Annotated in this window: 111 protein-coding genes, 2 pseudogenes and 1 riboswitch (2 of these 114 running past the window's edge); of the genes and pseudogenes, 70 read left to right on the top strand and 43 right to left on the bottom strand. The window is 65.9% G+C overall.

Annotated features, from left to right (window positions below; all coding sequences use genetic code 11):
- The 5 genes from E9536_RS30160 to E9536_RS30135 all read left to right on the top strand — a co-directional run.
- Positions 1-560, top strand: partial view of a hypothetical protein gene (locus tag E9536_RS30160; RefSeq protein WP_136471797.1) — the 3' portion only. It extends 121 nt beyond the left edge of the window; 560 of the gene's 681 nt are visible here — the last part of the coding sequence; the start codon falls outside the window, past its left edge; its stop codon occupies positions 558-560.
- Positions 561-723: 163 nt separating this feature from the next.
- The gene (locus E9536_RS30150) at positions 724-951 is read left to right on the top strand and encodes a DUF1289 domain-containing protein (RefSeq protein WP_081064888.1); all 228 of its coding nucleotides are present in this window, start codon (positions 724-726) and stop codon (positions 949-951) included.
- 125 nt (positions 952-1076) lie between these two features.
- The gene (locus E9536_RS30145; protein ID WP_021159994.1) at positions 1077-1352 is read left to right on the top strand and encodes a metal/formaldehyde-sensitive transcriptional repressor; all 276 of its coding nucleotides are present in this window, start codon (positions 1077-1079) and stop codon (positions 1350-1352) included.
- Between the two features lie 12 nt (positions 1353-1364).
- Positions 1365-2372, top strand: a complete 1008-nt coding sequence (gene dmeF / locus E9536_RS30140; protein WP_027789833.1) for a CDF family Co(II)/Ni(II) efflux transporter DmeF — start codon at positions 1365-1367, stop codon at positions 2370-2372.
- Positions 2373-2374: 2 nt separating this feature from the next.
- Entirely contained in the window at positions 2375-2560 is a 186-nt protein-coding gene (locus tag E9536_RS30135) for a DUF1289 domain-containing protein (protein WP_021159996.1), read from the top strand.
- Between the two features lie 73 nt (positions 2561-2633).
- Here the strand turns inward: E9536_RS30135 and E9536_RS30130 are convergent, their stop codons facing one another.
- On the bottom strand, positions 2634-4046 hold the full coding sequence (locus tag E9536_RS30130; protein WP_136471795.1) for a heavy metal sensor histidine kinase: 1413 nt from the start codon (positions 4044-4046) through the stop codon (positions 2634-2636).
- Positions 4043-4714, bottom strand: coding sequence for a heavy metal response regulator transcription factor (locus E9536_RS30125; protein ID WP_027789830.1), 672 nt, complete (start codon positions 4712-4714; stop codon positions 4043-4045). The genes E9536_RS30130 and E9536_RS30125 overlap by 4 nt, the downstream gene beginning before the upstream one ends.
- Before the next feature lie 266 nt (positions 4715-4980).
- Between E9536_RS30125 and E9536_RS30120 the strand changes: the two genes are divergently transcribed.
- From E9536_RS30120 to E9536_RS30065, 10 genes are all read left to right on the top strand, one after another.
- Positions 4981-5337: a hypothetical protein gene (locus E9536_RS30120; RefSeq protein ID WP_059709946.1), complete on the top strand. Its 357-nt coding sequence runs from the start codon at positions 4981-4983 to the stop codon at positions 5335-5337.
- 90 nt (positions 5338-5427) lie between these two features.
- Positions 5428-5706, top strand: coding sequence for a hypothetical protein (locus E9536_RS30115; protein WP_059688620.1), 279 nt, complete (start codon positions 5428-5430; stop codon positions 5704-5706).
- Positions 5703-7199 (top strand): TolC family protein, encoded by a 1497-nt coding sequence (locus tag E9536_RS30110; protein WP_136471793.1) that lies wholly within the window; start codon positions 5703-5705, stop codon positions 7197-7199. Before E9536_RS30115 ends, E9536_RS30110 begins: the two co-directional genes overlap by 4 nt.
- A gap of 1 nt (position 7200) precedes the next feature.
- Positions 7201-8496: a copper oxidase gene (locus tag E9536_RS30105; protein ID WP_136471791.1), complete on the top strand. Its 1296-nt coding sequence runs from the start codon at positions 7201-7203 to the stop codon at positions 8494-8496.
- Between the two features lie 68 nt (positions 8497-8564).
- On the top strand, positions 8565-8912 hold the full coding sequence (locus E9536_RS30100; RefSeq protein WP_027789825.1) for a copper-binding protein: 348 nt from the start codon (positions 8565-8567) through the stop codon (positions 8910-8912).
- Positions 8913-8926: 14 nt separating this feature from the next.
- Positions 8927-9307, top strand: a complete 381-nt coding sequence (copC, locus tag E9536_RS30095; protein ID WP_136471789.1) for a copper homeostasis periplasmic binding protein CopC — start codon at positions 8927-8929, stop codon at positions 9305-9307.
- Positions 9304-10245 carry a CopD family protein gene (locus E9536_RS30090; protein ID WP_136471787.1) on the top strand — a complete coding sequence of 314 codons (942 nt, stop codon included), beginning with the start codon at positions 9304-9306 and terminating at the stop codon, positions 10243-10245. Before copC ends, E9536_RS30090 begins: the two co-directional genes overlap by 4 nt.
- 214 nt (positions 10246-10459) lie before the next feature.
- Positions 10460-12274, top strand: coding sequence for an ExeM/NucH family extracellular endonuclease (locus E9536_RS30085; protein WP_136471785.1), 1815 nt, complete (start codon positions 10460-10462; stop codon positions 12272-12274).
- A 732-nt stretch (positions 12275-13006) separates the two neighbouring features.
- On the top strand, positions 13007-14854 hold the full coding sequence (locus E9536_RS30070; protein ID WP_136471783.1) for a peptidase S10: 1848 nt from the start codon (positions 13007-13009) through the stop codon (positions 14852-14854).
- A gap of 82 nt (positions 14855-14936) precedes the next feature.
- Positions 14937-15329: a 2-oxoglutarate dehydrogenase gene (locus tag E9536_RS30065; RefSeq protein WP_230945215.1), complete on the top strand. Its 393-nt coding sequence runs from the start codon at positions 14937-14939 to the stop codon at positions 15327-15329.
- A gap of 65 nt (positions 15330-15394) precedes the next feature.
- Here E9536_RS30065 and E9536_RS30060 read toward each other — a convergent pair.
- Positions 15395-15634, bottom strand: a pseudogene (locus E9536_RS30060) (helix-turn-helix domain-containing protein); the annotation flags it as partial.
- Complete coding sequence (locus E9536_RS30055; protein ID WP_136471781.1) at positions 15631-16641, bottom strand: helix-turn-helix domain-containing protein; 1011 nt, start codon at positions 16639-16641, stop codon at positions 15631-15633. The gene E9536_RS30055 and the pseudogene E9536_RS30060, both read right to left, overlap by 4 nt.
- 88 nt (positions 16642-16729) lie before the next feature.
- Between E9536_RS30055 and E9536_RS30050 the strand changes: the two genes are divergently transcribed.
- Positions 16730-17830 (top strand): DJ-1/PfpI family protein, encoded by a 1101-nt coding sequence (locus E9536_RS30050; RefSeq protein WP_091920422.1) that lies wholly within the window; start codon positions 16730-16732, stop codon positions 17828-17830.
- 17 nt (positions 17831-17847) lie between these two features.
- Here E9536_RS30050 and E9536_RS30045 read toward each other — a convergent pair whose 3' ends face one another.
- The 7 genes from E9536_RS30045 to E9536_RS30015 all read right to left on the bottom strand — a co-directional run bounded on the left by E9536_RS30045 (position 17848) and on the right by E9536_RS30015 (position 27343).
- Positions 17848-18267: a hypothetical protein gene (locus tag E9536_RS30045; RefSeq protein WP_119336274.1), complete on the bottom strand. Its 420-nt coding sequence runs from the start codon at positions 18265-18267 to the stop codon at positions 17848-17850.
- Between the two features lie 113 nt (positions 18268-18380).
- Positions 18381-19871 carry an aminotransferase class V-fold PLP-dependent enzyme gene (locus tag E9536_RS30040; protein ID WP_124816825.1) on the bottom strand — a complete coding sequence of 497 codons (1491 nt, stop codon included), beginning with the start codon at positions 19869-19871 and terminating at the stop codon, positions 18381-18383.
- A 256-nt stretch (positions 19872-20127) separates the two neighbouring features.
- Positions 20128-20433: a TrfB-related DNA-binding protein gene (locus E9536_RS30035; RefSeq protein WP_060171586.1), complete on the bottom strand. Its 306-nt coding sequence runs from the start codon at positions 20431-20433 to the stop codon at positions 20128-20130.
- An 18-nt stretch (positions 20434-20451) separates the two neighbouring features.
- Positions 20452-20709 (bottom strand): PAAR domain-containing protein, encoded by a 258-nt coding sequence (locus E9536_RS30030; protein ID WP_081072723.1) that lies wholly within the window; start codon positions 20707-20709, stop codon positions 20452-20454.
- Positions 20710-20779: 70 nt separating this feature from the next.
- A complete protein-coding gene (locus E9536_RS30025; RefSeq protein ID WP_060085773.1) occupies positions 20780-22123 on the bottom strand; it encodes a hypothetical protein in 1344 nt (447 codons plus the stop codon).
- Between the two features lie 134 nt (positions 22124-22257).
- Positions 22258-24432 (bottom strand): hypothetical protein, encoded by a 2175-nt coding sequence (locus tag E9536_RS30020; RefSeq protein WP_136471849.1) that lies wholly within the window; start codon positions 24430-24432, stop codon positions 22258-22260.
- A 142-nt stretch (positions 24433-24574) separates the two neighbouring features.
- A complete protein-coding gene (locus tag E9536_RS30015; RefSeq protein ID WP_136471779.1) occupies positions 24575-27343 on the bottom strand; it encodes a type VI secretion system Vgr family protein in 2769 nt (922 codons plus the stop codon).
- 979 nt (positions 27344-28322) lie between these two features.
- Here E9536_RS30015 and E9536_RS30010 point away from each other — a divergent pair.
- From E9536_RS30010 to E9536_RS29970, 10 genes are all read left to right on the top strand, one after another.
- Positions 28323-29576, top strand: coding sequence for an MFS transporter (locus E9536_RS30010; protein ID WP_136471777.1), 1254 nt, complete (start codon positions 28323-28325; stop codon positions 29574-29576).
- A 156-nt stretch (positions 29577-29732) separates the two neighbouring features.
- Positions 29733-30662 (top strand): LysR family transcriptional regulator, encoded by a 930-nt coding sequence (locus tag E9536_RS30005; RefSeq protein WP_136471775.1) that lies wholly within the window; start codon positions 29733-29735, stop codon positions 30660-30662.
- A gap of 115 nt (positions 30663-30777) precedes the next feature.
- The gene (locus tag E9536_RS30000; protein ID WP_027789806.1) at positions 30778-31272 is read left to right on the top strand and encodes a hypothetical protein; all 495 of its coding nucleotides are present in this window, start codon (positions 30778-30780) and stop codon (positions 31270-31272) included.
- 38 nt (positions 31273-31310) lie between these two features.
- Entirely contained in the window at positions 31311-32330 is a 1020-nt protein-coding gene (locus tag E9536_RS29995; protein ID WP_059692765.1) for a hypothetical protein, read from the top strand.
- 44 nt (positions 32331-32374) lie between these two features.
- On the top strand, positions 32375-33841 hold the full coding sequence (locus tag E9536_RS29990) for an aldehyde dehydrogenase family protein (RefSeq protein WP_027789804.1): 1467 nt from the start codon (positions 32375-32377) through the stop codon (positions 33839-33841).
- An 8-nt stretch (positions 33842-33849) separates the two neighbouring features.
- On the top strand, positions 33850-34917 hold the full coding sequence (locus tag E9536_RS29985) for a maleylacetate reductase (RefSeq protein WP_060064688.1): 1068 nt from the start codon (positions 33850-33852) through the stop codon (positions 34915-34917).
- A 27-nt stretch (positions 34918-34944) separates the two neighbouring features.
- The gene (locus tag E9536_RS41630; protein WP_168799592.1) at positions 34945-35082 is read left to right on the top strand and encodes a hypothetical protein; all 138 of its coding nucleotides are present in this window, start codon (positions 34945-34947) and stop codon (positions 35080-35082) included.
- Positions 35083-35087: 5 nt separating this feature from the next.
- Positions 35088-35399: a YciI family protein gene (locus tag E9536_RS29980; RefSeq protein ID WP_136471773.1), complete on the top strand. Its 312-nt coding sequence runs from the start codon at positions 35088-35090 to the stop codon at positions 35397-35399.
- Between the two features lie 3 nt (positions 35400-35402).
- On the top strand, positions 35403-35738 hold the full coding sequence (locus tag E9536_RS29975) for a Rieske 2Fe-2S domain-containing protein (RefSeq protein WP_059692768.1): 336 nt from the start codon (positions 35403-35405) through the stop codon (positions 35736-35738).
- 195 nt (positions 35739-35933) lie between these two features.
- Complete coding sequence (locus E9536_RS29970; protein WP_136471771.1) at positions 35934-37022, top strand: porin; 1089 nt, start codon at positions 35934-35936, stop codon at positions 37020-37022.
- 45 nt (positions 37023-37067) lie between these two features.
- Here E9536_RS29970 and E9536_RS29965 read toward each other — a convergent pair whose 3' ends face one another.
- Positions 37068-37727: a glutathione S-transferase family protein gene (locus tag E9536_RS29965; RefSeq protein ID WP_136471769.1), complete on the bottom strand. Its 660-nt coding sequence runs from the start codon at positions 37725-37727 to the stop codon at positions 37068-37070.
- 123 nt (positions 37728-37850) lie between these two features.
- Here E9536_RS29965 and E9536_RS29960 point away from each other — a divergent pair, with 123 nt between their 5' ends.
- The 6 genes from E9536_RS29960 to E9536_RS29935 all read left to right on the top strand — a co-directional run bounded on the left by E9536_RS29960 (position 37851) and on the right by E9536_RS29935 (position 43919).
- On the top strand, positions 37851-38666 hold the full coding sequence (locus E9536_RS29960) for a helix-turn-helix domain-containing protein (protein ID WP_059692772.1): 816 nt from the start codon (positions 37851-37853) through the stop codon (positions 38664-38666).
- 184 nt (positions 38667-38850) lie between these two features.
- Positions 38851-39696, top strand: coding sequence for a hypothetical protein (locus tag E9536_RS29955; protein WP_348772191.1), 846 nt, complete (start codon positions 38851-38853; stop codon positions 39694-39696).
- A gap of 276 nt (positions 39697-39972) precedes the next feature.
- Positions 39973-40995 (top strand): hypothetical protein, encoded by a 1023-nt coding sequence (locus tag E9536_RS29950; RefSeq protein WP_168799591.1) that lies wholly within the window; start codon positions 39973-39975, stop codon positions 40993-40995.
- On the top strand, positions 40992-42482 hold the full coding sequence (locus E9536_RS42225) for a hypothetical protein (RefSeq protein WP_060085700.1): 1491 nt from the start codon (positions 40992-40994) through the stop codon (positions 42480-42482). Before E9536_RS29950 ends, E9536_RS42225 begins: the two co-directional genes overlap by 4 nt.
- 183 nt (positions 42483-42665) lie before the next feature.
- A riboswitch (SAM-I-IV-variant riboswitch) is annotated at positions 42666-42769 on the top strand.
- 42 nt (positions 42770-42811) lie between these two features.
- Positions 42812-43150 carry a hypothetical protein gene (locus E9536_RS41625; protein ID WP_148668956.1) on the top strand — a complete coding sequence of 113 codons (339 nt, stop codon included), beginning with the start codon at positions 42812-42814 and terminating at the stop codon, positions 43148-43150.
- 25 nt (positions 43151-43175) lie between these two features.
- Positions 43176-43919: an NTF2 fold immunity protein gene (locus tag E9536_RS29935; RefSeq protein WP_168799590.1), complete on the top strand. Its 744-nt coding sequence runs from the start codon at positions 43176-43178 to the stop codon at positions 43917-43919.
- Positions 43920-44269: 350 nt separating this feature from the next.
- On the opposite strand, the gene E9536_RS29930 is transcribed toward E9536_RS29935, so the two are convergent.
- From E9536_RS29930 to E9536_RS29910, 5 genes are all read right to left on the bottom strand, one after another.
- Positions 44270-46717 carry a heavy metal translocating P-type ATPase gene (locus tag E9536_RS29930; protein ID WP_282186928.1) on the bottom strand — a complete coding sequence of 816 codons (2448 nt, stop codon included), beginning with the start codon at positions 46715-46717 and terminating at the stop codon, positions 44270-44272.
- 214 nt (positions 46718-46931) lie between these two features.
- Positions 46932-47198, bottom strand: coding sequence for a DUF5676 family membrane protein (locus E9536_RS29925; RefSeq protein WP_060171563.1), 267 nt, complete (start codon positions 47196-47198; stop codon positions 46932-46934).
- Positions 47199-47269: 71 nt separating this feature from the next.
- Positions 47270-47926, bottom strand: coding sequence for an isoprenylcysteine carboxylmethyltransferase family protein (locus E9536_RS29920; protein WP_136471763.1), 657 nt, complete (start codon positions 47924-47926; stop codon positions 47270-47272).
- Positions 47910-48164: a DUF2933 domain-containing protein gene (locus E9536_RS29915; protein WP_081066035.1), complete on the bottom strand. Its 255-nt coding sequence runs from the start codon at positions 48162-48164 to the stop codon at positions 47910-47912. The genes E9536_RS29920 and E9536_RS29915 overlap by 17 nt, the downstream gene beginning before the upstream one ends.
- A gap of 22 nt (positions 48165-48186) precedes the next feature.
- On the bottom strand, positions 48187-48624 hold the full coding sequence (locus E9536_RS29910) for a hypothetical protein (RefSeq protein WP_230942681.1): 438 nt from the start codon (positions 48622-48624) through the stop codon (positions 48187-48189).
- Positions 48625-48895: 271 nt separating this feature from the next.
- On the opposite strand from E9536_RS29910, the gene E9536_RS29905 reads away from it, so the two are divergent.
- From E9536_RS29905 to E9536_RS29895, 3 genes are read left to right on the top strand one after another with little or no spacing between them, the layout of a single operon-like run.
- The gene (locus tag E9536_RS29905) at positions 48896-49558 is read left to right on the top strand and encodes a LemA family protein (RefSeq protein ID WP_226113416.1); all 663 of its coding nucleotides are present in this window, start codon (positions 48896-48898) and stop codon (positions 49556-49558) included.
- A 2-nt stretch (positions 49559-49560) separates the two neighbouring features.
- On the top strand, positions 49561-50409 hold the full coding sequence (locus E9536_RS29900) for a TPM domain-containing protein (RefSeq protein ID WP_247873534.1): 849 nt from the start codon (positions 49561-49563) through the stop codon (positions 50407-50409).
- Between the two features lie 2 nt (positions 50410-50411).
- A complete protein-coding gene (locus E9536_RS29895; RefSeq protein ID WP_059692785.1) occupies positions 50412-50909 on the top strand; it encodes a TPM domain-containing protein in 498 nt (165 codons plus the stop codon).
- A 219-nt stretch (positions 50910-51128) separates the two neighbouring features.
- Here E9536_RS29895 and glmS read toward each other — a convergent pair whose 3' ends face one another.
- A complete protein-coding gene (gene glmS, locus E9536_RS29890; protein WP_059692786.1) occupies positions 51129-52958 on the bottom strand; it encodes a glutamine--fructose-6-phosphate transaminase (isomerizing) in 1830 nt (609 codons plus the stop codon).
- A 156-nt stretch (positions 52959-53114) separates the two neighbouring features.
- Between glmS and E9536_RS29885 the strand changes: the two genes are divergently transcribed.
- Positions 53115-53606, top strand: coding sequence for an Lrp/AsnC family transcriptional regulator (locus E9536_RS29885; protein ID WP_021160045.1), 492 nt, complete (start codon positions 53115-53117; stop codon positions 53604-53606).
- A 47-nt stretch (positions 53607-53653) separates the two neighbouring features.
- Here the strand turns inward: E9536_RS29885 and panB are convergent, their stop codons facing one another.
- Positions 53654-54511 (bottom strand): 3-methyl-2-oxobutanoate hydroxymethyltransferase, encoded by an 858-nt coding sequence (panB, locus tag E9536_RS29880; RefSeq protein ID WP_124672653.1) that lies wholly within the window; start codon positions 54509-54511, stop codon positions 53654-53656.
- 77 nt (positions 54512-54588) lie between these two features.
- Between panB and E9536_RS29875 the strand changes: the two genes are divergently transcribed.
- Positions 54589-55407, top strand: a complete 819-nt coding sequence (locus tag E9536_RS29875) for a helix-turn-helix transcriptional regulator (protein ID WP_060085686.1) — start codon at positions 54589-54591, stop codon at positions 55405-55407.
- Between the two features lie 19 nt (positions 55408-55426).
- Here the strand turns inward: E9536_RS29875 and E9536_RS29870 are convergent, their stop codons facing one another.
- Entirely contained in the window at positions 55427-55960 is a 534-nt protein-coding gene (locus E9536_RS29870) for a methylated-DNA--[protein]-cysteine S-methyltransferase (protein WP_124534797.1), read from the bottom strand.
- Between the two features lie 581 nt (positions 55961-56541).
- On the opposite strand from E9536_RS29870, the gene E9536_RS29865 reads away from it, so the two are divergent.
- Positions 56542-57834, top strand: coding sequence for an MFS transporter (locus tag E9536_RS29865; RefSeq protein ID WP_059589565.1), 1293 nt, complete (start codon positions 56542-56544; stop codon positions 57832-57834).
- Positions 57835-57960: 126 nt separating this feature from the next.
- On the opposite strand, the gene E9536_RS29860 is transcribed toward E9536_RS29865, so the two are convergent.
- The gene (locus tag E9536_RS29860) at positions 57961-59064 is read right to left on the bottom strand and encodes a LacI family DNA-binding transcriptional regulator (RefSeq protein WP_027789782.1); all 1104 of its coding nucleotides are present in this window, start codon (positions 59062-59064) and stop codon (positions 57961-57963) included.
- A gap of 82 nt (positions 59065-59146) precedes the next feature.
- On the opposite strand from E9536_RS29860, the gene E9536_RS29855 reads away from it, so the two are divergent.
- Positions 59147-59983, top strand: coding sequence for an NAD(P)-dependent oxidoreductase (locus E9536_RS29855; protein WP_021160051.1), 837 nt, complete (start codon positions 59147-59149; stop codon positions 59981-59983).
- Positions 59984-60011: 28 nt separating this feature from the next.
- Here E9536_RS29855 and E9536_RS29850 read toward each other — a convergent pair whose 3' ends face one another.
- The 3 genes from E9536_RS29850 to E9536_RS29840 form a co-directional block, all read right to left on the bottom strand.
- A complete protein-coding gene (locus E9536_RS29850) occupies positions 60012-60332 on the bottom strand; it encodes a DUF1330 domain-containing protein (protein WP_027789780.1) in 321 nt (106 codons plus the stop codon).
- 212 nt (positions 60333-60544) lie between these two features.
- Entirely contained in the window at positions 60545-61243 is a 699-nt protein-coding gene (locus E9536_RS29845; protein WP_136471762.1) for a hypothetical protein, read from the bottom strand.
- 106 nt (positions 61244-61349) lie between these two features.
- Positions 61350-61814, bottom strand: a complete 465-nt coding sequence (locus E9536_RS29840; protein WP_060171540.1) for a MerR family transcriptional regulator — start codon at positions 61812-61814, stop codon at positions 61350-61352.
- A gap of 77 nt (positions 61815-61891) precedes the next feature.
- Between E9536_RS29840 and E9536_RS29835 the strand changes: the two genes are divergently transcribed.
- Positions 61892-63133: an NADH:flavin oxidoreductase/NADH oxidase family protein gene (locus E9536_RS29835; protein ID WP_136471760.1), complete on the top strand. Its 1242-nt coding sequence runs from the start codon at positions 61892-61894 to the stop codon at positions 63131-63133.
- A 40-nt stretch (positions 63134-63173) separates the two neighbouring features.
- Here E9536_RS29835 and E9536_RS29830 read toward each other — a convergent pair whose 3' ends face one another.
- From E9536_RS29830 to E9536_RS29795, 8 genes are all read right to left on the bottom strand, one after another.
- Positions 63174-65291: a TonB-dependent receptor gene (locus E9536_RS29830; RefSeq protein ID WP_136471758.1), complete on the bottom strand. Its 2118-nt coding sequence runs from the start codon at positions 65289-65291 to the stop codon at positions 63174-63176.
- 50 nt (positions 65292-65341) lie between these two features.
- The gene (locus E9536_RS29825; RefSeq protein WP_136471756.1) at positions 65342-67453 is read right to left on the bottom strand and encodes a TonB-dependent receptor; all 2112 of its coding nucleotides are present in this window, start codon (positions 67451-67453) and stop codon (positions 65342-65344) included.
- A 173-nt stretch (positions 67454-67626) separates the two neighbouring features.
- Positions 67627-68052, bottom strand: coding sequence for a DUF2946 domain-containing protein (locus tag E9536_RS29820; RefSeq protein WP_136471754.1), 426 nt, complete (start codon positions 68050-68052; stop codon positions 67627-67629).
- Positions 68030-69499 (bottom strand): PepSY domain-containing protein, encoded by a 1470-nt coding sequence (locus E9536_RS29815; protein WP_136471752.1) that lies wholly within the window; start codon positions 69497-69499, stop codon positions 68030-68032. The genes E9536_RS29820 and E9536_RS29815 overlap by 23 nt, the downstream gene beginning before the upstream one ends.
- Before the next feature lie 242 nt (positions 69500-69741).
- The gene (locus tag E9536_RS29810) at positions 69742-70227 is read right to left on the bottom strand and encodes a hypothetical protein (RefSeq protein ID WP_027789774.1); all 486 of its coding nucleotides are present in this window, start codon (positions 70225-70227) and stop codon (positions 69742-69744) included.
- Between the two features lie 105 nt (positions 70228-70332).
- Positions 70333-70878 carry a hypothetical protein gene (locus E9536_RS29805; protein ID WP_059692811.1) on the bottom strand — a complete coding sequence of 182 codons (546 nt, stop codon included), beginning with the start codon at positions 70876-70878 and terminating at the stop codon, positions 70333-70335.
- On the bottom strand, positions 70875-71108 hold the full coding sequence (locus E9536_RS29800; protein WP_136471750.1) for a hypothetical protein: 234 nt from the start codon (positions 71106-71108) through the stop codon (positions 70875-70877). The genes E9536_RS29805 and E9536_RS29800 overlap by 4 nt, the downstream gene beginning before the upstream one ends.
- An 88-nt stretch (positions 71109-71196) precedes the next feature.
- Positions 71197-71520 (bottom strand): hypothetical protein, encoded by a 324-nt coding sequence (locus tag E9536_RS29795; RefSeq protein WP_021162626.1) that lies wholly within the window; start codon positions 71518-71520, stop codon positions 71197-71199.
- Positions 71521-72115: 595 nt separating this feature from the next.
- On the opposite strand from E9536_RS29795, the gene E9536_RS29790 reads away from it, so the two are divergent.
- Positions 72116-72748: a LysE family translocator gene (locus E9536_RS29790; RefSeq protein ID WP_059687693.1), complete on the top strand. Its 633-nt coding sequence runs from the start codon at positions 72116-72118 to the stop codon at positions 72746-72748.
- Between the two features lie 79 nt (positions 72749-72827).
- Here E9536_RS29790 and E9536_RS29785 read toward each other — a convergent pair whose 3' ends face one another.
- A complete protein-coding gene (locus E9536_RS29785; RefSeq protein ID WP_124839436.1) occupies positions 72828-74456 on the bottom strand; it encodes an NADP-dependent glyceraldehyde-3-phosphate dehydrogenase in 1629 nt (542 codons plus the stop codon).
- A 928-nt stretch (positions 74457-75384) separates the two neighbouring features.
- Between E9536_RS29785 and E9536_RS29780 the strand changes: the two genes are divergently transcribed.
- Positions 75385-77514, top strand: a complete 2130-nt coding sequence (locus E9536_RS29780) for a TonB-dependent siderophore receptor (protein ID WP_136471748.1) — start codon at positions 75385-75387, stop codon at positions 77512-77514.
- Positions 77515-77596: 82 nt separating this feature from the next.
- Positions 77597-78091: a hypothetical protein gene (locus E9536_RS29775; RefSeq protein ID WP_247873533.1), complete on the top strand. Its 495-nt coding sequence runs from the start codon at positions 77597-77599 to the stop codon at positions 78089-78091.
- Between the two features lie 13 nt (positions 78092-78104).
- Here E9536_RS29775 and E9536_RS29770 read toward each other — a convergent pair whose 3' ends face one another.
- Entirely contained in the window at positions 78105-79052 is a 948-nt protein-coding gene (locus tag E9536_RS29770; protein WP_027789767.1) for a LysR family transcriptional regulator, read from the bottom strand.
- Between the two features lie 226 nt (positions 79053-79278).
- On the opposite strand from E9536_RS29770, the gene E9536_RS29765 reads away from it, so the two are divergent.
- Positions 79279-80307, top strand: coding sequence for a DUF1338 domain-containing protein (locus E9536_RS29765; RefSeq protein ID WP_060312360.1), 1029 nt, complete (start codon positions 79279-79281; stop codon positions 80305-80307).
- 360 nt (positions 80308-80667) lie between these two features.
- Here the strand turns inward: E9536_RS29765 and E9536_RS29760 are convergent, their stop codons facing one another.
- The 3 genes from E9536_RS29760 to E9536_RS41620 all read right to left on the bottom strand — a co-directional run bounded on the left by E9536_RS29760 (position 80668) and on the right by E9536_RS41620 (position 81519).
- The gene (locus tag E9536_RS29760; RefSeq protein ID WP_021162617.1) at positions 80668-80865 is read right to left on the bottom strand and encodes a CsbD family protein; all 198 of its coding nucleotides are present in this window, start codon (positions 80863-80865) and stop codon (positions 80668-80670) included.
- A gap of 56 nt (positions 80866-80921) precedes the next feature.
- The gene (locus E9536_RS29755) at positions 80922-81272 is read right to left on the bottom strand and encodes a BON domain-containing protein (protein ID WP_060085676.1); all 351 of its coding nucleotides are present in this window, start codon (positions 81270-81272) and stop codon (positions 80922-80924) included.
- 82 nt (positions 81273-81354) lie between these two features.
- Complete coding sequence (locus E9536_RS41620) at positions 81355-81519, bottom strand: hypothetical protein (protein ID WP_021162615.1); 165 nt, start codon at positions 81517-81519, stop codon at positions 81355-81357.
- Between the two features lie 371 nt (positions 81520-81890).
- On the opposite strand from E9536_RS41620, the gene E9536_RS29750 reads away from it, so the two are divergent.
- From E9536_RS29750 to E9536_RS29730, 4 genes are all read left to right on the top strand, one after another.
- A complete protein-coding gene (locus tag E9536_RS29750) occupies positions 81891-83423 on the top strand; it encodes a PAS domain S-box protein (protein WP_136471746.1) in 1533 nt (510 codons plus the stop codon).
- A gap of 140 nt (positions 83424-83563) precedes the next feature.
- Positions 83564-83755: a CsbD family protein gene (locus E9536_RS29745; protein WP_027790671.1), complete on the top strand. Its 192-nt coding sequence runs from the start codon at positions 83564-83566 to the stop codon at positions 83753-83755.
- Positions 83756-84171: 416 nt separating this feature from the next.
- Positions 84172-85323: a branched-chain amino acid ABC transporter substrate-binding protein gene (locus tag E9536_RS29735; RefSeq protein WP_124839434.1), complete on the top strand. Its 1152-nt coding sequence runs from the start codon at positions 84172-84174 to the stop codon at positions 85321-85323.
- Between the two features lie 195 nt (positions 85324-85518).
- Positions 85519-86691, top strand: coding sequence for an FAD-binding oxidoreductase (locus E9536_RS29730; protein ID WP_134256425.1), 1173 nt, complete (start codon positions 85519-85521; stop codon positions 86689-86691).
- Between the two features lie 91 nt (positions 86692-86782).
- Here E9536_RS29730 and E9536_RS29725 read toward each other — a convergent pair whose 3' ends face one another.
- Complete coding sequence (locus E9536_RS29725) at positions 86783-87964, bottom strand: serine hydrolase domain-containing protein (RefSeq protein ID WP_136471742.1); 1182 nt, start codon at positions 87962-87964, stop codon at positions 86783-86785.
- 334 nt (positions 87965-88298) lie between these two features.
- Here E9536_RS29725 and E9536_RS29720 point away from each other — a divergent pair, with 334 nt between their 5' ends.
- Both E9536_RS29720 and E9536_RS29715 read left to right on the top strand, forming a co-directional pair.
- Positions 88299-89426 (top strand): aminotransferase class V-fold PLP-dependent enzyme, encoded by a 1128-nt coding sequence (locus E9536_RS29720; RefSeq protein WP_060085672.1) that lies wholly within the window; start codon positions 88299-88301, stop codon positions 89424-89426.
- 178 nt (positions 89427-89604) lie between these two features.
- The gene (locus E9536_RS29715) at positions 89605-90015 is read left to right on the top strand and encodes a GNAT family N-acetyltransferase (RefSeq protein WP_059692827.1); all 411 of its coding nucleotides are present in this window, start codon (positions 89605-89607) and stop codon (positions 90013-90015) included.
- 15 nt (positions 90016-90030) lie between these two features.
- On the opposite strand, the gene E9536_RS42220 is transcribed toward E9536_RS29715, so the two are convergent.
- Positions 90031-90309: a hypothetical protein gene (locus E9536_RS42220; RefSeq protein WP_247873532.1), complete on the bottom strand. Its 279-nt coding sequence runs from the start codon at positions 90307-90309 to the stop codon at positions 90031-90033.
- 76 nt (positions 90310-90385) lie between these two features.
- Between E9536_RS42220 and E9536_RS42215 the strand changes: the two are divergent.
- Positions 90386-90505, top strand: a pseudogene (locus tag E9536_RS42215) (IS3 family transposase); the annotation flags it as partial.
- Between the two features lie 464 nt (positions 90506-90969).
- Here the strand turns inward: E9536_RS42215 and E9536_RS29705 are convergent.
- Positions 90970-91605, bottom strand: a complete 636-nt coding sequence (locus E9536_RS29705) for a glutathione S-transferase family protein (RefSeq protein WP_136471740.1) — start codon at positions 91603-91605, stop codon at positions 90970-90972.
- Positions 91606-91774: 169 nt separating this feature from the next.
- On the opposite strand from E9536_RS29705, the gene E9536_RS29700 reads away from it, so the two are divergent.
- From E9536_RS29700 to E9536_RS29650, 11 genes are all read left to right on the top strand, one after another.
- Positions 91775-92083, top strand: coding sequence for an acyl carrier protein (locus E9536_RS29700; RefSeq protein ID WP_059692833.1), 309 nt, complete (start codon positions 91775-91777; stop codon positions 92081-92083).
- A complete protein-coding gene (locus E9536_RS29695) occupies positions 92080-92595 on the top strand; it encodes a gamma-glutamylcyclotransferase family protein (protein ID WP_059692835.1) in 516 nt (171 codons plus the stop codon). The genes E9536_RS29700 and E9536_RS29695 overlap by 4 nt, the downstream gene beginning before the upstream one ends.
- A gap of 467 nt (positions 92596-93062) precedes the next feature.
- The gene (locus tag E9536_RS29690) at positions 93063-94367 is read left to right on the top strand and encodes an MFS transporter (RefSeq protein ID WP_034196018.1); all 1305 of its coding nucleotides are present in this window, start codon (positions 93063-93065) and stop codon (positions 94365-94367) included.
- 37 nt (positions 94368-94404) lie between these two features.
- A complete protein-coding gene (locus E9536_RS29685; RefSeq protein WP_048021615.1) occupies positions 94405-94929 on the top strand; it encodes a flavin reductase in 525 nt (174 codons plus the stop codon).
- 26 nt (positions 94930-94955) lie between these two features.
- Positions 94956-96026 carry a DUF6421 family protein gene (locus E9536_RS29680; protein WP_225723293.1) on the top strand — a complete coding sequence of 357 codons (1071 nt, stop codon included), beginning with the start codon at positions 94956-94958 and terminating at the stop codon, positions 96024-96026.
- A 50-nt stretch (positions 96027-96076) separates the two neighbouring features.
- Entirely contained in the window at positions 96077-97918 is a 1842-nt protein-coding gene (gene ilvD / locus E9536_RS29675; protein ID WP_136471738.1) for a dihydroxy-acid dehydratase, read from the top strand.
- A gap of 2 nt (positions 97919-97920) precedes the next feature.
- On the top strand, positions 97921-99111 hold the full coding sequence (metC, locus tag E9536_RS29670) for a cystathionine beta-lyase (protein WP_060171712.1): 1191 nt from the start codon (positions 97921-97923) through the stop codon (positions 99109-99111).
- 68 nt (positions 99112-99179) lie between these two features.
- A complete protein-coding gene (locus E9536_RS29665) occupies positions 99180-100496 on the top strand; it encodes an LLM class flavin-dependent oxidoreductase (protein WP_021156686.1) in 1317 nt (438 codons plus the stop codon).
- Between the two features lie 36 nt (positions 100497-100532).
- Positions 100533-102194 (top strand): glutamate--cysteine ligase, encoded by a 1662-nt coding sequence (gene gshA, locus E9536_RS29660; RefSeq protein WP_247873531.1) that lies wholly within the window; start codon positions 100533-100535, stop codon positions 102192-102194.
- Positions 102195-102234: 40 nt separating this feature from the next.
- Entirely contained in the window at positions 102235-103425 is a 1191-nt protein-coding gene (locus tag E9536_RS29655) for a benzoate/H(+) symporter BenE family transporter (RefSeq protein ID WP_027790686.1), read from the top strand.
- Between the two features lie 59 nt (positions 103426-103484).
- The gene (locus tag E9536_RS29650) at positions 103485-104645 is read left to right on the top strand and encodes a mandelate racemase/muconate lactonizing enzyme family protein (RefSeq protein WP_124534825.1); all 1161 of its coding nucleotides are present in this window, start codon (positions 103485-103487) and stop codon (positions 104643-104645) included.
- A 43-nt stretch (positions 104646-104688) separates the two neighbouring features.
- On the opposite strand, the gene E9536_RS29645 is transcribed toward E9536_RS29650, so the two are convergent.
- Together E9536_RS29645 and E9536_RS29640 are read right to left on the bottom strand one after the other, a co-directional pair.
- Positions 104689-105600, bottom strand: a complete 912-nt coding sequence (locus E9536_RS29645) for a LysR family transcriptional regulator (protein ID WP_021156690.1) — start codon at positions 105598-105600, stop codon at positions 104689-104691.
- A 195-nt stretch (positions 105601-105795) separates the two neighbouring features.
- A complete protein-coding gene (locus E9536_RS29640; protein ID WP_059692848.1) occupies positions 105796-106254 on the bottom strand; it encodes a GNAT family N-acetyltransferase in 459 nt (152 codons plus the stop codon).
- A gap of 244 nt (positions 106255-106498) precedes the next feature.
- On the opposite strand from E9536_RS29640, the gene E9536_RS29635 reads away from it, so the two are divergent.
- The 8 genes from E9536_RS29635 to E9536_RS29595 all read left to right on the top strand — a co-directional run bounded on the left by E9536_RS29635 (position 106499) and on the right by E9536_RS29595 (position 112478).
- Positions 106499-107365 carry a helix-turn-helix transcriptional regulator gene (locus E9536_RS29635; RefSeq protein ID WP_136471736.1) on the top strand — a complete coding sequence of 289 codons (867 nt, stop codon included), beginning with the start codon at positions 106499-106501 and terminating at the stop codon, positions 107363-107365.
- An 87-nt stretch (positions 107366-107452) separates the two neighbouring features.
- A complete protein-coding gene (locus tag E9536_RS29630; protein WP_136471734.1) occupies positions 107453-108367 on the top strand; it encodes an alpha/beta hydrolase in 915 nt (304 codons plus the stop codon).
- Positions 108368-109096: 729 nt separating this feature from the next.
- Positions 109097-109471: a VOC family protein gene (locus tag E9536_RS29625; RefSeq protein ID WP_060197547.1), complete on the top strand. Its 375-nt coding sequence runs from the start codon at positions 109097-109099 to the stop codon at positions 109469-109471.
- 127 nt (positions 109472-109598) lie between these two features.
- On the top strand, positions 109599-109826 hold the full coding sequence (locus tag E9536_RS29620; protein ID WP_136471732.1) for a hypothetical protein: 228 nt from the start codon (positions 109599-109601) through the stop codon (positions 109824-109826).
- Between the two features lie 151 nt (positions 109827-109977).
- Positions 109978-110421 (top strand): hypothetical protein, encoded by a 444-nt coding sequence (locus E9536_RS29615; RefSeq protein WP_136471730.1) that lies wholly within the window; start codon positions 109978-109980, stop codon positions 110419-110421.
- 60 nt (positions 110422-110481) lie between these two features.
- Positions 110482-111024, top strand: coding sequence for a GNAT family N-acetyltransferase (locus E9536_RS29610; protein ID WP_247873530.1), 543 nt, complete (start codon positions 110482-110484; stop codon positions 111022-111024).
- 67 nt (positions 111025-111091) lie between these two features.
- Complete coding sequence (locus tag E9536_RS29605; RefSeq protein ID WP_134256435.1) at positions 111092-111559, top strand: hypothetical protein; 468 nt, start codon at positions 111092-111094, stop codon at positions 111557-111559.
- Between the two features lie 88 nt (positions 111560-111647).
- Positions 111648-112478, top strand: a complete 831-nt coding sequence (locus E9536_RS29595) for a hypothetical protein (RefSeq protein ID WP_247873529.1) — start codon at positions 111648-111650, stop codon at positions 112476-112478.
- Positions 112479-112564: 86 nt separating this feature from the next.
- Here E9536_RS29595 and E9536_RS29590 read toward each other — a convergent pair whose 3' ends face one another.
- Positions 112565-112806: the 3' end of a LysR substrate-binding domain-containing protein gene (locus E9536_RS29590; RefSeq protein ID WP_021156700.1), read on the bottom strand. Its footprint extends 730 nt past the window's final position; only the last 242 of its 972 coding nucleotides appear in the window; its start codon lies off the right edge, out of view — the gene reads right to left on this strand; the stop codon is at positions 112565-112567.

Here is a 112806-nt window from a genome sequence, read left to right as displayed (position 1 = left end):
GGAATGCGATCGTGCTTTTCTCGCTCAAGCATGCGAAGAGCACGATCTTCGCCATCACGTCGATCATCTTCGTGCTCTACTTCTACCGGCTTGTCAGAAATATCGGCCATTTCAGCAGAGCGATGCGCGCAGGACTGGCGATCGTCACGCTGGGCTTCCTGGCATTCTTCTATCTCGTCGGCGTTCGCGGGATCACGACCGACGAAACCGACTGCCAGCGATACAACTACAACGCGAAACTGAACGGCGGCATCAAGCAGGTCGATGGCACAACCTATATCGTCAACATCTGCGGAAGTGGCCACCGCGGCAATGTCCTTTTTGCTGATCAAAACGAACAGATCAAAATCGTCGTGGCCGATGAGCACGGGTCGACACTTGCTACCCGGCTGTTTTTCGTCTTCTGGGGCGGCCGGCCTGGAAACGATCCGATCGAGATCCACGACGGCAAGCTGATCTACTTCGACGCATCGGATGCGTACGACAGCACGCGGACGATCTCGATGCCGCCGACCACGATAGATTGGGTCGCGGCGAGAATTCCGATTTCGCTGCGCTGATCCGGGTGCTGAAACGCGTCGCAGTCCCTGTGCCACGCGTCGGCACGAGCCACGTGTGCCCGATCGTGTCGGTCGAGACTGCCGATGCAGCGCGTGACGTGCGATTCGACGGTGTGTCCCACGTGACCGTCGAAGTGATGACGCCTGCGAAGGCGGCCTGACCGTGGCTGTGAAATCACCGTGCGTCGAGCCGTGTGTGTTCGACGACCGTATCGGATTCTGCGTGGGCTGCCTGCGGACGCGCGACGAGGTGCATGACTGGAAGAGGGGGACCGATCGTCGCCGGCACAAGATACTGAACGGCGGCACGCGCCGGCAAGCATCGTGCTCATGGCGCCATCGGCGTCGATGCACCGATGACCAGACTTCCCGCGCCGAGAAACAGCCTTGACGCTTCGCATCTAGCCGAGCGGATACCTTTCGACAAGCCTTCATCTCGAAAAATATACCCCTCTCTCCTATACGGGAACCCTTCCGGATATATACTCCCCCTCCCTATTCAGGAGCCCGTCGTCGATGAGCCATACCGTTCGTGAAAAACAGAAGCTGCTGAACCGCGTGCGCCGGATCAAGGGCCAGGTCGAGGCCATCGAGCGCGCGCTCGGGGAGGAGCGCGGCTGCAACGAGGTCCTGCAATTGATCACGAGTTGTCGCGGCGCGATGAACGGGCTGCTGGCCGTCGTGCTGGAAGACCACATTCGCGAGCATCTGGTCGATGCGCACGAACCTGACGCACACGAAGGCAGCGCGACCGAGCAGCTGATCGACGTGGTGCACAGCTATTTCAAGTAATCGAGGCAGGACATGAACGCTTTCCGGGATGACGCGTTCGGCGCGGGGCACGACCATATCTTCCTCGGTGCGGCGCACGAGCAGAACGAACGCAGGACGTGGATGGTCATCGGCCTGTGCTCGGCAATGATGGTGGCCGAGATCGTCGGCGGCACGCTGTTCGGGTCGCTCGCGCTCGTCGCCGACGGGTTGCACATGTCGACGCACGCGGGCGCGATGCTGATCGCCGCGCTGGCCTATACCTATGCGCGCAAGCATGCCGATGATCCGCGCTTCGTGTTCGGCACCGGCAAGCTGGGCGACCTGGCCGGGTTCACGAGCGCGATCGTGCTCGCGATGATCGCGATCCTGATCGGCTACGAGGCCGTTGCGCGTCTGCTGGCGCCCGTTCCCATTCATTTCGGCGAAGCGATTCCGATTGCCGTGCTGGGGCTCGCGGTGAACCTCGCCAGCGTGTGGCTGCTGAGCGGCGGCCATCACCACGGGCATGGTCATGGGCACGGTCATCATCATGGGCACGACCACGACCATGATCACGACGATGATCATCATGCGCATCACGGTCACGGTTCGCACACGGCAGCCCATCGCGACCACAACATCCGGTCGGCCTACGTTCACGTGATCGCCGACGCGGCCGTGTCGGTGCTGGCCATCGTCGGCCTGCTGCTCGCACGTGCATTCGGCTGGGTCTGGATGGACCCCGTCGCGGGCATTGTCGGCGCGCTCGTGATCACGAACTGGTCGTACGGGCTGATGCGCGATACCGGCGGCATCCTGCTCGACGTCAACGTGGATCGCAAACTGGCGGCGCGCATACGTGATGCGATCGAGGCGCTGGGCGACAAGGTCAACGATCTTCACGTGTGGCGTGTCGGCCCGGGCCACATGAGTGCGATCGTGTCGGTCGAGACCGTCGAGACGGTGCGCGACGCGCGTTTCTACCACGCGCTGATCGAGGGTTTCGACGGCGTGTCGCACGTGACCGTCGAAGTGATGACGCCTGCGAAGGCGGCCTGACCGTGGCCGTGAAATCACCCTGTATCGAACTGTGCGCGTTCGACGGCCGGACGGGCTTTTGTGTCGGCTGCCTGCGCACGCGCGACGAGGCGCGTGACTGGAAGAAGCTGACCGACCATCGCCGGCACCAGATACTGAACGATCGCAATCGCCGCCAGGCGAAAATCCGGCGCGAACCGGGAGAGTGAAGGGGCGTCGTCGTCGTGCTTCGCCTGGTGTCGCGCCGGCCGTCATGCCGACGCGACACGCGCGGGAAACGCCTTACCCCTCGACGCCGCGCGGAAAATGCAGCGCAAACGTCGTGCGCCCGTCACGGCTTGCGACCTCGACCTTGCCGCGATGCAGCTCCATGATCGATTTCACGATCGCGAGCCCGAGGCCCGCGTTGCGCGCCGCGCCGTGCCGCGACGAATCGATGCGGTAGAAGCGCTCGAAGATCCGTTCGACCTGTTCGGGCGGAATCGCGGCGCCGCGATTGGTGACTTCGACGACCGCATACCCGCCTTGCGTGGACACCGCCAGCTCGATCGTCGACCCGGCTTGCGCGTGTTCGAGCGCGTTCGACGCGAGATTGCTGACGGCGCGCCGGAACAGCGTCGCATCGGCGACGACAGTCGCTTCGCCTCGAACGTCGATGCGCACGCCGGCTTCATCGGCAAGCGCCTGGAAATACGACGCGAGCCGGCGCAACTCGCCGCCCGCGTCAAGTTCGCTGGTCTTCAGGTGCTGACGCGCATTGTCGGTGCGCGCGAGAAACAGCATGTTCTCGATCATCCGCTGCAGCCGTTCGCATTCCTCGATGTTCGAATCGATCAGCGCTTCGTATTCCTCGGTCGTGCGCGCGCGCGACAGCGTGACCTGCGACGAACTGATCACGTTGGCGAGCGGCGTGCGCATGTCGTGCGCGAGATCGGACGAGAACTGGGAGAGCCGCACGAACGCGCGTTCGAGGCGGTCGAGCATCCGGTTGACCGACGTCGCGAGCTCACGCAGCTCGACCGGGCCGCCCCGCGCGTCGAGCCGCGCGTTCAGGTTGTGCGCCTCGATGCGTGACGTCTGCCGGCCGAGGCTCTCGACCGGGCGCAGGCCGCGCGACGCGACCGCGTAACCGAGCGCGCCGACCAGCAGCGCGCCGGCGGCCGCCGCGAGCCAGATGTCGACGCGATAGCTTTCGAGCAACGACTGGCGATCGGTCGCCGTGCGCGCAAGCGCAACCTGGATCGCATCGCCGGACGGCAGCGTGGCGCGCGCATACACGCAGCGCGACGTGCCGATGCCGGGCGGCGCGCACGTGAACGGGGTGCCGGTTGCGCTGGCCGGATGGGGCGCGGCGATCACCGACGCCAGCGTGTGGCCGGCTTCGTCGGAATGCTCGACGAGCGCGCGGTTCCGCGCGTCGTAGATGCCGAGATAGACGCCCGGATGCGACAGCAGCACTTCATGAAACACGGCCGGATCGGCGCGCAGCGCGGCAGCCGAGCCGCTCGCGTGCGCAAGCTGCAGGAACTGGTTGAGCTTGCCGGAGATCTCGATGTCGTCGCGCCGCGTCAGCTCGGCGGACAACGAGCGATACAGGTACGCGCCGGTCAGCGCGAACACGAGCGCGGCGACGACGGCGAACGCCAGCGTCAGGCGCCGCAGCAGCGAATACGAGGCCGGGCTGCTGCGCGTCACGAACGATCCTCGAGCACGTAGCCCATCCCGCGGATCGTGTGGATCAGCTTCTTCTCATGGGCGTTGTCGATCTTCGCGCGCAGGCGCTTGATCGCGGCATCGACGACGTTCGTGTCGCTGTCGAAATTCATGTCCCAGATCTGCGACGTGATGAAGGTGCGCGTCAGCACTTCGCCTTCGCGTTCGGCGAGCAGCTGCAGCAGCGCGAATTCCTGCGCGGTCAGGTCGATGCGGGTGTCGGCGCGCCGCACGCGGCGGCGGATCAGGTCGACTTCGAGATCGGCGACATGCAGGATGTCGCGCACGTTGCGCGGTGCGCGTCGCAGCAGCGAGCGGATGCGCGCGAGAAACTCGGCATACGCGAACGGCTTGAGCAGGTAGTCGTCGGCACCCAGCTCGAGCCCGGCGACCTTGTCCTCGATCGCCTCGCGCGCCGTGAGCAGCAGCACGGGCGTCTGCTTCTGCGCGCGCAGGCGCCGGAGCACCTCGAAGCCATCCATTTCCGGCAGCATCACGTCGAGCACGACGAGATCGAAATCCTCGTGCAGCGCAAGGAACAGCCCGTCCTTGCCGGTTTCCGCGATGTCGACCGTGTAACTCGCCTCCATCAGCCCTTTCCGGAGGTACGACGCCATCTTGGGTTCGTCTTCGACTATCAGTATCCGCATGGTGAGGCAGGCTGTCCGTGATTCCAGCCGGTCAGTGTAACGCGTGAGCATAGGGCGCCGAGCGTGCGCGAAGAATGACCGCCGGATGACGGAATTGTCATGAAGCGCTTGCGGCGCGTCGCCCGCGTTTCATGAAAATCCGGTCATGTTTCGGCCATGTCGTCGTCACCGCGACGGCGATAAGCTGCGGCCGTCTTGTCCCCCGGCACGCGCTGTCACGGCGCCGCGCCGGCCCATCCGGTCGTTGCCTGCCTGATTCCGCATCCATGTCGTACTGGCGCAAATTCCTCCTTGTCGTGCTGCTGGCGCTGAGCCTGCCGATCCAGTCGTTCGCGACTGTTTCGATGCAGTGCGAACGCGTTGCCGTCGCGCCGATGGAAGCGGCGTCGCACACAATGCCGGCCGCGCAGGACGGCCATCACGATGCCGACAGCCACGCCCGGCATGCGCCGGCGTGTTCCGCGTGCGTGTCCTGCTGCGTCGGCGCCGGCATGTCGGGCGCGCCCGCCGTCCCCGCCGCGGCCGGCGTTCGCGCGGCGATCGTCTCGCCACCGCCCGCGGCCGGGGTCGTGTCGTTCCTGACCGGCGGCATCGACAGGCCGCCGCGCCGGCTTCTCGTCTAGACCCCGCCCGCGGCCCCGACCGGCCGTGCTCCGCAATCCGCTCCGGCGGCGGCATCCCGTCCGCCGGACGACTCACGACGAGACCCATTCATGCGATTGATTACTGCGGCGCTGCTTGGCGCGGCGGCCATCGTGCCGTCGCTCGCGCCTGCGCAAACCCCGCTGCCCGATCCGGCGGACGCCGCCGCGGCGGTGCCGGACGTCACCGTGACGTCCGCATTCGACGGCTACCGGCCGTATCGTGACGACGAAGGCCCGGGCTGGAAACAGCTGAACCGCGACGTGACGGAACGGCCCGCGAAGGGGCGCACGACCGGTCGTGCGGCTGGCGGCGCTACCCGTTCGATGCACGAGGAGGCCGCGCGATGACGATGCTGTCGATCTCGCCGAGGATCGGCGCGGCCGCGGCCGTGCTGGCCTTCCTCGCCGGCTGCACGACGTTTTCGAAGGACGGCGGTTTCGACGCGGTGTCGTCCGTCGCGTCGGAGCGCATCGGCAAGGACGCGGTCGTGGTCAGGACCGACGCCGACCGTGAAGCCGTCGACACGCGCACGAAGGAACTGCTCGCCAAGCCGCTGTCGATCGACGATGCGGTGCAGGTCGCGCTGCTGAACAACCGCGGCCTGCAGGCGTCGTACGCGGAACTGGGGCTGTCGGAGGCCGATCTCGTCCAGGCCGGCCGGCTGCCGAACCCGCGTTTCGCGTTCAGCCGCACGCGCGCGGGCGACGGCGAGCTGACCCTCGGCCGCACGTTCTCGGCGAACGTGTTCGCGCTGCTGACCCTGCCGCTCGCGACGAACATCGAACGCCGCCGCTTCGAGCAGACCAAGCTCGAAACCGCCGACGCGATGCTGAAGGTGGCCGCCGACGCGCGCCGCGCGTATGTCGAGGCCGTCGCGGCCGAACAGGCCGCGAACTATGCAGGGCAGGTGCGCGATGCCGCGAGTGCGGCCGCCGAGCTGGCGCAGCGCATGCGGCAGGCCGGCAACTTCAGCCGCCTCGATTACGCGCGGGAACAGGCGTTCCACGCCGATGCGGTCGCGCAGCACGCGAAGGCGCGCCAGCAGGCCGTGGCCGCGCGCGAGAAGCTCACGCGCGCGATGGGGCTGTGGGGCGAACGCACGCAATACGCGCTGCCCGAGCGCTTGCCCGACCTGCCGAAAACGCGGCCGAACCTGCCCGATCTCGAACGCTTCGCGATGCGCAACCGCCTCGACATCCAGGCCGCGAAGCTGCAGACGCAGGGTGTCGCGTCGTCGCTCGGCCTGAGCAAGGCCACGCGCTTCGTCAATGCGGTGGATCTCGGCTACGTGAACGACTACGAGACCGGCAAGGGGCACGAGCACGGCTTCGAGATCAGCGTCGAGATTCCGCTGTTCGACTGGGGCGGCGCGAAGGTCGCGCGGGCGGAGGCCGTCTACATGCAGTCGGCGAACCGGCTCGCGAAAACGGCCATCGACGCGCGTTCCGAAGTGCGCGAGTCGTATGCGGCCTACATGACGAGCTACGACGTCGCCACCCACTATCGCGACGAAGTCGTGCCGCTGCGCAAGACGATCTCGGACGAGCTGCTGCTGCGCTACAACGGGATGCTCGCGAGCGTGTTCGAGCTGCTGGCCGATGCGCGCGAACAGGTCGGCGCGGTGAACGGCTACATCGATGCGCTGAAGGACTACTGGCTCGCCGAAACCGATCTGCAGATGGCCGTCGGGGGGCGGCTGCCGACGCCGGGCGACGTGCCGCATGCAACGCCATCTGCCCGGCCGGAATCCGCTTCAATCGCCGACGCTGCGCCGCAGCCGGCTTCCACCTCCGCGGCGCAATCGGCGCCCGCGACGCAAACGCATCCTGAAGGTCATTGACATGGTGTCCCGTCGACAATTTCTCAGCCACTCGGGCGCCGCGCTGCTCGGCGCGGCGATGGTCAGCAAGGCCGGCGCCGCGTCGTTGCCGGAAGCGCCCACGATGGCGAAAACCGGCACGCAGCCGCCGCTCGTGCCGCCGAACGGCCGGCCGTACACGCCCGTCGCGACGCTGAACGGCTGGACGCTGCCGTGGCGGATGAAGAACGGCTGGAAGGAGTTCCACCTGACGGCCGAGCCCGTCGTGCGCGAGATGGCGCCCGGCATGAACGCGAACCTGTGGGGCTACAACGGCCAGTCGCCCGGGCCGACGATCGAGGCCGTCGAAGGCGACAAGGTGCGCATCTTCGTGACCAACCGGCTGCCCGAGCACACGACGATCCACTGGCACGGGCTGCGGCTGCCGAACGGGATGGACGGCGTCGGCGGCCTCACGCAGCCGCATATCCCGCCCGGCAAGACCTTCGTCTACGAGTTCCAGCTCGAGGCGCACGGCACGTTCATGTATCACCCGCACGCCGACGAGATGGTGCAGATGGCGATGGGGATGATGGGCATGTTCATCGTGCACCCGAAGGATCGCGGCACGATGCCGGTCGATCGCGACTTCGTGTTCCTGCTCGCCGCGTACGACATCGATCCGGGCAGCTACACGCCGCGCGTGAACGAGATGACGGACTTCAACATGTGGACGTTCAATTCGCGCGTGTTCCCGGGCATCGATCCGCTGCCCGTGCGTGCGGGCGACCGCGTGCGGATTCGTTTCGGCAACCTGACGATGACGAACCATCCGATCCACCTGCACGGCTACAGCTTCGAAGTCGCGGGCACCGACGGCGGCTGGATTCCGCCGGCGGCGCGCTGGCCGGAAGTGACGGCCGATGTCGCGGTGGGCCAGATGCGCGCGATCGAGTTCACCGCCGATCGCCCGGGCGACTGGGCATTCCACTGCCACAAGTCGCATCACACGATGAATGCGATGGGCCACCAGGTGCCGAATTTGATCGGCGTGCCGCAGAAGGATCTCGCGCAGCGCATCGGCAAGCTCGTGCCCGACTACATGGCGATGGGCAGCACGGGCGGCGCGATGGGCGGCATGGAGATGCCGCTGCCCGACAACACGCTGCCGATGATGACGGGCACGGGCCCGTTCGGGCCGCTGGAGATGGGCGGCATGTTCACGGTCTGCAAGGTGCGGCAGGGCCTCGGCCGCAACGACTATCGCGATCCGGGCTGGTTCAGGCATCCGAAGGGCACCGTCGCGTACGAGTACACCGGCGAACTGTCGGACGGTTGAGCAGCAGCATGCGGCGGCCGTACCGATGCGGCCGCCGGTTTCCATTCACTCACACGGGAGTCGACACGATGAAGCAGGGACTGGTTTTGATGGCAACGGGTTGGGCGCTGGCGTTTTCCGCCGCGTCGTACGCGGCGGGCGACATGGCCGGCATGGACATGAGCGGTGGTGCGAAGCAGGAAGCCGCGGCAAAGCGGAGCATGTCGCACGGCGAAATCCGCAAGGTCGACACGGCTGCGGCCAAGCTGACGATCAAGCACGGCCCGCTCGAGAACCTCGGGATGGACGCGATGACGATGGTGTTCAAGGTGAAGGACCCGGCGATGCTGTCGCAGGTGAAGGTGGGCGACAAGATCGACTTCGTCGCCGAGGACGTGGGCGGCGCGCTGACCGTCGTCGAGCTGAAGAAGCCGTGACGCGAGGCATGAACATGAAGATCACGACTCTCAGGCGGCTGGCCGCCGTCGCCGCGGCCGGCACGATCGTCGCGGCCGCGCCGGTCGCCGCATCGGCGCACGGCAAGCTGGAAAGCGCCGCACCGGCGACGGGCAGCACGGTCGACACGGCGCCCGACACGTTGCGGCTTGCATTCAACGAAGACCTCGAACCGACGTTCAGTTCGGTGAAGGTGTCGGACGCGAACGGCAACGCCGTCACGCAGGAAAAGGCGAAGGTCGATGCGTCGAACCCGCGCGTGATGACCATTGTGATGCCGAAGCTCGCGCCGGGCGCGTACACGGTGCAGTGGGTCGCGATGACGGCCGATGCGCATCGCACCAAGGGCGCCTATACGTTCAAGGTGAAAGGGTGAACGACGGCTTCGTCGGTCTCCTGCGGCTCGTGTCGGTGGCGATCCAGAATGCCGGGTTCGCCGTCGTCGTCGGCGCGCTGCTCGGCAGCCACTGGCTCGCGCGCGGCGCGTCGGCGTGGCAGCACGGCATCGGGCGGCGGCTCGTCGCGACGCTGCGCATCGCGTCCGTCGTGTCGCTGCTTGCCAGCCTCACCGCGTTCTGGGCGCACTGCGCGCTGATGAGCGACGTGTCGATGCTCGACGCCGGGCCGGCCGTCCGCGCGATGCTCGCGGGCACGGGTTTCGGCCACGCGTGGCTGGCCGGCGCCGTATTCATGCTCGTCGTCGTGCTGCTGTCGTTCGTCAGGCGAGCGCACGATTCGCGCTTTCCGTTCGCGATCTGGGCCGCGCTCGCCTGCGTCGCGCTTGCGCGCAGCAACGGCGGACATCCGGTCGACGCGGGGCTGTTCAGCGTGCCGGTATGGGTCGACTGGCTGCATCTTCTGGCGATCAGCGCGTGGGTCGGGCTCGTGCTCGTGACGGCGTTCGGCGTGATGCCGCGGCTCATCGGCCTGCCCGCGAGCGAACGCACGACGGGCGCATCGTTCGTGCAGTCGCTGTCCGATGCATCGACATATGCGCTGATCGTGCTGTTCGCAACCGGCGCGTACAACGGCTGGCGCGGCGTCGACACGCCCGCCAACCTGCTCGCGTCGACGTACGGGCAGATCCTGCTGCTGAAGCTCGCGCTGGTGTTGATCGCCGCAGCGCTCGGCGGGCACAACCGCTTCTTCGAGATGCCGAAGCTGTTGGCCGCGCTGAAGGATCCGGCCGCCGCGATGCCGGCCGGCCCGCTGCGGCAATTCGGTGCGGTGCTGCGGATCGAGGCGGTCGTGCTCGGCGGCGTGCTGATGGTGGCGGCCGTGCTCGTGTCGAGCGCGTTGCCGGGGACGGTATAGCGCGGCGGACCATGCGCGAAGGCACGCGGGGGAATCGTCGCGAGCACGACGAATTTATTGCCGGACGATTTCCCCGCATTTTCAGGCCAGAACATGCGAACGGTGGCGATCGCAGCGTGATGACGATAATTACATCGGCCTGTCTTTCGATTACCAAAAACTGTCATTGAGCGCCGCTAAGCTTTCGCCACCCTCACAACCGGGATTCCCCGTCATGCGCTCGACAATCCGCCTCTTCACCCCGCTATTGCTGCTCCCGACGCTCGCCGCGCCGGTTTTCGCCGCCACCGCCGCGCCCGTCAGCCCGAACTGCGGCGGCAGCACGACGCCGATCGCCGACATCCAGGGGCCGGGCGCGCCGTCGCCGCTCGCCGGCCAGAACGTGTCGATCGAAGCCGTCGTCACCGCCGATTTCGGCGGCACGGACGGCTTCGGCGGCTTCTTCGTCCAGCAGGCCGACGCGCAGCGCCGCAACCAGCCGGGCGTGTCCGAGGGCCTGTTCGTCTATGCGCCGAAAGTGCGCGCGAAGGCCGGCGACCTCGTGCACGTGACGGGCAAGGTCGAGGAGAAGTACGGGCAGACGCAGCTCACGCAGTCGGGCGCGATCGCGGTGTGCGCGAACGGCCAGGCCGTCACGCCCGCGACGCTCACGCTGCCGGTCGACAGCCCGAACGCGTTCGCCGCGTATGAAGGGATGCTGGTGCGCCTGCCGCAGACGCTGAACGTCACCGACAACTACGAACTCGGCCGTTACGGCAGCGTGATGCTCAGCAACGGTCGCCTGCGCACGCCGACGAGTGTCGTGCCGCCCGCGCAGGCACAGACGCAGATCGATGCGAACGCACGCAACCGTCTCGTCCTCGACGACGGCTCGAACAAGCAGAACCCCGCGACCGTGCCGTATCCGGCGCCGGGCCTGTCGGCCGCGAACACGCTGCGTGCGGGCTACACGGTGCGCGATGTCGAAGGCGTGCTCGAAGTGCGTTACGGCGCATGGCGCGTGCAGCCGCTGCCCGGCGCGGCCGTGCCGGCATTCGACGCGCGCACGAACCCGCGCACCAATGCACCCGCGCGCGATCCGAAATCGAACCTGCGCGTCGCGTCGTTCAACGTCCTCAACTACTTCAACGGCAACGGTCTCGGCGGCGGCTTCGACGATCCGAACAACCGCGGCGCGAAGAACTTCCAGGAATTCCAGCGCCAGGAAGCGAAGATCGTCAGCGCGCTGAAGGCGATCGACGCCGACGTGATCGGCCTGATGGAAATCCAGAACAACGGCTACGGCGAACTGAGCGCGGTACGCCAGCTCGCGGCGAAGCTCGGCAACCACTGGCGCGTGGTCGATCCGGGCGTGTCGCGCCTCGGCGGCGATGCGATCGCGGTCGCGCTGATCTACGACAGCCGCAAGGTCGAGCCGGTCGGCCGCGCAGCCACGCTCGCGATCGACGACAAGAACCGCCAGCCGCTCGCGCAGTCGTTCCGGCTGGTCGGCGGCAACAAGCAGTCGCTGACGGTCGCGGTCAACCACCTGAAGTCGAAGAACTGCCCGGACGCCACGAACGACGATCTCGACCAGGGTGACGGCCAGGGTTGCTGGAACCCGACGCGCACGCGCGCGGCGGCGAAGGTGGCCGACTGGCTCGCCGGCAACCCGACGGGCGTCGCGGGCCAGGGCGTGCTGCTGATCGGTGATTTCAACAGCTACACGTACGAAGACCCGATCCGCACGCTCGAATCGCGCGGCTACCGCAACCTCGTCGCGCGCTGGATCGGCGCGGATGCGTACAGCTACGTGTACAACGGCGAAGCCGGTTATCTCGATCACGCGCTCGCGACACTGCCGCTCGCGTCGCACGTGAAGGCCGTGCACGAATGGCACATCAACGCGGACGAGCCGCTCGCGCTGCAGTACACGCTCGCCTACAAATCGGCGGAGCAGCAGAAGACGTTCTACGCGCCGGATGCGTATCGTTCGTCGGATCACGACCCGGTGCTGATCGATATCGCGCTGCCGGGCGGCGGGCATTGAGCGCGGTTTGAACCGGCTTCGCGATGGACGACGTGCGGCACGTGCGCACGTCGTCGCGCGGGCGGCGGCGGATGAATCGCACGCCGCTCGCGCATCGACAAACCCGGCCGGATATCGGGTAAATAATTCCACTGGAACCGAGGCAATTCCGCGAAATCGGTATTTTATGGATGACGGGGAGGCTAAACCGCGGATTGAAGAATGATTGAAGTGAATCGAATCTTCGAATCAAGCCTGCATTTCGCCGCAATGCATTAATCGATTGGAGATAATAAAAATGAAAGAAAAATCCTGTCGATCTGAAGGTATTGGGCGTGCTGCATCAATGCAGTAAAGGCTTCGTCGTTGTTCGCGAAAAAGTAAAATATCCGGCGCGGCATTGCCGACAAGACGCACCTTGCACGAATAATCCCATTTTCTTTCAAATGCCAGACACTGGCGGCCCTTCGCATCATTGCGGGATTTTTAATATCGGAATGATCTTTGACAACGCGGCGCAGCACCGCCTATTTTGTCGATGTCGTAAATTTCGGTAATCAGAAAAGAAGTCCAAACTGCAGGGGGCGGTTCAAGCACGATTCTCGCCAGCAGTTTGCTGTGTCTGTATCACGTTCAGTCTCTTGAAGCAGTCCGATCCCAACCGCCTTTGCGCGAGTGGCGGGTGTTGCTGCGCGTCTCGCCAGTGAGGGCGGCCTTTGTGAAGCGGTATCCGAACCAGCCACAAGGAACGAGATGAAACCAGACAGGAGCAGTACCGGCAGCCGCCGTGCCCGTCGCGGCCGGATGGCCGGGCTAGGCGCATTGACCGCGATGACACTCGCGCTCGCGGCGTGCGGCGGCGACGATTCGTCGTCCGTCGGCGCGTCGAGCCTCGCGCAAACAACGGCCAGTCAGCAGGCCAGCGCGCAAGCGGCCAGCAGCCAGACACCGGCGGCCAACCAGCCTTACGTCGACCAGGTCGCCTATTCGTTGAACGCGGGCGACGGCCTCGCGCCCGCCCAGGTGTCCGAGAAAGCGGCCGTCATGCATTACCAGTGGAAAAACGGCGGCACGACCGTCAACTACACAACGACCACCGGCCACCTGACCGCGCAGGACGCGAACGGCAATGCGGAGGCGTCGATGTCGTACGTCGCGTACACCGCGCCGAGCACGAACGGCAAGCCGCGCCCCGTCACGTTCGTCTATAACGGCGGCCCCGGCTCGTCGTCGATCTGGCTGCGTCTCGGCTCGTTCGCGCCGACCCGCGTGGCCACGCCCGATCCGGGGTTCGGCAGCAACTGGCCGAACTATCCGCTCGTCGACAACGCCGACAGCCTGATCGACACCACCGACCTCGTGTTCATCGACCCGCCCGGCACCGGGCTGTCGGAAGCCGTGTTGCCGAACACCAACCAGAAATACTGGAGTTCCGACGCGGACGTGAACATCATGCGCGACTTCATCCAGCGCTACCTGAACGTCAACAGCCGCGGCACGTCGCCGATCTACCTGTACGGCGAATCGTACGGCACGCCGCGTACCGACATGCTCGCGCTGGCGCTCGAATCGGCCGGCGTGCACCTGACGGGCATCGTGCTGCAGTCGGCGATCCTGAACTACTTCGCGGATGCGGTGGAAGCCGTGGCGATCACGCAGTCGACCGAGGGGCTGCTGCTCGAAACCGATACCGTGGCCGGTTACCTGCCCGGTTATGCGGCGGTCGCGGCGTACTTCAACCAGGTTTCACCGGCACCGGTGAACCAGGATCTGTACGCACTGCAGACGGAACTGTTCACGACGCTGATCTACAACCAGCTGCAGAAGTATTCGCAGTCGTGGGTGTTGAGCCAGCTCGGCATTCCGGATGCGCTCGGCACGCCGGTGTTCCCGAGCGACGCGACGCTCAAGCTGTGGTCGATCCCGTCGAGCCTCACGCAACAGGCGCTGCGTGGCTACTTCAACGCGAATCCGTTCGGCACGAGCCTGCTGCCCGGGACGACGATCGGCCGGTATGACGGACGCGTGTCGTTGCCGAACTCCGATCCGCGGCTGCAGAACGACGGCGACCCGTCCGACATCCTGATTTCGCAGCCGTTTACGAACGCGCTTGCGACGCAGATGCCGGATTACCTCGGCTATACCGCCCCGAACGCGACGTACCTGCCGCTGAACGACAACATCATCGGCGTCTGGGACTTCTCGCACGACGGCCAGCCGATGCCCGACACGATCCCCGATCTGCTCGGTGCGCTGCAGCTCAACCCGAAGCTTCGCGTGCTCGCGGAGAACGGTTTCCACGATCTCGCGACGCCGTTCTTCAACACCGAGAAGCAGCTCGCGCGGCTGCAGACGGTGAAGGGCCTGAATCCGAAGCTGCAGGTGAACTTCTTCCAGGGCGGCCACATGATCTACCTGGACGACGTCGCCCGTCCGCAGATGAAGCGGGACCTGAAGACGTTCTACAAGGGCGCGCGGATTCCGACGGCACTGACGCTGCACACGCTGCCGCCGCCGTGGCCGGATGAAAACCCGCCGGGCGTGCCGACCGGCAGCGTCCCGGGCGCGGCGGCCGCGACGACGCTGGCGGCGGCCCCTTGAGCGACGGACTCCTTGTCAAAGGAACCCTCTATTCATCCATTGAATGCGAGTGATCATGTCCCTAATCAATTTGATGCGGCGTATGTCCCCGTTGATCGTCCTCGGTGCCGTGATGAGCAGTGCCCACGCGTTGCCGCCGCAGTCGGTGGCGCCGGTGAAGCTGCCGCACGGCGGGCACGGTGTCGACGGTCCGTTCTTTCCTGCCACGCGGGCGGCGCCGGTGCTGCCGTCGACCGGCGCGACGTTGCAGCAGCAGGCGCAGCAGCGTGTCGATGCGCGGCTCGGCGCCAATACGGTGCTGAGCAACGGCGCAGCCGTGACGAAGGCGCAGGCGCAGAGCAGCGGCCTGGGCTTCGTGTCGAAGCACTTCGACGAGATCGATGCGAAGCACACCGGCCGCGTGACGATGAGCGATGTGCGGCAGTTCATCCAGCAGCGGCAGGTGCAGGCGCAGCAGGATCAGCAGGACGAGTGACGTAGCGGGCAGGGCGGCGGCCGGTGCGGGATCGTTCGCACCGGCCGCCGGAAGGTGGCAGGCGTTCAGGTTGCGTGGCGCGCGTAGCGCTTCGCGATGGCCGACGGCAACTCGCCGGACATCGCGCGATAGTCCCGCGCGAAACTGCTCAGGTGCCGGAAGCCCCATTTGGTGGCCGCGGACGTCTCGGAATCGCCGAGCCGAAGCTCGCGGCGTACGTGATTCAGGCGCACGGCCCGCAGGTACGCGACGGGGTTCAGGTTCAACGTATCCTGGAACGCGTATTGCGCGGTGCGCCGGCCTACGCGATCCGCTGCCGGTCGCGCCTCACGCCGAAGCGAGCGCGATAGTCGCGCGGCGAGACGCCGACCTGCTTCGCGAATGCGCGCTGCAACGCGTCGACGCTGCCGAATCCCGACCGCTCGGCGATCCGCTCGAGCGGCCAGTCGGCCCGCTCCAGCAGCGCCTTCGCGCGCTCGACGCGTGCCGCAAGGACGAACTGCGCGGGCGATTGTCCGGTTTCCTTGAGGAAGTTGCGCGCAAACGAGCGTTCGCTCATGTGCATCCGTGCGGCCAGCGCGGCGACGCCGAGATCGCCGGTCGGATCGTCGGCGATCCCGGTGAGCAGCGTCCGCATGCGCGGCGTCGCGTTGGCCTGGATATCGAGCCCGACGCTGAACTGCGCCTGCCCGCCGGGACGGTGCACGAACAGCACGAGTTCGCGCGCGACCGCGAGCGCGGTCGGCGGGCCGCAGTCTGCCTCGACGAGTGCAAGACACAGATCGATGCCGGCCGTCACACCGGCCGACGTATGAAACGGCGGATCGCTCACGTAGATCGCGTCTGGTTCGATTCGCGCGTCGGGGCACAGCGCCTGCAGCGTCGCACACTGGTTCCAGTGCGTGGTCGCGCGCTTGCCGTCCAGCCATCCGCCCGCGGCGAGCACGAACGCACCCGTGCAGATGCTCGCGATGCGCCGCGTGTCCGCGATTCGCGTGCGCAGCCACGGCAGCACGCCGGCTTCCGACGCGGCGTGTCGCAGTGCCGCTTCATTGCCGCCGGCGACGACGATCGTGTCGATCTGCCCCGGCAGTGCCGCCAGCGGGGCCGTACCGGCGAGGCGCAGGCCCGCGTGCGTGACGATGTCGTCGCCGTGTTGCGACGCGAGCGTGAGCCGGTACGGCAGCGCATGGTCGGGAAGATGACGGTTCGCGACCGCGAACACTTCCATCGGGCCCGTGATGTCGAGCGACTGGACGCCTTCGAAGCCGACGACAACGATGTCGCGTGCCGAACAGGTTGACTGGGACATGGCGGAAAGTGCGGTGGAGTTGTCCTTGTGACCGCGAGCATGATCCTTGTAATTTTCCGGACGTGCAATCGACGGATACGGGTGGACGATGCGGTCAGGGAAGACAGGCGGGGCAGTGCTGCTCGTGTGCGCGGTGCTGGGCGCGTGTGCGGCGGGGTGGCCGGCACCGGTGTGGGCGGAGGACGCACCGCCGGTCGCGCGAGCGCTCACGGTCGGCGCGCCGAAGGCGGGCCGCGTGCGACCGCTCGTGGCGATCGTCGCGGACAATGCAGGAACGGAGACGACCGATTTCATCGTTCCGTACGCGATTCTGAAGACGTCCGGTGCGGCCGATGTCGTCGCCGTATCGGCCGACGAAGGCGAGGTCGAACTGATGCCCGCGTTGCGCATGCTGGCCGACACCACGTTCGACCGGTTCGACGCGACCGTTCCAGCCGGGGCGGATGTCGTGATCGTCCCCGCGCTGCACGGTGCCGACCGGCCGGCGGTGCTGGCGTGGTTGCGCAAGCAGGCCGTCGGCGGCGCGACGATGGTGGCGATCTGCGATGGCGCGGAAGTCCTCGCGAACGCGGGCCTGCTCCAGCATCGCACGGCGACGTCGCACTGGTATTCGCGCGACCGCCTGCGTCGCCGCTTTACCGGGACGACGTGGGTCGACGATCGCCGCTATGTGATGGACGGCGACGTCATGACGACGACCGGCGTGTCGGCGTCGATTCCCGCTTCGCTGGCATTGGTGAGTGCGCTGGCGGGGCCGGCCGCGGCGCGCGAGACTGCGCGGCGCGTCGGTGCGCAGGCATGGAGCGACGTTCATGACGGCAGCCGGTTCGTGTTGACCGCGCCGGCAGTGGCGGTCGCATTGACGAACCGCCTCGCGTTCTGGCGGCACGAGACGTTCGATCTTCCGGTCGAAGACGGGTTCGACGAGCTTCCGGTTGCGCTGACGGCCGATGCGTGGGCGCGGACCTGGCGCAGCGACGTCGTCGCGACGGCAGGCGCGCGCGTGATCGAGTCGAGGCACGGGCTGCGGTTGCTGGCGCAGCCGGCGACTGCCGGGCACGCGCGCGTGGCGATGCCGGCCGGACGGCGTGGCGAATCGGTGCTTCCGGGTGTGCTCGGAGACATCGCGGCACGCTACGGTGACGCGACATCGGGCTGGGTCGCATTGCAACTGGAGTATCCGAAGTAGCGGCGCGTCGCGCGCGCTTACTTCACCCACTCTGCGAGCTTGGGATCGGGGTGAGGCAGGAGATCCTGCGACGCGGTGGGCTCGGCCACCCATTTCTTCCCGTTCCAGTGGAAATCGGCCTGCGTTTCCGACCCGTGGCCGTTCGAGTAGATGACAGCGGTGCAGGCGGCCTGGCCCGGATAAGTCGGGTTTTTGGCGCCGATGCAGGACCCGAGAAATACCAACACGTCGCCGAGGCCGAACCGCTCCTGCATCGCGTAGGTCGCATCGAAGTCCGAGAGCCGGTCAGGGACGGGCGTCGCGTCGCACGCGGCGAGGCTCACGGCAAGCAGCAGCGCGGCGGCCCGGCCGGCATGCTGCCGGTTGCAGGGGCTGTCGGGGGAAAGGGCGTCGGCGCCAGCGCGCTTCCGCGCGCGAGAATTTGACGGGCAGGGCATGCGGGTTTCGGGTGACGGACACGACGGGCATTGTGCCGGAATTCACTGGCGCCCGGGCTTGCCCGAGACGCCCGAGCGCGCCGCATGTTCGCGTCACGCGGCGGTGTGAGGGGTCAGGCCGAGACCGGGGCCGTACGCCGGGCGCACAAACGATTCCACAGCATGCCGGCCCGGTTGCCGCTTCCGCAGTATGCGAGCACCGGTTTCGGCAGCGTATCGACCAGCGCGCCGAATGCGTCGATGTCCGCCTCGCCGATGCGGTCGCGCTCGACCGGCAGGTAGCGCGCGTCGAGGCCCAGTTCGCGAGCCGCCGCGGCGATCTCGTCGAATGCCGGCTGGTCGACGCCTTCGCCGTCGGGACGGTTGCAGATCACCGAGCGGAAGCCGGCGTTGCGGATCGCCTTCAGGTCGGCCGGCGTGATCTGCCGCGAAGCGGAAAACCCGTTCGCGGCCGTCGCACGACACTGCTCGATCGCGCGGCGGAAACAGGCGATCGCGAAATCGACGTCCTGCTCCGTCGTAAAGCGGCCGAAGCTCACGCGCACGGTGCGGCCCGCCGTCTCCGCGTCGAGGCCGATCGCGGTCAGCACGTGCGACGGTGCGCCGCTGGCCGAGTTGCACGCGGAGGTCGACGACACGGCGAGCGCTTCGTCGAGCATGAACGGGAAGAAGCCGGGCGCATTCACCGTCAGGCTCAGCGTGTGCGGGATGCGGCGTGCGGTGGCCGCGTTTTGCGTGACGTCGCCGAGCGCGGCCAGCGCGTTCGTCAGGCGCGCGCCGAGCGCCGCAATCCGCGCGGCTTCGCCGTCGAGCTTTTCCGCGGCCAGTTCACATGCAACGCCCATGCCGACGATCTGATGCGTCGCGAGCGTCCCTGAGCGCAGGCCGCGCTCGTGGCCGCCGCCGTGGATTTGCGGGGCGATCCGGTTGGCGATGTCGCGGCGCACGAACAGCGCGCCGATACCCTTCGGGCCGTACACCTTGTGCGCGGACATCGACAGCATGTCGATGCCGAGCGTGCGCACGTCGATCGGCGTCTTGCCGAGCGCCTGTGCGGCGTCGACGTGGAGCAGCGCGCCGGCGGCGTGCACGATGCGGGAGATGGCGGCGATATCGGTCAGCGTGCCGAGCTCGTTGTTCACCAGCATCAGCGACACGAGGCCCGTATCGGGGCCGATGGCGGCGGCGACTGCGTCGGCGGTGATCTCGCCGTCGCGCGTGGGCGCCACGAACGTGACCGACATGCCGTGCTTCGACAGGTTCGCCATCGTGTCGAGGATCGCCTTGTGCTCGATGCGGCTCGTGATCAGGTGGCGCTTGTCGGTCGCGTTTTCCGCGTAACCCTTCAGCGCGAGGTTGTTCGATTCGGTGGCGCCCGACGTCCAGACGATCTCGTCGGCATCCGCGCCGATCAACGCGGCGACTTGCGCGCGGGCCTGCTCGACCTTGTCTTTCGCCAGCCGGCCGGCGGCGTGCGAGCTCGATGCGGGATTGCCGAAGATGCCGTCGAAGCCGAGGCAGGCCGTCATCGCTTCGATCACGCGGGGATCGGCGGGCGTCGTGGCTGCGTAGTCGAGGTAGTGCAGCGTGGTGGGTTCGCTCATGTCCGTCTCTTGCTCTGTTCTTTCAGAATGGGAGAAATGATACGGGGGACAGAAGGGAAAAAGGATCCAAAATGGGTTGGTGTTTGGGGCTAACGTGGAATGTGGTTTTGTTTTTGTGGCGATTGGGGGAATTTGTTTCTTGATCAATGGCGCCGCGCGAGATGGCCCCGTCTCTGGGTTGCGGGGGAAACGATGCCCCGCGACGTTTGCGAAACGGGGAAGGGGGCGCGGCGTTTCCCGCGGCTCGATCGGGTGGTCACAGCGGATCGATTGGCGTGGCCCGTCGGTGAGTGTCGCGCACCCATGCATGCAAGGCGCTTTCGTACCTGGCAGGGATCGTGATCGTCAGGGTGGTCAGGCGCGTGTCGTTGCCCGGCAATGCCAGATATCGCTGCCACGCTCTCCGTACCAGCTGCGACATGGCGGAATTGGTGATGCCGAGTTCGGCGGCGAGCTTGCGCTGCGACCGGCCCCTGACGAAGATTTCAAACAAGGCCCACCGGTTCACCGGCTTGATCCGGGTATCGTGCAGCCTCAACAACTGAAACTGTTCGGCTGTCATGCGTCGAATCTGTGCCATTCAGATGCGCCCGGAAGTTTGCAGGGTAGAAATCAATGCCGCTCCGCAGGACGTCTTGTGATTGTGGAATGCGGCGGGGCGGCCTTCGACATCGAATGCCATGTCTCCTTCAGCAATCACGCAGGCGCCGTGAAGCGGGCACGAACATGCATCGCCGACGCGGGCGACCGCGCGTCCCATCACCTTGCTCGTCGCCGCCCCGGATTCGACCCGGCCGCCGTGAGTGTGCAGGTCGCCTGTTCGAATGATGCCTCGCATATAACCCCTTTCCTGTGTGCTTCGGTGTGGCGGTCGAGTTCGTGCTCAACGCGCGGTGTGTCGGCTTGCATCACCATGAATAGCCCTGCATCCCGTAGTTGGTGTCGTGACGACGCCCCCACCACGGCAGGTAAGCGTTGTTCCCGCCACGCGCACGGAACCAGTCCTCGTTCGGATCGATCGGCGTGAGATTGGCCGGCGGCATGACCACGACGGCCGCGGGGTGTCTCGGGTCGGTCGTGCCTGCGACGAGCGCGTTGCCGCCGTAGTGATTGATCCGGCCGATCGCCAGCGCAACGTCGGTCAAGGCGCTGCCGGTTCCCATGTCGCCGAGCAAGGCCGCGGTGTTGAACGCCTGATTCTTGTGGTCGTACTCCGGCAGGATTTCGGTGAGTGTCTGCGATAGGCCGACAAGTCGCGCCGATGCGGCGTCGCTACCGGCACCGGCATCGTGAACGATGTACTTGATATCCGGAACGGCAATCCCGGCGTTGCGTGCTGCCTGATCGATGGTTGCCTTCCACGCTTGCACCGTTCGTGTCGTGCCGGCCTTCTGCGAAAACTCGGCGGTGTTGCCGGTCGCTGCCTTGCCGATCCACGCGAGCGGTTCGCGCTCGGTGTTGAAGGTTGGACCGGCGAGGAACAGCACGACGAGGTTTTCGTTGATCTGGGCGTCGGTGGGCGGGAAATTCGGTGCGTCCCAATTCATCACCCACACGCTCTTGTCGGGGTTCGCTTGCAGGTAGTCCAGCGCGTTGTTCAACGACGTGAAGCCGGCGTTTGCACCGCCTTGCGTGATCTGCACGTCAGGGGGCGTACTGCGGCTCCATACCTTCGGAAAATGTGGGTTGCCGATGAAAAACGTTTTTCGAATCGAGTCTTGCAAGTAACTTTGAGATTCAGCTGCGTCCAGCCGATCGGGAATGGCAAGCTCGACACGAATACCCGCCAGTTCACGCCAGTCTTTTCGATCGTCAGGACTCACTGTGTAGAAGTACTTTGAGTTTGTCCCATATCGCTTGAAAAGCAGTAGCGGAAACTTGGTCATGTACTTGCGATAGAAGCCCCTGAACGTCTCTGCCCCTCGGTTGCCGTAGACCAGTGCGCCAATTGACCGAAGTGAAGAGAATTTTTCAGGCTTTGTTCTCACCATGTCGTCGTTCTTGTTCGGGGTAACAAGTCCTTGCGCCCACAACAGCTGCCACTCTGTTGGGTAGTCCATACGCTGCAATGGATTCAACCAAATCAGGCCGACGACTTGTGCTACGAGGGGCTTGGCCGGTTCTTCCGTATGGGAAGCTGCGCGAATGGTTGGATTGAGGGGCGTCTCGGCTAGCACCGGCCGCGTCAAGGCTGTGGTGAACAGAAAGATCATGAGCGCCAGCAAGCCGGGCACAGCTACGAATCGTTTCATCCAATCTCCTATTCCCAAGTGTGCCGGGTCTGGTTGTTCCACATGTGCCATCAGTGTGGCCATCAATAGAGCCGCGACTATCCAAACCATAACGGCGATGGCGACGCGTCGAGGCCAAGTACCGATCACGGCCTTCATAGCGGCCCTCCGGCGTTCAGATAGATCTGGCCCTCGCGCTCGTCTACGATCTTTGTCGGTATCTTTCCTTCACTGTTGTCGGCATGTACCCACTCTTGCATCGACACGTCATCAATCACGCCGAGCATGAAATACTGCGTGTACTTTTTATTTGGATGGCCGTCTGGAATGCCATCACCCATCCGCCAATCTGCTTCAATTCGCAAGTCGTACATCTGATCAGGCGTCAGATAACACGGACCGATCGCGACGTCATACGCAAGCGCTTTTTCCGCATGTTCCGGATTGGTCATCGTCGTCGAGTGGTTCGTCGGGCTATTCGTCGTACCGCGATCGAGCCAGTCAACGATCTGCTTGTCTCGCCACTCTTTGTAGCCATCCGGTAGAGCGCTTTTGCCATCTTCACCGATGACGTGACCGTCGCTGTCGAGCCACTCCGTGTTCAACGTGCGGCGCGCTTCCATCCGCATCAGGGCGCGGTCTTCGTAACGTTGCCCGGCTTCACTCGCGGCCGTACCGTGCGCGTCACCGTCCTTGTTCTTCGCCTTGTACTGGTCGTAAGGATCGTCGGCCCGTTTGGCCGCATCGATCTTGCCGGCATCGCGCCATGCGGATGGCGGATCGTTGTCTTCGTTGAAGGCGCTCGTTGCTTCGCCGTCCTCGGTCAGAATCGGCTTGTCGAACCTCAACGCCTGCGGCGGAAACGTCTCGTCCAGGGCCGGTGCGTCTGCCAATACCTCCCAACCCTTCGGCGGATCGGCATTCACACGAAACATGTTCATTGCCGAACTGACCGCGGTCGCGACGAACATGATCGGCGCCGAGAACAGCGTTGCCGCCATTCCCCACACCGACTCATTCCCCTTGAGCGCACCGATCAGATTGAATTTCGCCGGCGGCGAGGGCGGATACCAGAAGCCCCTCTTCGTGCCTTTCTTGCCGTACCGCCAGTCGTCTTCCCAATAGCGATAGCGCTTCTGCACACCGACATCGAAGCCGGACGCGAACACGCGCTGTGTCAGGACGCCGTGTACGCCGATATCCGTCAGTTCGTGCTTGTCGATGCCGCGCCAGCCGATACCCTGCACGGTGATCGCCGAAATCACCTGATCGTGCGGACAGCAATACGCGGTGACGCGCCCATATGTCGATCCGTTCAGGCCGTGGCGTGCACGGTCGGCCAGTGCGGTGTACGACTTGTTGCTCGTCGGCGATACCCGGTTGTTCGCCATGTCGGCGTCGACTGTGTCTGGCGACGGTTCATGGGCAGCGCGATCGCCAATCATCGACAAGAAAGTGCGGAGCGTCTGAGTGCGCGCTGCGTAGGTCTGCCGGCCGCGCTTGCCCTCGGCATCCTTCGTCGCACGTTGCGACCAGGTATCCATGAACGTGTCGGATTTGTGCGGGCCTTCGCTGTTCGCCAGGCTGTACGGGGCATTCGCCAGTACGTAGGCATCCGCGACGCAGCGTCCCTTGCGGCCCCACGGATCTTCCACTTCCGGAAACGCGTCACCGAAGAACGCGCCCGTGAGGCCGACGATATTCCCCTGGCTGTGACACACGACGGTGATCGGCACGTCGGCGCGCATCTTCCGGATCGACTCGATCAGTTTGGCAAGCCGCAACGCGGCAAGCACGCCATAGGCACGCGGCGGCGCGCGATACAGCGGCCGGTTGGTCGGGTTGATGCCCTGCACGGTTATCCACCCCACGGCTCGGTCGTCGAGGCCACCGTGCCAGAGATCGGGCAAGCTCGAACAGCCATTGGTGAACGGGCCGCCTCCCCAATAATCCTTCTCGTTGAGAAAGATCTTGTCACCGTATTCCTTCAGTTCTTCCAGTGTCGCGCGGTAGCCCCACCGAAAATGGATGACGGGTGAGAACGACGGATCGGGGATGACGTAATTGTCCGGCAGCAAGTCCGGATTCAGAAACCCCTCCGGCGTCACGCTCTCGGTGTACTTCGCAGGCGTCAACTGCCCGGCGTCGACCCCGTGATACGTCATCTGGTCGTCCAGGCGTCCCAGCCGACGATTAAGGCCCTTGCACAATCCCTCTTCGGACGCCTTGTACCATTCGCCCTCGGAGTTGACGCCGTGGACGAAGATGACGACGCCGGGCAACGGCAGTTGCTTGACGCAGATGAGCCGCTTGTCGTTGTCGAACAGCATCGGCCCCTCGGCTCTGCCGACGACGACAGGAGGCGGTTCAGAGTGCGATGCAGCGGTGGCGGGTGCGTCGGTCGCCGTGTCGGGCGCGTCGGCGCGCGCGCCCGCTACTGGCCGATGGTCGAGAATCGAATCGGTCATGGTCTTAGCCGTTCTTCTTGACGAACTGCACCGACAGCGTTTCGAACTGGTCGCCATGCACTGCGGGCAGCTCGCCGGCCGCGTCGGTGGTCAGGTTCGACAGCGCTTCGGATGCCCGCTGCAGGTGCCCGTCGAACCCCGCCACCGCATCGCCGTCGGTCGCGCGAACGAGTTTCGGCACACGGCCGAGCGGGGCGTGGTCGAACGTCGGCATATCGGTGCTCATGCTGGCCGGGCCGCTCCACGCATGGCCTGCCGACTTCACGGTGAACGTGCCGGGGCACCCGAGTTCGATGTCGCCGCCGTTCAGCTTCAGGTACGCACCGCCCGACGTGACGAACACGACCTGATCGTTCGCCATGCCGGCGAGCTTGCCGCCGGCCGCGGTCAACTGGATGTTCTTCGCGGAATCCACCTGCGTGTCGTCGTCCTGCGACTGGATCGTCACCTTCCCGCGATTTGCGATGGCCGACACGCCGCCGCTGTGCGCGAACATCGCGACGCCATGGCCGCCGTGCAGGTTGATGCGCTCGCCGCTCGCGATCTGCACGTGCCGCTGGGCAATCTGGTCGATGTTCTCGCCCGCATACATGACATGCGTCCTGGGCGTGACGTGCAGCGATCCTGCCTGTGCGCCGAACGCCATCAAGGCGGACGTGTCGCCGGCGGAACCGGCATCCGCAAGGTCGGGCTTCCAGTGACGGAACGCATCGACGATCTTCTCCTGCCCGGCGGTATCCGCGGCTCGTCCGCCGTGCTGGCCGGCATAGTCGCCGAGCGAGTTGAACAGCATCATGCACTGGTCGAGCAACTGAATCAGTTCGTCACGATCGAGCTGACCACCGGTCGCGCATGTGCGCGCATAGGTCGAGAACAGGATGCCCTGGGCCGCGCGCAAGGCCGCCGCTGCATCGGTGCGCAACTCCGCGCCTTCGCCCCGATCGGCACCGTGTCCATCCTTGCGGGGCTGCGTCAGATAACCCAGGTTCAACTGGGTATGCGCATGCTCGCTCGCCAACTGCGCGGATATTTGCGACGGCGTATCGTCCAGGCGAAGCTGGTTGTACCGAGCGCCCTTGATTTCCTTCGTCTTGATCCCGGACACGTAACGGTTGCCGGGCAGCGCACCGGTATGCGTGAACGTCGCGGGCGGGTTCGCGCCGTTGCTCAGCACGCCGATGATGACCAGGCGGTCCGGATCGCCCGACAGGCAGCCCAGCAAGACTTCCATCCCGACGCGGGGCAGAAAGAGCGTGCCGAAGTTTGCGCCCGCCAGACTCGCGCCGACGCGTATCGGTGCGCTGTCGCCGGCCGACCCGTTCGTTCCGGCGCCTTGCGCGTGTTCGTGATCGGCGGGATCGAAGCCATGAATCCGTACGCGCACGCGGCCGGCCGCGTCGCAGAATACTTCCTCGCCCTGCGTGCCGACGATCGTGCCGGTCAGCAGGTGAGCCGGCGGGAGGTCGATTGTCGGATCGTAGGACGGCGTGAGCGGCACGCCGCGACGCACGCACGTGAAATGGTTCTCGTAGCGCGTATCCGCCTGTTCCGACGCATCGGCCGGCGCGGGTGGGGCGGCTTGCGCGAGGTTCCGGCTGGCTGCGTACAGCGCGATCACGCGGCCGGCCAGGTCTTTGGGAAGATTGTTCCGGATGTCGTGCCGTACCGACGTCACGACGAACTGCCGCTGCTCGGCCGGCTTCATGTCGAGTTCGGGGTCGCCGGTCAGCGTGAACCAGCAGCCGACCGGCATGTCGCGAACGTGGCCGATACCGTCGTAGCGCTCCGCCGCGAACTGGTGGGCGAGTATCCGGTCATGCGTGATGCGGTCGTGATCGTTCCACGAGTCGCCGACGTGCGGAATGTCGATCGCGACATCGGTCAGCAGCCGGGCCAGGTCGTTGCCGGCGTCGCCCTGATCGATGCTCGTCGCGATCGCGGAATCGTCCATGCGCGCCTTCTTGTAGTCCCACGACGGACGGCCGGCTTTGCCGGGGGACAGGCGCTGATGATGCGCAAACAACGTCACCGTATCGCGTTGCGCGGTTCCCGAATCGCGTGGATGAAGGCGCACGGTGCCGGCAGGCGATTCCGGCAATCGCAGCGGGTCGTCGCAGAACACGAGCGTGTGGATCGGCCGCTCGTCGGCCGTGCCGCGCGCATTGCCGACCGCCCACGCCTTTGCAAAGACGGTGATGCCTTCGCGTCGCAACAGCCGGCGCACGAAACGGGCGTCCGACTCGTTGACCTGCCGCGTCAGCTCGCGTGCCGGATAACGTTCGGCTCGCAATCCCGACAGGTCGAAATCGAACGCGCGCGCGAGGGCGGGGCTGCGTTGCCGCCATTCGTTCAGCAGCGTGCCGAGGATGTCGATGATGTTCCGCGACCGGAAGACGCGGGAATTGATGCGGCGGTCCATCAACGACAGCGCATCGCAGATGCGCAGCTGATACACGGTCAACTCGCCGTCGGATTGACCGGCCTGCACGTCGTGCACGATCGCATTGATCGCTCGCACGTCGCCCCGGTCGGTCGTCAGCCGGACCGACACCGGCAGGCCGAGAAACAGCGTGGGCGCCAGATGAGCGTGGGTGGATATGCAGGTCAGCTGCCCGTCGATTCCCGACATCAGTCCTTCGCGAATATCGGCGTGATGAAGCGCCAGCAGATGGCCGACCGCATGTTGCGCCTGCCCGAAATGCAGGGCGACGGGCCGGTTGTTCCAGTCGACCAGACCGGACGCAAAGTTTCGTAATGCTGTTGCTATCGACATAACGGCAATCTCGTTGCTTTTCTGGCTTCGTCTTCTTTGAATCGGACTTTCAGTGCGGTAAAGCAGTGGTGATCGTGATTTCGGTACGCAGAATATCAAACAATGGGGGTTTTAAAGGTTTATTGGTATTTTGAGATGAAAATCAATTCGCTATGAAACGGTGTTCTACATTTTTATGATTTGGTGGGGCGTTTTGTTTTAATTGGAAAAATCCTATATCGGGTCGTCAGGGTTGGTATTTGTCACTATCCATTTCTGGGCGGTTAGGAGGTTGAGGTTGCGGGCAACTATGCCGAACCGGATTGGATGTTGGTAATTCGAAATTCGACTTGTCCTAATTCGAATATGGGTAAGGCGGATTTGAAATATAAAAATCGATGTGAGCAGGATCGCGCTCGTGCATCCGGTATGCGTGTCCGCTTGACAGCAGTTTTGCCGTTTTCAGTTTGATAGTGTGGAAGGCGGTTTCCGTCACGGCTCGCCATGGCGCAACTGCATAAGCGCGAAGATCCTGGAGCGCGAGTCAAAGTCCACCGCGATCGAAGATCGAAAACGCATCTTTTGTCATACGAAATACGTTACCCGCACGTATCGTCCGGCCTCGCCGGATCGGGTGCATGCCGGGCGTGAGCGGGCCAGTCCCCGGTCACCCGGATGTCCATGAGGGATTTCCCCCGAGACGCACAATCGCGCGTCACTTCAACCCCACGACCGATCTCTCCCCGCCTTCCCACCGTCACTTCCGCCCACCGCCGCCGATTATTTGCATATCGCGAATGGCGCGTTCGCCGCGCGTTCGATACCCGATCCCCGGCGTTGCACCTATCGTTGTGCCGTCGGCTGGCCGGATTCGATATGTCGAACCGGAACGGAAGCCGGCGCTTCCCGGCGATTCACATCGCACACAAAAACCATCGGACCTGGCTGATGCGCAGGCGCTCCGTCGCGCGCAGGCGAACCTGTGTCCACGGAGACGGAAATGAAAGCAAACGAGTGGGATACCTCCTATGAGTGGAAGGCGGTCACGCTGCTGGCGCTCGGCTTCGGGCTGGTCGGCCTCGACCGCTGGCTGATCGCGCCGCTGTTTCCTTCGATCATGAAGGACCTCAACCTGAACGCGCAGGACGTCGGCAACTGCATCGGCGTGCTCGGCCTGTCGTGGGGCATCTTCGCGGCGCTGATGGGCGGCATCTCCGACAAGGTCGGCCGCAGGAAGGTGCTGATTCCGGCCATCATCGCGTTCTCGCTGCTGTCGGGCTTCTCGGGGCTCGCGGGCGGGCTGCTCGGGCTGATGGCGATTCGCGGCCTGATGGGTGTCGCGGAGGGCTCGTTCTGCCCGACGAGCTTTGCCGCGACTGCCGACGCATCGCATCCGCGGCGGCGCGGGCTGAATCTCGGCCTGCAGCAAAGCGGCTTCGCGCTGTTCGGGCTCGCGCTGTCGCCGATCATCGCGACGCAGCTGCTCGGTTTCGTGTCGTGGCGCTGGGTGTTTGCGCTCGTGGCCATTCCCGGCCTGATCCTCGGCGCGATCATGTTCTTCGTCATCCGCGAGCCGAAGGTCACGCCGGCCGTCGCGTCGGAGCATGCACCGGCATCGCTCGGCCATGTGCTCAGGAGCCGCAACATTCTCGTGGCGATGGCCGCGCTGTGCTGCGCGATGACGGGCGTATTCGTGCTCGGTGCGCTGCTGCCGCTGTACCTGACCGACTACCTGGCACTCGGCACGCAGAAGATGGGCCTCGTCGTGTTGGCGATCGGCTTCGGCGGCTTTCTCGGGCAGTTCGGGCTGCCGGGCCTGTCCGACCTGGTCGGCCGCCGTCTCGCGAGCATCGTCGGTTTCGCGGGGACGGCCGTGATGCTCTATCTGTTCCGCGGCCTTGGCCCGGAGCCGTTCGCGTTGTTCGGGGTGCTGTTCGTCGCGTCGTTCTTCACGCTCGGCCTGGTGTCGCTGTTGTCCGGGCCGGTGGCGACGGAGGCTGCGCCCGTCGGGCTCGTGTCGACGTCGATCGGCGTGGTGGTGGGCGTCGGCGAGATCTTCGGCGGCGGCATCGCGCCGGCGCTGGGCGGCTATGTCGCCGCACACTTTGGCATCCAGAACATTCTGTGGCTGCCGATGTGTGCGGTCGTGCTGGGCATCCTGGTCAGCCTGCTGCTGAAGGAAACCGCGCCGGCCGTGCTGCAGCGCCGCGTAGCCGTGCAGCCGGAACTGGCGGCCGGCGAGCAGTCGCGGTAAGGCCTGTGCGGGCAGGGCAAGGCAGGGCGGTGCATGCGGCGGGCGGCGCCGCCGGCGATTGACATCGATTGGGTGACACAGTGACGCCTTCCGCATGACACAGCCCGATATCCGCACGGGTAGACTGCCGGTTTCGCTGTCGAAAAAGGGCGCGGCATGGACCGGTTTCTGAGCATCGAGGCATTCGTCAGGGTGGCGGAGGCGAGCAGCTTCGCCGAGGCGGCGCGGCAGCTCGGCGTGACCAGCTCGGTCGTGACGAACCGCATCCAGCAGCTCGAGAAGTTCGTCAACGCGCCGCTGTTCCATCGCAGCACCCGCCACGTGCGCCTGTCGGAAGTGGGCGAGGCGTTTTATCGCGAGTGCGCGGAGGTCGTGGGGCGCGTCAACGAGCTGACGGACCAGATGCGCGAGCTGCGCGCCACGCCCACCGGGCGGCTGCGCATCCAGATGCTGCCCGGTTTCGCCCTCGATCACTTCGGCGCGCCGCTGATGGAATTCAACCGGCGCTACCCGGGCATCCAGATCGACGTCATCGTCAACGACCGTGTGGTCGACCCCGTCGAAGAAGGGTTCGACATCGCGTTCCAGATCTTTCCGCCGATCTCCGAGTCGCTGATCGAACGGCGGCTGTTCACCGTCAGGCGCCTCTTTTGCGCGTCGCCCGCCTACCTCGCCGCGCATGATGCGCCACAACATCCGCGCGACCTGCTGCAGCACACGACCGCGCTGTATTCCGGCTACCCGTCGCGCAACCGCTGGACGATGACGCGCGGCGACGAGGTCGTCGAAATGGAGCTGCCGGGCATGATCCGCTCGAACTCCGTGCACCTGCTGCGCGAGTACGCGCTGACCGGGGGCGGCGTCGTCTGCCTGCCCACGCTCGTGGCGAGCGATGCGCTCGTCGCGGGCCGCCTGGTACCGATCCTGACCGACTATCAGCTCGCGCCGCTGAGCTTTGCGGCCGTTTATCCCGCGACGCAGCGACAGGCGCTGAAGGTGAAGGCGCTGGTCGAATTCCTCGCGGACCATATCGGCGACGAATCCCCGTGGGATCGTCCCCTCCTGGAGCGCGGCTGGGTGCGTTGAACCGCACGGATTATTCGCGAAACGCAAATGCCGTAATCGCCGTCCGTTGCCTTGTTGCTGCTGTGCGTTGCCCCTAGAGTTGAATCCAACAAGCAGTTCAACTCAGGAGACAGCAATGACCGACACGGCATTCCACACCGTCTTTGGCTCGCTCGACCATTACCGGAAGGGCGAGATCGAAATCACCAGCGGCAGCGCCCGCCACTACGCGTTCTCGAACGTGTTCGAGGTCGCATCGAAATCGGCTCCGTATGAAAAGGTCGTCGCCGGCAAGAACCTCGAATACGTGATCGAAGTGCTGCGGACCGACGGCCAGTCGCCGTGGTTCGCGTGCCCGCACGACGAGTTCGTGATCCAGATGGACGGCGAAGTCCGGATCGACTTCATCAAGCTCGATTCGCCGCCGAAGTCGGGGCGCGGCACCGTGAGCGCCGGCGCCCAGCCGGCCGGCCGCAAGATGGGGTATGTCGTGCTGCGCAAGGGCCATCAGGCGCTGCTGCCGGCCGGTTGTGCATACCGCTTCACCGCGAGCCGGCCGGGCGTCGCGCTGGTGCAGACCGTCCTTGGCGAGCTGTCCGTGGAGAAGTGGGCCGAAATCTGCCTGCACTGATTCGTCCGACCTCATTCGACATTCCCAGGAGACACGTTATGGCCACCCTCGACACCCTCGACCTTTCCACGGGCTTTGCCGCCGATCTGGTGCGATCGACCGAAGCCGATGCCGTCACCGGCTACCGCCGCTTCCAGCTCGGCGAATTCGCGTTCCAGCGCGACGAATACTTTGTGAAGATCAGCTGGCCCGCGAAAGGCCGGACCCGCACGCATGCGATGCCGGCGGACGCATTCCTGCGCGCGATGATGCGCGACGTGGCGTGGGGCTTCTTCTACGGCTGGGTGAATTTCGACCACGTGTTCGGCACACGCAATCACTACGGCAAGGTGGACGTGTATGCGGGCACGTTCAACGGCATCCTGAAGGACGCCGGCGTCGACTACACCGAGACATTCGAAACGCCCACGATCATGGCGACCTTCAAGGCGATGCTGCACGACTGGACGAACGAAGGCTTCGATCCGTTCGCGGCGCCCGAGGAAACGGGCACGGCGTTCGGGCGCAAGCACGGCGACAACGGCGCGGCGATCGAGCGCACGCGCATCGCGACGCGCCGCATGCCGGGCCTCGAAGGCGACTCGCCGCTGCGCGACGACCTGCCGGTCAACCGCGCGTTCCTCGACGTCGCGCAGGACGAACCGGAAGTGCATGTCGAGCCGGGCTTCGAAGGCGAACTGCACGCGTTCAATCTGTTCAAGTACCTGTCGCGCTCGGACGTCACGTGGAATCCGTCGGTCACGTCGGTCTGCGGGCGCAGCCTGTTCTGCCCGACCACCGAGGAATTCATCCTGCCGGTGTTCCATGGCAACGACCGCGTCGAATGGTTCCTGCAACTGTCCGACGAAATCGTGTGGGACATCGGCGACAAGAACACCGGCGCACCGCGCGCACGCGTCACGATGCGCGCAGGCGACATCTGCGCGATGCCCGCCGACATCCGGCATCAGGGTTATTCGACGAAGCGGTCGATGCTGCTCGTCTGGGAAAACGCGACGCCGGACCTGCCGCAACGCTACGAGAGCGGCGAGCTCGCGCCGTATCCGATCGCGTTCTGAGCAACGCAGCCGCTTCCGCTTCAGCCCTGTACCGAGGACGATTCATGCAAACCCAACTCTTCATCGACGGGCGTTTCGTTGACGCCGTCGACCGCGGCACGATCGACGTGCTGAACCCGCACGACGGCTCCGTCATCACGAAGATCGCGGCAGCCGACGCGGCGGATGTCGATCTCGCCGTCGAAGCCGCCGCGCGCGCGTTTCCCAAATGGTCGGCCCTGCCGGCCGCCGAACGCGGCCGGTTGCTGCTGCGCCTCGCCGACGCAATCGAGGCCAACGCCGACGAACTGGCGCGGCTCGAATCGCTGGACACCGGCCACCCGATCCGCGATTCGCGTGCGCTCGACGTGCCGCGCACGGCCGCCTGCTTCCGCTACTTCGGCGGCATGGCCGACAAGCTGCAAGGCTCGGTGATTCCGGTCGAAACCGGCTTCCTGAACTACGTGCAGCGTGCGCCGATCGGCGTGGTCGGCCAGATCGTGCCGTGGAATTTTCCGCTGATGTTCACGAGCTGGAAGATGGGCCCGGCACTCGCCGCCGGCAACACCGTCGTGCTCAAGCCGTCGGAAATCACGCCGCTGTCGACGTTGCGCATCGTCGAGCTGATGGCCGAGGTCGGGTTTCCCGCCGGTGTCGTCAATATCGTCCCGGGCTACGGGCATACGGCCGGCCAGCGGCTCGCCGAACATCCGGGGGTCGGCAAGATCGCGTTCACGGGGTCGACGGCCACCGGCCGCCGGATCGTCGAAGCGTCGCAGGGCAACCTGAAGCGCGTGCAGCTCGAACTGGGCGGCAAGGGCGCCAACCTCGTCTTCGACGATGCCGACCTCGACGCGGCCATCAACGGCGCCGCATGGGCGATCTTCCACAACCAGGGGCAGGCGTGCATCGCCGGTTCGCGTCTCGTGCTGCACGAACGCATCGCGGATGAATTCCTCGAGCGATTTGTCGCGCTCGCGTCGTCGATCCGCATCGGCAACCCGCTCGACGCCGATACCGAGATGGGGCCGCTGACCTCGAAGCAGCACCTCGATCGCGTGCTGTCGTACGTCGACGTCGCGCGCGAGCAGGGCGGCCGCGTGCTCACGGGCGGCAGCGCGCCGCAGGACCCGGCGCTCGCCGGCGGCTACTACGTGCGCCCGACGGTCATCGAAGCGAGGAGCGCGGCCGATCGCGTCGCGCAGGAGGAAGTGTTCGGCCCGTTCGTCACGGTGCTGCGCTTCGGCAGCGACGACGAAGCGCTGGCCATCGCCAACGCGACGGAATACGGGCTGGGCAGCGGCCTCTGGACGAAGGACCTCTCGCGCGCGCACCGGATGGCATCGCGGATCAACGCAGGCATGTGCTGGATCAACTGCTACAAGCGCGTCAATCCGGGCAGCCCGTTCGGCGGCGTCGGCAAGTCGGGTTATGGCCGCGAGATGGGCTTCGAGGCCATGCACGACTACACGGAAGCGCGATCGGTGTGGGTCAACGTCGACGGCAACGTGCCGCCGCACTTCAAGCGCTGAGGTTTTCCATGGATCGCTTCGTCTATCAGGGCACGCCTTCCCGCGTGGTGTTCGAATGGGGCGCACTCGCGAGGCTGCCGGACGAGCTGTCGACGCTCGGCGCCCGCCGCGCGCTTGTCTTGTCCACGCCCGAGCAGCGGCCGCTCGCCGAGCGCGTGGAGGCGATCCTGGGCGAGCGTGCGGCCGGCATCTGTGCGCAGGCGGTCATGCACGTGCCGGTCGAGGTCGCGCATGCCGCCCGCGAGATGGCCGGCGAGCTGGACGCGGACTGCTGCGTCGCGATCGGCGGCGGCTCGACGATCGGGCTCGGCAAGGCCATTGCGCTCGAGTCGGTGTTGCCGATCCTGGCCGTGCCGACGACGTACGCCGGTTCGGAAATGACGCCGATCTTCGGGCTCACGGAAGGCCGACTGAAGCGCACCGGGCGCGACGCGCGCGTGCTGCCGCGTACGGTGCTCTACGACCCGTCGCTGACGGTGTCGCTGCCGCCGGACATTTCCGCGGCGTCGGGCATCAATGCGATGGCGCACGCCGTCGAGGCGCTCTATGCGGAAGACGCGAACCCGGTGATCAGCCTGATGGCGGAAGAGTCGATCCGCGCGCTCGGTGAAGCGTTGCCCGTGATCGTGCGCGATCCGGAACATCGCGCGATGCGCAGCCGCGCGTTGTACGGCGCGTGGCTCGCCGGAACCTGCCTGGGCGCGGTCGGCATGGCGCTGCACCACAAGCTGTGCCACACGCTCGGCGGCACCTTCAACCTGCCGCACGCACAGACGCACGCGGCGATGCTGCCGCATACCGCGCACTACAACCATGCCGCCGCGCCCGATGCGCTGCGCCGCGTGGCGCGCGCCTTGGGCGGGAACGACGCAGCCGAAGCCGGCCCGCTGCTGTTCGCGCTGAATGCGCGGCTCGGCATCGCACCGGCGCTCGCCGACCTCGGGATGCCGGAGAGCGGTCTCGACGAAGCGGCCGACCTCGCCTGTCGCAACCCGTACGCGAACCCGCGGCCGATCGAACGCGCGGCGATTCGCGCGCTGCTTCAGCACGCATGGGAAGGACGCGCACCGCGGTGAGCGGCTCGCGCGTCAATGGAGACAGACATGAGCGATGACCACCATGACGGCAATGCCGGACTGACCGGGCAGGTCGCCGCCGGCTTCGACGGCACGCCAGGCGCGCGCCTGCGCGTACGGTGCCTCGTACGGCCTCTTCGCGCGTTCGTCCTCGACCGGAGTTGATCGACATGGCGCGATTTTTTGCGGTGTTTGCGACGGATCAGCCGGGCATGCGCGACGTGCGCGATCGCATGCGGCCGATTCATCGAACCTACCTGCGCTCGGCCGACCAGCACGGCGTGGTCGTGCGGCTCGGCGGCCCGACGCTGGACCCGCACGGCGACGCGATGAACGGCACGCTGCTCGTCGTGGAGGCGGACGACATTCACACGGTGATGCAGTTCGTCGGCAACGATCCGTACGTGAAGGAAGGGCTGTTTTCGCACGTCGAAGTGCGGCCGTGGGACTGGAGCCTCGGCAATCCCGAGCAGCGGGTGTGAGACATGGAAGCCCGACAACTCTGCCGTTTTTCCGATGTGCCCGACGGCGGCGCGCGGGTCGTCGACGAGGCCTGCATCGGACGTCCCGTGATCGTCGTGAGACGCGGCGGGCAGGTGTGGGCGTACGTGAATCGCTGCCCGCACTTCTCGGTGCCGCTCGATTTCGTCCCGGGCAGCGTTTCCTGTTACCGGTCGCAGGTGTTGATGTGTGCCCATCACAGCGCGCTGTTCCGGTTCGACGATGGCGTGTGTATCGACGGGCCTTGCTCGGGTTCTGCGCTGGAGGCCGTGACGGTCGAGGTGGATTCCACCGCGTGGATCGTCCATCGGGGCGCTTGATTCGGGCGCTTCGACGAGTACGAGCGGGGCGGGTCGATGCGGCGGTCATCGAATTGATCAATCAGTCGAGCTAACCATGGTTCAGGCGTTGTTCGATTCCGCCTGAATGAACGCAATTTCCTTTGAAGCACCGAGCGAGCACCCGCCACGTAGCGGGTGGCGGCCTCGCATTTTCATAAAAAAGACGGAGACGACATGAAACTCAGGTTTGGAGCAGTGGTGATGCTTGCCGTGGCGCACGGCGCATGGGCACAGAGCAGCGTGACGATGTTCGGTCTGATCGATGCAGGCATTTCTTATGTCAGCAACGAGGGCGGCGGAAAGAACGTCAAGTTCGACGACGGCATATTCGCGCCCAATCTCTTCGGCTTTCGCGGGACTGAAGACCTCGGTGGCGGGTATCGCGCGACGTTCGCGCTCGTGAACCAGTTCTCGATGGCGAACGGCAGCATCGTCGGGACGGGGATTTTCGGCCGCAACGCGTATGTGGGCCTCGAAAGCAACCGGTTCGGCCGCATCACGCTGGGCAACCAGTACGACTTCATGGTGGATTCGCTCTTTTCGAAGGGCAATGCGATCGCGCGCGATATCTCGGGGCTGTACGGCTTTCGCAATGGCCCGTTCCAGCGTCTCGCGCTACCGGGCAATCCGACTGGTGCGTTCGATTGGGATCGCACGGCAGGCAGCAAGCCGATCGCGAATTCCGTCAAGTACAGTTCGCCGACGGTCGCGGGTTTTTCCGGCGGCGTGATGTACGCGTTCGGCGGGGTGGCCGGCTCGGTCGGCGCGGACAATGCGGTCAGCGCCGGGGTGAGCTACGAGATGGGGGCGTTCGGGATCGGTGCGGCCTACACGAACGAGAAGTACGGTCCCGCGCCTGGCGTGCCGACCACCAGCGTGCGCAACTGGGGTGTCGGGATGCATTACGACTTCGGTGCCGTGACCGCGAGTGCGCTGGTGACGACCGTGCACAACGCGTTCAACGATGCCGGCGTGTGGATGGCGGAGACCGGCGGGCTGTGGCACATCAGGCCGGATGTCGTGCTGGGCGCGAAGTACATGTACATGAAGGGCAACGAAGCGGTGAACGACAACCACGCGCATCAGGTCAGTGTGGCGCTTCAGTACCTGTTTTCGAAGCGGACGATGGTTTATGTATCGGCCGACTACCAACGCTCGAACAGCGGCGCGAATGCGCAGGTCAACGGCGTGCTGGATCCGAACGGGGCTTCAGGTTCGGCGAACCAGACGGTGGCGCGGGTGGGGCTGCATACGGTGTTTTGACGGGGCGGCGGGCGGATCCGGGGCCAAGGTCGGCCCGCCAATGGACTACTCTGCTGCGGCCGCCGCCTCTTTGGCCTTGTCCTGTTCCGCCGCCAGCGCGGCATCTGCCGCCTGCGCGCGCTGGATGGCCGGGCGCGCAAGCACGCGATCGATGTAGGCGCGAATGCGCGGCGTCTCGGGCACCAGCTTGAACATCGTGGTCCAGTTCAGCGCCGAGCCCCACAGCACGTCGACCGCGGTAAAGCGCTCGCCCAGCAGGTAAGGCCCCTGCGCCAGTTGCGCATCGATCGTGTCGACGACGGTATCGAAGTCGCCATAGGGCGACGTCGAGTAGGCCGCGGGCGGGCGATTCATCGATCGGTCGACGAGGGCCGGCTCGAAACACGAACCGTAGAACGTCATCCAGCGCAGATAGGGGCCGCGCAGCGAATCGCCCGGCGCCGGCGACAGGCCGGCTTCCGGATACAGTTCCGCCGCATACAGGTAGACGGCCGCCTGCTCGGTGACGATCACGTCGCCGTGACGCAGCGCGGGAACCTTGCCCAGCGGATTGATGCGCAGGTATTCGGCGTCGCGGTGTTTTCCGGTGGAGAGATCGAACGCGTGCAGTTCATGGTCGGCGCTCAGTTCCTCGAGCAGCATCCGCACGCCGGCCGAGCGGCTGCGCGGAGAGTGGAACAGGGTCAGGTGACGGTCTTGCGGCATGGCGGGCTCCGGTGGGTGCGTTCGTCGGCAGGGGTTCGAATGTAGGACGGTTGCGCCCCCTCGTCTTGGAAAAACCCGCTGCGGCGGTGCATCATTGCGCCTTCACCTCACCGGTTCCCGACCATGGCCGACCTGCGTAACGTGACCGACACGCCCAAGGGCGTGGTCGGCCCGAAGGCGATCAATCAGCGCTTCCGTCTCAATCGTTATCACCCGCGAGCCGAACTGGCCGGCGTGCTGGATCACCACTGGATCGTCGAATGGGATCTGCGCGGCCAGCCGCCTTACGTGCAGCGCACACTGCCGTATCCGTGCGTGAATGTGGTGTTCGACCGGCGGCAGACGGGGATCTTCGGTGTGGTGTCGGGGGCGTTCGAGACGACGCTCGCGGGCGCCGGCAGGGTGATCGGCTTGCGGTTCCGGCCGGGCGCGTTCCGGGCGTTTTTCGGCAAACCGGTGCATCTGACGACCGACAAGGTGCTGCCGGTGTCGACGCTGTTCGGCTGCGGCGATGCGGAAGCCGAAGCGGCCGTGCTCGGCGCCGGGGACGATGCCGGGATGGTGGCGGCGGCCGAGGCGCTGCTGTTGCGGGTGCTGCCGCCGCCCGATCCGCAGGTCGAGCGTATTCATGCCATCTTGCAGATGCTGCAGCAGGACATCGGGCTTACGCAGGTGCGCGACCTGGCCGAGCGTGCGGGGTTGAGCGAACGCACGTTGCAGCAGCTCTTTTCCAGCCATGTCGGGGTGACGCCCAAATGGGTGATCTGTCGTTATCGCCTGCACGAAGCCGCGGACAAGCTCGCGGGCGGCGAGGCGGTCGATCTCGCGGAGCTGGCCCAGGCGTTGGGGTATTTCGATCAGGCGCACTTCACGCGCGACTTCCGGAAGCTGGTGGGGAAGGCGCCGGCGGAGTATCGGCGCGAGGACGGGCGGGGATGAGTGTGCGGATTCCTGACGGGGGGCGCTGCGCGTTTCCCACCGGTTGTTGCCGCCCGGGCAACACGGTAGTGTGTCCGTTGGCCTGCCGCCGTGCCGACGACGAACCTATGATGGGCGCGCCGGCCGTCCGTGAATATCAAACGGCGGGTGCGTTGCCGATCATTCCACCCTATAGTGCACGTCGTTGATCGATCTGCAAGAAACTCAGGAGTTCGTCGTGTTTTACCGGAAATCCACATTGGGTCGCTCGAACTACGCGTGCATCGTCGCCCTGACGATGATGCTGGCGCCGGTCGCGGCGCATGCAGCGGCGGAGGCTGCGGACGGCACGGCGCGCGTCGCGTCGGCTGTCCATCCCGACACGTCGCCGGCACGACCGATTGCCGGCGACGACCCGGTTGCAATCCGGGACGCACTGAAGAAGCTGCACATCACTACCCTCTCACCTTCGTTGCGCGACCGGGTTCGCGGCCTGGTGTCCAGCGCGGTCGACCGGCGTGGCCCGAATCCCGACCTGGCGTCCGTCGATCTGGATCGTGACGTGACGTTCGTAGTACCGGTGCGGTACGGGCTGAGGTACTCGTCACGCCGGCACCTGTTGACGCTGGACGTCGACCTGTTCGACGCAGAGCGCAACGACCGGACGGGCATCCTGCTCAGAAAAGTCACGACGGGGCCGCGAGGGCGCGGGCTCGTGATTGCACCGGAAGCGAAGGCGAAAGGGTACATCCAGCACGTCGACATCATCGAACTCGATTCCGGCCAAGGAAAAAAGACCGCGATTCGTAGCCGCATGCGGCTATCGCCCGCCGAGCACGCACGAGCGAGCGGCGAATTCGCACTCGTTTTCTCCGGGCGGCTGGTTCGGCCTTACCTGACGGAACAAACCGAGCATGTCGATCCGAGTATCGACGAGCCGACCGACATCACGACGAGGATCTCCACGCTACACATGGATATCCATGACATCTCGCTGGTGAGTGAGTCGAGCGGCATCGTCGTGTCGAAGAAGCTGCACTTGTCGAAGTAGCGGGGTTCTCGAACGGGGCTTCGACCGGCCACGAAGCTCCGCATGTGAAGGCGGACGATGCTACGGGGCGCGGACGGTTGTGTCGCAGCCGATCTGCCGTCCGGGCATCCGTGAGGCTGCCTCGGCCCTCATGTAAGATGCGCACAGCTTCACCCGGTCTTGAGAGGGGCCGGTTCTCGCGCCACAACGGCAATCAGCCGCACAACAACAAGGAAGCCACGAGAAATGCCGGGGATTCCCGCTGAAACCTTTACTGTCTGGCACACGATCCTGTCCGTGGCCCGACACGCACCGTCGCCGCACAACGTTCAGCCGTGGCGGGTGCAACTGATCTCGGACGATTGCGCCGAGCTGTTCATCGACGGCACGCGCACGCTGCCGAAAGAAGACACGACCGGCGCGTTCCTGTTGTCCGCGATGGGCATGTTCATCGACGCGATCGATCTGCTCGCGGCACCGCATGGCTTGCGCGTCGAATGGCAACTGCATCGCCCGGTGCAGGAATTCGCGGCGATCCTGTCCCGGCCGACGCCGCCGGGGCTGATTCCGTTCGCTGCGCTGCGGCTTGTCGCCAACACCAACGCGGATGCGCCGCGCGACGATCCGTCTGCGCTGATGCTGGCGCGCCGCACGTCGCGCATTTCGATGGACCCGACACCGGTGCCGGATGCCGCCGTCACGCAACTGGCGGCGCTGGCCGACGAATGGGGGCATCGATATACGCATCTGTCGGGTGCGGAACTGATCGAGCCGATCATCGCGGCGAACATCGACGCCGTGTTTCATGACATGAACGTCGCGGACTACCACGATGAAATCACGGCCTGGTTCCGGTTCACGGAACGCTCGACTGCCCGACATCGCGACGGTCTCGACTGGCGCTGCATGAACCTGTCGCGCGCCGAGTTCTGGATGTCCGCGCGTCTGTCGAAGATCCTGATGTTCAAGCCGACGCGCTTCTATTTCAAGCGCCGGTACCGGTCGCAGCTCGGCCATGTGCCGGTGATCGGCGTGTTGAGCGGCGATTTCTTCAATCCGGAGAAGGCGATCGAGTCGGGCCGCTTCCTGCTGCGCTTCTGGCTGGCGCTGACGAGCCTCAGCCTGTACCTGCATCCGTACGGCAACCTGGTCACGAACCCCGACGCCGCCGCGTGGTTCAGCACGCATGCCGGGGTCGACCGCGCATGGCTCGTGTTCAAGGTCGGCTACTCGCGTACGCCGCCGCAAAGCCAGCGCAGGGCGCTTGCCGACATCCTCGTCGATGCGCCGGTTCCATCCCATTCGCCGCAATCCGCATGAACACGCTCATTCGCCTCTTTCTCGAAGCCGTTCTCTGGACGCTCTGGTTCCTTCGCCGCGTGATCAGCGTCGACGGACGTCTCTATGTGTTCCTCAACGCGCCGATTTTTCAGCCGTATCTGGCTTATGTCGGCCGCATGCGCGCCCGCGTCGCGTTCCTCAAGGCGAGCACGTCGTGCCCGGCCTACATCGAGTTCCTGAAGGCCGAAGGCTACAAGGCCGGCGGCAAATGGCGGCTGGCGGACCTGCCCGCCATGACCAAGGAGAATTACATCAAGCGCTATTCGATCGAGCAGCGCTGCTACGGTGGCGCCATTCCGAAGTCGGGTGTCGTCATCGACGAATCGTCGGGGTCGACGGGGCAGCCGAACAACTGGGTGCGCAGCGCGGCCGAACGCAGCGACGTCAAGCGCATCCTGCAACTGAACTATCAGCTGGTGTTCCGCGACTCCGGCAAGATGCTGCTGAACTGCTTTGCGCTCGGGCCGTGGGCGACCGGCATGAACGTGTCGATGTCGCTCGTCGACGTCGGCATCATGAAGTCGATCGGCCCGGACAAGGCCAAGCTGATCAACACGCTGAAGCTGTTCGGGCCGAAATACCAGTACCTGATATTCGGCTACCCGCCGTTCATCCGTTCGGTGGTCGACGAATGCGATCTCGACCTGAGCGCGTACCACATCGATTTCATCGTCGGCGGGGAAGGGTTGTCGGAAGCGTTGCGCGACCATCTGCTGCGCAAGGCGAGCACGGTGATCTCGTCGTATGGCGCGTCGGACCTCGAGATCAACATCGGCGTCGAGACGCCGACGACGATCGGCCTGCGGCGTGCGTTGCTCACGCGGCCCGAGCTGTGCCGCGAGCTGTTCGGCCGCGATACGCCGCCGATGATTTTCCAGTACAACGCGCTCGATTATGTGATCGAAACGAATGACGATGGCGAACTGCTGGTGACCATCGGGCGGCAGTCGGGCGCGGCGCCGAAGATCCGGTACAACATTCGCGATTCGGGTGGGACGTATCGATTCCGCGAGCTGAACAGGCGCCTGTCGGCGCATGGCATGCGCCTGCAGGATTTTGCCGCGCGGACCAGCCATTTCCCGTTCCTGTTCGTGTACGGCCGCAACGATTCGAGCGTGCCGTTCTATGGCGCGAAAGTGTTCCCGTCCGACATCGAGCAGGTTCTGTCCGCTTCGCCGGTGCTGCATGACGCGATCAGCACGTTCCAGCTCGCGACGACCGAGGATGCGCAGTTGACGAGTTTCCTGCACCTCCATCTCGAACGGGCGTTGGGCAGTGCGCCGATGCCGCTCGACGATGCGGCGCTGCATGGCGAGATGGTCGAGGGTATGAAGCGCGTGAATCAGGATTTCCGCGAAGTGTCGAGGCTGTTCGATCCGAAGCAGGTGGTCGTGCATCTGCATGAGCACGATACGGGGCCGTTCCAGGGGCGGGATATCCGGATCAAGAACAGGTATATCGCGTGAGGGCGTAGGTTTCGGGGTGGTTGGAGGGCGGTGAGGAGGACTGACACAGCTCTTCCTGTCGAGTCGCTTACAAGGGCTGGATCGGTGAGGTCGTCCGGCTAAAGTGCCGCTCTCCCGACACTTCTTGCGCTACGCGTGCTTTTCGATATAATGAACCATCGTTCGGAATGTCGAACGAGAGAAATCAAGCATCCAGAGTCGGGTTATCCGACGCCAACCTGCCCTCCCGGGCAAGGTGGACGCCCTTGAGGCGATGCGGCCGATTTACGGCAACGAAACGGGAGCAGCATGGCTGGCACCGGTTCGATAACCACTCAACCGGAGCAATCATGCGCCAGGATACCGCTGCTTCCCGCCAGACCGTCTGTGAAGACTGGTCGCACCTCCTTCCCGGTTTCACGCTCACGCATACGGTTCATCTCGTTTCGGGATTGAATCCGGGCATCGTGTCGACAGCGGCTGCCGTACTCGAAGGCGAAACCGCCACGGTCGACCGGTGGGCCATCGCCCGCTGTGGCGACGTTCTCGAGCAGAAGATCGTTCTCGGGGAAATGACGGAAGGGCAAGCGGTTCGGCTGCGCGATCGACTTGCCGCGCTCGATGGCGTGCTGCGCACGAGGATGGAGCATCATTTCGTTCGGGCTGGTTCGGCTGCCTCCGGGAATTGAGCGGAGGGTGGCTGTCAGGCGATGCATGGTCGTTGTCGCCGTTCGGCTGATGTTGGTGCCAAATGAAAGCGCTCTGCGTCGCGTGCACATTGGACGTCACCGGTATTTTTTCCCACGGCCGCCCGTTGATCGCCGCGCGGCCAGTGCCAATTCATTGAACATTTCCGAGAGACTTGTGCGGAGCGAAGTCGAGCCGCCTGCTGCTCGTTGCGCGCGTCCCATTCCGCAAGCATGCGACCGACTCAAAGGCCCGCCGACCTTGCACGGTAAGATATCGACGGGCCTGCTGCCGGCTCCCTGGTTGGTTGTGGGCGATATTCTCAATCATGAGAGATTGAAGATGACGGATGATGATTTTGTGCGGGCGCGAACGGCATTGAGATCATTCATGTCGGAAATGAATCATTGGGAAAAGGATTTTTATAAGCAGAAGCGCAATGCCTTGGAGGGCGGGCTCGACGTATCGGAAGTTGACGAGTGTGCTCGGAAGGCGCTTTCGGGAATTTTCGAGAGATGGACATTGCAGGATAAGACAAACCAAGGTCGTCTGATTGACTTGGGTTGCTCGGATCCGCCGACATACAACCCTGAAACTGACATTGAAGACGGCGTGGAATCCGCCGACGGAGAGGTGGTTTTCATCATTCGTCAAACCGTCGGGATGTTGGCGATATTCCGAATCACCATGAAGAACGACGCGGGCGAGTGGAGTGTGAGAAAAAAGGAATTCGTCAATTTTAAGGACAAGTGGCAGCGGTCAGTGCTGTAGCGAGCGCTACCCGACCTGCTGTTCCGGTTCGGTGTCGTTCAAACCGGCGCGCCTCCCGAGGTGCGGGAGAACCGGATGAGAAACTGCTTGCAAGGGCCGGTGGTGCTTCAATCGCGTATGGTGATGCGCCATCGTGGAATCGACCGTCGTGTAGAGGAGGTTTGCTTTAGGGTCCGGCTGCGGATTCTCCGGAGAGACTGCTGGCGATCTGCCTGGTCGAGGCCATAGAGACGCTGTTTAATTCCAACACCCCTGACATCTATCTTCGGTCCGTACGAGATTCACAAAGCGAGCGGTGGCAAGGTTTCATCGAGGAAACAGTCCGAAAGGCTCGCATGCGGTATCGCTGCTCAAACTTTGGCGTTACGCAACCTCAGCGCGTTCGAGATGACAGACGCGGAACTCAAACTCATCGCAAGCGCCGCGATCATCGGCGAGAGCAGCAATCCTGTGAACGGGTAAAGTACCCCGGCCGCCAACGGAACCCCAAGCGCGTTGTACACGAACGCGAAGCCGAGGTTTTGCTTCATGTTCGCGACAGTTGCCTCGGACAGCTCTCGCGCTCGTGCGATGCCGCGCAAGTCGCCTTTGACGAGCGTCACTTGCGCGCTGCTCATCGCCACGTCCGTGCCTGTTCCCATGGCGACGCCGACATCGGCTTTCGCGAGCGCCGGGGCGTCGTTGATGCCGTCGCCAGCCATCGCCACAACATGCCGGGCCTGCTGGAGCTTCGTCACCAAGTCGAGCTTGTCGGCCGGCTTGACCTCGCCGTGATATTCGTCGATACCGAGTCTCTCGGCAACGGCCTTGGCCGTTACCACCCCATCGCCGGTCGCCATAACGACTCGGATGCCGTTCTCCTTCAACGTCGCAAGCGCCTCCGGCGTGGTGGTCTTGATTGGGTCGGCAACCGCAAGCAAACCGGCCAAACGGCCATCGACTGACAGGTACATGACGCTCGCACCTTGCGCTCGCATACGGTCTGCTTCCTTCGCTAGCGACTCGACGGACACCCGGTCAGTCTGCATGAGCGCGGTATTGCCCAACGCCAGCCGTCGACCGGCGACCAGCCCGCGCACGCCGATGCCCGTCACGGATTCGAATTTTTCCGCTCGGTCCAGCTGCACCCCTTTCTCGCGTGCCGCGGAGACGATTGCAGCCGCGAGCGGATGTTCGCTGCCTTGGTCGAGACTGGCGGCCAGGTGAAGCACTTCATCGGCCGAGTGTCCGTTCGTTCCGACAGCCCGCTCGAACGCAGGACGCCCTTCGGTCAGCGTCCCGGTCTTGTCCACAATCAGGACATCGACCTTTCGAAAATTCTCGATGGCAGCGGCGTCCCGAAAGAGAACCCCCGTGGTAGCACCTTTGCCGCTCGCCACCATGATGGACATCGGCGTCGCGAGCCCCAACGCGCATGGACACGCGATGATGAGCACTGCGACAGCGTTGATAAGGCCAAACACCCAGCTGGGCTCCGGCCCGAATATGCCCCACAGGAGGAATGTCAGAAACGCGACGCTGACGACCCCGACGACGAATACTCCCGCAACCTTATCCGCCATCCGCTGCATGGGCGCGCGAGACCGCTGAGCCTGCGCGACCATCTGCACGATTTGCGAGAGCACAGTCTGCGAGCCGACCTTCTCCGAGCGAATGACCAGACTGCCCGTTGCGTTCATCGTCGCGCCAATGACGTGGTCGCCGACACGCTTCGTGACCGGAATGGGCTCGCCTGTAATCATGGACTCGTCCAACGAACTCGTGCCGTCAGTCACGACACCATCCACAGGGACTTTCTCGCCTGGCCGCACCCGAAGCTGGTCGCCCACATGCACGTGGGACAACGGAATGTCTTCCTCTGAGCCGTTCGGGTTAATGCGGCGCGCCGTCTTGGGTGCGAGCCCTAGCAGCGCCTTGATGGCTGCGGACGTTTGCGAGCGGGCCTTAAGTTCGAGCAATTGTCCGAGTAGCGTCAGCGAAATGATGACTGCCGCAGCTTCAAAATACACGCTGACTCGGCCGTGCATGCTGTACGTTTCAGGAAACACGCCGGGGAAGATGGTGGCGATGACACTGTAGATATACGCCGCACCTGTTCCGAGCCCGATGAGGGTCCACATGTTGGGGCTGCGGTTCATGAACGAACGCGCGCATCGCGCGAAAAACGGTAGGCCTGCCCACAAGACGACCGGTGTCGACAGAATGAATTCGACCCAGCTCTCGCTGCGAACATCCATCAATTCGAAACGATGGCCGAACATCGCCAGGACGAACACTACGATGGTCAGTGGCAGCGTCCACCAGAATCGACGTCGGAAATCGACCAATTCGGGATTTTCGCCTTCGTCAACGCTGGGCAGAATCGGTTCCAGTGTCATGCCGCACTTCGGACATTGCCCGGGATGGTCCTGGCGAATTTCCGGGTGCATCGGGCACGTGTAGAGGGTGCCCCCGGGAACTGCTTGCGGTTGCTCAATGGTCGAGGGCTCGGCGTACTTGGACGGCGCAGCCTGGAATTTCTCCAGGCAAGCCTCGCTGCAGAACGTGTACCACTTGGCATGGTGTTCGCAGCGGAAGCGTGACGCATCGGTCACCGTCATTCCACAGACCGGGTCGCGAAGTGAATCTGCGCGATGAACGTGTTCTACCTGAACCTGATGGTGATGAGTATGCGCGTCGCGCCTATGCTCGGTGGAATGGGCATGCTTGTCCGTCTCACGAGCGTGAGATTCGCCCGATGCCCCGTGCTCGGAAATCCGTGGGTGATACAGCTTGTCTTCGCCGGATTGGCCGCTCATTTGATGCTCCTTTGAGTACCCGTTCCACTTCCGCTGGGGGCCGTTGCCCCGCGCGTTCGATATTGACGTAACGGCGGTGCCGCGAACGGTGAGGCCCTATTGTCAAATCGGGGCACGCCGGCGACGACGCTTCGATGTGTTGAGCGATAGCGCGGAGCAACGTTCATTCCATGCTTTTCCGTTGCAGGGAGATGGGTAGGTGTACGGAATTGCGTCAATTGGGTTCACTCAAGCGGTTGTGTAACCACGCGAAGAAGACGCCGGCTGCAAAGAACCAGACCGCGAACACAAAGGCCGGGTAGACAACAAACCACCAGGACAATGGCTCGCCCGTCTGGAGACGCCGGAAATCGAGTCCGTGAAAAAGTGCGTTCATGAAGTTCATGAACGGTTCGGGAAGTGCCATCCATACGAGCGTGCATAGGACATAGAAGAGCACAACCGTGGCCGAGAGCGTCACGCCAGTCTTGAAGGGCTTCATGCCAGCCTCCTCATCCCGGAAGAGTGCGATTGAGTTCGGCGGCAGCGCCAGCTGCGGAGAGCCGTCTGAAATCAATGTACTTGAGCCGGGCGTTTTCCGAACAAGTTCGGCACGAAGCGCGGCGTGTGTGCCGCGTATTCACGCCACGCAGTGCCGAACCGTGCCTCCGAATCGCGCTCCTCTTGTCTGGCTAGTCGAACGTACATGAAAACCAGAACAGGAAACATGGCCAAGGTCACGAGCGTGGGCCATTGGAGCAGGAAGCCCAGCATGATGACGACGAATCCGACGTACTGGGGATGTCGGATCTTCGAGTAGGGCCCGGTGGTGGCCAACTCGTTGTTACGCTGAGCTTCATACAGTACGTGCCATGCGGTGGACAACAAGTAGAAGCCGCCCAATATCAGGAAGAAACTGAGGAGATGCGGAAGTCCGCCATGCGGGTCGCCGTGTCTGCCGGTCAGGGTCCACCAGAGGTGTCCAGCGTCGTGCGACAGCAAATTGGCCTGTGGAAAGCGCGTCTGCAACCAACCCGACAGCAAATAGATGGTGAGCGGAAACCCGTACATCTCCGCGAATAGCGCGACGATGAAAGCGGAGAATCCACCGAACGTTCTCCAGTCCCGCTTTGTTGCCGGCTTGAAGAAGCTGAACGCGAAGATGATGAAGACGAGAGAATTGATAGCAACGAGGCTCCACAGCCCGTAACCGTCACCGATGCTGGTCATGACTGTCTCCCGAATCGGGGCGCCCATCGGTCGATTTTGTCCCATGATGCCCGTGCCCATGGTGCATAAACAGATGCATCAGCGGGCACGAGAGCAACAGCAAATAGGGCAACACGCCAAGGAAATGGGCGCGATGTTCCGTGAGTAACAGGAAGAGTGCGATTGCAGCGAAGCCTGCGAGCGCGATGGCCGACCGCGATTTCCAGAACGACCGACCAGCATGCGGGCTGTCATCCATGGCTGCCTCCTGTTTCGTATCGTCACTTCTCCGCCGGATGCTCCCGAGCAGCCTGACGGTCCATCATTGCCTGCATCATCATTTGCATCATGTCCATGCGCATTTCCATACTGCCCTGCCGCGACGACATCGGCATACCGGACGAGTGAGCGCCCATCATTTCCATCATGCCCATGCCGTTTTGCATGACTTTCATTTGCTCGTCCATCAGGGCAGCGCGCTCTTCAGGCGTCTTCGCATTCATCATCTTTTCGTGCATGGCGCGCATCGCCTGCATTTGGTCGTTCGCCTCGCGGTTTGACTTGCCCGGCGCTTTTGCTGCCGCCTTATTCGGATGATGGGCGTCGTGAGCTGCACTGTCGCCGGCCGCCGGCGTACCGGCGATTGCAACGGCACTGGCCATGCCGAGCGCCGTAATTGCGATTGCGAGTTTTCGCGGGAATGCCATCTTGTTCTCCATGAGCATGGTTCTCGAGAGCCGGTCGAGCCCTGAAACCACTCTATGCTGACGCCCCTTCGATGGCTTGATGTGGCTCAACGAACCACGTGCCGAATTGTTCATACGTAGCAAGCCCCCGGAGCCGACACGCGACCGAGGTGGTACATCGTTCCCGGCACGCTCGACAGTGCAGCGTTGACGTGCGTCAACCCTGCGACCGTCCGGCTACTTACGATAGGCAGTGCACCGGTGAGCGGCGCAATGCCGGGGAATATCGGACAGAGGCGCGTGCATGTTGACAAACTCAGCAGCAATCTCCGCACGGCGCCGTTTGGCCCGTGCACTTCTGACGGGCGCGTTGGCGCTGAGCGTGCTGTCGCTCTCAGGGTGTGGCTATAACGCCATCCAGAGCGAAGACGAGCAGGTGAAGGCCAGTTGGTCGGAAGTTCTAAATCAATATCAACGGCGTGCTGACCTGGTTCCCAATCTCGTCAGCACGGTGAAGGGGTATGCGAATCAGGAAAAGGAAGTGCTCGTAAGCGTGACGGAGGCCCGTGCCCAAGTCGGCTCGATTCGCGCCACGCCGGAAATCATTGCCGACCCGCAGGCGTTTGCAAAGTTTGAAGCGGCGCAGGGGCAGCTCACGTCGTCTCTGTCGCGTCTGCTCGTGGTATCGGAGAACTATCCGCAATTGAAGTCGGACGCGAACTTCCGGGATCTGCAGGCGCAGCTCGAGGGTACGGAAAATCGCATTGCTGTAGCCCGAAACCGATACATTCGGTCCGTCCAGGCGTACAACACGACGATACGTTCGTTCCCGGAAAATTTGACTGCGAAGGCATTTGGCTATCTGGAGCGCCCCAACTTCTCGGTGAGCAACGAAGCCGAGATTTCGAAACCGCCTCGGGTCGACTTCGGCTCGACGCCGGCATCTGCGGGCAAGGCCTCCAATTGAACATGTTCCGACTGGCGATGGCCTTCGCCTTGGCCCTCTTCGTCTTGGGAGGATCGTGCGCCCGCGCGGACGCCGTTATCCCGCCGCTCACATCGAGAGTCACCGATGTGACTGGAACGCTGACCGGTGACCAGTTGGTCAGCCTCGAGACGATGTTGAGAGCGTTCGAGGCGAAACGGGGAACGCAGATTTCTGTTCTCATCGTTTCGACCACGGAGCCCGAAACCATCGAACAGTATTCGATGCGAGTCGTCGAGCAATGGAAGCTTGGGCGCAAGAACATCGACGACGGTGTGCTGCTGATTGTCGCCAAGAACGACCGAGCGCTTCGAATCGAGGTCGGATACGGCCTCGAAGGCGTGCTCACCGATGCGACGAGCAGTCGCATCATCAACGAGGCGATAGTTCCGCGTTTCCGAAACGGGGACTTCTATGGTGGCATCACGGCTGGCCTCGACGCCATCATGCGCGTAACCAGCGGCGAACCGTTATCTCCGCCGCAGCCGCGACCTCTGTCAGGCGACGGCGCCGGGCGGTTGCTTCCCGTCCTCTTCCTCCTGACGGTCATGGCAGGCGGGCTGCTGCGCGCCATGTTTGGCCGACTGCCAGGCGCCGTCGTGACAGGCGGCGTCGTTGGGGTACTCGCATGGATTTTGTCGCAGGCGCTTCTTGTCGCCATCGCGGCGGGCTTGATGGCGCTGCTCTTCACGCTGCTGGGTGGCGGTACGAGAGCCGCTGGCGGGCGCTTCATCGGCGGCAGCGGTGGGCGTTTCGGTCGTGATTCGAATCGCGACATCTTTCGCGGAGGCGGTGGGGGCTTCGGCGGCGGCGGCGCATCGGGACGGTGGTGAGCATGGACCTGAAACGTCTGTTCCGGCATCTTTTCGCGACCCACTGGCGGGTCGACAAGGCATTTCCTCGTCAGACGCTAATCTCGATCGAAGAGGCTGTCCGTGCAAGTCATCGCGCGCATGTCGGTCAAGTCAGGTTTGCTGTAGAGGGGGCGCTGCACATCGGAGCCGTGCTGAGAGGCATCTCTGCGAGGGACCGTGCCATCGAGGTTTTCTCGGACCTGAGGGTCTGGGACACCGAGCACAACAACGGCATTCTCATCTATCTGCTTCTTGCGGACCGGGACGTCGAAATTGTCGTCGACCGGGGCATACACGCCAGGGTGGACAGCCGCGAATGGGAGGCGATTTGCCAGGCCATGGAAGCTCATTTCCAGCAAGGCGATTATCGGTCCGGTGTGCTGCACGGTATCGAGCAAGTCACAGTACTGCTGCAAAAGCACTTTCCGCTTCAAGACCCGCGACGCGATGACCTCTCGAGTGCCCCCGCCGTGATATGAGTTCAGAAGCTCGACATTAAGTGGGCAGTGCCTGAGCAGGCACATTGCCGTCGTCCGGATGAGACCGTGGACGGTTATTTCGTCGGTAGAAGCGAGCGCCGGCAAGGACGCTCGCGTGTCGACAACGGCTTGGCGCGGCGGCACAAAAGACCCTCGTAACCAAACCTGAATCGGGTGTCTGTAACTGAAATTAATGCATCTCAGCACACTCGGCTCACCTCACTCCACCGTCACCGACTTCGCCAGATTCCGCGGCTTGTCGATATCCGTCCCCCGCGCCAACGCAGCGTGATACGCCAGCAGTTGCATCGGCACCGTATGCAGAATCGGCGAAAGCGGCCCGTAGTATTCGTTGAGCCGAATGACCTCGATCCCGTCGCCCGGCACCAACCCGCAGTCCACATCAGCGAACACAAAAAGACGGCCGTTTCGCGCACTGACCTCATGCATGTTCGACCGGAGTTTCTCGAGCAGCATGTCATTCGGCGCCACCGCAATCACCGGCATCTCGTTGCTGACGAGCGCCAGCGGCCCATGCTTCAGCTCCCCGGCCGGATAAGCCTCCGCATGAATATAAGAAATCTCCTTCATCTTCAGCGCACCCTCGAGCGCGATCGGATAATGCATCCCGCGCCCGAGAAACAGCATGTTGTCGCGCCTCGCGAGTAGTTCCGACCACGCCATGATCTGCGGTTCCAGCGCGAGCACTTTCGACATTGCATCAGGCAGATGCCGCAGCGCCCGCAGATGTTCCTTCTCCGCGTCGTCGCTCAACCGCCCACGCATTTGCGCAAGCGATAGCGTGAGCAGAAACAGCGCGACGAGCTGCGTCGTAAAAGCCTTCGTCGAAGCCACCCCGATCTCGACCCCCGCGCGCGTGACGAACTGCAGCGCGCATTCCCGCATCAACGCGCTCGTCGCAACGTTGCAGATCGCGAGCGTATGCATCATCCCGCTTTGCTTCGCGACATGCACGGCGCCGAGCACGTCGGCCGTCTCGCCGCTTTGCGACACCGCGACGACGAGCGTGCGCGGGTTCGGCACACTGTCGCGATAACGAAACTCGCTCGCAATTTCCACGCTGGCCGGCAGCTTCGCGATGCTCTCGATCCAATACTTCGCCGTGAGCGCCGCGTGATAACTCCCGCCGCATGCGAGCAACAACACCGAATCGACGTCGTTGAAAACCCGCCACGCACCATCGCCGAACAGCTCCGGCATGATCGAAGACACATCGAGCAACGTATCGGCCACCGCCTGCGGCTGCTCGAAGATCTCCTTCTGCATGTAGTAGCGATACGACCCGAGATCGGCCGCGCCGCTATGCGCGGCGACCCGCTGCACCGCGCGCTCGACGCGCTGGCCGGCGGCATCGACGATCCAGTAGCGATGCAGCTGGATATCGGCAACGTCGCCGTTCTCGAGGTACGCGATCCGATCGGTGATCCCCGACAGCGCAATCGCGTCGGACGCCAGAAAATTCTCGCCTTCACCGACGCCGACGACGAGCGGCATCCCGTCGCGCGCGCCGACGATCCGGTGCGGCTCGTCGCGGCACATCACCGCGATCGCATAGCTGCCGCGCAGTCGCGCGACCGCGCGCCGTACCGCATCGAACAGATCGCCGTCATACAGGTGGTCGACCAGGTGCGCGATCGCCTCGCTGTCGGTCTGGCTCGCGAACACGTAGCCTTGCGCCTGCAGTTCGGCGCGCAGTTGATCGCAGTTCTCGATGATCCCGTTATGCGACAGCGCGATGCGCGCGTTCGCGTCGCTCGGCGAAAAGTGAGGATGCGCGTTGAGCGTGACGGGCGCGCCATGCGTGGCCCAGCGCGTGTGCGCGATGCCGGTGTAGCCCGACAGCGCTTGCCCGGCGATCTCGCGCTGCAGGTTCGCGACGCGGTCGACGCTGCGGGCGCGCGCCAGCGCCCGGTCGCGGTAGACCACCACGCCGCATGAATCGTAACCGCGGTATTCGAGCCGCTTCAGGCCGTCGACCAGGTTCGGCAGGATGTCCCGCTGGGCGACCGCCCCGACAATTCCACACATATCGCGCTCCGTAAATGTCCTGTCTGGATCAGTGAGAGCGATGGTAGAAGCCGTTTGATGGAATTAAATTTCAAAATACAAGAACAAATGAAATGGATGGTTGATCGTCTATCATGTTGAAATTAAATTTCACATCCTGACCGCAAGGAGCCGCCGATGGCCGGCATCACCCTCGACGATCTTGACCTGCGCATTCTCGCGATCCTGCAGGACGACGCGTCGGTGTCGAACCTGCAACTCGCCGAGCGCGCGCTGTCGTCGCCGCCCACCTGCATGCGCCGCGTGCGGCGGCTGACGGAGGCGGGCGTGATCCGCCGGCAGGTCGCGGTGCTCGACCCGGTGGCGATCGGCACGGCCGTCACCGCGCTGATCGAGATCAGTCTCGACCGGCAGACGGCGGAAGACTACGACGCGTTCGAAGCGTACGTATGCGCGGAGCCGGCTGTCACGCAGTGCTACCGCGTGTCGCCGGGGCCTGATTTCGTCGTGGTGGCCGATCTGGCCGACGTCGCCGAATACGACGAATTCGCGCGCCGGCTGTTCACCGGCGCATCGAACGTCCGCAACGTGCGGACGTTCTTCTCGACGCATCGCGCGAAATTCGAGGCGAACGCGCGGGTCACGCATGCGATGCGCAAGCGCGCGTGAAGCGATCGCACGGTTCGCCTTGCGTCCGCGATGCGCCGGCGATGCGATTACGCGGCCGCGCCGGCCGTTTCGATCAGCTGCAGCGGCTTGCCATACCCGAAGCAATGCGCGGGCTCCGGGAACACGTGCTGCCGCACGTCGTGCGCATACTGGCGGATCGCGTCGCGCATCACGGCGTTCGCATCGGCGTAACGCTTCACGAAGCGCGGCGTGTACGCATCGAAAGCGCCGATCATGTCCTCGGTTACGAGCACCTGTCCGTCGCACGCCGGCGATGCGCCGATGCCGATCGTCGGGATCGTCAGCGTTTCGGTCAGGTGGCGCGCGAGCGCTTCGGCGGTGCCTTCGATGACGACGCCGAACGCGCCGGCCCGTTCGGCCGAGCACGCGGCGTCGAACACCTGCGCGGCCGAGCGCGGGTCCATCCCCTGCGCGCGGAAGCCGCCCGTCGCGTTGGCCTGCTGCGGCATGAGGCCGACGTGCGCCATCACCGGGATGCCGCGCTCGGTCAGGAAGCGGATCGTGTCGGCCATCTCGCTGCCGCCCTCGAGCTTCACGGCCTGCGCACCGGTTTCGGCGAGCAGGCGCGCGGCGGAGCGATACGCTTGCGCAGGCGATTCCTGATAAGTCGAGAACGGCAGGTCGACGACGACGCACGCCTGCGCGGCGCCGCGTACGACGGCCGCGCCATGTGCAATCATCATGTCGAGCGTGACGCGCAGCGTATCGGGCATCCCGTACAGCACCATGCCGACGGAGTCGCCGACGATGATCACGTCGGCCACTTCGTCGACGAGTTTCGCCATCGGCGCGGAGTAGGCGGTCAGCGAGACGAGGCTGCCGACGCCCTTGGTCGAACGGATCGCGGTGACGGTCTTGCGGGTGGTGCGGGTATGAGCGCTCATGGGCTGAAGCCGTGTGAAAGAAGAGCCGCCACGTTAGCATCGCGCTCGTTCGTGCAATGACCTTCGGAGGACGTCTTATGTTGCTGGCGGGACAATCGGGTGACCCTTACGCGGTGCCGCCGATGGCGCGCCTGCCGAGGCCGCTGTATGTGCGTGCGTTCGAGATTCCCGGCAACGCGAGCGTCGACGCGCACAGTCATCCGTGGGCGCAGCTGATGTATGCGACGAGCGGCGTGCTCGAGGTGTCGACGCCGTCGGGCCGGCAGCTGTTGCCGCCGCACTATGCGATGTGGATACCGCCGCACGTGCCGCACGCGGTGTCGACGCGCGATTGTGTCGCGTTCCACAGCCTGTATCTCGATGCGGCGATCGCGCGCGACGACGTGCACGACGATTGCGCGATCCTCTGCATGACGCCGCTGCTGCGAGAGCTGGTGATCGCCACGGCCGAATTGCCGGTGAATTACGACGAAGCGGGGCCGGACGGCGCGCTCGTCTGCCTGATCGCCGACCGGATCGCACGGATGCGGGCGGCGCCGCTGACGGTGCCGCTGCCGCGCGATCCGCGTCTGCTGAAAATCGCGCGTGCGTTGCATGCGTATCCGGGCGATACGCGCAATCTCGACGAATGGGGGCATCAGGTCGGTGCGACGCGACGGACGCTGTCGCGGCTGTTCCGGCAGGACACGGGGCTGTCGTTCACCGAATGGCGGCAGGCGGTGCGGCTGCTGGCGTCGCTGCCGCTGCTCGATGCGGGCGAGCCGATCGGCGCGGTGGCCGCGCAACTGGGCTACGACTCGACGTCGTCGTTCATCGCGCTGTTCCAGGCGAAATTCCGCGTGACGCCCGGCGCGTATGCGAAGCGTGAAGCGCGCCGGCCCGTGCTGAGCGCGTGACGCGGCTGGCCGCCCTTACTCAGAACGCGAGCGCCTGCTGCGCCGGATGGCGGGCGCCGCGCTCGAACCCCGCGCCTTCGAGCGACAGCAGCGCACGCTTGCGGTCGATGCCGCCCGCATAACCGGTCAGGCTGCCCGATGCGCCGACCACGCGATGGCACGGCACCATGATCGACACCGGGTTCCGCCCGACCGCGCCGCCCACGGCGCGCGCGCCGCTCATCGGCAACCCGACGCGCTCGGTGATGTCGCCATACGTCACGAGTTCGCCGAACGGAATCGCGAGCAGTTCCTTCCATACACGCCGCTGAAACGCGGTGCCGCGCAGTTGAATCGGCACCGAGAACGTTTCGCGCGTGCCGGTGAAATACTCGGCGATTTCATCCGCGACCTTGCGCGCGATCGGTGGCGTCGCGAGCGCGTCCGCTCCGGTCACGATCGCAACCGGCGGGAAGTATTTCTGGCCGACGAAGTAGAGGCCCGTCAGCGCATCGTCCTCGATACGTACCGCGATGTCGCCCAGCGGGCTCGGAATCAGGTGAGCGGGAGTCATCGCAACATCTCTCCGTGAAGGGGCCGCACGTGCGGCAGACGCGCGCCACGGCGCCCGGCGCGCCGCATGCGGCGCGGCGGCGGTTCGGCACTTTCTTCTCCCGACGCGGGGGCGAGATCGTGCGTGGCGCAGCCCGCCAGGCATCCGGCGACGAGAGCAAAAGCGATGGCAGGGCGTTTCATGTGGCTCACGGTTGGGGTTGTGCTGCGCGGCGTCGCGGCAGGCGAGGGGAATCGACGCGCATGGGGCGACTGTAAACCATCCCGGCCCCGATCCTGGCCGGATTCGGACATGTGCATCCGTGACCGTGCGCTCACCCTGATGGCGGGAAAATCCGGGAAAAACGGTTAATGCCACATTGCAAAACAGTCGTCTCTTTTGCCGCGACCAATTTGAGATGACTCATCGAAATCCCCGACTGACAGGGCGCCGGCTGACGACCTATCCTTTGAAAAACGTTTTCCAGATTGATCGGCGGATTCGGCCGTGCGCGACAGCGTGCCGCCGTCCGCCCCGGCGCCGGTCGCCGGTCAACGAATACTGTGCGGCGCGACGGGCGCGGCCGCGCATCGGAGACATTCATGCAATCTGCCGTCGTCGGCGCCGTGCGCGCGGCCGCCAGCCGCTACCGCTGGACCGTCTGTGCGCTGCTGTTTTTCGCGACCGTGATCAACTACATGGACCGGCAGATCCTCGGCCTGCTCGCACCGATGCTCCAGCACGACATCGGCTGGACCCAGGTGCAGTACGGTCGCATCGTGATGGCGTTTTCCGCGTTCTATGCCCTCGGCCTGCTCGGCTTCGGTCGGATCGTCGACTGGCTCGGCACACGCGTCTCGTACGCGGTCGCGATGCTGGTGTGGAGCATCGCCGCGATGCTGCACGCGGCGGTCGGCTCGGTCATGGGCTTCGCGTTCGTGCGTGCGTTGCTCGGGATCGGCGAGGGCGGCAACTTCCCGGCCGCGATCAAGACGACGGCCGAATGGTTTCCGCGCCGCGAACGTGCGCTCGCCACCGGCATCTTCAACTCGGGCGCGAACATCGGCGCGGTGTTCGCGCCGGCGATCATCCCGGCCATCGCGGTGGCCTACGGCTGGCGTGCGGCGTTCGTAATCATCGGCGCGATCGGCATCGTGTGGCTCGCGGTGTGGCTCGTGCTCTATCGCCAGGCCGATACGCGCGCGCTCGCCGCGGAATACGACGAGCCGCGCGACGAAGCGGAAGCGCTCGACGCGGCGAACGCGAACGCCGGCGCGCCGCGCTGGGGCGAACTGATCCGCAAGCGCGAAACGTGGGCGTTCCTGATCGGCAAGTTCCTGACCGACCCGGTGTGGTGGTTCTACCTGTTCTGGCTGCCGAAGTGGCTCAACGAATCGCGCGGGATGGACATGCAGCACATCGGCCTGCCGCTCGTCTGCATCTATGCGTTGACGACGGTCGGCAGCATCGGCGGCGGCTGGCTGTCGTCGATGCTGCTGCGCGCGGGCTGGAGCGTGAACCGCGCGCGCAAGACGGCGATGCTGATCTGCGCGTGCTGCGTGTTGCCGATCGCGTTCGTGTCGCAGGTGCAGAGCCTGTGGGTCGCGGTGCTGATCGTCGGCCTCGCCGCCGCCGCGCACCAGGGCTGGTCGGCGAACCTGTTCACGACGGCGTCCGACCTGTTTCCGCGCCGCGCGGTTGCATCGGTGGTCGGGATCGGCGGGATGGCCGGTTCGATCGGCGGCGTGCTGTTCTCGGAAGTGATCGGCCAGGTGCTGCAGCGCACGGGCCACTACTGGGTGCTGTTCGCGATCGGTGCGTCGGCCTACCTGCTCGCGCTGGCCGTGATGCACATGCTCACGCCGAAGATGAAGCCGGCGCAACTCGACGCGTGACGGGGTGATCGCGTAGTCACGTCATCACGTCATCACGTCATCACGTAGTCACTTCATCGCATGTCCGCAAACGAACGCGCCGCCCTTGGGCGGCGCGTTTTCTTTTGGAGGCGCGGGGCAGGGCGCTCAACCGGCCGCGGCCGTCGACGCGCGCATGATCAGCCGCGGCTCGAACGTCGAATAACTCGCGTCGGTGCGCCCCGCGAGCGCGTCGATCAGCTTCTGCATCGCGAGCTCACCCATGTTCTCGCTCTGGATGTCGACGGTCGTCAGCGCGGGCGCCGCGTATTCGCCGTACGGCACGTTGTCGATGCCTGCGACCGACACGTCCTGCGGCAGCCGGAAGCCGAGCGACGCGGCTTCCTTCATGAAGCCGAGCGCGATCAGGTCGTTGTAGCAGATCACGGCTTGCGGACGCTGCGGCCCGAGCATCACGCGCGAACACGCGCGCTCGCCGGCCTCGGCGGTCGGCGCATGCGCATCGTGCACGTCGAGCGTGAGCCCGGCTTCGGCGAGGCAGTCGCGCGCGCCCTGGATCCGCTCGTCGTTCACGCGCGCGGTGCCGAAGCCGAGATACGCGATGCGCGTGTGGCCGAGATTGAGCAGATGGCGCGCGAGCATGTAGGTCGACAGCCGATTGTCGATGCCGACGCTCGGAATCGGCAGGCCGGGGCTGCGGCGCAGCAGCACGAGCGGCTTGTTGAGGTCGAGCATCCAGCCGGCTTCGTCGTCGGGCATCCGCGTGCTGACGATCAGCCCGTCGACGCGCTGCGCGAGCGCCTCGATCAGCGAGCGTTCGCGTGCCTGGCTCTCCTCGGTATCGACGAGCAGCAGCGTGTAGTCGTGCTGCAGCGCGACGCGGTTCGCTCCCTTCACCACGTTCGTGAAGTGCGGGTTGCTGATGTCGAGGATCACGAGGCCGATGGTGCGCGTGCGGCCGGTGATCATCGAGCGCGCGAGCGGGTTCGAACGGTAGCCGAGCCGGTCGATCGCCTCCTTGAGCCGGGCTTCGACGGTCGGCGAAAAGCGCTGCGTGCCGTTCACGTACTTCGATACCGTCGCGACCGACACGCCGGCTTCCGCCGCCACGTCGCGGATCGTCGGGGAAACTTTTTTCATGCGGAGGGTAACGTTTTCGTTCGATAACGCCGGATTGTGGCAGAAAACGGGGCCGTGCGGCCACGCGCCGATATCGGGAAAGTGCGGATGGCTGCGAGCGGGTTCGGCCATTGACGTTCTGCTGCGCTCCCGCGTATAGTTGGAAAACGTTTTCCGATCCAGTCAGATTTCAGGTCAGATTCAAGGAGATTCGATGAACGCCTCATCCACCGGCGCGCGCAAACCGTTCGGGCGCCTGCTGCTGACGGGCGCGGCCGGCAACCTCGGCCGCCAGTTGCGCGGCGCGCTCGCCGACTGGGCCGACGTCGTGCGCGTCAGCGACATCGCGACGCTCGGCGACGCGGCCGCGCATGAAGAAACCCGCGTCGTCGACCTGGCCGATCGCCCGGCCGTGATGCAGCTCGTCGACGGCGTGGACGCGATCGTCCACCTCGGCGGCATTTCGGTCGATGCGCCGTTCGACGATCTCGTCGGTGCGAACATCACCGGCACGTACAACCTGTACGAAGCTGCGCGCAAGCATGGCGTGAAGCGCGTCGTGTTCGCGAGCTCGAACCATGCGATCGGTTTCCATCCGGTCACGGAAGTGCTCGATGCCGATTCGCCGCTGCGCCCCGACAGCCTGTATGGCGTGACGAAGTGCTTCGGCGAATCGCTGTCGCGCTATTACTTCGACCGCTTCGGGATCGAGACGGTATGCCTGCGGATCGGCTCGTCGTTCGAAGTACCGAAGAATCCGCGCATGCTGGTGACGTTCCTCAGCTATCGCGACTTCATCGAGCTCGTGCGCTGCTCGCTGCTGACGAACCGCGTCGGGCATGCGATCGTGTACGGCGCGTCGGACAACCCGGTGAAGTGGTGGGACAACACGAAGGCCGGCTTCCTCGGCTTCCGCCCGCGCGACAGTTCGGAGCAGTTCGCCGGGTTGTTCCCGGTGGCGGCGCCGACCGCCGACTACGACGATCCCGCCCAGCGTTTCCAGGGCGGCGGGTTCGTCGTCGGCGAGCCGATGGAGCGCAACGCGTCGTAAGTGCCGCCGGCGTCGCTGCGGTCGCGGTTCAGCGCAGGATGTCGGTCGCGCGGTGCCGCGCGTCGACGCCGTCGATCAGGATCAACGGGCCGCTCGCGTGACGTGCGCGCAGCGGCTGGATCTGGCGGTACGCATCCGATTCGTACCATGCACGCGCGGTGGCGAGATCGGGGAACGCGATCGCGACCAGGTCGCCGCGCCACACGCCTTCGCGTATCTCCGGCCGTGCGCCGTGAATCACGAAATGGCCGTCATACGGCGCGAGCGTGCCGTCGATGCGCTCGAGGTACTCGACGATGTCGTCGCACATCTCGACGTCGTGCAGGTGGGCGATGGCGTAGGCGGTCATGGCGGGCTCCGTGGCGTGAGGTGAGTCGATGGAGCCATGGTCGCGGCGCGGGCGGCGCGCGTCGATTACCTGCGACGTAAGGAAATCCGCACGGCCGCTTACGATGGCGCGTGCCGGCAGACACGCCGCCCGTGTGGTGCGGCAGCATCCACGCATATCGCTTGCCCGCAAGCAAGCACGCACGTATCGTCAGCCGCGCGGCAACGCAGCCATCAATGCTGCTTGCCGCATGCCGGATCGGTTCCGCGCCGCTCGGCCGAATCGCACCAGTAACCCGGCCGCCACGCTTCGAACGTGACGGCTTTAGCCGCATCGGCGCGCGTGACGCGCACCGGGTCGGCTTTCAGCGCATCGCCGTTCGGGTCGTCGTTGAGCCGCCAGTTCCGCATGACTTCGCGATGGAACACCCACGTGCGGTGCGCGGCGTCGTAGCGAAACGTCACGCGGTCGCGCCAGTGGCTCGGCCCCGCGAATACGCCCTGTTCGACCGTGAAGGTGCGGGGTTCGATCGTGAGCGCGTTCTCGGCAACGCCATCGAGATACGGGTCGCCCATCCCGCCTTCGTCGGCTTTCATGATCACGGTGTCGTTGCGCGCCGCGAGCCGGTAGTGCCCGTCCTTGCCCGGCAGGAAGATCATCAGCGGACGCAGCGATGCGTTGCGCATCGAATCGTCGGGCTGGTGCGCGACGACGACATAGCCGATGCGGGGGCTGTCGGTCAGGCGCCCCGACGCGGCATCCAGCGCTTCGTAGCCGGCGGGAAGCTGCGCGACGATGTCGTCCGGAAGATCGGCTGTATCCGGGCAACGGATCGAAGAAGGCGTGTCGCCGCACGTCGCGGCGTAGGTGCCGCCGATGCCGAACGTCAGCAGCGCGGCGACGAGGAATCCGGTGATGCGGGAGATCGTCATGCGGATCGGGTCTGGAGGTCGCGCCGCGAAAGCCGGCGCACACGCGCCGACTCGTCTCGCCGCAGCGCGGGTTGATTGTTCGTCGGGGGGGGCGCAGTGTAACCGGTCATGCGCGCTTGCGCGTCGGCCTCGGGACCGGCACGGACGCGGGCGCCGGCGGTGCGTCGGCCTGCGCGCACAGCCGGTCGAGCATCCGTTGCGCGGTGCCCGCGCAATCCTCGCCCGCCGGCTTGTTCTCGATCTCGTCGATCAGTGTCTCTAGATGTTGCCGGTTCTGCGCGAGACGCTGTTCGAGCAGCACGATTTCGTCGACCTTGTGGCGCAGCGCGACGAGCAGTTCGTCGCGCGGCCACGCGCCGAGATCGGGCGGCAGCAGCGCGCGGATTTCGTCGAGCGCAAAACCCGCGCGCTGCGCGCGGTCGATGATCGCGAGCCGCGTCAACGCTTCCGACCCGTATTCCCGATAACCGTTTGCCTGGCGTCGGGCCGGTTCGAGCAGGCCGCTCGCTTCGTAGAAGCGGATGCGCGACGCCGCGATGCCGCTGGCGCGTGCCAGTTCGCCGATTTTCATGCGGTGCTCCGAGGGGGCTTGACCTTGAAGTTGACTTTAAAGTTATCGTTGGGCATCGTCAATCGAGGGTGCCCTCCATGAACCTGTTTACGCCGCTGACACTGCCCAACGGGGCGGTGATTCCGAACCGTCTGGCCAAGGCCGCGATGGAAGAGAACATGGCCGATGCGAACCACGCGCCATCCGACGCATTGCTGCGCCTGTACCAGGCGTGGGCCGACGGCGAGGTCGGCCTGATCCTGACCGGCAACGTGATGGTGGACGGCCGCGCGATGACGGGGCCGAACGGGGTTGTGCTCGAGAGCGACGCGCATCTCGGCCGCTTCCGTCGCTGGGCGGAGGTGGCGCGCTCGGGCGGCGCGCACGCATGGATGCAGATCAATCACCCGGGGCGCCAGATGCAGGCGGCGCTCGGCCAGACGACGCTCGCGCCGTCGGCCATACCGCTCGAGCTCGGTGCGCTGTCGAAGCAGTTCCCGGTGCCGAAGGAGATGACGCAAGCCGATATCGCCGATGTGCAGCGGCGCTTCGTGCGCGCCGCGCAGCTTGCGCAGCAGAGCGGCTTCACCGGCGTGGAGATTCACGCGGCGCACGGCTATCTGCTGAGCCAGTTCCTGTCGCCGCTGACGAATCGCCGGCAGGACCGGTGGGGCGGCAGCATCGAGAATCGCGCACGCCTGCTGCTCGATATCGTGCGGGACGTGCGTGCGACGGTGCCGCCGGAATTTGCGGTCGCGGTCAAGCTGAACTCGGCCGATTTCCAGCGCGGCGGCTTCAGCGCCGACGATGCGAAGCGCGTGGTCGAACTGCTGAATCCACTGGGTGTCGATCTCGTCGAACTGTCGGGCGGCAGCTATGAAGTGCCGGCGATGCAGGGCGAGGCGCGCGACGGGCGCACGTTGGCCCGCGAAGCGTATTTCCTCGAATTCGCGCGCGACATCACGGCGGTCGCGCAGATGCCGCTGATGGTCACGGGCGGCATCCGGCGCCGCGCGGTGGCCGAGCAGGTGGTGGACAGCGGCGTGGCGATGGTCGGCATCGCGACCGCTTTGTCGATCGACCCGAACCTGCCGCGCGACTGGCGGGCCGGCAAGGACAGCGCGCCGGTGCTGCAGCCGATCCGGTGGAAGAACAAGGCACTGGGTGCGCTGGCCAACATGGCCGTCGTCAAGTTCCAGCTGACGCGGCTCAGCGAAGGCCGGCGCACGCACCCGCAGGTGTCGCCGCTGCGTGCGCTGGTCAGGCAGCAACTGGCCGCGCAGTGCCAGACGCGGCGCTACCGCAAGTGGATGGCGGGGCGCGCGGCAGGCACGCGGTGATGTGCGCCGCCGTGCCTGTGCCGGCGGCACGCGCGCCGCGTCAGAACCGGTAGTTCGCGAGCACTTCGAGCCGCCGGTCGTTGCCGAGCAGGTACTGCGTCTCGTTGTAGTACGCGGACTGCACGAAGCGGCGATTGAACACGTTGTACGCGCGCGCCGTGATCGTCGTGTCCTTGCGCGGCTTCCACGCGAGTCCGAGGTCGACGGTGGTGTACGACGGCATCACGAGCTGGTTCGCGGTATCGGCGAAGCGCTTGCCGACGTACTTGACGCCCGCGATGCCCGTCCAGTCCGGCGCGAAGCGCCAGCTCACCCACAGGTTCGCGAGCCGCTGCGGCACCGACACCGGCACGTTGCCCGCGCGCGAGACCGTCGTGCCGCCGGACGTCTGCTGGAAGTCGTCGTATTTCGCGCGCAGGATCGACACGTTCGCGTCGACGCGCCAGTCCTTCGCGATCTCCGCGCCGACCGTCGCCTCGAGCCCGCGCGACGACTGCCGGCCGACCTGGATCGACTGGTTCGGGTTCAGCGGATCGGCCGTCAGCAGATTGCTCTTGACGATCCGGTATGCCGCGAGCGTCCATTCCGCCTTGCCGTCCAGGAACGACTGCTTCACGCCGATTTCGATCTGCCGGCCGGTCGCGAGCGTGAAGTTCGCCTTCGACGCATTCAGCGACAGCAGCGAGCTGATCGGGTCGGCCGCGACCGAATACTGGCCGTACACGGCGAGGCCGGGTTGCACGTCGTACACGGTGCCGATGCGCCAGCCCGTGTTCGCGAACACCTTCGTGAACGCGCCGCCGTTCACGAGATCGTCGCGATTCACGCTCGCGTGGTCGTAACGCAGCCCGCCGATCACCGACCAGCGCGGCGTGATTGCCAGCCGGTTCTCGGCGAACAGTGCGTACTGGTTCGCCTGGCTGCGGTACTTCGGATAGGTGCCGGCCGTGTTGATGAAGCTGCCCGGATCGAAGCTGAACGGGTCGACCGTCGACGTGCCCGAATAGGGCGCGTTGTTGTCGTGCTGGAACGTCGTGTGATTGAACTCGACACCCGTCGAGAACGTGTTGCGCATGCCGAGCAGCGCGGTGGTCACGGTGGCCGCCGTCACGTTCCCGTACTGCTCCTGGTCGTGGAAGATTTCCGTGTAGCTGCTGCGCCGGACCTGCGCGGTCGACGGCAGGTACGTGTAGTACTCCGCATCCTTCCAGTGACGGTTGCTCTTCATCCGGTACAGCGTGCTCGTCACGTTCAGGCTGTCGCTCGGCTGCCAGTTCGCCGATACCGTCGCCCAGCTGTCGTGGAACGCGATGTCGCTGTCGCCGACGTTGTAGTTCTTCTTGTCGAGCGCGCGATCGCGCGCGCCGTTGACGAGCGGCACGCCGAAATACTGCATCGGATGCTGGAAGCCCTGCGCATACGACGCCGTCACGTACAGGTCGGACGTCACGTCGTAGCGCAGCGCACCGGAGATCGACAGGTTGCGGGAGTTGCCGCGGTCCACCCAGTTCGACGAACGGTTGCCGCTGATGTCGAAGCGGTACGACAGCTTGTCGTTGATCGCGCCGCCGCTGCCGAACGCGACCCGCGCCGTGCCCTCGGTGCCGCCGCCCGCCTGCAGCTCGTTGCGGATCGGGCCGCGCGTCGGCTTCTTCGGGACGATGTTGACGACACCGCCGATCGCCCCTTCGCCGTAGATCACCGAAGCCGGGCCGCGCAGCACGTCGATATGGTCGACCGACCACGTATCGAACGGAAAGGTGATGCCGATCGCGCCGTACGGGCGCACGCCGTCATAGAGCTGCGTGACCGACGACGCGCCGACGAAGCCGCGCGCGCCGAGCTCCGAGCCGCCGTTGCCGGGATGCGGCGATGCGCTGATGCCGGCGGCGCGGCTCACGGCGTCAACGATCGAACTGTCGCCGCGCGTGTCGAGCGTCTTGCGATCGATCTGTTCGACGCTCGCGGGCGTTTCGAGCGACGACAGGCCGAGACGGCTGCCGGTGTCGAGCGGTCGCGTGAGCGGCGTTGCCTTCTGCGCGTTGACGCGAATCGGCGCAAGCGTGGCGCCGATGTTCGCGGCGTCGCTTTCCTGGGCCTGCCCGGCCGGCGCGAAGGCCGCGAGCAAGGCGGCGGGCAGCATCGAACTGAACTTCATGTTTCGGTTTCCTTTGAATCTGTGTAACGAGCCATGCGGCAGGCGGCGCATCAGAACGCGTACCGCATGCCGGCGAACACGCTGCGTCCTTCGCCCGGATAGAAGATCGCGGTATTCGCGGTGCGGGCATCCGCGACGGTGCTGACGTCGCTGACGTAGCGCTTGTTGGTCAGGTTGCGCGCGTCGACGAACAGCGACAGTCCGTTGCGGAAGTCGTAGCCGGCCTGCAGCCCGAGCAGCGCGTAGCTCGGCACGCGCAACGTGTTCGCATCGTCGGCCCACGCGCCCGACGGCACCCAATCGAGCGTGGCCGCGATGTGGAAGCCGCTCGGGCGCGTGTAACCCAGCGTCGCGCGCAGCACGTTCAGCGGCACGCCCGCGATCCGGTTGTTGCCGTACTGCGGGTCGTTCTTGAAGCGGAAGTCGTTCAGGTTCCAGATGCCGGACAGCGTGACCTTGTCGCCCACGCCGCGGCCGGTGACGTTGCGCAACAGTTCGACCGACGCACCGGCCTCGATCCCCTGCAGCACCGTCTTGTTCGCGTTGAACGTCGCCGCCGGCACGTCCGGGTTCGTCGTGTACTGCAGCAACTGGTCGCGCACGAGCGAGCGATAGGCGGTCACGTCCCAGCTCACGCGCTCGCGCGAGCCGCGCGTGCCGAACTCGATCGTCCATGCGTGCTGCGCCGCGAGCGGCGTGAAGCGCGTCGTGTTCGAGAAGGTCTGCGTGAGGTCGGTGAAGTCGGGCACGTCCTGGCTGCGCGTGATGTCGACGTAGGCCTGGGTGTTCGCGTCCGGCTGCCACAGCAGCCCGAGCTTCGGATTGACGCCGCTGTAGCTCGCGTTCGTCGACCGGTAGTTCGGGTCGCGCGGCAGCCCGCCGTTGTCGATGTACTCGCGCACCGAGTGCAGCGCCTTCACGCCGGTCATCAGCGCGACGGTCGGCATGAAGAACAGCCGGTTCTCGACGTACGCTTCATAGTTGAGCGCCGTCTGCGTCGAGTCGAGCGTCTGCGCGCCCTTGTTGCCGTTGACGTTCACGTACTGGTTCGCCTGCGTGCGGCCGCCGAAGAAGCGCGCGCCGACGATCAGGTCGTTGCGCATCCCGCCGAGCGTCAGGCGGCCGGTGTAGCGCGGCGCGAAACCGTAGGTCCAGCCGTCCTGGTCGAGCGCCTGGAAGATCGGGTGATAGAGGCTCTTGTGAATCGCCCACGTGTCGAATTGCAGTTCGCCCGAATCGAGCTTCACCGTCGTGCGATTGGCGATCCGCTCGGTGCGCGTGTTGCGCGCCTGATCGCCCGATATCGCGTTCGGCGCCGCCCTGGTCGGATTGTTCAGCGCGTCGGACAGCGACAGCGTGCCCGGCAGCAGCTGGTCGACGACGTACACGCCGACGTAGAAGCGCGTTTCGACGGCCGGGCTGAACCGGTAGCCGACGTTCGCATTGAACTGCTCGTATTGCCCCTTCGCGTGATCGCGATAACCGTCCGAATGATTGACGCTGAAGTTCGCGAGGAAGTCGAGCGGGCCGATCACGCGCGAGATCTGCGCGCTCGTGCGCACCGTGCCGTAGCTGCCGCCTTCCACGCGCACGATGTTCGGCGCGTCGGCGGTGTGGGCGGTCGGCGTGATGAAGTCGATCGCGCCGCCGAGGGTCGATGCGCCGTACGCGAGGCCGTTGCCGCCCTTGTAGACCTGCACCGCCTGCAGCGCGAGCGGATCGATCTGGTAGTAGTCGCCGCTGCCGTCCGCGAGGTTGGTCGGGATGCCGTCCTGCAGGATCTCGAGGCCGCGCGTGTGATACGAGCGGGCAATCCCCGAGCCGCGGATCGACAGGCGCAACTCCTGGCCGTAGCGGTTCTCGACGAACACGCCGGGCACGTCCTTCAGCACGTCGCGCAGCGTGAAGGCGTAGGTGTTCTGGTAGCTGTCGGCATCGACGAAGCCCACCGAGCCGACCGTCTGGTCGAGCGTGCGCTTCAGGTCGACGGTCGATTTCGACGTCAGCGAGTCCGCCGCGCGAGTCGCGTTGACGTTGATCGCGGGCAGCGTCGATGCGGTCGGCGCGTCGGTCGGCGCGACGCCTTGTGCGCATGCGGCTGACGCGGAGAGCACGGAGATCGCGCCGGACAGCGCGACGGCAATACGGGTCAAGGGAAACATGTCGTTGTACGTATGGTTGGGGTGACGATGATGAAACGGACACGATGCGCCCCATGCGCGGCGTCGGCCGCCGCGCGTGGTCACGCGCGCAGGCTCGGCATCGGACACCGGCAGGGCGGGCAGGCGAAGCGGACGGCGCCGCGCGATGTGCGGCGACGCGGTCGCGAGGTGCGTCAGGCGCGGGAGGAGGGCGGCCCGCGGGCGGCGAGCGCGTAGCGCTTCGACGGGGCGCGGCCGGCGGGGATCGGCGGCGCGGGCGGCGCATGCCGCACGGCCGGGGCGGCGGACAGGAACGCCGCGTACTGCAACGGCGGATGGCCGGCGAGCAGGCCGCAATAGCCGCAGCGTTCGAAATGCGCATCGGCGGGCGCATGCGGTTCCGCGTGCGTCACGAGCGTATTGCCGGTTGCCGAGCAGATCGGCGCGGCCGGCAGGCCGCTAACGGATTCGGATGCGCTCGCCCGCAGTTGCGAGATCAGCGGCGCGACGAGCGCGAGCACGAGCGCGAACAGCCCGAGCCACGCCGTGGCCCGGGCTTGCCGTGTCGGCGCGCGGCGTGCGCCGGCGCGCGACGAATCAGGCTGCCGCGCGTGCCGCACGGCCGAACAGCAGACGGTCGATCAACCAGACCGCGACGATCGTCGCGCCCATCAGCGGAAAGACGATGCCGAGCAGCACGAGCCCCGCGATCCAGCCGCGCATCGGCGGCGTGCCGCGTTCGCGCGACGGCGCGCCGAGCTTGCCGGCCGGGCGCCGTTTCCACCACATCACGGTGCCGGTGACGGCCATCGCGGCCAGCCCGAGCGACAACACAGCGCAGACGATCTGGTTCGCGAGCCCGAAGTAGCGGCCCATGTGCAGCGACGTGCCATACGACACGGCGCGCGATACCGCGCCGTAGTCGTCGTAGCGGATGTCCTTCAACACGGCGCCGCTGTACTGGTCGAGGTAGATCGTCCGCTCGGCCTGCGGGTCGTCGGGGAAGTACGACGCGGTGAACACGCCGTCCGCGCCGGACGGCAGCGCGAGCGTGTAGCCGCTCGTCACGCCGAGGCCCGCGACGATCGCGATCGCGCGGGCCAGCGGCAGCGGGGCCGGGGTCGGCGCCGACGGCGAATGCGGGACGGGCACGTTGCCGACCGCCCAGGGCGTTTGCGGCAACGGCAGGTCGTCCATCACCATCCCCGGCATCGACTCGCCGGATTCGTGGTGATGGCCGGACGGCGCGGCGGCCTGCGCAGGCGCACGCTCGAGCGCCGCAGCGGCACCCGGGCGCGTCGAGCGCACCGACGCGCCGCCCCATGCGCCTTCCGGCGCGCCGAGGTTCACGGTCGCGGCCAGCGCCTTGAAGTTCTTGCCCCACGAACCCGACCACGGCAGCCCCGTCAGGATGAATGCCACCGTGCCGGCCGCGAGCCAGATGCCGGCCGTCGCGTGGAGGTTTTTCCACAGCGGCCGGCCGCGCAGCGACAGGTCGGGCCGCAATGCGCGCCCGACGCGCGCCGTGCCGCGCGGCCACCACAGTGCGATGCCGGTGCCGATCATCACGAAGGTCCAGCACGCGGCGAGCTCCATCAGCAGTTCGCCCGTCTTGCCGAGCAGCAGCTTGCGATGCAGCATCCGGTCGATCTGCATGAAGCGGTTCTCGACGCTCAGCGTGCCGAGCACGTTGCCGTCGTACGGGTTCACGTACACGCTCTCGCGGCTGCCGTCGCGCAGCCGGAACACGTATTCGGCGCTGCGGTCCGGCGCCGTCGAGACCTGGACGGAAACCGGCGTCGCGCCGGCCGGCATCGCGGTGCGCGCGCGAGCGAGCAGCGCGTCGGGATCGAGGCGCGGCGTGGCACGCGGCTCGACGACGAGCCGGTGCGGATACAGCAGCGGCTCGATCTGCGGCTGGAAGCAATACAGCGTGCCCGTGATCGCGAGGATCACCAGGAAAGGCATGACGAACAGGCCGGCATAGAAGTGCCAGCGCCAGAGCGTCCGGTAACCCGCGTGGGCGGAATGGGCGGGCGAGAGGGCCCGCTCGACGGTGGTCGACATGGTGTCAGCTCCTCGTGTTCGTTGAGCGGCCACGCCGGCGCGTGCCGGCGGACGTCAACGTGCATTGCGCCCGCCTGCGCGCAGCGACGGAGCGGGCGGCGCGGCGCCATGCGCGGACGGTGCGCATGACGGCGTCGCCCGCGCGGTGCGGGCAGGCGGATGAACGCTTGAATCAGGTCGTATGAGACGAACGGCGTGCAGGCCCGTGCATATCGATGTGCGCGGGCCGCGAGGCGGAACCGTCAGCAGAACAGGGGAGGCGCGCGGGAAGGCGGGCGATCGTCGAAGATCGATCGCACGAACGGAAGAGAGGCGACGTGAATCCGGAAGCGCCGCGGTACGGCGGCCGGAAACAGCAGCACCAGCAGCACGAACGACGCGAGCGCCGTGAACAGCGCGGCGCCGAATGCGCACAGGCTGTCGCCGCCTCCGGCAGAAGCCGGGTTGTCGGCGTGCGCGTCATGCTTGAGCGCATCGGCGAGCGCGAGCGCATCGTTGGCCGGCGTGATCGGCGCGCCGGCATCGAAACGGGCAGCCAGCGCGGCCACGTCGACGATCAGCGGGCCGCGGCCCGAACACAGCACCACCGAGCCCGCATCCGGACCGTCCGGATCGAGCATCACGGCGCCCGACATCAGCGCGCGGGACAGCAGCGTCACGAGGAGGAACCCCCACAGAAGCTGTCGCGCGACGCCTGGCCGGAGCAGGAAGCGGCGAAGTGCGTTCATGGCGCGCGATTGTACCTCCGTTTGCGGTGCGGGGCCGCTCGTCACGCTGATGCACGGCATCAGCCCGGCGTGCTGCCGGAAGCGGATGCGGCGCGCGCGCGGCGGCTATCCGGAACCGGGCGATCCGCTTTCCGGCGGCGCGTTCGCCGGGCCGTACGACCAGGTGCCGTCCGCGCGGGCAGTGAGCACGTTGCCCGAGCGCCGGTCGTAGAGATGCCACTGTTCGTCGGCCGGGTCGTCGCCGTACGGCCAGGTCGTCAGCTTGCCGCCGAGGTCGAAGTCGAACGCCCACGAGCCCGGCTGGGCGCGCGGCGCGATCGATTGCAGGATCTGTCCGTCGAGACGTTGCGCGGCGGCGGCGATGTCGCCGGAGCGGGATTCGCTGTGCGCGAGTTCGAGACCGTCGAGCGCGATCGACCAGTGGCAGTAGCAGATCCACAGATGCCCGCTGCCGGCGACCGTCACGTGCCGCGACGCGAGCCTGTCCCGGGATGCCGCGGACAGGCCGGGCGAGCCGGCGAGCGGCTCCCTGACATGCAGCGCGGGCTGCCCGAATTCGAACGTGAGAAAGCTGCCCTGGCCTTTCGTCACCGACCAGGCCGGGGTGTCGCAGATGGCCGGCCAGATCCGGTCGAAGTCGGCGGCGTTCACGGCGTGTGTCTCGGGTCGGCGAAACCGGCCCGGGTGTCGTTCGCGGTGTCGTCATCGCCGGCGAGCAGATCGGACAGGTCGGCGGGCGACATGCGCCGCATCGCCCGCTCGACGTCGCGATCGTAGCGGCGATCGTTCGGGTCGAGATGTTTTTGAGCCTTGCGCCCGTAGCGTTTCACGAACACGCCGAGCGCGCCGGCCAGCCGGGATGTCCGGTTCCTGATGCTCATGCGGCGAGATTATCGGGCATGCGCGCGGATCGGGAATGGCCGCCGTGGCCGTGCTTGCCGCCGGCGGCAGCCGCTGCGTCGCGCCGGCTCAGGCCGGATACGCATCGTCGACTTTCAGGTTCGCGAGGCGGAACAGCGTGCGCAGCGTCTGCGGATGAATGTCGCGATGCGCGGCGAGCGACGTCAGCATGAAGTCGAGCACCTTCGCGTAGCGGAGCAGCACGAGGCAGCGTGCGAGATCGGGCGTGCGGCCGCGCATGTCCTCGGCGAGGTGGACCATTTCGGTCGACAGCGAGCGCGCCATCTCGAGTTCCATCTGCTGTTTTTCGGTCCAGTCGGGCAACGGCTGTTCGAGCAGTTTCGCGAGAAAGAGCTGGAACGACGTGTCGGACGAATTGGGCAGCGCATCCATGAAGGGCCTCGTTGCTTGCGCGAATCGTTCGGGCGTATCCGCTGGACGCGCCCGAGGGTGGGTTTGTGTCCGCGCGATGACCGGCGCGGCTGTCTCGCCCGAATGGAACGCAGGTTCCGTACCAGCTCGGCGGGGCGATTGTCGAGCAATGTCGAGCGACGGGGCGATGCAGGGCGGCGAGTCCCGCCGGTACTGGATCGTGGCGGCGATCGAGGAGGCCATCTACCTGCGCGGCGCGATGCATGTCGGGTGCGCGGGGCGGTCCGGCGAAGCGAAATGCTTCACGGATGTAACGTAACGCGGGGATAAATTGCGTCGCGCGTTCCATGGCGGGCCGACGAAACGGGCAGCCGCGCGCCTGCCGCCTGCGCCTGTCAGGCGTTCGGCCGGCCGGAGGCGGCGCTGCGGGATGGCCGCCGCGGCCGGCGAAAACCGGCGGCGAATGTGACGGGTGTTTCAAAACCGAGACGGATTCGCCCACGGCGAGCCGGCTGCACGACCTGTCCAACTGGCCCAGCGAATTGCCGGCCAATTGTCCATGGGCAGACGGCACGCGTTTGCCAACAATGCGCTGATCATCCCTGCGAGGTTCGACATGAGCGTCCACGCTTTTTTCTCGGCCAACCTGCTGTTGGCCTACACGGCCTATTTCATCGGGACGGCCAGCCCCGGGCCGAGCAATCTCGCGATCATGTCGGTCGCCGCGAACCAGGGCCGCAAGGCGGCGCTCGCGTTTGCGCTCGGCGTGATTTCAGGGTCGATGGTCTGGGCGACGGTGGCGGCGCTCGGCGTGTCGGCCGCGCTGCTGGCGTGGTCGAAGCTGCTGGTCGCGATCAAGATCTTCGGCGGGTTGTACCTGATGTGGCTGGCATTCAAGTCGGGGCGCACGGCATGGTCGGGCAAGGCGGCGACGTCGCTGAACGCAGCGGGCGAGCAACGGCTGTCGCGTTTCTACGTACGCGGCGCAATGCTGCACCTGACCAATCCCAAGGCGATCCTTGTGTGGGTGTCGATCGTCGCGCTGTCGTCGAATGGCGCGGGCGCGTCGCACGGCGCCGTCGTGCCGGGTTGCCTCGTGATCGGGTGCCTGGTATTCGGCGGTTATGCGCTCGTGTTCTCGATGAACGGCGCGCGCCGGCTGTACGTGCGCGGCCGGCGCGCGATGGAAGCGTGTCTCGCCGTCGTGTTCGGCGTGGCGGGGATTCGGCTGCTGGTGTCGAACGTGTAGCGCATGCGACGGCCATGCGGGCGCACGGCCGGCGCAAGCGGCTCGCGGGTGAGCGAGCCGTGCCGCGCGGCCGCCGTACTCAGAAAATGAAGCCCGTGTTGATGAACTTCGACGTGTGATCCGACACGATCGAATCGAGCAGCTGCTTGCTGCTGTCGGTCTGCTTCGCCGCGACCATCGAGCGGATCGAGAACGCGCGCAGCGCGTCGCTCACCGACAGCGTGCCTTCCGCCGAATCCTTGCGGCCCGCGAACGGGAACACGTCCGGCCCGCGCTGGCACTGGCAGTTGAGGTTCACGCGGCACACCTGGTTCACGAGCGGATCGACGAGCGCGCCGATCTGCACCGGATCGGAGCCGAAGATGCTGACCTGCTGGCCGTGATCCGACGTCGTCACGTAGTCGAGCGCCGTCTCGACGTCGTCGAACGGCGCGACCGGAATGATCGGCCCGAACTGTTCCTCGCGGTACAGTTTCATCCCTTCCGACACCGGGTACACGACGGCCGGATAGAACAGCGTCTTGCTGAACTCGCCGCCCGAATGGTTGACGACCTGTGCGCCCTTCGCCTTCGCGTCGTCGATCGCGTCCGTCATGTAGGCCGTGCGATGCATGCCGGGCAGCGGCGTGATGCTGACACCCTTCTCCCACGGCATGCCGATCTTCAACTGCTCGAGCGCGGCGGTGAAGCGCTTCAGGAATTCGTCGACGATCGAGCGGTGCACGAGCAGCATCTTCAGCGCGGTGCAGCGCTGGCCGTTGAACGACAGCGCACCGAGCAGGCACTCCTTCACGGTGAGGTCGAGATCGGCGTCGGGCAGCACGATCGCCGCGTTCTTCGCGTCGAGGCCGAGGATCGCGCGCAGGCGGTGCGACTTCGGGTGCTGCTTCTTCAGGTGGTCGGCCACCTTGCTCGAGCCGATCAGCGCGAGCACGTTGATCTTGCCCGACGCGAGCATGTGCGGCACGACCACCGCGCCGGGCGCGTAGATCGTGTTGATCACGCCCTTCGGGAACGCGTCGCGGAACGCCTCGAGCAGCGGCTCGAACAGCAGCGTGCCGTATTGCGGCGGCTTGAACACCACGGTGTTGCCCATCAGCAGCGCGGGAATCAGCGTCGCGAAGGTCTCGTTCAGCGGATAGTTGTACGGGCCCATGCACAGCACGACGCCGAGCGGCGTGCGGCGGATCTGGCCGATCGTGCCTTCCGCGATCACGAAGCGCGAGTTCGCGTTGTCGAGCTCCTTCAGCGCGTCGATCGTCTGCGTCATGTATGTGACGGTGCGGTCGAACTCCTTCTGCGAATCGGCGAGGCTCTTGCCGATCTCCCACATGATTAGGTTCACCACCAGCTCGCGCTGCGCGACCATCCGCTTGATGAAGTCCTGCATGCACGCGATGCGCTGCTCGACCTTCATCGTCGGCCACTCGCCGCGGCCCGAGTCGTATGCGCGCACCGCGGCGTCGAGCGCCGCGTCGCTTTCCGGCTCGCCCATCACGGGATAGCTGCCGATATCGACCTGCTCGACGCTGCCGTCCGCCTGTCGCACGCACACGGGCGACAGCACGGTCTTGGTCGCGCCGTCCCACGGGCGCAATTCGCCGTCGACGAGCGACACGCGCTGGTGGATCGGCGAAGCGAGCCGGTACTCGGCGGGAATGTCCTGAAAGGCGGGAAACAGCTGTTGCAGGGAAGCGGAATCGGGCATGACGGTCTCGTTTGACGGGGTGTCCGGGAAGGACGGGCGATGCGAATCCTGAGCTGAGCGATCCTCGATCCTGAATCGGCATGATGACGCGCGCACGACGAAGCGTCACGGGGAAACATGGCCGAATCAGCGAATGGAACCAGTTCCATTAAAAAGGAACGCCGGCATGAATGCAAGATTTGCCGAATCGTGCCGCATGCATTGAAAGCATCCGGAAAGACTGTTGCCGAATGCTTGGTATAAGACGCCACAGGCACCCGCAAACGTTTCCCTGTGGCCGGATTGCGCGGATAATGGCTCGGCGCGGCGAAGAAAAAAATGAAGTGAACCTGAGAGCACACGGAGTGAAGAACAGAAGAAAATCCGCCGCACTGCCGATGCGAGGTCGGCTGCCCGGAGCGCCGGGTCGGGGTTGCCCGGTCCGGCGCGCACCGGACTTCGAATGCATGCCGTCTGCTTCGACGGATGCTTCGTGATCCTCTCCAGTCTCTTCGTCGTCAAATCCCGAATCCCGCCTGGCACCCGGTCCTTCATCGCCCGATGGGGGAGATGGAATTCTTTCGTTTCAATTACGTTCGGGCCGCACAAAAGCTTGAAGCGGAAAGGTATTCGTCAGGAATACGGAGCGCCGGGCGCATGCACGTTGCGGGCAGGCGACACGTCGAAAAATTACTAAAAACACGAATCATTCTCGTTTAATATTTCGCTCCGTTACAAGTCGCGACAGAACGTCGCGGCTCGTTTCGAGCCGGTTCCGCCGGCCGGCAGCCACCCGCGCCGGCTGTGCGTCGGCCGGCGGATGCGACGGGGAGATCCCCCGCGCATCGTCTCCTTCACGGAACGCTTCGTCGGTCGATTCGCCGCGTGATGCGCGCGTCGGCCGGATGCGTTTTCGTTCGCCGTTTTTCCTTCAGCCCCTACGTTCACGATGAAACTCAACAAGAGCGCCTGCCATGCGCTTCTGATCGCCACGTCGCTGGCCGGCGCACGCACCTCGTTCGCGCAGGCGAGCGACACCGCGGCGACCCTGCCCGCGATCTCCGTCAATGCGGCTGCCGAGCATGCGTCGTACGACGGCGGCCGCTCGCGCGCGGCGACCAAGACCGACATGTCGCTGATGGACGTGCCGCAGACGGTGAACGTCGTTCCGCACGCAGTGATCGAGGACCAGAACGCGACGTCGATGCAGGATGCGCTGCGCAACGTGCCGGGCATCGGTTTTTCGGTCGGCGACGGCCAGCGCGACCAGATCACGATCCGCGGCTTCAACAGCATCACGGACCAGTACGTCGACGGCATCCGCGACGACGCGCTGTACTACCGCGACCTGTCGAACGTCGATCGCGTCGAGGTGCTGAAGGGGCCGGTGGCCGTGCTGTACGGGCGCGGCTCGGCGGGCGGCATCGTGAATCGCGTGCTGAAGCGGCCGGAAGCGAACCCGGTGCGCGACGTCGGCGTGACGCTCGGCACGCGCGGCGAGCGGCGCGGCGAATTCGACCTCGGCTGGAACGCGAACGATGCGGCGCGTTTTCGCATGACCGGCGCGGCCGAGAACTCGAACAGTTTCCGCGACCAATTCCAGCTCAACCGCCAGGCGATCGCGCCGTCCGCGCAGTTCAAGCTCGACCGCGACACGGTGCTGAACGTCGAATTCGACTACCTGCACGACCGCCGCACGTCCGACCAGGGCCTGCCAGCGTATCGCGGCCGGCCGGTCGACGTGCCGATCAACACGTATTACGGCTCGGCCGACGCGGCGAACAGCTCGTACAACGACATCTCCGCGAAGAGCGCGACGGTGTCGCTCGATCACCGCTTCAGCGATTCGCTGTCGTTTCACGGCGCGATCCGCGCGTACGACTTCTCGCTCGAACGCAAGAACTACGTGACGTACGAGCCGATCAAGATCGCCGCGCACCCGGTCGTGACGCTCGACCAGTCGACGCGCCAGCGCACCGACCACGGCATCGACGGCCTGTTCGAGCTCACGCAGAAGACCTCGCTGTTCGGCATGCGCCACGAACTGCTGTACGGGCTCGAGCTGTCGCAGCAGCAGAAGTTCGACACGATCTACAGCGTGTCGAAGGTCGCGACCTACGATCTGTTCAATCCGCAGCAGGTGATCCTGCCCGGCGTGCCGACCGGCGCGCGGGCGAAGACGAATGCGTCGACCGTCATCGGGCTCGCGGGCGTCTATGCGCAGGACCTGATCTCGCTGACCGAGCACTGGAAGGTGCTCGCGGGGCTGCGTTTCGACTACCTGAACCAGATCCGCCACGACTACACGTCGTCGAACGTCAACCTCGACCGTACCGATCACGCGTGGAGCCCGCGCGTCGGCCTGATCTACGAACCGCTCGACTGGCTGACGCTGTACGGGTCGTTCAGCCAGTCGTTCTCGCCGCTCGCCGATACGCTGATCAGTGCCGGCGCGTTCGCGAACGGCGCCGCGCTCGCGCCGCAGAAGACCACCGCGTATGAAGTCGGCTCGCGCTTCGACCTCGGCGGCAAGGCGACGGCGAGCGTCGCGCTGTTCGACATGCGCCAGACCAACCAGCAGATCGGCGACCCGAACAATCCCGGCTACGCGCTGCCGATCGGCACGCAGCACGTGCACGGGATGGAGCTGGGCTTCACCGGCGAGATCGCGCCGAAGTGGTCGGTGTATGCGGGTTACGCGTACCTGAACGGGACGGTCGACGGCTCGGCGCAATCGACGGCAGCGGGCGTCACGGTGGCGAGCAACACGCCCGGGCTGATGCCGCGCCACAGCGCGAACCTGTGGATCAAGCGCGAGCTGCCGTACGGCTTCTATGCGGCGGCCGGCATGCAGTTCCAGTCGGCGCGTTATACGTCGGCGAGCGATCTCGTCACGCTGCCGTCGTTCACCACGTTCAATCTCGGCGCCGGCTATCGCAGCAAGAAGGTCGACGTGACACTCACGCTCGACAACCTGTTCGATCGTCGCTACTTCATTGCCGCGCACGGCAATGCCGACCTGTACAACATGCCCGGCGACCCGCGCACGCTCACCGCGACGGTGAAGTGGCATATGTGACGCTCGTCACGCGCATCACGCGGGCGTTGCGCGACAATGCGGGTCGTCGTCACTCGTCACGATGGCCCGCCTTTCGCTCCCCATGATCCGCCAAGCGCTTGATGTATCGAACCTGACCGGCCGCGCCCGTACGTTGTGCGCCGTATTGTTGCTGGCGTGCGGCCCGGCCGCGGCGGGCGAGCAGCCGATCCTGGCCGATGCCGAGCCGGAATGCCATGCCGTGCATGTCGACCGGACGATCACGCTGTCGGGGCGTTACGCGGTCGATTACGACGATGAAGCGATCGGGCCGGACGTGTGGTTCGAGGACGACGATGCGTCGGCGATGCGCTTGCCCGACCGCTCGCAACGTGCGGGCATGATCGTTTTCACGAACCAGGACGTTGCGCGGCGCGGGCTGCGGCTGCCCGCCGCGCAGCCGCACGGCGTTTGCCTGCTCGACGGGCGCGCGACGCTCGTGATCCGCGATCTGTATACCGCGTGCCCGGGGCTGGAAACGCCCGATAGCGCGCGGCTGGTGAAAGTCGTCAAGGCCAGCGTGCCGGCGCGGCATGCCTGCAACGCCACCGCACGCTGACGCCACCGCGCCGTTACTCGACGTCCTCGTCATCCTCCAGATCGGCATCCTCCTCCACGCGCTCCGGCGCCGCATACGCGCTCGCCTGCTCGAGCAGCCAGCCGCGAAACAGCTCCAGCGGCTTGCTGTGGCTGAACTCCGTCGGATACACGAGGTAGTACGCGGAGTCGCCGACCGTCGCCGCGTCGCACGGCACCACCAGGCCGAGCTGCTGCAACTGTTCCTCGACGAAGAATTTCGGCACGAGCGCGACGCCGAGCCCGGCCGCCGCTGCGCTGATCAGCATCGTGTGCAGCTCGTAGCGCACGCCTTGCATCGTGCGGATGTCCTCGACGCCGTGCGTCTCGAACCACTGCGCCCACGCGCCGGGGCGCGTCGTCGAGTGCAGCAGCGGGTAGGCGAGCAGATCCTCGACGCGCTCGACGGGCCGGTCGAGCAGCGCGGGCGAGCAGATCGGCACGACTTCCTCGCCGAACAGGTAGTCGGACGACGTACCGGGCCAGGTCGGCTTGCCGTAGTGGATCGCGGCCTCGAAGTGCGTGTCCTCGAACGAGAACAGGTCGGTGCGGCTGCCCATGTTCACGCGCACGTCGGGCGTGCGGTCGTAGAAGCTCTTGATGCGCGGGATCAGCCAGTGCGACGCGAAGGTCGGCAGCACCGCCAGCTCCAGGTAGCCGCCGCCGCTGCCGTGCGCGATGATCGACAGCGTGTCGCGGTCGAGCGCCTCCAGCGCGCGGCGCACCTGCGTGCCGTACAGCTTGCCGGCGCGCGTCAGCACGACGCGCTGCTTCACGCGTGCGAACAGCCGCACGCCGAGGCTGGCTTCCAGCGTCGCGATCTGGCGCGATACCGCGCTTTCCGTCAGGAACAGCTCCTTGGCCGCGTGCGTGAAGCTCTCGTGGCGGGCGGCGGCTTCGAAAGCCACGAGCGCGCCCATGTTGGGGATCTTGAATTTGCGCATGATGTTCGATTCGTCTGACGGTCAGGCCCGCGCGGCGTCGGGCGGAAGGCGGGGCCGAGGAACGGCTGATAATTCCAAAAACTCATCACGTATCAATTTAATCTCGCTTTACGCCCGGCTGCAACCCTTTGAATAATGCTCCCCACGCAAGGTCAGGCGCCCGCTGGGCAGCCGGCCGACGAGTTGCCGGCACGTTTGCCGGCGGTCCCCCGAGACGAGAATCCTGATGCGCAATCCGAATATCGAGAGCTTGCTGACGAAGCTGCTGGGACAGGCGAAGACCGACGCCCTGTTCTCGACCCTGAACATGCCGGCCATCCTCGAAGAATGGGAGGACGGCGTCGTGACGCGCGCGGAAATCGCGCAGGCGATGAACATGGCGCTGTTCGAAGGGCTGCTCGAGCGTTCCGCGAACGGCCGCGCGTATACGGCCGACGCGATCGAAAGCGGCGGCTCGGTCTATTTCGACCACGGTGCGCTGCGCACGGTGCGCTGGCCGCACACGGGCGCGCTGCCGCCGGGCGAGGCCGCGTTCACGCGCATCCTGCGTCCGCTCGGCTTCCGCCTGAACGGTCGTTACCCGCTCGACAAGCTCGGCATGACGGGCCGCGCGTATGCGCATGACGACGCGCCGGACGAAATCGCGCAGTTCTTCGTCAGCGAACTGCATCCGGAACGTTTCTCGAAGGAATTCCAGCAGGCCGTGACGAACGTCGTCAGCTCGTCGCGCGATCCGCTGTCGCCGGCGGCCGTCGCGCTGCTGTGGGAAGTCGAGCGCGAAGGCTGGTTGTCGCTCGACGCCGCGCACGCACTGCTGCCGGAGATCGTCGGTGCGTTCGCGCGCCAGCACGATGTGCCGAACGAACTCGACTACGAAACGCTGCTGATGGAATCGGCGGAAATGGCGTGGATCGCGACCGAAGGCAACGCGTTCAACCATGCGACCGATCGCGTGGCCGACGTGTTCAAGCTGTCCGACGACGAGAAGGCGAAGGGCCGGCCGATGAAGCCGGAAGTCGAGCGCTCGCGCTCGGGCCGCGTGTTCCAGACCGCGTATCGTGCCGACACCGTCGAGCGCGAGTTCCGCACACGCGACGGCGGCACGGTGAAGCGCAACGTGCCGGGCTCGTTCTACGAGTTCATCACGCGCAAGCGCACGTTCGACCAGGCGGCGCGACGCTGGGTGACCGACCTGCGTTTCGATGCGGGCAACGCGCAGGGCATCTTCAAGATGACGGCGAACGCGGCGAAGTAACGAAGCGAAAGCGGGGTACGCCGCTTTCGGAAGAAATGAGCCGATCGGGCAGGGCGCAAGGGCGTCCTGCCCGATTTGCGTTGGGCGGCGGCCCGCGATGCAACGCAATACGCGCGATCGGGCGAATGCCGGATCGCGGCGTCACGGTCATCGATGTGGTTGGGGAAAGTGGAAAGCGGCAAAGCGGCCGGCCCATGCCGCGCCCCGTGCCGTCAGAACACGTGCGTGATCAGAAAGAACAGCACCAGCAGCCCGACCGGCACGCCGAGCAGCCAGGCGATCAGGTATTTGCCCATGTCGTAGGTCCTGGTGGCCGCGACGCCGTCGGCGCCGCGGCGGTTGCATGAATGTGCTGTCGCGTCACAGCTCGCGGTCGAATTCCTTCAACTGCTTCTCGGCCGCGTCGCGGGCGATCCCGTACCGTTCCTGGATCTTCCCGGCGAGATACTCGCGATTGCCGTCCGCGACGGCCAGATCGTCGTCGGTCAGCTTGCCCCACTTGGCCTTCAGCTTGCCGGTGAGCTGCTTCCACTGGCCCTTGATCTTGTCCTCGTTCATCGTGTGCTCCTTGTCGTGCAGGGATAAAAAGCGCGGCGGCGTGCCGCGCCGGGAGGTCAGGCCTTCGCCTTCAGGCCGGATGCGTCGACGTGCTTCACGCCCTTGACCGCGCGCGACACGGCGATCGCCTTCTTCACGGCGGTCTTCGTCGGCAGCACGCCGGTCAGCGTGACGACGCCGTCGACGGTCTTCACGCTGATGTCGACGCTCTTCAGGCCGTCGGTGGCGGCCAGCTCGCCCTTCACCTTGGTCGTGATCCATGTATCGGTGACGGGCTGGTTCGATTCGGTCTTCATGCCGTTGTCGGTGGATGCGTCCTGCGCAACCGCGTTCGTGAGCGGCGCGGCGCCGAGCAGGAAAGCCGCGCTGACGGCGAGCAGTGTCGAAAGGTGCGAGATTTTGTTCATTGATGTTCTCCTTCGATTGATGGGGTGAGTGGACCGATCGTCGAGCACGGATCGTGCCGCGCGTTACTCCCGCGTTACTCCATTACCCGGCGATCGGCGTGTCGTAGCCGGGCTCGCGCGGCGGCATGTCCGGGCGCGGCACGTCGGGCGGCAGTGGAACCGGCGGATCGGTGCCGGGCGGCGGTTCGGGCGGGTTGTCCGGCGGCGGTTCGGGCCGCGTCGGATCGGGTGTCTGATGCAGCTTCATCGTGCTTCTCCTCTGCGGTTCGGATGGCAGCGCATGAGCGCCGATGCAGAACCAGCGTACCGGGTCGAACGTGCACGGGCATCGCGCAAATTCACCTGATCGGCTAGTGCGTTTGCACGGGGGTGTCGTGAAGGGGAGGTGGTGCGCTCGCGGGGTGCGGCGCGCGCAAAGCAGGCGCGGAGAATGCTTCCGGGATCGGCGGGATGCCGCACGGTGGCGGCACGCGGTGCGAATGTACTATGGCGGTTAGTGCATCCGCGCCTGTCGCGCACGGATGCGGCGCGCGATCATCGCCACACGCGCCGGCCGGCGCGTGTCGACGAAGCGGCAACCGGGCCGGCGGTCATGCTGACGACATGGACAAGCATTCGATGAACGAACAGGTAAACGAACAGGTGCTGAAGTCGCATACCGACCGGCGCCAGCTGCACCAGATCATCGCGGGGCTCACCGAGGGCGTGATCCTGGTCGAACCCGACCAGCGGATCGTCTGGGCGAACGAGGCCGCGCTCGCGATGCACGGCGTGACCGAGCTGAAGGCGCTCGGCGAGACCGTCACCGATTACCGCGAGCGCTTCCGGCTGCGCTACCGGAACAACCATCCGGTGCGTGACGGCCACTATCCGATGGATCGCGTGATCGCGGGCGAGGAGTTCAGCGACGTGACGGTCGAAGTGGAATCGGCCGCCGACGAATCCGTGAGCTGGGTTCACCGCATCCGCAGCCTCGTGCTGACGAACGCGGCCGGCGAACCCGACTGCCTCGCGCTGGTGCTGCACGACGCGACCGAATGGGCGAGCGCCGAGGAGCGCTTCGAGCGCACCTTCAACGCGAACCCGGCGCCGGCCGTGATCTGCCGGCTCGACGACCTGCGCTACGTGAAGGTCAACCAGGGTTTTCTGGACATGACCGGCCACGCGCGCGACGACGTGCTCGGCCGCTCGGTGTACGAGCTCGACGTGCTCGAACAGGCCGAACGGCGCGAGCTCGCGATCGAGCGGCTCGGCGAAGGCGCGACGATTCCGCAGATGGAGGCCGTGCTGAAACTCGCGGACGGCAGCACGAAGGCCGTGGTCGTCGCCGGGCAGCCGATCGACATGAACGACGAGGCATGCATGCTGTTTACGTTCATGGATCTCGAGCCGCGCAAGCAGGCCGAGCGCGCGCTGCGGCAGAGCGAGGAACGCTTCGCGACGGCATTCCGGATGGCGCCGGTCGCCACCGCGATCGTCACGGCCGACCGCTTCGAATTGCTCGACGTGAACGGCGCGTTCGCCGCGATGACGGGCCATGCGCAGGACGACCTGCTCGGCAAATCCGCGGAGGAAATCGGGTTGTGGGCCGAACGCGGCGCATGGCAGCGCATCGAAGGCCGGCTCGCGCGCGACGGCAGCGTGCGCAACGCCGACGTGCAGATTCGCACGCGCGATGGTGACGTGCGCGATTGCGTCGTGTCGGCCGACCCCGTCGCGATACACGGGCGCGACTGCCTGCTCGTCGCGTTGCTCGACATCAGCGATCGCAAGCGCACGGAGATGGAACTCGTGTACGCGATCGAAACGGCGATGCAGGATGCGTCGTGGTTCAGCCGCACGCTGATCGAGAAGCTGGCGAACGTGCGGCGCGCGAACGCGCCGGATGCGGGCGCGCAACTGTCGGACCTGACCGCGCGCGAGCGCGACGTGTTCGACCTGCTGTGCCACGGTCTCGCCGACAAGGAAATCGCCGGCCGCCTCGGGCTCGCGCCGAACACCGTGCGCAATCACGTCGCGACGATCTACGCGAAGCTCGACGTGCACAGCCGCGGCGAGGCGATCGTATGGGCGCGCGAACGCGGAATCGTCGGCGCGGCCGACGCGAACGGCACGCGCGGCGCGAAGGCGGGCGAGAACGGCAGGGACTGACGCCGTCGGTACGAATGCACCATGCGCGCTGGTGCATCCGCATCTGCCGCGCGCGGCGCCCGCTTGCGATCCTGTCCATTCGGCGGCGCGGCGCTGGCCGTCATGCCGCCGGTTCTCCCCAACCATCGCAGGAGACGACCATGGACAGGAATCGGATCGAAGGCAAGCTCAAGCAGGTCAAGGGTTCGGTCAAGGAAGCGCTCGGCAAGGTCACGGGCGACCGCAAGACGGAAGCGGAAGGCGTCGCCGAACAGCAGGCCGGCAAGCTTCAGGAGCAGGCCGGCGAGGCGGCGGATGCGGCGCGCAAGCAGACGGGCGCCGATCGGCACTGACCGATAACGCGGCGCCACGGGCGTCGCGGTGGCCGGCCGGGCCGTCATCGCAACGATGATGCGCTGCCGGCATGACCACGGCCGGCCTTGATGGACGGGCGCCGGCGCAGCTTCCCATGAAAACTGCCGGCCCGCGGTTCACGGCTGCGCGGGCCGCGGGCCGGCCGCGCATGCGGAACTTGATGACAAATCCTCACTACATAGTTCCGATATTTCGTTTGCTGCACGGGTATTGGCTACCCACAATCCATTCACCTCTTTCGCGATGAAAGGCTCTTCGGAGACGGAGCCGCGGCGATCGACCGGCCAGGTGCGTCGCACGACGCCCCGGTAGCGGACGAGACGACCGGCACGCGAGAGAGTGTCGACGCGCGGTGGTCGCGCGTTGCATCCCGGCCCCCAGAACAAGGATTGTCATGACGTTCCGCATTCGTTCGCTTTCCGGCGTCGCATTGACCGCCGCGATTCTCGCGCTCCAGACGAGCGCGGCCCACGCGCAGGAGACGGTCGTCAAGGTCGGCGTCGCCGGCCCGCTGACGGGGGGCGGCGCCGCCTACGGCAAGGACATCGAGAACGGCGTGCGCATGGCCGTCGACGAGGCGAATGCCGCGCATCCGACGGTGGGCGGCAAGCCCGTGAAGTTCGTCGTCGCGTCGCAGGACGACCAGAGCGATCCGCGCACCGGCGTGCAGGCCGCGCAGCAGCTCGCCGACGCGCAGGTGGCCGTCGTGATCGGCCACTTCAATTCGGGCACGACGCTGCCCGCGTCGAAGATCTACGCGAAGGCCGGCATTCCGATGATCACGCCGTCGGCGACCAATCCCGACATCACGCGTGCCGGGCTCGGCACCGTGTATCGCGTGATCGCGACCGATACGCAGAACGCCGGCAACGCGGGCGCCTATGCGGCGAGCGTGACCAAGGCGAAGCGCATCGCGATCATCGACGACCGCACCGCGTTCGGCCAGGGCGAAGCCGACGAATTCGAGAAGGCCGTGAAGGCGAACGGCGGCACGATCGTCGCGCGCGAATTCACGAACGACAAGGCGGTGGATTTCAGCGCGCAGCTCACGAAGATCAAGAGCACCAACGCTGATCTCGTGTTCTTCGGCGGCCTCGACGCGCAGGCCGCGATGCTCGTGAAACGCATGCGCCAGCTCGGCATCCGCGCGCAGTTCCTCGCGGGCGGCGGCGTGATGAACGCGAACTTCATCAAGCTGGCCGGCAATGCGGCGGAAGGCGCGGCCGTGTGGGAATACGGGCAGCCGCTGTCGCGTCTCGCGAAGGGCAAGGCGTTCGAAACGAAATTCCGGCAGAAGTACGGTGTCGACATGCTCGCGTATGCGCCGTTCGCCTACGACGCGACGTGGATCGCGATCAACGCGATGCAGAAGGCGAACTCGACGAAGCCGGCCGATTTCAACGGCGCGCTGAAGGGCACGCGCTACGACGGCATCACGGGCACGATCGCGTTCACGAACACGGGCGACCTGAAGAGCCCGAGCTCGACGCTGTACGAGGTGAAGAACGCCGCGTGGCAGCCCGTCACGACGAAATCGGCGGATTGAACGCAACAGGCGCGCGCGGACTTTCGCGGCGCTGCCGGACGTGCTGAAATGCCATCGGCGATCGGTTGCGATCGCGGCGCACGCCGGTGCGGCAGCCGCACGAGTCCGCCCGCGCGACGCCGCGTGCGACGCGGCACGAACAACCCACGGGCGCGGCCGGGTGGCCGCGCCCTTCATGTGCAACTGGAGTCAGTCGTGAGTTCTCAAGTCGTCATTGTCGGCGGTGGTGTGATCGGCAGCTCGATCGCCTATTTCCTGCGCGCCACCGATCCCACGGTATCCGTGACCGTCATCGAGCGCGACCCCACCTATGCGAGATCGTCGTCGGCGTTGTCGGCCGCGTCGATTCGCCAGCAGTTCTCGACGCCGCTGTCGATCCAGATGTCGCTTTTCGGCATCGACTTCCTGCGCACGATCGGCGAACGGCTCGAAGTGGACGGCCACCAGCCGTCGATCGACCTGCACGAAGGCGGCTACCTGTTCCTCGCGACGCCGGCCGGCGACGCGACGCTGCGCGAGAACCATGCGCTGCAGACGAGCCTCGGCGCGGATATCCGGCTGATGGACCGCGATGCGCTGCGCGCGAAGTTTCCGTGGCTGAACGTCGACGATCTCGTCTCGGGCGCATATGGCGTGAGCGGCGAAGGCTGGTTCGACGGCTACGGGCTCGTGCAGGCATTGCGCAAGAAGGCGCAGGCGCTGGGCGCGCGCTACGTGCCGTCCGACGTGACCGCGGTGGTGCGCGACGGCCGCAAGGTGACGCATGTGGTCACGGCCGACGGCGAACGCCATGCGTGCGACACGCTCGTCAACGCGGCCGGTGCGTGGGCCCGCACGCTGTCGTCGATGATGGGCATCGACATCCCCGTCCATGCGCGGCGCCGCAGCATCTTCAACGTGTCGTCGCCTGCCAGGCTCACGGATTGCCCGCTGCTGATCGACCCGACCGGCGTGTATTTCCGGCCGGAAGGGCGCACGTACATCTGCGGGACGTCGCCGAGCCCGGATCGCGATCCGGACGACCTGCCGCTCGACGAAGTCGACCACGACCTGTTCGACGAGGTGATCTGGCCGACGCTCGCGAACCGCGTGCCGGAGTTCGAGGCGCTGCGCGTGGAGAACTGCTGGTCCGGGTACTACGAGTACAACGTGTTCGACCACAACGCGATCATCGGGTATCACCCGGACCTCGACAACGTCGTGTTCGCGAACGGCTACAGCGGCCACGGGCTGCAGCAAGGGCCGGCGACGGGGCGCGGGGTCAGCGAACTCATTCTGGGTGGGCGTTACGACACGCTCGACCTGTCGTCGCTCGGCTGGGCGCGGGTGCTGGAAAACCGGCCGATCGTCGAAAAGAACGTCGTGTAGCGCGGCGTACCCCGCCCGGTGTGGTGGGCGGGATTCTCCTTGTGTCTCGACTCATTGGCCCGACCGTGTCGGGCCTTTTTTGTTGCGCGTGTCAGCCGGCGCCGTAGATCGCGTCGCGCAGATCGATCGTGTACTGGCCGTTCATCCCTTCGTAAAGCGTGTTCGACAGCGACACGACGGTGAGCCCGCGGGCGCGGTCGACGAACCACGAATGCCCGTAGACCCCGCCCCAGCGCCACGTGCCCACGGACTCCGGCGATGCCGCCGCGAGCGGGTCGCGCAATACGGAGAACCCGATGCCGAACCCCGCGCCGGGCAGGTCGGGCAATTCGAGGTTGCCGGTGTGGGCGCGGCCCATCTCGTCGACCAGGTCGGCCGGCAAGAGCGTGCCGCCACCCGCGCGCAGCGTGTCCAGCAGGTTCAGCACGTCGCCGGCGGTGCCGACCATCCCGGCGCCGCCCGACGGGAAGGCATCCGCGTCGAGCGCGCGCGACGGCGAATACGTCACGCCGACGGTTCCGTCGAAGATCGGCACGGTTTCGTTTTCGGCGAGCCGGTGCGGTTGCGGCGTGTCGTTGACGTAGGGCGTCGCGAGCCGCGCGGGATCGCGTGCGACGAATCCCGTGTCGCGGGCGCCGAGCGGGCGGAGCACGAGCGTATCGACGGCGTCGGCGAGCGGCAGCCCGCTGACGGCCTCGATCAGCGCGCCGACCACGTCGATGGAAAGCGAATAGTTCCAGCCGGTTCCCGGCGCGAACTGCAGCGGCACGCTCGCGATCCTGCGCAGGTTTTCGGCGAGCGTGATCGATGCGGCATCGAGCCCGTCGGAGGCGCCCGCGCGCGCATAGGGGCCGGTCGCGTCGGCTTCCGTGAAGCGATAGCCGAGGCCGGCCGTATGCGTGAGCAGGTGGCGCACCCTGATCACCGGCACGCTGCCGTCGTGCAGCGCCGGGCGGAACCCGGGCAGCCAGCGCGTGACGTCGTCGTCGAGCGACAGCTTGTGTTGCGCGACGAGCGCCATCGCGGCCGTCGAGACGATCGGCTTCGTCACCGATGCGAGCCTGAACTGCGTGTCCTCGCGCATCGGCGTGCGCGCTTCGCGATCGGCGAACCCGGCCGCGCGGCGATAGACGAGTTCGCCGTCGCGTGCGATCAGGACGACCGCACCAACGAGGCGATGTGTTTCGAGTTGACGGGACAGTACCGCATCGACGCGCTCGGCGAGTGCGGGATCGGTCGACGGCTGCCGGGATGATGCGCGGTTGGGGATCATCGAAGACTCTGTCGTGAAAGGTGAGCCGACATGGTAGGCGGCATGCCCGGGAAGTGGCGTTTATCCATACGTCGAACAGGGCTTCGTGCGCCGCACCGGCAGACGCGGGCGGCCACGGGGCGGGGGATTCGACCGGGCGCCACGGCAGCCGCGTTGCGGTGCGTCACGCCGGACCTGCGCCGGGCGGCTGCCAAAATATGCCCCAAGCGGCGGGCGGCGTTCGTTAGAATCTGCTTTCGTCGAGGAAACAGCGCAATTGCATTGGGGCAGGGCGGTATCGCGTCACGGACACTGCTTGCCCGGAATTCATCGTTCATTTTCACCGGAGGCGAGCATGCCAGGTTTACTTCCCGATGTTGACCGCGAGGGGCTCCTCGAATATTCGGTGGTGTACACCGATCGCTCGGTCAACCATATGTCGCAACGCTTTCAGGGCGTCATGCGCGACATCTCCGGCACACTGAAAAAAGTCTACAACGCGAAGTCGGTCGTGATCGTCCCGGGCAGCGGGACGTTCGGCATGGAAGCCGTCGCGCGGCAGTTTGCAACGAACAAGAAGTGCCTGGTCATCCGCAACGGCTGGTTCAGTTTCCGCTGGTCGCAGATTTTCGACATGGGCAGCATTCCGTCCGAAACGACGGTGCTGAAGGCGCGCCCGGTCGAAGCGGGGCGGCAGGCCGCGTATGCGCCGGCCCCGCTCGACGAAGTGGTCGCCGCGATCAGGGAACACAAGCCGGATCTGGTCTTTGCGCCGCATGTCGAAACCGCGTCCGGGATGATGCTGCCCGATGCGTATCTGCGCGCGGTGGCCGACGCCGTGCATGCGGTCGGCGGCATGTTCGTGCTGGATTGCATCGCGTCCGGCACGGTGTGGGTCGACATGCAGGCGAGCGGCGTGGACATCCTGATCAGCGCGCCGCAGAAGGGCTGGAGCGCGTCGCCGTGCTGCGCGATGGTCATGCTGAGCCCGCTCGCCCGCGAGCGCATCGATGGCACGACCAGCACCAGCTTCGCGTGCGATCTCCGCAAGTGGCTGCAGATCATGGAAGCCTACGAGGGCGGCGGGTTCGCGTACCACGCGACGATGCCCACGGACAGCCTCACGACGCTGCGCGACGTGATGAAGGAAACCGAGGCATACGGGTTCGACAAGGTGAAGGCGGAGCAGCTCGAGCTCGGCAAGCGCATTCGCGCGCTGCTGGCCGACAAGGGTTTCCGGAGCGTGGCGGCTGAGGGCTTCGAGGCGCCGGGCGTCGTGGTCAGCTACACGGACGACGACGGGATTCGATCGGGGAAGAAGTTCGCCGACGTGGGCTTGCAGATCGCGGCCGGCGTGCCGCTGCAATGCGACGAGCCGGAGGATTTCAAGACCTTCCGTCTGGGGTTGTTCGGTTTGGACAAACTGCATGATGTCGACGGTGCGGTTGCGCGGTTTGCCGACGCGCTGGAGCGGATTCTCTAAGCCGCTTGGCGGACCTGGGCGAGGCCGTGGGCGGTGAGTGGTTGTACCCGCGGCCTGCTGCCTCGCCCGATTCGTCGTCATGGTCTCGTTTGATGTGCGCGCTCGGGCGCCGGGTTCGACGGAGTCATCCGCGGCGGGGCCGATCCATCCGCCTGTACGGCTTACCTGAAAGGCTCGCATGGCATACATCGTTCGACACGAAGTTCCGCCGGTATCCACCTACATCGACATTCGTCTTGCCGCAGGGTTGAGCAGGAAGTCGGAGCAGGCCGCGACGATCGGGTTGAAGAACGGGCTCTTCAGCGTCGTGGCTTACTGCGACGGTGTGCCGGTCGGAATCGGCAGGGTCATCGGCGACGGCGGCTGCTTCTTCGAGATCGTGGACATCGCGGTGTTGCCCGCTCACCAGAAGAAAGGCGTAGGTGACCTGATCATGCGGGCGCTGATGGGCTACGTTCACGAGAATGCGCCGCCGACCGCGTATGTCAGCCTGATGGCCGATCACGGCACACCGAAGTTCTATGAACGCTATGGTTTCCAGCCGTCGTCGCTGCCGGAGAAGGCGGGGATGTTCCTGCGGATTGCGTAGTGTGCGGGAGGCCGATCATCGCGGGTGATCGCTGGCCGTCGACCGTGCCGGAAACGGCAGACGTGCGCGCTCACCGCCGCTCATCGCGGCGACGGTCCGGTCTTTCTTGAGTTTGTCGACACGCGTTTGCATTGAGCGCGCCTGCTTCTCATTGTCATGCTCACGGCCCCAGGCGGCGACGCGTTTGCTGCCGATGGCGAGCCGGTCAATTTCCTTTTGTTCGGCGGCGCGGCGCACCTGCGCCGCCGCGTCGGCATCGGCGATCCGAATGGCCCACAGGCTGGCTGGCGCCATGCGTTCGGTTATATGCAGCCGGGCTCGACTTTGTCGTTCGCGAGCGGCGGGCCGCCGTTCCGCGCGGCCACCGTGGCTTTCGTTGCGCTTCCAACGACCTCGGCGGAACAAGTCGGCACGACGCCGGCGGCAGAAGCATTCAGTGACCGCAATCAACGAAATCCGGAAGTTGGATTGCGCTGCCGACGTGCTATATCGAAACCGCTCGAGGTTGGTCGCCAGTCGAAGCCGATTTTGCCCCGGCAATGCACGCCAATCCCGCTCCATTCGCCGCAATCAATTCGCAAGGATTGGCAATATCGGACTCGCCGGCCAATCGATGACTAATATGCGTGGCGACTTAGTGGAAGACGAAAAATATATTGGACGTCACGAAATGGATGTTGCATTGTTCACGCATTCGATGCGATCGCAGAAAATGAGCTGAGCGGTGTAGCGCCGCGAAAGCAGAGAACGTCATATGCGATTGCGGTCGTGGCTCCTGTTCCCGGAGTCGTGGCCTGGACGATCCGCGGCGTGCGCGACGCATGTGCGCGCGCGTGTAGCAGGATCGGCGCAACAGACAAAGAAAAGCGGCGAAAAGGACCTGAGAAGATGAAGGAGACGCGACGGACGCGGGCGGCATTCCGGATCGGGCGCAAACCCGACCCGGCTTCGCCGCTACGCCCAGATCGAGATCTGTTCGACCGACAACGCGGTCGCGACGGCAGGGCGGCGGAGCATGCGCTCCGTATGCGCGGCCCAATGTTCGAACCCGCGCATGTCGAGCTTCAGCATGTTCCCCCATTTGAAAAATATCAGCAGCATCGGATCGACGATCGAGTAGTGCTCGCCGAGCGCCCAGTCGCGCGCCGCGAGCCGTTCGTCAATCTGCGCATACGCAGCGAGGATGCCCGCGCGGCCTTTCGCGCGAATGCCGTCGTGCGCAGCCGGGTCTTCGCTGAAACGCGACGGATGGAAGTTGAGCGCGACCGTTCCGGGCAACACTGACGCCAGCCAGTTCATCCACTCGACGGCACGTGCGAGGCCCATCGAGGTATCGGGCACGAGCCGCGCCTGCGGAAAGCGCAGCGCGAGATAGAGCAGGATCGCCGACGACTCCGTCAGCACTTCGTCGCCGGTATGCAGTACGGGCACCTTGCCTTTCGGGTTGAGCTGCCGGAATTCGGCGCTCTGCGTCGCACCGTCCTTGATCGAGACGAGTGCGAGTTCGAATGGTTCGCCCAGCTCGCACAGGATGACGTGCGGTGCAAACGAAAGATGGCCGGGGCAGTAGAACAGCGTATGAGTTGTCATATTGATTAAGTCTCCTATTTATCTCTGGTGGAGATGCTGACCGGGTTTGTCGTGTCGACGCGTCGCATGGTGCATGACGCCCGATCGAAAGTCAAAAGCGAAAGGCGATGTAAAGGATCTTGCGGTTCGGTGAAGACGAAGCCGGCCACTGCGATACGCGCGGGCCGGGATGAACGTGCGTTTCTGGAGCGTGATCGTGATGCGGATGATGAGCCTCGACGAATTGATCGACAGCGTGAAGACGTTTCTGGCCGGGATCGACCCGGGCGCGCCGGCGCGCGTGACCGCGCAGACGAACCTGCTCGACGCCAACCTGCTCGATTCGCTGTCGCTTGTGCACTTCGTGCTGTTCATCGAGCAGACGCTCAGGATCGACATCCCGATCGGCGACTTCGTGCTCGACTCGATCGCGTCGGTCGCGGCGATCTACGACCACTACGTGCTGGGCACGTCGCATGCCGCGAGCGCGTCGCGATGACGCCGGACGACCTGCTTCGTGACGAGCCGTTCGCGTATTTCGCATACGGCTCGTGCATGAACCTCGCGAGCCTGTCGACGTCGCTCGGCTGCGACGCGGCGACGTACTTCGCAGGCGCGGCGCGCCTCGACGGCCATCGCCTCGCGTTCAATTACGCGTCGCTCAACGAGCCGGTCTGCTGCGCGAACATCGAGCCGGCTGCCGGTGCGATCGTCGAGGGCGCGCTGTACCGGTTGCCGATGCGCATGCTCGACGCGCTCGAGCGTCGTGAAGGCGTGCATCTCGGCCGCTACGTCCGCTACGCGGTCGAGGTGCTGGCGCCCGGCGGGCGGCGCGTACATGCGCTGACGTATCGCGGTGCGGTCACGCTCGATTGCGACGCCGCGCCGAGCGCGCGCTACCGCGACCTGCTGGTTCGCGGGCTGGCCGACGCGGGCGTGTCGGCGGCGTATCGCGACCGCACGGTCGCCTACATGGCGGGGCTGCGCGATCGGCCGCCGCGTGCGGCATGACGGAATCAAGGCATCGTGCGCTCCACAAGAGCGCCCGATCCAGCGGTGCGTTCGCGACTTCGAACGTCGACGAGCGTTTTAAAGGCGCCCTAAGCGGGCATGTGAGCAAAAGGTTGAACATGAACAAGGCTTTCGACCATCCGCGCGTTTTGCGCACCTTGCGCGTTGCCTGCGACGCAGCGCCCGGGCACAACGACGTACAACGAGCCCCCGGAACCGCGGCAACGCCACGAACGGACCTCGCGAGGCCGATGCGCACCTGATCCGCGCCCGCGAGCCGGATCGACACCCGCCCGGCGTGCCGCACACATGCGTGCGGCACGCGGCACCCCGCATGCGAGAACGACCCGACCGGAGGAGGACGGCTCGCCGCCTTGTGCGCCGGATCGCGGGTGCCGCCGTCGGGCGACGCGTGCGGGACGCCGTGCGCAACGAATGACAATCGATCGCAAACAAGGAAAAAAATCATGGAGACGCTCGTATCGACCGTATTGCCCGCAGCGCGGGTGTCGGAAGACGCCGCCTATCGCAAGGTCGCGTGGCGGCTGATGCCGTTGCTGCTGTTCTGTTACCTGGTGTCGTATCTCGACCGCGTGAACGTGGGCTTCGCGAAGCTGCAGATGGCGGGCGATCTCGGGCTGTCCGACGCGGCCTACGGGCTCGGCGCCGGCATCTTCTTCTTCGGCTATTTCATCTTCGAGGTGCCGAGCAACCTGATCCTCCACCGCATCGGCGCACGCGTCTGGATCGCGCGAATCATGGTGACGTGGGGCGCGGTGTCCGCGCTGACGATGTTCGTCACGACGCCGACGGCGTTCTACGCGATGCGATTCCTGCTCGGCGCCGCCGAGGCCGGCTTCTTCCCGGGCGTGATCCTGTACCTGACCTACTGGTATCCGGCCCATCGGCGGGGGCGGATCACGACGGTGTTCATGACGGCCGTCGCGCTGTCGGGCGTCGTCGGCGGCCCGATTTCCGGCTACATCCTGAAGGCGTTCGACGGCATCAACGGGTGGCACGGCTGGCAGTGGCTGTATCTGCTCGAAGGGTTGCCGTCGATCGTCGCGGGATTGCTCGTCTACGCGCTGCTCGACGACCGGATCGCGCAGGCGAAGTGGCTGAACGACGAAGAGCGCGCGCTGCTCGAACGCAACGTGAATGCCGAGGACGCGGTCAAGTCTCACCTGTCGCTCGGTGCGGTGCTCGCGAATCCGCGTGTGTGGCTGATGTGCGCGATCTACTTCTCGTTCGTGATCGGCCTGTACGGCGTCGGCTTCTGGCTGCCGACGCTCATCCATGCGACGGGCGTGGCCGATCCGCTGACGATCGGGCTGCTGTCGACGGTGCCGTATGCGCTTGCGGTGGTCGCGATGATCGCGATCGCACGCAGTTCGGATCGCCTTCGCGAGCGCCGCTGGCACCTCGCGGTGCCCGGTGCGATGGGCACGGTGGGGCTCGTGCTCGCGGTCGGCTGGGCGCATCAGACGGGGCTTGCGATCGCGGCGCTGACGCTCGCGACGATGGGCATCCTCACCGCGATTCCGCTGTTCTGGAGCCTGCCGACCGCGTTCCTCGGCGGCACCGCGGCCGCCGCCGGGATCGCGATGATCAATTCCGTCGGCAATCTCGCAGGCTTCCTCGGCCCTTACCTGATGGGGCTGCTCAAGCAACTGACCGCATCGAACGACGCGGGCCTCTACATGATGGCCGGCTGCATGGCGCTGGGCGGACTGCTCGCGCTGTCGCTGCCGAAAGCGCTGGTGAACCGGTAGCGATGCGCGGCTTTTCCCCCATGCACGGAGACAGGACATGATCCACAACGAACCCGCACTGTTCCCCGACCAGTCGATGGGCGCCTCGCCGCAGCGCTTTCGCGACGCGATGTGCCGCGTGGCGTCGGCCGTTCACGTACTCACGAGCGACGGACCTGCCGGGCGCTGCGGCATGACGGCGACCGCCGTGCTGTCGGTGTCCGATGCGCCGCCGACGGTGCTCGTGTCCGTCAATCGCGGCAGCGTATCGGCGCAGCGGCTGATCGCGAACGAGGTGTTCTGCGTGAACACGCTCGGCGCCGCCGACCGGTTTCTCGCCGACGTGTTCGCGGGCCGGACCGCGCACGCGCGCGATGCGCGCTTCACGGTGGGCGAGTGGGGCGAGCTCGCGACGCGCGCGCCGGTGCTGGCGAGCGCGCGCATCGCGCTCGACTGCCGGCTCGTCGCGTCGATGAGCGCGGCGACGCATGAGCTGCTGGTCGGCGAAGTGGTGGCGCTGCACTGTGCGGCGCCCGACGACGACACGCTCGTCTATCTGCAGCGGGAGTTCCGCGTCGTGTGACGACGCGTGCCGACAGGATGACCGACATGAAACGCGAAATCGTACTAGCCACCAACCGCTGCCGCGGCGAGATCCTCGCCGGCGGTTTTCGCACCGACGTCGCGCGCATCGCGCAGTGCGCACGCGCGCATCTCGGCGACTACGCCGACAACCCGCATGTGCGTGCGCTGCTCGTGGCGCTGGAGAACCGCTGCCTCGCATCGGGGCGCCTGCTCGATCTCACGTACTCGGTGGACCCGAGCTTCATCCTCGGGTTCTTCGACGTGCCCTACAACGCCGACGCGTTCCTCGAGGCAGCCGCGATCGCGCCCGTGCCGATTCCGCCGAGCGTGCTCGCGATCGCGCCGGACGGCAACGCGCTGCCGGTGCAGATCCGCATGTGCACGGACGGCTTTCTCAATCCGCTCGCGGTCGCGGTATTCGGCGAGAACTTCATCGACGCCGACCTGCGCGCGTATCACAAGGCGTATTACTTCATCGACAAGTTCGTCGAGCGCTTCAAGCGCCATACGCGCCCGGCAATCGAAGCGAACTGGTCGCCCACCGCGTTCCCGGATCTGCTCGCGGCGGACGACGAGCTGCTGACGCAGGCGAGTGCGATCTGGGTCCACCTGCACGAGTACCACCATCGCACGGGCTTCCTGCCGATCCCGGAGTACCTCGATGCGAAGAGCACGCGCAACGGTGCGGGCGCGGAGGAGTTGCGGGTCGACATCCTGTCGATCCTCGCGCTGTTCCGGCTGCGCTCGGACGACCGCGTGCTGCGCGCTTCGATCCAGTACATCCTGGCCGAGCGCCTGATCCGCTACCCGCTGCAGGCGCCGCCGCTCGACAACTACGACGCGCGCTCGTCGGTCGCGCTGTTTCATTACCTGTCCCGTCACGGCGTGATCGCGCAGCGTGGCGGCTCACTCTATTTCGAAGGGGGCTACGAACGCCTGACCCAGGCGCTCAGGTCCATCGTGATCAAGCTGACGGCGCTCGAATACAAGCTCAGCGTGTCGTCCGATCTCGACCGGAGAAAGATCCTGTCGTTCGTGCTGCCGACGCTCGCGAAGAACGACAACAACTGGGGCGCGGCCGGCAGGCCGCATTGACGGAAGCCCGCCGCCCGCCCCATTTCGCAACGAATCAACCGAGGATCACGATGCCCACCTATCGTTCACGCACTTCCACGCACGGCCGCAACATGGCGGGCGCGCGCAGCCTGTGGCGCGCCACCGGGATGACCGACGCCGATTTCGACAAGCCGATCATCGCGGTCGTCAATTCGTTCACGCAGTTCGTGCCCGGTCACGTGCACCTGAAGGATCTCGGCCAGCTCGTCGCGCGCGAGATCGAAGCGGCCGGCGCGGTCGCGAAGGAGTTCAACACGATCGCGATCGACGACGGCATCGCGATGGGCCACGACGGCATGCTGTACAGCCTGCCGTCGCGCGAGCTGATCGCCGACAGCGTCGAGTACATGGTCAACGCGCACTGCGCGGACGCGATGGTCTGCATCTCGAACTGCGACAAGATCACGCCGGGGATGCTGATGGCCGCGATGCGCCTGAACATCCCGGTGATCTTCGTGTCGGGCGGCCCGATGGAGTCCGGCAAGCTGACGTTCCGCGGCAAGCGCCGCGCGTTCGACCTGATCGACGCAATGGTGGTGGCGGCCGACTCCCAGGTGACGGACGACGAGGTGCGCGCGGTCGAGAACGTCGCGTGCCCGACCTGCGGCTCGTGTTCCGGGATGTTTACCGCGAACTCGATGAACTGCCTCGCCGAGGCGCTCGGGCTCGCGCTGCCCGGCAACGGCTCGGTGCTTGCGACGCATGCCGAGCGCAAGCGCCTGTTCATCGACGCCGGGCGCACGATCGTCGATCTCGCGCGCCGCTACTACGAGCAGGACGACGCGAGCGTGCTGCCGCGCTCGATCGCGACGCGCGATGCGTTCGAGAACGCGATGACGCTCGACATCGCGATGGGCGGCTCGACCAATACGGTGTTGCACCTGCTCGCCGCCGCGCACGAAGGCGAGGTGCACTTCACGATGGCCGACATCGACCGGCTGTCGCGCCGCGTGCCGGTGCTGTGCAAGGTCGCGCCGTCGGTGCAGGACGTCCACATGGAGGACGTGCACCGGGCCGGCGGCGTGATCGGGATCATGGGCGAACTCGATCGCGCGGGGCTGCTGAACACGACGCTGCCGACCGTCCATGCGCCGAGCGTCGCGCACGTGCTCGCGCGCTGGGACGTGATGCGCAATCGCGTCGATTCGGTGTCGCGCTTCTATCGCGCGGCGCCCGGCGGCGTGCGCACGCATGTCGCGTTCAGCCAGGACAACCGCTACGACGAACTCGATCTCGACCGCGCGAACGGCTGCATCCGCGATGCCGAGCACGCGTTCTCGCGCGACGGCGGGCTCGCGGTGCTGTTCGGCAACATCGCGCGCGACGGCTGCATCGTGAAGACCGCGGGCGTCGACGGCGGGATGCTGAAGTTCACCGGCACCGCGCGCGTGTTCGAAGGGCAGGAGGAGGCGGTCGAAGGCATCCTCGGCGGTGCGGTCGGCCCGGGCGACATCGTGATCGTCCGCTACGAGGGGCCGCGGGGCGGCCCGGGCATGCAGGAGATGCTCTATCCGACCAGCTACCTGAAATCGAAGGGGCTCGCGAAGCAGTGCGCGCTGATCACCGACGGTCGCTTCTCCGGCGGCTCCTCGGGGCTGTCGATCGGGCACGTATCGCCCGAGGCGGCGGAGGGCGGCGAGATCGGGCTGCTCGAGAACGGCGACGCGATCGAGATCGACATCCCGAACCGCTCGATCAACGTCCTCGTGTCCGACGACGAACTGCGGCGCCGCCGCGCGGCGATGGAGGAGCGCGGCGAGCGCGCGTGGCAGCCCGAGAAGCGGCAGCGCCGCGTGTCGGGCGCGCTGCGCGCATATGCGGCGATGACGACGAGCGCGGCGCGCGGCGCCGTGCGGATCGTGAAGGGCTGACCGTGCGGCCCGCCCCGAACCATCCGGCGGCCGATGCGCAGGTCGACACCGTGCTCGTCACGGGCGGCCGCGCGCCGGCCGCGCATCACGGCTTCGTCAACCCGCCGGTGTATCGCGGCTCGACGGTGCTCGCGCCGAGCGTGGCCGACCTGCTGGGCTACACGCAGCCGTACGTGTACGGCCGGCGCGGCACGCCGACCACGGCCGCGCTGCAGGACGCGGTGCGCGCGCTCGATCACGGCGCGGGCGTCGTGCTGTGCCCGTCGGGGCTTGCCGCGATCACGACCGCGCTGTCGTCGTGCCTGTCGGCCGGCGACCATCTGCTGATGACGGATGCGGTGTACAAGCCCGCGCGCCAGCTGTGCGACGGCGTGCTGCGGCGCGCGGGCATCGAGACGACGTACTTCGATCCGCTCGCGTCGGTTGACGCGCTCGCCGCGCTGATCCGGCCGAACACGCGTGCGCTGTATCTCGAAGCGCCCGCGTCGCAGAGCATGGAGCTGTGCGACGTGCCGGCGTTCGCCGCGCTCGCGCGCGACCGCGGGCTTGTGGTGCTGTTCGACAACACGTGGGCGACGCCGCTGTTCTTCGACGCGTTCGCGCACGGCGCCGATCTCGTGATCCAGGCCGGCACCAAGTACCTCGCCGGTCATGCGGACGTGATGATCGGCATGGTGTCGGCGTCCGCGCGCGCGCTGCCGGCGCTCGAACAGTATCAGCGCGACACGGGGCAGTGCGTCGGCTCGGACGACGCGTTTCTCACGCTGCGCGGCATCCGGACACTCGGCGTGCGGCTTCGCCAGCACCAGGCGAACGCGCTGCGCGTCGCGCGCTGGCTCGCCGCGCGTCCGGAAGTGCGGCGCGTGTGCTATCCGGCGCTCGAGGACGATCCCGGCCATGCGCTGTGGGTGCGCGACTTCGGCGGCGCGACGGGGCTGTTCTCCGTCGTGCTGCGCCCGGCGCCCGCGCAGGCCGTCGCCGCGCTGCTCGAGGGGCTCGCATATTTCGGGCTCGGCTATTCATGGGGCGGCTATGAAAGCCTCGCGATGCCGTTCGACTGCAGTGCGTACCGCACCGCGTCGCACTGGGACCCGGGCGGCCCGTGCGTGCGCTTTCACATCGGTCTCGAAAACGCCGACGACCTGATCGGCGACCTCGAGGCCGGCTTCGCCCGCTTCAACGCCGCGCGCTGACGCCGACACGAGCAGCACGCGCGCGGCCCGCACGTTTCGCGCCGCATTCCAATGACGAGGAGCCCCGTATGACGAAGCAACTCTGCCTGGGTGGATTCATGCGCCCCATCTGCCTGCACACGGCGTGGTGGCGGCACCCGAGCGCGCCGACGCTCGCGAACTTCAACTGGCCGGTGATCCGGTCGCTCGCGCAGAAGCTCGAGCACGCGTGCTTCGACGCGGTCTTCACCGCCGACCACCTCGCGGTGATGCCGATGCCGCCGAATGCGCTCAAGCGCAGCGGCACGATCACGTCGTACGACCCGCTCGTGATGCTGTCGGCGATCGCCGCATGCACCGACCGCATCGGCCTGATCGCGACCGGCACGACGAGCTACGAGGATCCGTACCTGCTTGCGCGCCGCTTCGCGTCGCTCGACCACCTGAGCGGCGGCCGCGCGGGCTGGAACATCGTCACGACGGTGAACCCGGAGGCTGCGCTCAACTTCGGTCTCGAGACCGCGCTGCGCCACGCCGAACGCTACGAGCGCGCCGAGGAGTTCTTCGACGTCGTGACGGGGCTGTGGGACGGCTGGTCCGATCACGCGCTCGTGATGGACAAGGAGGCGGGGGTGTTCTCCGATCTCGACAAGATCCGGCCGCTCAACCACAAGGGCAAGTTCTTCTCGGTCAAGGGGCCGCTGAACATCGCGCGGCCCGTGCAGGGCTGGCCGGTGATCGCGCTTGCCGGTGCGTCGGAGGAAGCGCGCGACATGGCCGCGCGTTCGGCCGACCTGGTGTTCGGCAACGCGCGCAGCATCGAGACGGGGCGTGCGTTCTACCGCGACGTGAAGTCGCGCGCGGTCGCGGCCGGGCGCAACCCCGATCACGTGAAGATCCTGCCCGCCAACCAGGTGTATGTCGGCCGCACGCGCGCGGAGGCGCTGGCGAAGAAGCGCTACATGGACGATCTCGTCCACGTGGACAGCAACATCCCGAACCTGTCGATCCGGCTCGGCGTCGACTGCTCGAAGTTCGATCCCGACAAGCCGTTGCCCGAGCTGCCGCACACGGAACAGGGGCAGGGCAACCAGCGCGAATGGGCGGCGCTCGCGCGCCGCGAGGGATTGACGGTGCGCGAGCTGGCGAAGCGGGCGGCCGAATCCGGCACCGGCGAGATGGTTGGCACCGCGTCAGAGATCGCCGACCAGATGGAGGAGTGGCTGATGACGGAGGCGTGCGACGGTTTCATCGTCGTGTTCTACACGGTGCCTGACGGCTACGACGACTTCGTGACGATGGTTGTGCCGGAGCTGCAGCGGCGCGGGCTGTTTCGCACCCGCTACGAAGGCACGACGCTGCGCGAACACATCGGCCTGCCGCGGCCGAAGAGCCCGCTCGACTGAGCGGCGCGTCGCCAGATTTCGTTCCGGGAGACCGCAATGACCCACGATTCACCCCGATCCACATGGATGACGACGCCGTACCGCCGCCGGCTCGGCGTGCTGAGCGACGCCGCACACCTGCCGCTGCTCGGCGACGGGTTATGCGGCGTCGAGCGCGAGACGCTGCGCGTCGATGCCGCCGGCCGGCTCGCGCTGACGCAACACCCGCACGCGCTCGGCGCGGCGCTCACGCACCCGTCGATCACGACCGACTACGCGGAGCCGCTGCTCGAATTCGTCACGCCGCCGCAGCGCGACGCGGCCGACGTGATCGAGCGGCTCGACGAGCTGCACCGCTTCGCGTGCCGCGCGATCGGCGACGAGCTGCTGTGGAGCCAGTCGATGCCGTGCCCGCTCGACGACGACCGCCGCATTCCGATCGCGTGGTACGGCACGTCGAACATCGGCATCCTGAAGCACGTGTACCGGCGCGGGCTGGCGTTCCGCTACGGCAAGGCGATGCAGTGCATCGCCGGGATCCACTACAACTATTCGCTCGCCGATGCCGTGTGGCCGCTGCTGCGCGACGTGCGCGACGGATGCGAGCCGGCCGGCCGCGACGCGCGCGACATGCGCTCGGCAGGCTATCTCGCCCTGATCCGCAATTTCCATCGCTACGGCTGGCTGCTGCTGTATCTGTTCGGCGCGTCGCCGGCGCTATGCGCGGGTTTCGTCGCCGGCGACCGGCACGGGCTCGACGCGTTCGATGCGCAGACGCTGTACCTGCCGCACGCGACGAGCTTGCGGATGAGCGACCTCGGCTACCAGAACCGGGTGCAGGGCGCGTTCGCGCCGTGCCTCGACAACCTGCCCGCGTACCTGGACGGCCTCGCGCGAGCCGTCGCGCAGCCGTGCCCCGAGTACCAGGCGATCGGCGCGAAGCGCGACGGGGAATGGCTGCAGCTCAGCACGCACTTGCTGCAGATGGAGAACGAGTTCTACTCGTCGATCCGCCCGAAGCGCACGGTGCGCAGCGGCGAGCGGCCGCTCGATGCACTGCGCAGCCGCGGCGTCGAATACGTCGAGGTGCGCTGTCTCGACATCGATCCGTTCGCGCCGCACGGCGTCGCCGAGACGACGCTGCGCTTTGTCGACGCGTTCCTGCTGTTCTGCGCGCTCGACGACAGCCCGTGCCTCGCGGGTGCCGAGCAGGACGCGTGCCGGCGCAACTTCGCGGCGGTCGCGCGGGAGGGGCGGCGCCCGGGGCTGGAGTTGCAGCGTGGCGGCGAGCGCGTCGCGCTGCGCACGTGGGCGCACGAGTTGCTCGCGCGAATCAACGAGGCGGCCGGCGTGCTGGATCTGCAGCGCGGCGACACGCGCACGACCGCCGCGCTCGACGCGCAATACGCGAAGCTCGACGATCCGCAGGCGACGCCGTCGGCGCGTGTGCTCGATGCACTGCACACGCTGCGCGACGATCCGGGCGGCGCGTGTTTCGCGTTCGGGATGCGGCAGACGCTCGCGCATACCGGGGCGTTCCGCGCGCGTCCGCTGCCGGCCGACGTGCAGGCGCGCTTCGACGCGATCGCGGCCGATTCGCTGAGCCGGCAGGCCGACCTGGAGCGCACGCAGATCGGCAACTTCGACGCGTTTCTCGCCGCGTATCACGCGGGAACGCTGAACCAGGAGTGCGGCGAGCCGACACATGGCGCGCACTGATACGGTCGCCGCCGTATCGAATCCATCTCACGGAGGACAGATGAGCAGTATCGCGGAAATGAAGACCGATCGCGGGTTCTCGGCGCGGGCGGCCGGCGCGGGCGCGCTGGCGTCGTTCGTCGGCTTTGCATCGACGTTCACGCTGATCGTGAATGCGCTGACGAACGTCGGTGCAACGCGTGCGCAGGCCGCGTCCGGCCTGATGGCCGTCTCGATCGTGATGGGGCTGGCCGGCATCGTGCTCAGCTACCGGACGCGGATGCCCGTCAGCGCTGCGTGGTCGACGCCCGGCGCCGCGCTGCTGCTCGGCCTGGGCGCCGTGAAGGGCGGCTATCCGGCCGCGGTCGGCGCGCTCGTGCTGACCGGCGTGCTGCTCACGCTGGCCGGGCTGTGGAAGCCGCTCGGCCGCGCGATCTCGAGGATTCCTCTGCCGATCGCCAACGCGATGCTCGCCGGGATCATCCTGAACCTCTGCGTCGCCCCGGTGCACGCACTCGAGCAGTATCCGCTGTACGTCGCGCCGATCCTGCTCGTCTGGGTCGTGATGATGCGGGTTCGCAAGATTCTCGCGGTGCCTTGCGCCGCGGTCGCGACGCTGATCGTGATCGCGTTCATCGCCAAGACGGGTGGCGTCGGCGCGACCGGGATGTTGCCGCACCTCGCGCTCGTCGGGCCCGTGTTCTCGGCATCGACGATGGTGAGCGTCGCGGTGCCGCTCTTCATCGTGACGATGGCGTCGCAGAACATCCCGGGCGTCGCGGTGCTCAACGTCAACGGCTACCGGCCCGAAGCGTCGCGGCTGTTCACGGCCACGGGGCTGTGCAGCCTGCTCGCGGCGCCTTTCGGCGCGCCGCCGATCGGGCTGGCCGCGATCACCGCCGCACTGTGCGCCGGCGAGGAGGCCGGCCCCGACGAATCGCGGCGCTACTGGGCCGGCATCGTCTGCGGCGCCGCGTACATCGTGTACGGGTTCGCGGCGAGCGCCGCGACGCTGTTCATCGCGGTCGCGCCGCCGGTCATCATCGAAGCGGTTGCCGGCCTCGCGCTGATGAACGCCCTCGGCGGCGCGCTGCTCAACGCATTCACCGACAAGGACGCGCGCGAGGCCGCGATCCTGACCTTCCTCGTGACGATGGCGGGCCATGCGTTTCTCGGCATCGGCGGCGCGTTCTGGGGCCTGCTGACCGGCATCGGGCTGACGTTCGTGCTGCGTCGCGAGAAGGGCCGGTGATGCCGCGCGACGACGCGGCCCCCGCAGTTCTGCCATTCCCTTAAAAAAACGGAGAAGAGATGCAGCACAACATCGTGAAAGTGACCGCGACGCCGGTGTTCGCGCGCGGCGACGCGGAGATCGCCGGCGTGCGGTTGTCCGGCAAGCTGTCGGGCGTCGTCGTCGAAATCGAGACGTCGCAGGGCGTGGTCGGCCACGGCTTCACGGCGATCACCGACGAAGCGGTCGTGGCCGCGGCGATCGATCACGTCGCGGCACCCAACCTGGTCGGGATGAACGTCGTCGAGCGCGAGCGGATTCTCGACAAGCTGTACTGGCTGTTATGCCCGCGCGGGCAGACCGGCTATGCGGGGCACGTGATTTCCGCGATCGACATCGCGGTCTGGGATGCGATCGGCAAGATCGCCGGGCTGCCGGTATGGAAAATGCTCGGCGGCGCGCGTCCGGTCGTGCCGCTGTACACGACGTTCGGCTTCGCGTCGCTCGAGCGCCCGGAGCTGATACATGCCGCGCGTGCGCTCGTCGGCGCCGGACATCGCCGCATCAAGATGATCGTCGGCTATCACGCGCTGGCGCGCCGCGACGAAGGGCGCTCGCTCGACCAGGTCGTCGCGGACGACGTCGCGCGCGTGCGCGCGGTGCGCGATGCGGTGGGCGACGCCGCCGAGATTTACATCGACGCGAATTGCGGGCTCGACCACTATCACGCGCTGCGGCTTGCCGAGCGCGTGGCCGATTGCGACATCGGTTTCTTCGAGGAGCCGATCGCCGAGAACGACCCCGCGAAGCTCGCCGACCTGAGAAAGCGCGGCGGCATTCCGGTCGCCACCGGGCAAAGCGAGGGGCAGTTGTTCCGGTTCAGGGATTTCCTCGTGAATGACGCCGTCGACATCCTGCAGCCAAACGTGTGCGTGTGCGGCGGGTTCTCCATGGCGGCGCGCGCGGCCGCGCTCGCGCAGGCGTTCGGCGTGCCGATCGACAATGGCGGCACGTTCCCGTTCCACAACATGCATCTGCACGGCGGGCTCGCGAATGGCGGCTCGGTCGAGTGGCACGTCGTCGCGGTCGAGATCTGCCGGAACCTGTTTACCGGCCTGCCGGCCGAGCAGAACGGGACGCTGGCACTACCCGACACGCCGGGCCTCGGCTTCGGCATCAATCGCGATGGTGTCCGCGAATTCTCGTCGGGCCCGGGATCGCAGGGGCACGGCAAGGCGTGAGCGTCGGCCGGGCATGCCAAAGCGGATCCGCCTGCGGCCGGCGTCATGCCGAGGCCAGTGTCCGCACGATATTGATGAAGCTGGCAAGGACGTGCCCGATATCGCCTTTGCGCCAGACGAGGCCGGTTTCAACGACGAACGAGCCGTGTGCGAGCGGGCGATAGACGACACCCGTACGCCGCAGATTGCGCAACGATTGCGGCACCAGGGCGACGCCCATGCCGGCGGACACAAGGCTGACGATCGTCTGCATCTGGATTGCTTCCTGGCCGATGTGCGGGACGACACCGACGTCGCTGTAGCACTCCATGATCGCGTCGTAAAACCTCGGGGCGAGACGGCGCGGAAAAATCACGAGCGGAAGGTCTGCCACTTCCTTCAGGTGAATCGGCACGTCGTCGGGTGCCGTCGACGCGGCGCTCGGCATCGCGAGCACGAGCGGCTCGCTCAGGAGCGGCAGATACGACAGCTCGGCCACGTAGCGTGGCGGCAACGGCGGAATGATCAGGCCCGCGTCGATGTGGCCCGCGACCAGCTCTTCGATTTGCACGTCGCTCGTCGCTTCGGTCAGTTGCAATCGCACCAGCGGATAACGCATGCCGAATTCGCGCAGCAGCGAGGGCAGCAGCCCGTAATCGGCAATCGAGACGAACGCGAGCGACAATCTTCCGGTCTCGCCGAGAGCGAGGCTCTTTGCCAGCGCGGGAAGCTCCTCGGCCGCGGCAAGCAGTTTCAGCACCGTCGGAAGCAACGCCTCGCCGACTGCCGTGAGCGCGACCGCACGCTTCGTGCGTGCGAAGAGCTCGACGCCGAGTTCGCGTTCCAGGGAGCGTATTGCCTGCGACAGCGGCGGCTGGGTCATCGAGAGGCGTGCGGCCGCACGGCCGAAGTGCCGCTCCTCGGCAACGGCCGCGAAGTAATACCACTGGCGAAGATCCGGGGGGAAGTTGGGCATTCGTTCGACCTGAAGCGGCTGAATGGTGATGAATCATATATTGGACCAGCGGCCTGTGGCGCATCGGGAGCCGGTTCGTTCTTGTGTGTGCGGGACGCATGAGCCGATGGCCAGGGCGCCGCTTTATGCGACGCAAATGCCAGGAAAGCCAGCCGGCAATTGACGGACCGGCGACGTGGAGCATGCGGACGGAAGCTACCGCGTCAGGCAATACAACACATCGGGACAACCTTCCTCGTTCCTGCTTCCGTCGTTATATGCAATGGCAACGAATCCATGCCGCTCATAAAACGCGGCCGCATCGCGATTCATCTGGAACGTATAGAGCTGGAGCTTGCCAACCGTCTGCGACTTCACCGATTCCAGGAGGGCGGAACCGATCCCTTGTCGTTTGAATTCGGGGCACACGTACAACTGGTCGAGCCATGCCGCACCGTCAGCGATGACGTGTGCGGCCATGCCGACGATGCGATCGTCGTACATGGCAACGGTCACGTTGCCCGACGGGACAAGTACGTTGGCAATCCAGTCGCGGACGGCGGCTTCGGAGTGCGCGAGCGGCGCGTAGGATGCGAGCGCGTTGCGCGACCGCAGATACACGTCAGCCACCGCCGCGGCATCAGCCGCCACGGCTCGGCGCAAGATCAAGGGCATGGATCGGCTGCTCCGGAAAATTAATTGCGTGCACAACGATAGCAGCACGGAATCGAACTTCCAAGGTCGTGCGGCATGCTGCTGAAACTGCCGACATCGGAAGTCCGGCGCTGCTTGTCGAGTTTGCGCTACAGCGGTGAGATCGGGTTGCCGATTTGCTGCTTCATTCCGACATTCCCGTATCATCCGTCCGGTTCGCCGGGTCCCACGCGCCGGCGATTCCGCACACATGAAAGGACGAGCGATGAAGGTCGAAAGGCGCGGCCACGGTAAAGCGATCGGGCACGGCGACGCGGCAGATCCGAAGCGGGCCGGCATCGCACCCGTCACGAAGAGTACCGACCCGCGCGACTACCAGAATGCACCGGCTATCGCGGCCGTCATGCCGAAAGCATTTCCCGACGGCTTCGTCGTCGCGGAGCATCGGCACACGCGCGCGCAACTCGTCTACACCACGACAGGCATTGCCGAAGTCATCGCCTGCCGGTCGCTGTGGATGATCCCGCCGCATCGCGCACTCTGGATTCCGCCCGACCTGCCGCACGCGATGCGCGCACACGGGCAACTCGAAATGCGCACCGCCTACGTCGACCCGCGAGCCTGCCGATCCGCGTACCCGGATCAGCCGAGCCTGGTCAACGTTTCGCCGCTGCTGCGCGAGTTGATCGTGCGTGCGTCGTCGTTCCCGGTCGAGGTCGATCCCGACGGACGCGACGCGCTCGTCATCCAGCTCATGCTCGCCGAAATCGAGTGGTCTCCCGAGCAGCCGTTGCGGCTTCCGTCCGGCCGGGACCGGCGTCTTGCCCGGGTCTGCGACGCGATGCTCGCGAATCCGGCCGATCAGCGAACGCTGACGGAATGGGCCGACGAAGTCGGTGCGTCGAGCCGGACACTGGCCCGGTTGTTCACCGCCGAAACCGGGCTGTCGTTCAGCCAATGGCGCCAGCAGGCGAGGATTTCGGCCGCGCGCCCGCTGCTGGCCTCGGGACGCTCCGTGATCGCCGTCGCGGCCGAACTCGGCTACGAAACCACGAGCGCCTTCTCGACCGTGTTTCGCCGGTTTGCCGGCATGACGCCCAGCGCGTACGCGAAACTGTCCGATTCCGCGTAGCAAACGTCCTTCCGGCAAACGCGGGGCGCGGCGTGCACGCTTATCGTGTCGGTCATCGAATCCACTGACCGAACGAGGCAAGCCGACATGACGCGACACGACATCGAATTCCTGTCCGAAGCCGCCACGCTGCGAGGCTGGTATTACGAACCGGCGCAGCGCATCGCCGGTACGCAAGCGTATCCGGCCATCGTGATGGCGCACGGCTTCTCCGGCGTGAAGGAACAGTATCTGGACCGCTACGCCGAGGTGTTTGCCGCCGGCGGTTTCGGCGTGCTGCTCTACGATCACCGGAATTTCGGCGCGAGCGACGGGTATCCGCGTCAGGAGATCGACCCCGTGCAGCAGAAGCGCGGCTATCGCGATGCGATCAGCTATCTGCTGACGCGCCCGGACGTCGATGCCGCACGCATCGGCATCTGGGGCACCAGCTACAGCGGCGGCCACGTGCTCGAAGTCGCGGCCATCGACCGGCGCGTCAAATGCGTGGTTTCGCAGGTGCCGACGATCAGCGGATATCAGTCGGCGTTGCGCCGCACGCGTTCCGATCTGGTGCCCGCGGCGCTGGCTCGCTTCGATGAAGATCGCCGGCAGCGATTCGCGGGCGGCGTGCCGGCGATGTTGCCGGCAGTCAGCGCGGACCCCGCGACAGCCTGCGCGATGGCGGGCGTGGATGCGTACCGGTTCTTCACCGAGTCGGCGGCGCGGTGTGCGCCGAACTGGAAAAACGAAGTGACGCTGCGCAGCGCCGAGATGTCGCGCGAGAACGAACCGGGCCAGTATGTCGATCGCATCTCGCCAACCCCGTTGCTGATGATCGTGGCCAACGAGGATCTGCTGACGCCAACCGACCTGTGCCTCAAGGCGTGGGAAAACGCGCTGGAGCCGAAGCGCCTGCTCCAGATCAAGGGCGGGCATTTCACGCCGTATATCGAGCATTTCGACGAAACGAGCCGGGCGGCGGTGGAGTGGTTCACGCTGCATCTGTCCGGCGCGCGCTGACCCGTTGCAGCGCGTGAGTGCGGTGTCCGCGGCTTGCACGAATGGCGATACCGCCAGCTTCGATGGTGCCCGCGTTTGAGGGGAAGGCGGCAAGGCATTCCGAGGCACGACTACATCCGTCGCCCGCCCGAAGCAACACCGGCGAACGGCACGCCGCGATGCCGCACGCGCTCGCGGACGATGTGTCGCCCCTTGGCCCGCACACGGCGGCGGCCGATGCTTCGTTATATGGAGTAATAGCTGTAATGTGGCCTGAAATTTTCTTTCCGGCGACTCGGGCTAGACTGGTCTCGCCTTGATACCCCCCCAAGGTGTTGTGTGTTCTCGGCTTGGCCCGTGCTTTCAGGTGCGGGCCAATTTTTTCGGGCGGGCGCCACCGGCCGTTCCGCTCCCGACCCTGCCGGCGAATGCGTCATCCGGCACCCCCGTTTCGCAATAGTCATTCTTTCCGAACCCTTTCATGGAAGCCTGACGATCGACAATCGGTCGCAACGTCGTGTGTGATCGTCGGCTATTGCCCGGATCATCATGACGTCAGCCAGCGCGGTATGACCGCTCGATGAGGGGGGAGCGGGATTCTCCTTGTATCTCGCTCGTTGGCCCGACCGTGTCGGGCTTTTTTGTTCGAGGGCGGGCAGGTGTGCCACCGATCGCTGCATGTGGCAACATCGCGGTGATTTGCACATCCGATCAGGGTGCCGGCAGACCCATCCATCCGAAGGGGGAGTCATGTTTGACCATGTCAAATTCGGCGTGAGCGACTTTGCAGCCAGCAAGACGTTTTTCCTCAGCGCACTTGAACCGCTTGGCGTCGTGGTGGTGGGTGAGGGCGATCCGTCGTACGGCATCGAGATGTCCCCGCCTGGCAAACCATCGTTGTGCCTGTTCCAGACGTCGGAGAGGCCGGCGCATCTTCACATCGCGTTCGTGGCCGACGACCGGCAGCAGGTCGATGCGTTCTATCGCGCGGCGCTGGAGGCGGGCGGGAAGGACAATGGCGCGCCGGGGCTGCGGCCGCATTATCACGCGAACTACTACGCGGCGTTTGTCATCGGGCCGGATGGGCACAATATCGAGGTGGTGTGTCATCAGGCGCAGGGGTGATGCCCTGTCGGGCAGCATGGGGCGGCGAGGCGGCTTGCAAGGTCATGTGCGGATGGACGGCGGTCGACCGATGCCGTCGAATCGATGAGCGAACGCATGCTTCATGCGAGCAACGGAGCTTTCCGGGATGAGTGACATCGCCATTGACCTGCCTTTTCCCGTCATCGTGATTCTTATGGGGGCCATCTACTGGCCCGTGACGCTTTGCGTCGGCGCTGTCGGGCTGTATGGCGGCGTGACGCGCCTGCGCGGTATCGGGCGCGTTGCGTGCGTCGCCATTGCACTCCTGTTCATCGTTGATGCCGGCGCGGGGATCTATGAGGCTCTCCGGCAGGGCTTGAATGCTTCGCACTAGAGGCGTGTTCGGCGTGCGTGCGCGTACGCGTCTGTGGCGATTGCGGATGGACTACACTCGGCCGAAACTCGCTGCGTCGTGAAATCGACAAGCGGCAAATACGATACGAACACAATCCGGGGCGGGGAGCGCAAGCTTCCTGAAAGAGACGATGCCAATCGGCAAGTTGAAGGCCATGCCGGCGTTTCGCGCCGACGCACCGCTGCAGATCCGTCACGCCATCGCGCTCTTCACGATCGTCTGGCTCATCGAGGCCGGATTCGCCGTCTGGCTCACGATGCTGGGTTTCGACCAGGCTGGCGAAGTCCCCGCGGCGAAAGCCGCGCTCATGCGCAAAGGCGCTGCGATGGTCGGGATCATCCAGGCTTTCTGGCTTTTGCTGAACGCGAGCCTGATCGTGGGCCTGTGCCAGCGACAAAAACTGGCGCGTGTGCTGGAACTGGGGCTCACGGTCGTCACGACGATGGCCCTTCTCGTGATGGGGCTCCCTTTCAGGCTGAGCCTGATCGAAGTGGGCTTTCTCGCCAATGCGATCGCGACCGTGCTCATTTACACGGGCCCGTGTACGCGCTGGTTCCAGGCGGCAGCTTCATGAGAGCGTCGTGCCTTCGGCTGACCGGGCGAGTGCCCGCGGTCGAAAATACGGCTTGGCGGGATGACGGCTGTCGAGCCGCGACGTGAAGACGCCACGGAGAAACGGACGATGACTTCGAAAAAAATCCGCAGGGCAACGGCAGACGACGTACCGGCGCTGACCCGGATCCGGAACGACGCACATGCGAAGAAGCTCACGTACGGCGACCATGCGTGGGGCAAGGAAGGTGACGGATTTTCCGAGCAGTGGGTACGGAGCAACGTTTCTGAAAAGGACGTGTATGTCGTCGAGCTGGACGGCGCGTTGGCCGGAACGTTCTCGCTCGGCTTCGGCGAAGACCGGCACTGGGGGCCGCAGGCGCCGATCGCCGGTTACGTGCACGGGCTTTGCGTGCGGCAAGGCTTCAACGGGCTCGGGCTCGGCGGTTTCATGCTCGACTGGTGCGCTCGCAAGGTGAGCAGCTTGAACCGGCATTTTGTCCGGCTCGATTGCGCCGTCGAAAACGTGACGCTCTGCGCTTACTACGAGTCGCTTGGCTTCATTCGCGTGGGGTTGAAATCGGACGGGATTGTCTGGTCGCTGTACGAGAAACCCGCTGTTTAGCGTTCAACTGGAACCTCGGCAAATCCACCTGGATACCTCAACCAACCGCCGTACCCCGAGAACACGCATGCGAGCCGAACTGCGCGACCCCGTCGACCACGACAAGCTTCGACACCTGCTGCCGCTGACAAGAGCCGTGTTTCAACTGCACGAGAACGGACGCGGTTACGTAGCGGAGTTGCAGCAGATTTCCCGATTGCTTGGCGAGGACGTCGATCAAATCGACGTGCTCGGCGCGTTTGGCTCGACGAGTGCCGACGGATTTGCGAAGCGACTGGCAATCGACTGGCATACCGTGCCGACCGATCTGTCGGAACCGGAGCTGCTGGAATTGCTGGATGCCGTATGGGGATGTCGAGGCGACGAGGCGCTTGTCGATTACTGGGTTCGATGTCTGTCGGTCAACACCGGCGATGACCGCATTTCGGACCTCATCTTCTGGCCCGAGGCCTACTTCGGCGCCGGATACGACGGGCGGGAGCTTTCGCCGGCCGAGATGCTGGAGGTTGTTCTCCGCAAGCGGCGCAGGGAATGAAACCGGCGCTGATCAGCTGGCTCGGCGTGACGATGTATCTCGACGAGGCCGCGAGGCTCGCCGCGCTGGGCTTCAGCCACAGCAACACATGGACGCCGGACGAGTTGAACCGGCGCTATCTCGCGAATCGCGCCGACGGGCTGCACATCGGCGCAGCGCCGGCCGCAACCGCCCGTTCGACAGAAGCGGCCGGATCATCGACAATTCGCGGCTATCAAAACATGAGAGAGAGGGCAGGTGCATGCGCAGGGTCGTCAAGTCGCTCGGGGTGATCCTGGGCATTTCCGTCGCCGGCATCGCGGGTGCGCAGGCCGCCCCGAGCGAACCGGCATTCCCGCGTTTCACCCAGGCGGAGGGCCGGCAGGATTCGGACGGGCTTCCGCTATCCGGCGTGAAACTCTGCGTGCTCCCCGATCGTGCGCCGTGCTTCGAGATGCCGCCCGAGCCGGTTCCCCATTCGTCGAAGGAGCTTTACCAGTTCGGACTGATGCCGCGGTCCGAGCGGCTGCCGATTGCGTCGGGCGGCTCGTGGGTGTTCTTCTCGGGGATGTTTTCCGGCGGTGGCAGCGGGATGCTGGAGCGCGTGGCGATATTGCGTTATGGCGCGAACGGCAAGATCGAGAACCTGATGCCGGAAGTCACCCAGACGGAGACGGCCGATCGCGCGATGTGGAAGGTGCCGGACGTGTCGCCCTATCCGGTGTTCGTTCGGGCGGACTTCGTGTGGGCCGACGACGAGGATCATTTCGGCAAGCACTTTTTCGTCGTCGACGCGTGGACGTTCGATCCCGCCATCGGGCAGTACAGGAAGCGGTTTTCCTACCGCACCGCGAAGCGTTATGACCGCGGCGAGGGCTCGGATCATGTGTTGAGCGCCGAGCGTGCGGACATTCTGCGTCACCTCGCCGCCAGCAAGTAGCGCGCTGCCGGTGCGGCGAGCCTCTGCCGCCACGCGCGTGGGTTGCCGGCGGGGGCAAACCGCCGTTCAGGCGGCCGCCCGCAGCCTCATCGCTGCGCTTCCCCGTAAGTCTCCCTGCATACCTCGCGCAACGCGTCGACCAGGAGATCGCGCGCCGGCGAGCGCGAATCGGCGGCGCGGGTAAAGAGCGCGATGGGCGGGAGCGTCCAGACCAGCGAGTACGGCACGATCGCCACGCCGGCGATCCGCACCAGTTCTTCCGCGATGTCGGCGGGCACGATCGATACGGCCTCGTCGCTCGACGCGATCATCTCGCCGATCAGCTTGG

This window comes from Burkholderia sp. LS-044 (assembly GCF_004803625.1).
Classification (GTDB): domain Bacteria; phylum Pseudomonadota; class Gammaproteobacteria; order Burkholderiales; family Burkholderiaceae; genus Burkholderia; species Burkholderia cepacia.
The sequence above is the reverse complement of the archived record's forward strand: the minus strand, read 5'-3'. Positions and strand labels throughout refer to the sequence as shown.

Excerpts from the sequence above, each read along its gene's own strand:
- E9536_RS30145 (WP_021159994.1), top strand. The coding sequence starts at position 1,077 with ATGAGCCATACCGTTCGTGAAAAACAGAAGCTGCTGAACCGCGTGCGC.
- dmeF (WP_027789833.1), top strand. The coding sequence starts at position 1,365 with ATGAACGCTTTCCGGGATGACGCGTTCGGCGCGGGGCACGACCATATC.
- E9536_RS30125 (WP_027789830.1), bottom strand. The coding sequence starts at position 4,714 with ATGCGGATACTGATAGTCGAAGACGAACCCAAGATGGCGTCGTACCTC.
- E9536_RS30120 (WP_059709946.1), top strand. The coding sequence starts at position 4,981 with ATGTCGTACTGGCGCAAATTCCTCCTTGTCGTGCTGCTGGCGCTGAGC.
- E9536_RS30115 (WP_059688620.1), top strand. The coding sequence starts at position 5,428 with ATGCGATTGATTACTGCGGCGCTGCTTGGCGCGGCGGCCATCGTGCCG.
- E9536_RS30110 (WP_136471793.1), top strand. The coding sequence starts at position 5,703 with ATGACGATGCTGTCGATCTCGCCGAGGATCGGCGCGGCCGCGGCCGTG.
- E9536_RS30105 (WP_136471791.1), top strand. The coding sequence starts at position 7,201 with ATGGTGTCCCGTCGACAATTTCTCAGCCACTCGGGCGCCGCGCTGCTC.
- E9536_RS30100 (WP_027789825.1), top strand. The coding sequence starts at position 8,565 with ATGAAGCAGGGACTGGTTTTGATGGCAACGGGTTGGGCGCTGGCGTTT.
- copC (WP_136471789.1), top strand. The coding sequence starts at position 8,927 with ATGAAGATCACGACTCTCAGGCGGCTGGCCGCCGTCGCCGCGGCCGGC.
- E9536_RS30085 (WP_136471785.1), top strand. The coding sequence starts at position 10,460 with ATGCGCTCGACAATCCGCCTCTTCACCCCGCTATTGCTGCTCCCGACG.
- E9536_RS30070 (WP_136471783.1), top strand. The coding sequence starts at position 13,007 with ATGAAACCAGACAGGAGCAGTACCGGCAGCCGCCGTGCCCGTCGCGGC.
- E9536_RS30065 (WP_230945215.1), top strand. The coding sequence starts at position 14,937 with ATGTCCCCGTTGATCGTCCTCGGTGCCGTGATGAGCAGTGCCCACGCG.
- E9536_RS30055 (WP_136471781.1), bottom strand. The coding sequence starts at position 16,641 with ATGTCCCAGTCAACCTGTTCGGCACGCGACATCGTTGTCGTCGGCTTC.
- E9536_RS30050 (WP_091920422.1), top strand. The coding sequence starts at position 16,730 with ATGCGGTCAGGGAAGACAGGCGGGGCAGTGCTGCTCGTGTGCGCGGTG.
- E9536_RS30045 (WP_119336274.1), bottom strand. The coding sequence starts at position 18,267 with ATGCCCTGCCCGTCAAATTCTCGCGCGCGGAAGCGCGCTGGCGCCGAC.
- E9536_RS30040 (WP_124816825.1), bottom strand. The coding sequence starts at position 19,871 with ATGAGCGAACCCACCACGCTGCACTACCTCGACTACGCAGCCACGACG.
- E9536_RS30035 (WP_060171586.1), bottom strand. The coding sequence starts at position 20,433 with ATGACAGCCGAACAGTTTCAGTTGTTGAGGCTGCACGATACCCGGATC.
- E9536_RS30030 (WP_081072723.1), bottom strand. The coding sequence starts at position 20,709 with ATGCGAGGCATCATTCGAACAGGCGACCTGCACACTCACGGCGGCCGG.
- E9536_RS30025 (WP_060085773.1), bottom strand. The coding sequence starts at position 22,123 with ATGAAACGATTCGTAGCTGTGCCCGGCTTGCTGGCGCTCATGATCTTT.
- E9536_RS30020 (WP_136471849.1), bottom strand. The coding sequence starts at position 24,432 with ATGCTGTTCGACAACGACAAGCGGCTCATCTGCGTCAAGCAACTGCCG.
- E9536_RS30015 (WP_136471779.1), bottom strand. The coding sequence starts at position 27,343 with ATGTCGATAGCAACAGCATTACGAAACTTTGCGTCCGGTCTGGTCGAC.
- E9536_RS30010 (WP_136471777.1), top strand. The coding sequence starts at position 28,323 with ATGAAAGCAAACGAGTGGGATACCTCCTATGAGTGGAAGGCGGTCACG.
- E9536_RS30005 (WP_136471775.1), top strand. The coding sequence starts at position 29,733 with ATGGACCGGTTTCTGAGCATCGAGGCATTCGTCAGGGTGGCGGAGGCG.
- E9536_RS30000 (WP_027789806.1), top strand. The coding sequence starts at position 30,778 with ATGACCGACACGGCATTCCACACCGTCTTTGGCTCGCTCGACCATTAC.
- E9536_RS29995 (WP_059692765.1), top strand. The coding sequence starts at position 31,311 with ATGGCCACCCTCGACACCCTCGACCTTTCCACGGGCTTTGCCGCCGAT.
- E9536_RS29990 (WP_027789804.1), top strand. The coding sequence starts at position 32,375 with ATGCAAACCCAACTCTTCATCGACGGGCGTTTCGTTGACGCCGTCGAC.
- E9536_RS29985 (WP_060064688.1), top strand. The coding sequence starts at position 33,850 with ATGGATCGCTTCGTCTATCAGGGCACGCCTTCCCGCGTGGTGTTCGAA.
- E9536_RS41630 (WP_168799592.1), top strand. The coding sequence starts at position 34,945 with ATGAGCGATGACCACCATGACGGCAATGCCGGACTGACCGGGCAGGTC.
- E9536_RS29980 (WP_136471773.1), top strand. The coding sequence starts at position 35,088 with ATGGCGCGATTTTTTGCGGTGTTTGCGACGGATCAGCCGGGCATGCGC.
- E9536_RS29975 (WP_059692768.1), top strand. The coding sequence starts at position 35,403 with ATGGAAGCCCGACAACTCTGCCGTTTTTCCGATGTGCCCGACGGCGGC.
- E9536_RS29970 (WP_136471771.1), top strand. The coding sequence starts at position 35,934 with ATGAAACTCAGGTTTGGAGCAGTGGTGATGCTTGCCGTGGCGCACGGC.
- E9536_RS29965 (WP_136471769.1), bottom strand. The coding sequence starts at position 37,727 with ATGCCGCAAGACCGTCACCTGACCCTGTTCCACTCTCCGCGCAGCCGC.
- E9536_RS29960 (WP_059692772.1), top strand. The coding sequence starts at position 37,851 with ATGGCCGACCTGCGTAACGTGACCGACACGCCCAAGGGCGTGGTCGGC.
- E9536_RS42225 (WP_060085700.1), top strand. The coding sequence starts at position 40,992 with ATGAACACGCTCATTCGCCTCTTTCTCGAAGCCGTTCTCTGGACGCTC.
- E9536_RS41625 (WP_148668956.1), top strand. The coding sequence starts at position 42,812 with ATGCGCCAGGATACCGCTGCTTCCCGCCAGACCGTCTGTGAAGACTGG.
- E9536_RS29935 (WP_168799590.1), top strand. The coding sequence starts at position 43,176 with ATGGTCGTTGTCGCCGTTCGGCTGATGTTGGTGCCAAATGAAAGCGCT.
- E9536_RS29930 (WP_282186928.1), bottom strand. The coding sequence starts at position 46,717 with ATGAGCGGCCAATCCGGCGAAGACAAGCTGTATCACCCACGGATTTCC.
- E9536_RS29925 (WP_060171563.1), bottom strand. The coding sequence starts at position 47,198 with ATGAAGCCCTTCAAGACTGGCGTGACGCTCTCGGCCACGGTTGTGCTC.
- E9536_RS29920 (WP_136471763.1), bottom strand. The coding sequence starts at position 47,926 with ATGACCAGCATCGGTGACGGTTACGGGCTGTGGAGCCTCGTTGCTATC.
- E9536_RS29915 (WP_081066035.1), bottom strand. The coding sequence starts at position 48,164 with ATGGATGACAGCCCGCATGCTGGTCGGTCGTTCTGGAAATCGCGGTCG.
- E9536_RS29910 (WP_230942681.1), bottom strand. The coding sequence starts at position 48,624 with ATGGAGAACAAGATGGCATTCCCGCGAAAACTCGCAATCGCAATTACG.
- E9536_RS29905 (WP_226113416.1), top strand. The coding sequence starts at position 48,896 with ATGTTGACAAACTCAGCAGCAATCTCCGCACGGCGCCGTTTGGCCCGT.
- E9536_RS29900 (WP_247873534.1), top strand. The coding sequence starts at position 49,561 with ATGTTCCGACTGGCGATGGCCTTCGCCTTGGCCCTCTTCGTCTTGGGA.
- E9536_RS29895 (WP_059692785.1), top strand. The coding sequence starts at position 50,412 with ATGGACCTGAAACGTCTGTTCCGGCATCTTTTCGCGACCCACTGGCGG.
- glmS (WP_059692786.1), bottom strand. The coding sequence starts at position 52,958 with ATGTGTGGAATTGTCGGGGCGGTCGCCCAGCGGGACATCCTGCCGAAC.
- E9536_RS29885 (WP_021160045.1), top strand. The coding sequence starts at position 53,115 with ATGGCCGGCATCACCCTCGACGATCTTGACCTGCGCATTCTCGCGATC.
- panB (WP_124672653.1), bottom strand. The coding sequence starts at position 54,511 with ATGAGCGCTCATACCCGCACCACCCGCAAGACCGTCACCGCGATCCGT.
- E9536_RS29875 (WP_060085686.1), top strand. The coding sequence starts at position 54,589 with ATGTTGCTGGCGGGACAATCGGGTGACCCTTACGCGGTGCCGCCGATG.
- E9536_RS29870 (WP_124534797.1), bottom strand. The coding sequence starts at position 55,960 with ATGACTCCCGCTCACCTGATTCCGAGCCCGCTGGGCGACATCGCGGTA.
- E9536_RS29865 (WP_059589565.1), top strand. The coding sequence starts at position 56,542 with ATGCAATCTGCCGTCGTCGGCGCCGTGCGCGCGGCCGCCAGCCGCTAC.
- E9536_RS29860 (WP_027789782.1), bottom strand. The coding sequence starts at position 59,064 with ATGGCCGAACCCGCTCGCAGCCATCCGCACTTTCCCGATATCGGCGCG.
- E9536_RS29855 (WP_021160051.1), top strand. The coding sequence starts at position 59,147 with ATGAACGCCTCATCCACCGGCGCGCGCAAACCGTTCGGGCGCCTGCTG.
- E9536_RS29850 (WP_027789780.1), bottom strand. The coding sequence starts at position 60,332 with ATGACCGCCTACGCCATCGCCCACCTGCACGACGTCGAGATGTGCGAC.
- E9536_RS29845 (WP_136471762.1), bottom strand. The coding sequence starts at position 61,243 with ATGACGATCTCCCGCATCACCGGATTCCTCGTCGCCGCGCTGCTGACG.
- E9536_RS29840 (WP_060171540.1), bottom strand. The coding sequence starts at position 61,814 with ATGAAAATCGGCGAACTGGCACGCGCCAGCGGCATCGCGGCGTCGCGC.
- E9536_RS29835 (WP_136471760.1), top strand. The coding sequence starts at position 61,892 with ATGAACCTGTTTACGCCGCTGACACTGCCCAACGGGGCGGTGATTCCG.
- E9536_RS29830 (WP_136471758.1), bottom strand. The coding sequence starts at position 65,291 with ATGAAGTTCAGTTCGATGCTGCCCGCCGCCTTGCTCGCGGCCTTCGCG.
- E9536_RS29825 (WP_136471756.1), bottom strand. The coding sequence starts at position 67,453 with ATGTTTCCCTTGACCCGTATTGCCGTCGCGCTGTCCGGCGCGATCTCC.
- E9536_RS29815 (WP_136471752.1), bottom strand. The coding sequence starts at position 69,499 with ATGTCGACCACCGTCGAGCGGGCCCTCTCGCCCGCCCATTCCGCCCAC.
- E9536_RS29810 (WP_027789774.1), bottom strand. The coding sequence starts at position 70,227 with ATGAACGCACTTCGCCGCTTCCTGCTCCGGCCAGGCGTCGCGCGACAG.
- E9536_RS29800 (WP_136471750.1), bottom strand. The coding sequence starts at position 71,108 with ATGAGCATCAGGAACCGGACATCCCGGCTGGCCGGCGCGCTCGGCGTG.
- E9536_RS29795 (WP_021162626.1), bottom strand. The coding sequence starts at position 71,520 with ATGGATGCGCTGCCCAATTCGTCCGACACGTCGTTCCAGCTCTTTCTC.
- E9536_RS29790 (WP_059687693.1), top strand. The coding sequence starts at position 72,116 with ATGAGCGTCCACGCTTTTTTCTCGGCCAACCTGCTGTTGGCCTACACG.
- E9536_RS29785 (WP_124839436.1), bottom strand. The coding sequence starts at position 74,456 with ATGCCCGATTCCGCTTCCCTGCAACAGCTGTTTCCCGCCTTTCAGGAC.
- E9536_RS29780 (WP_136471748.1), top strand. The coding sequence starts at position 75,385 with ATGAAACTCAACAAGAGCGCCTGCCATGCGCTTCTGATCGCCACGTCG.
- E9536_RS29775 (WP_247873533.1), top strand. The coding sequence starts at position 77,597 with ATGATCCGCCAAGCGCTTGATGTATCGAACCTGACCGGCCGCGCCCGT.
- E9536_RS29770 (WP_027789767.1), bottom strand. The coding sequence starts at position 79,052 with ATGCGCAAATTCAAGATCCCCAACATGGGCGCGCTCGTGGCTTTCGAA.
- E9536_RS29765 (WP_060312360.1), top strand. The coding sequence starts at position 79,279 with ATGCGCAATCCGAATATCGAGAGCTTGCTGACGAAGCTGCTGGGACAG.
- E9536_RS29760 (WP_021162617.1), bottom strand. The coding sequence starts at position 80,865 with ATGAACGAGGACAAGATCAAGGGCCAGTGGAAGCAGCTCACCGGCAAG.
- E9536_RS29755 (WP_060085676.1), bottom strand. The coding sequence starts at position 81,272 with ATGAACAAAATCTCGCACCTTTCGACACTGCTCGCCGTCAGCGCGGCT.
- E9536_RS41620 (WP_021162615.1), bottom strand. The coding sequence starts at position 81,519 with ATGAAGCTGCATCAGACACCCGATCCGACGCGGCCCGAACCGCCGCCG.
- E9536_RS29750 (WP_136471746.1), top strand. The coding sequence starts at position 81,891 with ATGAACGAACAGGTAAACGAACAGGTGCTGAAGTCGCATACCGACCGG.
- E9536_RS29745 (WP_027790671.1), top strand. The coding sequence starts at position 83,564 with ATGGACAGGAATCGGATCGAAGGCAAGCTCAAGCAGGTCAAGGGTTCG.
- E9536_RS29735 (WP_124839434.1), top strand. The coding sequence starts at position 84,172 with ATGACGTTCCGCATTCGTTCGCTTTCCGGCGTCGCATTGACCGCCGCG.
- E9536_RS29725 (WP_136471742.1), bottom strand. The coding sequence starts at position 87,964 with ATGATCCCCAACCGCGCATCATCCCGGCAGCCGTCGACCGATCCCGCA.
- E9536_RS29720 (WP_060085672.1), top strand. The coding sequence starts at position 88,299 with ATGCCAGGTTTACTTCCCGATGTTGACCGCGAGGGGCTCCTCGAATAT.
- E9536_RS29715 (WP_059692827.1), top strand. The coding sequence starts at position 89,605 with ATGGCATACATCGTTCGACACGAAGTTCCGCCGGTATCCACCTACATC.
- E9536_RS42220 (WP_247873532.1), bottom strand. The coding sequence starts at position 90,309 with ATGGCGCCAGCCAGCCTGTGGGCCATTCGGATCGCCGATGCCGACGCG.
- E9536_RS29705 (WP_136471740.1), bottom strand. The coding sequence starts at position 91,605 with ATGACAACTCATACGCTGTTCTACTGCCCCGGCCATCTTTCGTTTGCA.
- E9536_RS29700 (WP_059692833.1), top strand. The coding sequence starts at position 91,775 with ATGAACGTGCGTTTCTGGAGCGTGATCGTGATGCGGATGATGAGCCTC.
- E9536_RS29695 (WP_059692835.1), top strand. The coding sequence starts at position 92,080 with ATGACGCCGGACGACCTGCTTCGTGACGAGCCGTTCGCGTATTTCGCA.
- E9536_RS29690 (WP_034196018.1), top strand. The coding sequence starts at position 93,063 with ATGGAGACGCTCGTATCGACCGTATTGCCCGCAGCGCGGGTGTCGGAA.
- E9536_RS29685 (WP_048021615.1), top strand. The coding sequence starts at position 94,405 with ATGATCCACAACGAACCCGCACTGTTCCCCGACCAGTCGATGGGCGCC.
- E9536_RS29680 (WP_225723293.1), top strand. The coding sequence starts at position 94,956 with ATGAAACGCGAAATCGTACTAGCCACCAACCGCTGCCGCGGCGAGATC.
- ilvD (WP_136471738.1), top strand. The coding sequence starts at position 96,077 with ATGCCCACCTATCGTTCACGCACTTCCACGCACGGCCGCAACATGGCG.
- E9536_RS29665 (WP_021156686.1), top strand. The coding sequence starts at position 99,180 with ATGACGAAGCAACTCTGCCTGGGTGGATTCATGCGCCCCATCTGCCTG.
- gshA (WP_247873531.1), top strand. The coding sequence starts at position 100,533 with ATGACCCACGATTCACCCCGATCCACATGGATGACGACGCCGTACCGC.
- E9536_RS29655 (WP_027790686.1), top strand. The coding sequence starts at position 102,235 with ATGAGCAGTATCGCGGAAATGAAGACCGATCGCGGGTTCTCGGCGCGG.
- E9536_RS29650 (WP_124534825.1), top strand. The coding sequence starts at position 103,485 with ATGCAGCACAACATCGTGAAAGTGACCGCGACGCCGGTGTTCGCGCGC.
- E9536_RS29645 (WP_021156690.1), bottom strand. The coding sequence starts at position 105,600 with ATGCCCAACTTCCCCCCGGATCTTCGCCAGTGGTATTACTTCGCGGCC.
- E9536_RS29640 (WP_059692848.1), bottom strand. The coding sequence starts at position 106,254 with ATGCCCTTGATCTTGCGCCGAGCCGTGGCGGCTGATGCCGCGGCGGTG.
- E9536_RS29635 (WP_136471736.1), top strand. The coding sequence starts at position 106,499 with ATGAAGGTCGAAAGGCGCGGCCACGGTAAAGCGATCGGGCACGGCGAC.
- E9536_RS29630 (WP_136471734.1), top strand. The coding sequence starts at position 107,453 with ATGACGCGACACGACATCGAATTCCTGTCCGAAGCCGCCACGCTGCGA.
- E9536_RS29625 (WP_060197547.1), top strand. The coding sequence starts at position 109,097 with ATGTTTGACCATGTCAAATTCGGCGTGAGCGACTTTGCAGCCAGCAAG.
- E9536_RS29620 (WP_136471732.1), top strand. The coding sequence starts at position 109,599 with ATGAGTGACATCGCCATTGACCTGCCTTTTCCCGTCATCGTGATTCTT.
- E9536_RS29615 (WP_136471730.1), top strand. The coding sequence starts at position 109,978 with ATGCCAATCGGCAAGTTGAAGGCCATGCCGGCGTTTCGCGCCGACGCA.
- E9536_RS29610 (WP_247873530.1), top strand. The coding sequence starts at position 110,482 with ATGACGGCTGTCGAGCCGCGACGTGAAGACGCCACGGAGAAACGGACG.
- E9536_RS29605 (WP_134256435.1), top strand. The coding sequence starts at position 111,092 with ATGCGAGCCGAACTGCGCGACCCCGTCGACCACGACAAGCTTCGACAC.
- E9536_RS29595 (WP_247873529.1), top strand. The coding sequence starts at position 111,648 with ATGGACGCCGGACGAGTTGAACCGGCGCTATCTCGCGAATCGCGCCGA.